The 115,343-nt window shown below is 45.8% G+C and carries 111 protein-coding genes and 5 tRNA genes (2 of these 116 only partly in view); 34 read left to right on the top strand and 82 right to left on the bottom strand.

Translation table 11 applies throughout. The features are described 5' to 3' along the window. The 5 genes in view from PHILAsVB114_RS04810 to PHILAsVB114_RS04830 are tightly spaced (at most 4 nt apart) and all read left to right on the top strand, a layout consistent with a single transcriptional unit that may run on beyond the window. Positions 1-1,537, top strand: the 3' portion of a protein-coding gene (locus tag PHILAsVB114_RS04810; RefSeq protein WP_095698243.1) for an ABC transporter substrate-binding protein. Its footprint begins 191 nt before the window's first position; 1,537 of the gene's 1,728 nt are visible here — the last part of the coding sequence; its start codon lies beyond the left edge, outside the window; the stop codon is at positions 1,535-1,537. A 4-nt stretch (positions 1,538-1,541) separates the two neighbouring features. Continuing rightward, entirely contained in the window at positions 1,542-2,558 is a 1,017-nt protein-coding gene (locus PHILAsVB114_RS04815; RefSeq protein ID WP_095698244.1) for an ABC transporter permease, read from the top strand. Beyond that, positions 2,555-3,523 (top strand): ABC transporter permease, encoded by a 969-nt coding sequence (locus PHILAsVB114_RS04820; protein WP_095698245.1) that lies wholly within the window; start codon positions 2,555-2,557, stop codon positions 3,521-3,523. The genes PHILAsVB114_RS04815 and PHILAsVB114_RS04820 overlap by 4 nt, the downstream gene beginning before the upstream one ends. Then, a complete protein-coding gene (locus PHILAsVB114_RS04825) occupies positions 3,516-4,496 on the top strand; it encodes an ABC transporter ATP-binding protein (protein WP_095698246.1) in 981 nt (326 codons plus the stop codon). The genes PHILAsVB114_RS04820 and PHILAsVB114_RS04825 overlap by 8 nt, the downstream gene beginning before the upstream one ends. Further along, positions 4,493-5,452, top strand: a complete 960-nt coding sequence (locus tag PHILAsVB114_RS04830) for an ABC transporter ATP-binding protein (RefSeq protein WP_095698247.1) — start codon at positions 4,493-4,495, stop codon at positions 5,450-5,452. Before PHILAsVB114_RS04825 ends, PHILAsVB114_RS04830 begins: the two co-directional genes overlap by 4 nt. On the opposite strand, the gene PHILAsVB114_RS04835 is transcribed toward PHILAsVB114_RS04830, so the two are convergent. Together PHILAsVB114_RS04835 and PHILAsVB114_RS04840 are read right to left on the bottom strand one after the other, a co-directional pair. Next, positions 5,441-6,319 carry a proline iminopeptidase-family hydrolase gene (locus tag PHILAsVB114_RS04835; RefSeq protein ID WP_095698248.1) on the bottom strand — a complete coding sequence of 293 codons (879 nt, stop codon included), beginning with the start codon at positions 6,317-6,319 and terminating at the stop codon, positions 5,441-5,443. The two genes, PHILAsVB114_RS04830 and PHILAsVB114_RS04835, sit on opposite strands and share 12 nt — an antisense overlap. Before the next feature lie 3 nt (positions 6,320-6,322). After that, positions 6,323-7,282 (bottom strand): acetamidase/formamidase family protein, encoded by a 960-nt coding sequence (locus PHILAsVB114_RS04840; RefSeq protein WP_095698249.1) that lies wholly within the window; start codon positions 7,280-7,282, stop codon positions 6,323-6,325. Between the two features lie 54 nt (positions 7,283-7,336). On the opposite strand from PHILAsVB114_RS04840, the gene PHILAsVB114_RS04845 reads away from it, so the two are divergent. Further along, complete coding sequence (locus PHILAsVB114_RS04845) at positions 7,337-8,269, top strand: acetamidase/formamidase family protein (RefSeq protein ID WP_095698250.1); 933 nt, start codon at positions 7,337-7,339, stop codon at positions 8,267-8,269. On the opposite strand, the gene fdhD is transcribed toward PHILAsVB114_RS04845, so the two are convergent. The 7 genes from fdhD to PHILAsVB114_RS04880 form a co-directional block, all read right to left on the bottom strand. Further along, positions 8,266-9,102 carry a formate dehydrogenase accessory sulfurtransferase FdhD gene (gene fdhD, locus PHILAsVB114_RS04850; protein WP_095698251.1) on the bottom strand — a complete coding sequence of 279 codons (837 nt, stop codon included), beginning with the start codon at positions 9,100-9,102 and terminating at the stop codon, positions 8,266-8,268. The genes PHILAsVB114_RS04845 and fdhD overlap by 4 nt on opposite strands. Continuing rightward, positions 9,089-10,738, bottom strand: a complete 1,650-nt coding sequence (gene betA / locus PHILAsVB114_RS04855; protein WP_095698252.1) for a choline dehydrogenase — start codon at positions 10,736-10,738, stop codon at positions 9,089-9,091. The genes fdhD and betA overlap by 14 nt, the downstream gene beginning before the upstream one ends. 82 nt (positions 10,739-10,820) lie before the next feature. Further along, on the bottom strand, positions 10,821-11,783 hold the full coding sequence (locus PHILAsVB114_RS04860; RefSeq protein ID WP_095698253.1) for a glycine betaine ABC transporter substrate-binding protein: 963 nt from the start codon (positions 11,781-11,783) through the stop codon (positions 10,821-10,823). An 89-nt stretch (positions 11,784-11,872) separates the two neighbouring features. Further along, positions 11,873-13,801 (bottom strand): ABC transporter permease, encoded by a 1,929-nt coding sequence (locus PHILAsVB114_RS04865; protein WP_095698254.1) that lies wholly within the window; start codon positions 13,799-13,801, stop codon positions 11,873-11,875. Continuing rightward, on the bottom strand, positions 13,801-14,829 hold the full coding sequence (locus tag PHILAsVB114_RS04870; protein ID WP_204246768.1) for a quaternary amine ABC transporter ATP-binding protein: 1,029 nt from the start codon (positions 14,827-14,829) through the stop codon (positions 13,801-13,803). The genes PHILAsVB114_RS04865 and PHILAsVB114_RS04870 overlap by 1 nt, the downstream gene beginning before the upstream one ends. Before the next feature lie 8 nt (positions 14,830-14,837). Further along, positions 14,838-16,319 (bottom strand): aldehyde dehydrogenase family protein, encoded by a 1,482-nt coding sequence (locus PHILAsVB114_RS04875; protein WP_095698256.1) that lies wholly within the window; start codon positions 16,317-16,319, stop codon positions 14,838-14,840. A 3-nt stretch (positions 16,320-16,322) separates the two neighbouring features. Beyond that, the gene (locus PHILAsVB114_RS04880; protein WP_204246769.1) at positions 16,323-17,762 is read right to left on the bottom strand and encodes a trimethylamine methyltransferase family protein; all 1,440 of its coding nucleotides are present in this window, start codon (positions 17,760-17,762) and stop codon (positions 16,323-16,325) included. Between the two features lie 143 nt (positions 17,763-17,905). On the opposite strand from PHILAsVB114_RS04880, the gene PHILAsVB114_RS04885 reads away from it, so the two are divergent. The 7 genes from PHILAsVB114_RS04885 to PHILAsVB114_RS04915 all read left to right on the top strand — a co-directional run bounded on the left by PHILAsVB114_RS04885 (position 17,906) and on the right by PHILAsVB114_RS04915 (position 24,025). After that, positions 17,906-18,703, top strand: coding sequence for an IclR family transcriptional regulator (locus tag PHILAsVB114_RS04885; protein WP_162287118.1), 798 nt, complete (start codon positions 17,906-17,908; stop codon positions 18,701-18,703). Beyond that, positions 18,700-19,365 (top strand): cobalamin B12-binding domain-containing protein, encoded by a 666-nt coding sequence (locus PHILAsVB114_RS04890; RefSeq protein ID WP_095698259.1) that lies wholly within the window; start codon positions 18,700-18,702, stop codon positions 19,363-19,365. The genes PHILAsVB114_RS04885 and PHILAsVB114_RS04890 overlap by 4 nt, the downstream gene beginning before the upstream one ends. Beyond that, a complete protein-coding gene (locus tag PHILAsVB114_RS04895) occupies positions 19,358-19,753 on the top strand; it encodes a methylenetetrahydrofolate reductase C-terminal domain-containing protein (protein WP_095698260.1) in 396 nt (131 codons plus the stop codon). The genes PHILAsVB114_RS04890 and PHILAsVB114_RS04895 overlap by 8 nt, the downstream gene beginning before the upstream one ends. Next, positions 19,753-20,655, top strand: coding sequence for a methylenetetrahydrofolate reductase (locus tag PHILAsVB114_RS04900; protein ID WP_095698261.1), 903 nt, complete (start codon positions 19,753-19,755; stop codon positions 20,653-20,655). Before PHILAsVB114_RS04895 ends, PHILAsVB114_RS04900 begins: the two co-directional genes overlap by 1 nt. A 13-nt stretch (positions 20,656-20,668) precedes the next feature. Continuing rightward, positions 20,669-21,532 carry a dihydropteroate synthase gene (locus PHILAsVB114_RS04905; RefSeq protein ID WP_095698262.1) on the top strand — a complete coding sequence of 288 codons (864 nt, stop codon included), beginning with the start codon at positions 20,669-20,671 and terminating at the stop codon, positions 21,530-21,532. A gap of 78 nt (positions 21,533-21,610) precedes the next feature. Further along, positions 21,611-23,440: an ASKHA domain-containing protein gene (locus PHILAsVB114_RS04910; RefSeq protein ID WP_095698263.1), complete on the top strand. Its 1,830-nt coding sequence runs from the start codon at positions 21,611-21,613 to the stop codon at positions 23,438-23,440. Between the two features lie 3 nt (positions 23,441-23,443). Further along, complete coding sequence (locus PHILAsVB114_RS04915; protein WP_095698264.1) at positions 23,444-24,025, top strand: DUF1638 domain-containing protein; 582 nt, start codon at positions 23,444-23,446, stop codon at positions 24,023-24,025. Here PHILAsVB114_RS04915 and fdhF read toward each other — a convergent pair. The 27 genes from fdhF to PHILAsVB114_RS05050 all read right to left on the bottom strand — a co-directional run bounded on the left by fdhF (position 24,014) and on the right by PHILAsVB114_RS05050 (position 54,333). After that, positions 24,014-27,001 (bottom strand): formate dehydrogenase subunit alpha, encoded by a 2,988-nt coding sequence (fdhF, locus tag PHILAsVB114_RS04920; RefSeq protein ID WP_095698265.1) that lies wholly within the window; start codon positions 26,999-27,001, stop codon positions 24,014-24,016. The genes PHILAsVB114_RS04915 and fdhF overlap by 12 nt on opposite strands. Continuing rightward, on the bottom strand, positions 26,998-28,542 hold the full coding sequence (locus PHILAsVB114_RS04925) for a formate dehydrogenase beta subunit (RefSeq protein ID WP_095698266.1): 1,545 nt from the start codon (positions 28,540-28,542) through the stop codon (positions 26,998-27,000). The genes fdhF and PHILAsVB114_RS04925 overlap by 4 nt, the downstream gene beginning before the upstream one ends. Further along, on the bottom strand, positions 28,539-28,982 hold the full coding sequence (locus tag PHILAsVB114_RS04930) for an NAD(P)H-dependent oxidoreductase subunit E (protein WP_095698267.1): 444 nt from the start codon (positions 28,980-28,982) through the stop codon (positions 28,539-28,541). The genes PHILAsVB114_RS04925 and PHILAsVB114_RS04930 overlap by 4 nt, the downstream gene beginning before the upstream one ends. Position 28,983: 1 nt before the next feature. Beyond that, positions 28,984-30,648 (bottom strand): formate--tetrahydrofolate ligase, encoded by a 1,665-nt coding sequence (locus PHILAsVB114_RS04935; RefSeq protein ID WP_095698268.1) that lies wholly within the window; start codon positions 30,646-30,648, stop codon positions 28,984-28,986. Between the two features lie 2 nt (positions 30,649-30,650). After that, positions 30,651-31,613 carry an electron transfer flavoprotein subunit alpha/FixB family protein gene (locus PHILAsVB114_RS04940; protein WP_095698269.1) on the bottom strand — a complete coding sequence of 321 codons (963 nt, stop codon included), beginning with the start codon at positions 31,611-31,613 and terminating at the stop codon, positions 30,651-30,653. Further along, the gene (locus PHILAsVB114_RS04945) at positions 31,610-32,368 is read right to left on the bottom strand and encodes an electron transfer flavoprotein subunit beta/FixA family protein (protein WP_095698270.1); all 759 of its coding nucleotides are present in this window, start codon (positions 32,366-32,368) and stop codon (positions 31,610-31,612) included. Before PHILAsVB114_RS04945 ends, PHILAsVB114_RS04940 begins: the two co-directional genes overlap by 4 nt. Beyond that, positions 32,368-34,887 carry a GcvT family protein gene (locus PHILAsVB114_RS04950; protein ID WP_095698271.1) on the bottom strand — a complete coding sequence of 840 codons (2,520 nt, stop codon included), beginning with the start codon at positions 34,885-34,887 and terminating at the stop codon, positions 32,368-32,370. Before PHILAsVB114_RS04950 ends, PHILAsVB114_RS04945 begins: the two co-directional genes overlap by 1 nt. Before the next feature lie 38 nt (positions 34,888-34,925). Next, entirely contained in the window at positions 34,926-35,600 is a 675-nt protein-coding gene (locus PHILAsVB114_RS04955) for a GntR family transcriptional regulator (protein ID WP_095698272.1), read from the bottom strand. Positions 35,601-35,641: 41 nt separating this feature from the next. Further along, positions 35,642-36,373 (bottom strand): sulfite exporter TauE/SafE family protein, encoded by a 732-nt coding sequence (locus PHILAsVB114_RS04960; protein ID WP_095698273.1) that lies wholly within the window; start codon positions 36,371-36,373, stop codon positions 35,642-35,644. Positions 36,374-36,376: 3 nt separating this feature from the next. After that, the gene (gene mobA / locus PHILAsVB114_RS04965; RefSeq protein ID WP_095698274.1) at positions 36,377-36,901 is read right to left on the bottom strand and encodes a molybdenum cofactor guanylyltransferase; all 525 of its coding nucleotides are present in this window, start codon (positions 36,899-36,901) and stop codon (positions 36,377-36,379) included. A gap of 90 nt (positions 36,902-36,991) precedes the next feature. After that, on the bottom strand, positions 36,992-37,999 hold the full coding sequence (locus PHILAsVB114_RS04970) for a sugar phosphate isomerase/epimerase family protein (protein ID WP_095698275.1): 1,008 nt from the start codon (positions 37,997-37,999) through the stop codon (positions 36,992-36,994). A 12-nt stretch (positions 38,000-38,011) separates the two neighbouring features. Next, a complete protein-coding gene (locus PHILAsVB114_RS04975; RefSeq protein WP_095698276.1) occupies positions 38,012-39,178 on the bottom strand; it encodes a Gfo/Idh/MocA family protein in 1,167 nt (388 codons plus the stop codon). 21 nt (positions 39,179-39,199) lie between these two features. Then, positions 39,200-39,895 (bottom strand): ABC transporter ATP-binding protein, encoded by a 696-nt coding sequence (locus tag PHILAsVB114_RS04980; RefSeq protein WP_095698277.1) that lies wholly within the window; start codon positions 39,893-39,895, stop codon positions 39,200-39,202. Further along, entirely contained in the window at positions 39,888-40,661 is a 774-nt protein-coding gene (locus tag PHILAsVB114_RS04985; protein WP_095698278.1) for an ABC transporter ATP-binding protein, read from the bottom strand. Before PHILAsVB114_RS04985 ends, PHILAsVB114_RS04980 begins: the two co-directional genes overlap by 8 nt. 6 nt (positions 40,662-40,667) lie before the next feature. Then, positions 40,668-41,900 carry an ABC transporter substrate-binding protein gene (locus PHILAsVB114_RS04990; protein WP_095698279.1) on the bottom strand — a complete coding sequence of 411 codons (1,233 nt, stop codon included), beginning with the start codon at positions 41,898-41,900 and terminating at the stop codon, positions 40,668-40,670. A 117-nt stretch (positions 41,901-42,017) separates the two neighbouring features. Beyond that, positions 42,018-42,977, bottom strand: a complete 960-nt coding sequence (locus PHILAsVB114_RS04995; protein WP_095698280.1) for a branched-chain amino acid ABC transporter permease — start codon at positions 42,975-42,977, stop codon at positions 42,018-42,020. Beyond that, entirely contained in the window at positions 42,974-43,837 is an 864-nt protein-coding gene (locus PHILAsVB114_RS05000; RefSeq protein WP_095698281.1) for a branched-chain amino acid ABC transporter permease, read from the bottom strand. Before PHILAsVB114_RS05000 ends, PHILAsVB114_RS04995 begins: the two co-directional genes overlap by 4 nt. A gap of 114 nt (positions 43,838-43,951) precedes the next feature. Continuing rightward, positions 43,952-44,656, bottom strand: a complete 705-nt coding sequence (locus PHILAsVB114_RS05005) for a GntR family transcriptional regulator (protein WP_095698282.1) — start codon at positions 44,654-44,656, stop codon at positions 43,952-43,954. A 31-nt stretch (positions 44,657-44,687) separates the two neighbouring features. Then, a complete protein-coding gene (locus PHILAsVB114_RS05010) occupies positions 44,688-45,608 on the bottom strand; it encodes a creatininase family protein (protein ID WP_095698283.1) in 921 nt (306 codons plus the stop codon). Positions 45,609-45,623: 15 nt separating this feature from the next. Continuing rightward, positions 45,624-46,856, bottom strand: a complete 1,233-nt coding sequence (locus tag PHILAsVB114_RS05015; protein WP_157906154.1) for a Tm-1-like ATP-binding domain-containing protein — start codon at positions 46,854-46,856, stop codon at positions 45,624-45,626. Positions 46,857-46,861: 5 nt separating this feature from the next. Continuing rightward, positions 46,862-47,761 carry a sugar phosphate isomerase/epimerase family protein gene (locus PHILAsVB114_RS05020; protein WP_095698285.1) on the bottom strand — a complete coding sequence of 300 codons (900 nt, stop codon included), beginning with the start codon at positions 47,759-47,761 and terminating at the stop codon, positions 46,862-46,864. Between the two features lie 31 nt (positions 47,762-47,792). Then, a complete protein-coding gene (locus PHILAsVB114_RS05025) occupies positions 47,793-49,280 on the bottom strand; it encodes an FAD-binding oxidoreductase (RefSeq protein ID WP_157906155.1) in 1,488 nt (495 codons plus the stop codon). A gap of 121 nt (positions 49,281-49,401) precedes the next feature. Continuing rightward, positions 49,402-50,787, bottom strand: coding sequence for an FAD-binding oxidoreductase (locus tag PHILAsVB114_RS05030; protein ID WP_095698287.1), 1,386 nt, complete (start codon positions 50,785-50,787; stop codon positions 49,402-49,404). Positions 50,788-50,791: 4 nt separating this feature from the next. Then, on the bottom strand, positions 50,792-51,541 hold the full coding sequence (locus PHILAsVB114_RS05035) for an SDR family NAD(P)-dependent oxidoreductase (RefSeq protein ID WP_095698288.1): 750 nt from the start codon (positions 51,539-51,541) through the stop codon (positions 50,792-50,794). After that, positions 51,542-52,399 carry a fumarylacetoacetate hydrolase family protein gene (locus tag PHILAsVB114_RS05040; protein ID WP_095698289.1) on the bottom strand — a complete coding sequence of 286 codons (858 nt, stop codon included), beginning with the start codon at positions 52,397-52,399 and terminating at the stop codon, positions 51,542-51,544. 33 nt (positions 52,400-52,432) lie between these two features. Continuing rightward, complete coding sequence (locus PHILAsVB114_RS05045) at positions 52,433-53,284, bottom strand: SMP-30/gluconolactonase/LRE family protein (protein WP_095698290.1); 852 nt, start codon at positions 53,282-53,284, stop codon at positions 52,433-52,435. A gap of 2 nt (positions 53,285-53,286) precedes the next feature. Next, complete coding sequence (locus PHILAsVB114_RS05050; protein WP_204246770.1) at positions 53,287-54,333, bottom strand: zinc-dependent alcohol dehydrogenase; 1,047 nt, start codon at positions 54,331-54,333, stop codon at positions 53,287-53,289. Positions 54,334-54,353: 20 nt separating this feature from the next. Between PHILAsVB114_RS05050 and PHILAsVB114_RS05055 the strand changes: the two genes are divergently transcribed. After that, positions 54,354-56,060, top strand: a complete 1,707-nt coding sequence (locus PHILAsVB114_RS05055; protein ID WP_095698291.1) for an IlvD/Edd family dehydratase — start codon at positions 54,354-54,356, stop codon at positions 56,058-56,060. Here the strand turns inward: PHILAsVB114_RS05055 and PHILAsVB114_RS05060 are convergent. The 34 genes from PHILAsVB114_RS05060 to PHILAsVB114_RS05220 form a co-directional block, all read right to left on the bottom strand. After that, a complete protein-coding gene (locus PHILAsVB114_RS05060) occupies positions 56,026-57,267 on the bottom strand; it encodes a benzoate/H(+) symporter BenE family transporter (protein ID WP_095698292.1) in 1,242 nt (413 codons plus the stop codon). The two genes, PHILAsVB114_RS05055 and PHILAsVB114_RS05060, sit on opposite strands and share 35 nt — an antisense overlap. After that, positions 57,267-58,523 carry an alpha-hydroxy acid oxidase gene (locus tag PHILAsVB114_RS05065; protein WP_095698293.1) on the bottom strand — a complete coding sequence of 419 codons (1,257 nt, stop codon included), beginning with the start codon at positions 58,521-58,523 and terminating at the stop codon, positions 57,267-57,269. The genes PHILAsVB114_RS05060 and PHILAsVB114_RS05065 overlap by 1 nt, the downstream gene beginning before the upstream one ends. Positions 58,524-58,567: 44 nt before the next feature. After that, positions 58,568-58,640: transfer RNA gene (locus PHILAsVB114_RS05070), tRNA-Glu, on the bottom strand. Between the two features lie 30 nt (positions 58,641-58,670). Next, positions 58,671-58,742, bottom strand: a tRNA-Gln gene (locus PHILAsVB114_RS05075). 30 nt (positions 58,743-58,772) lie between these two features. Continuing rightward, positions 58,773-60,236 carry a glutamate--tRNA ligase gene (gltX, locus tag PHILAsVB114_RS05080; RefSeq protein ID WP_095698294.1) on the bottom strand — a complete coding sequence of 488 codons (1,464 nt, stop codon included), beginning with the start codon at positions 60,234-60,236 and terminating at the stop codon, positions 58,773-58,775. Next, positions 60,223-61,014, bottom strand: a complete 792-nt coding sequence (locus tag PHILAsVB114_RS05085; protein WP_095698295.1) for a fumarylacetoacetate hydrolase family protein — start codon at positions 61,012-61,014, stop codon at positions 60,223-60,225. The genes gltX and PHILAsVB114_RS05085 overlap by 14 nt, the downstream gene beginning before the upstream one ends. 32 nt (positions 61,015-61,046) lie before the next feature. Then, positions 61,047-61,367 carry a cytidine deaminase-like protein gene (locus PHILAsVB114_RS05090; protein ID WP_095698296.1) on the bottom strand — a complete coding sequence of 107 codons (321 nt, stop codon included), beginning with the start codon at positions 61,365-61,367 and terminating at the stop codon, positions 61,047-61,049. Further along, positions 61,354-62,631 (bottom strand): hemolysin family protein, encoded by a 1,278-nt coding sequence (locus PHILAsVB114_RS05095; RefSeq protein ID WP_204246772.1) that lies wholly within the window; start codon positions 62,629-62,631, stop codon positions 61,354-61,356. Before PHILAsVB114_RS05095 ends, PHILAsVB114_RS05090 begins: the two co-directional genes overlap by 14 nt. Next, positions 62,628-63,065, bottom strand: coding sequence for an rRNA maturation RNase YbeY (gene ybeY / locus PHILAsVB114_RS05100; RefSeq protein ID WP_095698298.1), 438 nt, complete (start codon positions 63,063-63,065; stop codon positions 62,628-62,630). Before ybeY ends, PHILAsVB114_RS05095 begins: the two co-directional genes overlap by 4 nt. After that, positions 63,062-64,045 (bottom strand): PhoH family protein, encoded by a 984-nt coding sequence (locus PHILAsVB114_RS05105; protein ID WP_095698299.1) that lies wholly within the window; start codon positions 64,043-64,045, stop codon positions 63,062-63,064. Before PHILAsVB114_RS05105 ends, ybeY begins: the two co-directional genes overlap by 4 nt. 19 nt (positions 64,046-64,064) lie before the next feature. Further along, complete coding sequence (locus tag PHILAsVB114_RS05110; RefSeq protein ID WP_095698300.1) at positions 64,065-64,412, bottom strand: histidine triad nucleotide-binding protein; 348 nt, start codon at positions 64,410-64,412, stop codon at positions 64,065-64,067. Positions 64,413-64,416: 4 nt separating this feature from the next. Continuing rightward, on the bottom strand, positions 64,417-65,142 hold the full coding sequence (locus tag PHILAsVB114_RS05115) for a 16S rRNA (uracil(1498)-N(3))-methyltransferase (RefSeq protein WP_095698301.1): 726 nt from the start codon (positions 65,140-65,142) through the stop codon (positions 64,417-64,419). Between the two features lie 2 nt (positions 65,143-65,144). After that, positions 65,145-66,245, bottom strand: coding sequence for a molecular chaperone DnaJ (gene dnaJ, locus PHILAsVB114_RS05120; protein WP_095698302.1), 1,101 nt, complete (start codon positions 66,243-66,245; stop codon positions 65,145-65,147). Continuing rightward, complete coding sequence (gene hrcA / locus PHILAsVB114_RS05125) at positions 66,246-67,259, bottom strand: heat-inducible transcriptional repressor HrcA (RefSeq protein WP_095698303.1); 1,014 nt, start codon at positions 67,257-67,259, stop codon at positions 66,246-66,248. 10 nt (positions 67,260-67,269) lie between these two features. Continuing rightward, positions 67,270-67,596 (bottom strand): DoxX family protein, encoded by a 327-nt coding sequence (locus PHILAsVB114_RS05130; protein WP_095698304.1) that lies wholly within the window; start codon positions 67,594-67,596, stop codon positions 67,270-67,272. A gap of 12 nt (positions 67,597-67,608) precedes the next feature. Then, a complete protein-coding gene (gene hemW, locus PHILAsVB114_RS05135; RefSeq protein ID WP_095698305.1) occupies positions 67,609-68,733 on the bottom strand; it encodes a radical SAM family heme chaperone HemW in 1,125 nt (374 codons plus the stop codon). A gap of 9 nt (positions 68,734-68,742) precedes the next feature. After that, complete coding sequence (gene lepA / locus PHILAsVB114_RS05140) at positions 68,743-70,614, bottom strand: translation elongation factor 4 (protein WP_095698306.1); 1,872 nt, start codon at positions 70,612-70,614, stop codon at positions 68,743-68,745. 37 nt (positions 70,615-70,651) lie between these two features. Beyond that, positions 70,652-70,921, bottom strand: coding sequence for a 30S ribosomal protein S20 (gene rpsT / locus PHILAsVB114_RS05145; RefSeq protein ID WP_095698307.1), 270 nt, complete (start codon positions 70,919-70,921; stop codon positions 70,652-70,654). 83 nt (positions 70,922-71,004) lie between these two features. Beyond that, positions 71,005-71,967, bottom strand: a complete 963-nt coding sequence (gene holA / locus PHILAsVB114_RS05150; protein WP_095698308.1) for a DNA polymerase III subunit delta — start codon at positions 71,965-71,967, stop codon at positions 71,005-71,007. An 8-nt stretch (positions 71,968-71,975) separates the two neighbouring features. After that, positions 71,976-74,147, bottom strand: coding sequence for a ComEC/Rec2 family competence protein (locus tag PHILAsVB114_RS05155; RefSeq protein ID WP_204246773.1), 2,172 nt, complete (start codon positions 74,145-74,147; stop codon positions 71,976-71,978). 92 nt (positions 74,148-74,239) lie between these two features. Next, positions 74,240-74,854 carry a ComEA family DNA-binding protein gene (locus PHILAsVB114_RS05160; RefSeq protein WP_095698310.1) on the bottom strand — a complete coding sequence of 205 codons (615 nt, stop codon included), beginning with the start codon at positions 74,852-74,854 and terminating at the stop codon, positions 74,240-74,242. Between the two features lie 62 nt (positions 74,855-74,916). Further along, a complete protein-coding gene (locus PHILAsVB114_RS05165; protein ID WP_095698311.1) occupies positions 74,917-75,801 on the bottom strand; it encodes a PLP-dependent cysteine synthase family protein in 885 nt (294 codons plus the stop codon). A gap of 38 nt (positions 75,802-75,839) precedes the next feature. Continuing rightward, positions 75,840-78,320, bottom strand: coding sequence for a leucine--tRNA ligase (gene leuS / locus PHILAsVB114_RS05170; RefSeq protein WP_095698312.1), 2,481 nt, complete (start codon positions 78,318-78,320; stop codon positions 75,840-75,842). Between the two features lie 19 nt (positions 78,321-78,339). Beyond that, a complete protein-coding gene (locus PHILAsVB114_RS05175; RefSeq protein WP_095698313.1) occupies positions 78,340-79,272 on the bottom strand; it encodes an oxidoreductase in 933 nt (310 codons plus the stop codon). Between the two features lies 1 nt (position 79,273). Further along, positions 79,274-79,346, bottom strand: a tRNA-Ala gene (locus PHILAsVB114_RS05180). 12 nt (positions 79,347-79,358) lie between these two features. Beyond that, positions 79,359-80,021, bottom strand: a complete 663-nt coding sequence (locus tag PHILAsVB114_RS05185) for a histidine phosphatase family protein (protein WP_095698314.1) — start codon at positions 80,019-80,021, stop codon at positions 79,359-79,361. Then, positions 80,021-80,392 carry a ribosome silencing factor gene (gene rsfS, locus PHILAsVB114_RS05190; RefSeq protein WP_095698315.1) on the bottom strand — a complete coding sequence of 124 codons (372 nt, stop codon included), beginning with the start codon at positions 80,390-80,392 and terminating at the stop codon, positions 80,021-80,023. Before rsfS ends, PHILAsVB114_RS05185 begins: the two co-directional genes overlap by 1 nt. Continuing rightward, positions 80,379-80,933 carry a nicotinate (nicotinamide) nucleotide adenylyltransferase gene (gene nadD / locus PHILAsVB114_RS05195; protein ID WP_095698316.1) on the bottom strand — a complete coding sequence of 185 codons (555 nt, stop codon included), beginning with the start codon at positions 80,931-80,933 and terminating at the stop codon, positions 80,379-80,381. Before nadD ends, rsfS begins: the two co-directional genes overlap by 14 nt. A 1-nt stretch (position 80,934) precedes the next feature. Continuing rightward, entirely contained in the window at positions 80,935-81,057 is a 123-nt protein-coding gene (locus tag PHILAsVB114_RS07040) for a hypothetical protein (RefSeq protein WP_257789732.1), read from the bottom strand. Between the two features lie 2 nt (positions 81,058-81,059). Beyond that, positions 81,060-83,084 (bottom strand): NAD-dependent DNA ligase LigA, encoded by a 2,025-nt coding sequence (ligA, locus tag PHILAsVB114_RS05200; protein ID WP_095698317.1) that lies wholly within the window; start codon positions 83,082-83,084, stop codon positions 81,060-81,062. Continuing rightward, complete coding sequence (mnmA, locus tag PHILAsVB114_RS05205; protein WP_095698318.1) at positions 83,081-84,154, bottom strand: tRNA 2-thiouridine(34) synthase MnmA; 1,074 nt, start codon at positions 84,152-84,154, stop codon at positions 83,081-83,083. Before mnmA ends, ligA begins: the two co-directional genes overlap by 4 nt. Next, positions 84,151-85,296, bottom strand: coding sequence for a cysteine desulfurase family protein (locus PHILAsVB114_RS05210; protein ID WP_095698319.1), 1,146 nt, complete (start codon positions 85,294-85,296; stop codon positions 84,151-84,153). Before PHILAsVB114_RS05210 ends, mnmA begins: the two co-directional genes overlap by 4 nt. A gap of 10 nt (positions 85,297-85,306) precedes the next feature. Beyond that, positions 85,307-86,260: an electron transfer flavoprotein subunit alpha/FixB family protein gene (locus tag PHILAsVB114_RS05215; RefSeq protein WP_095698320.1), complete on the bottom strand. Its 954-nt coding sequence runs from the start codon at positions 86,258-86,260 to the stop codon at positions 85,307-85,309. Continuing rightward, entirely contained in the window at positions 86,257-87,045 is a 789-nt protein-coding gene (locus PHILAsVB114_RS05220; RefSeq protein ID WP_095698321.1) for an electron transfer flavoprotein subunit beta/FixA family protein, read from the bottom strand. Before PHILAsVB114_RS05220 ends, PHILAsVB114_RS05215 begins: the two co-directional genes overlap by 4 nt. A gap of 122 nt (positions 87,046-87,167) precedes the next feature. On the opposite strand from PHILAsVB114_RS05220, the gene PHILAsVB114_RS05225 reads away from it, so the two are divergent. From PHILAsVB114_RS05225 to PHILAsVB114_RS05260, 8 genes are all read left to right on the top strand, one after another. After that, positions 87,168-88,310, top strand: a complete 1,143-nt coding sequence (locus PHILAsVB114_RS05225; RefSeq protein ID WP_095698322.1) for a glycosyltransferase family 4 protein — start codon at positions 87,168-87,170, stop codon at positions 88,308-88,310. After that, positions 88,307-89,467, top strand: a complete 1,161-nt coding sequence (locus PHILAsVB114_RS05230; protein ID WP_095698323.1) for a glycosyltransferase — start codon at positions 88,307-88,309, stop codon at positions 89,465-89,467. The genes PHILAsVB114_RS05225 and PHILAsVB114_RS05230 overlap by 4 nt, the downstream gene beginning before the upstream one ends. Then, positions 89,467-90,297, top strand: a complete 831-nt coding sequence (locus tag PHILAsVB114_RS05235; RefSeq protein ID WP_095698324.1) for an SGNH/GDSL hydrolase family protein — start codon at positions 89,467-89,469, stop codon at positions 90,295-90,297. The genes PHILAsVB114_RS05230 and PHILAsVB114_RS05235 overlap by 1 nt, the downstream gene beginning before the upstream one ends. A gap of 38 nt (positions 90,298-90,335) precedes the next feature. Next, positions 90,336-91,247 (top strand): ACP S-malonyltransferase, encoded by a 912-nt coding sequence (locus PHILAsVB114_RS05240; RefSeq protein WP_095698325.1) that lies wholly within the window; start codon positions 90,336-90,338, stop codon positions 91,245-91,247. After that, complete coding sequence (locus tag PHILAsVB114_RS05245) at positions 91,248-92,273, top strand: beta-ketoacyl-ACP synthase III (protein ID WP_095698326.1); 1,026 nt, start codon at positions 91,248-91,250, stop codon at positions 92,271-92,273. It abuts the gene before it with no gap. Positions 92,274-92,366: 93 nt separating this feature from the next. Continuing rightward, positions 92,367-92,615: an acyl carrier protein gene (locus tag PHILAsVB114_RS05250; protein ID WP_095698327.1), complete on the top strand. Its 249-nt coding sequence runs from the start codon at positions 92,367-92,369 to the stop codon at positions 92,613-92,615. Between the two features lie 18 nt (positions 92,616-92,633). Beyond that, on the top strand, positions 92,634-93,863 hold the full coding sequence (gene fabF, locus PHILAsVB114_RS05255; protein ID WP_095698328.1) for a beta-ketoacyl-ACP synthase II: 1,230 nt from the start codon (positions 92,634-92,636) through the stop codon (positions 93,861-93,863). Further along, on the top strand, positions 93,863-95,239 hold the full coding sequence (locus PHILAsVB114_RS05260; RefSeq protein ID WP_095698329.1) for an acyl-CoA carboxylase subunit beta: 1,377 nt from the start codon (positions 93,863-93,865) through the stop codon (positions 95,237-95,239). The genes fabF and PHILAsVB114_RS05260 overlap by 1 nt, the downstream gene beginning before the upstream one ends. 1 nt (position 95,240) lies before the next feature. Here PHILAsVB114_RS05260 and PHILAsVB114_RS05265 read toward each other — a convergent pair whose 3' ends face one another. Continuing rightward, a complete protein-coding gene (locus tag PHILAsVB114_RS05265) occupies positions 95,241-95,996 on the bottom strand; it encodes an SIMPL domain-containing protein (RefSeq protein ID WP_095698330.1) in 756 nt (251 codons plus the stop codon). A gap of 41 nt (positions 95,997-96,037) precedes the next feature. Then, the gene (locus PHILAsVB114_RS05270) at positions 96,038-96,517 is read right to left on the bottom strand and encodes a DUF3145 family protein (RefSeq protein ID WP_095698331.1); all 480 of its coding nucleotides are present in this window, start codon (positions 96,515-96,517) and stop codon (positions 96,038-96,040) included. A 265-nt stretch (positions 96,518-96,782) separates the two neighbouring features. Here PHILAsVB114_RS05270 and PHILAsVB114_RS05275 point away from each other — a divergent pair, with 265 nt between their 5' ends. After that, positions 96,783-96,986, top strand: a complete 204-nt coding sequence (locus tag PHILAsVB114_RS05275) for a cold-shock protein (protein WP_017956305.1) — start codon at positions 96,783-96,785, stop codon at positions 96,984-96,986. Between the two features lie 61 nt (positions 96,987-97,047). On the opposite strand, the gene PHILAsVB114_RS05280 is transcribed toward PHILAsVB114_RS05275, so the two are convergent. After that, positions 97,048-97,644, bottom strand: coding sequence for a M23 family metallopeptidase (locus PHILAsVB114_RS05280; RefSeq protein ID WP_095698332.1), 597 nt, complete (start codon positions 97,642-97,644; stop codon positions 97,048-97,050). A 39-nt stretch (positions 97,645-97,683) separates the two neighbouring features. On the opposite strand from PHILAsVB114_RS05280, the gene PHILAsVB114_RS05285 reads away from it, so the two are divergent. From PHILAsVB114_RS05285 to PHILAsVB114_RS05305, 5 genes are all read left to right on the top strand, one after another. Beyond that, the gene (locus PHILAsVB114_RS05285) at positions 97,684-98,016 is read left to right on the top strand and encodes a lycopene cyclase domain-containing protein (RefSeq protein WP_204246774.1); all 333 of its coding nucleotides are present in this window, start codon (positions 97,684-97,686) and stop codon (positions 98,014-98,016) included. Next, positions 98,006-98,311 carry a lycopene cyclase domain-containing protein gene (locus PHILAsVB114_RS05290; RefSeq protein WP_095698334.1) on the top strand — a complete coding sequence of 102 codons (306 nt, stop codon included), beginning with the start codon at positions 98,006-98,008 and terminating at the stop codon, positions 98,309-98,311. Before PHILAsVB114_RS05285 ends, PHILAsVB114_RS05290 begins: the two co-directional genes overlap by 11 nt. A gap of 30 nt (positions 98,312-98,341) precedes the next feature. Further along, positions 98,342-98,415, top strand: a tRNA-Ile gene (locus PHILAsVB114_RS05295). A gap of 70 nt (positions 98,416-98,485) precedes the next feature. Beyond that, positions 98,486-99,517: a Gfo/Idh/MocA family protein gene (locus PHILAsVB114_RS05300; protein ID WP_157906156.1), complete on the top strand. Its 1,032-nt coding sequence runs from the start codon at positions 98,486-98,488 to the stop codon at positions 99,515-99,517. Then, the gene (locus PHILAsVB114_RS05305; protein ID WP_095698336.1) at positions 99,514-100,461 is read left to right on the top strand and encodes a Gfo/Idh/MocA family protein; all 948 of its coding nucleotides are present in this window, start codon (positions 99,514-99,516) and stop codon (positions 100,459-100,461) included. The genes PHILAsVB114_RS05300 and PHILAsVB114_RS05305 overlap by 4 nt, the downstream gene beginning before the upstream one ends. Here PHILAsVB114_RS05305 and katG read toward each other — a convergent pair. Continuing rightward, entirely contained in the window at positions 100,458-102,626 is a 2,169-nt protein-coding gene (gene katG / locus PHILAsVB114_RS05310; protein ID WP_095698337.1) for a catalase/peroxidase HPI, read from the bottom strand. The genes PHILAsVB114_RS05305 and katG overlap by 4 nt on opposite strands. Before the next feature lie 157 nt (positions 102,627-102,783). On the opposite strand from katG, the gene PHILAsVB114_RS05315 reads away from it, so the two are divergent. From PHILAsVB114_RS05315 to PHILAsVB114_RS05325, 3 genes are read left to right on the top strand one after another with little or no spacing between them, the layout of a single operon-like run. Then, positions 102,784-103,026: a helix-turn-helix domain-containing protein gene (locus PHILAsVB114_RS05315; RefSeq protein ID WP_095698338.1), complete on the top strand. Its 243-nt coding sequence runs from the start codon at positions 102,784-102,786 to the stop codon at positions 103,024-103,026. Between the two features lie 23 nt (positions 103,027-103,049). Further along, positions 103,050-103,316, top strand: coding sequence for a hypothetical protein (locus tag PHILAsVB114_RS05320; protein WP_095698339.1), 267 nt, complete (start codon positions 103,050-103,052; stop codon positions 103,314-103,316). Further along, on the top strand, positions 103,313-104,647 hold the full coding sequence (locus PHILAsVB114_RS05325; protein ID WP_095698340.1) for a GH25 family lysozyme: 1,335 nt from the start codon (positions 103,313-103,315) through the stop codon (positions 104,645-104,647). Before PHILAsVB114_RS05320 ends, PHILAsVB114_RS05325 begins: the two co-directional genes overlap by 4 nt. On the opposite strand, the gene glpD is transcribed toward PHILAsVB114_RS05325, so the two are convergent. Continuing rightward, positions 104,644-106,302, bottom strand: coding sequence for a glycerol-3-phosphate dehydrogenase (glpD, locus tag PHILAsVB114_RS05330; RefSeq protein ID WP_095698341.1), 1,659 nt, complete (start codon positions 106,300-106,302; stop codon positions 104,644-104,646). The genes PHILAsVB114_RS05325 and glpD overlap by 4 nt on opposite strands. Before the next feature lie 73 nt (positions 106,303-106,375). Between glpD and glpK the strand changes: the two genes are divergently transcribed. Genes glpK through galE form a run of 3 tightly spaced genes read left to right on the top strand, consistent with a single transcriptional unit; the run spans position 106,376 to position 109,913 of the window. Beyond that, complete coding sequence (glpK, locus tag PHILAsVB114_RS05335; protein ID WP_095698342.1) at positions 106,376-107,845, top strand: glycerol kinase GlpK; 1,470 nt, start codon at positions 106,376-106,378, stop codon at positions 107,843-107,845. 7 nt (positions 107,846-107,852) lie between these two features. After that, entirely contained in the window at positions 107,853-108,962 is a 1,110-nt protein-coding gene (galT, locus tag PHILAsVB114_RS07015) for a galactose-1-phosphate uridylyltransferase (RefSeq protein WP_095698343.1), read from the top strand. Continuing rightward, the gene (gene galE, locus PHILAsVB114_RS05345) at positions 108,963-109,913 is read left to right on the top strand and encodes a UDP-glucose 4-epimerase GalE (RefSeq protein ID WP_095698344.1); all 951 of its coding nucleotides are present in this window, start codon (positions 108,963-108,965) and stop codon (positions 109,911-109,913) included. On the opposite strand, the gene PHILAsVB114_RS05350 is transcribed toward galE, so the two are convergent. From PHILAsVB114_RS05350 to PHILAsVB114_RS05380, 7 genes are all read right to left on the bottom strand, one after another. Continuing rightward, positions 109,906-110,145, bottom strand: coding sequence for an ACT domain-containing protein (locus tag PHILAsVB114_RS05350; RefSeq protein WP_095698345.1), 240 nt, complete (start codon positions 110,143-110,145; stop codon positions 109,906-109,908). The genes galE and PHILAsVB114_RS05350 overlap by 8 nt on opposite strands. A 9-nt stretch (positions 110,146-110,154) precedes the next feature. Beyond that, positions 110,155-111,276, bottom strand: a complete 1,122-nt coding sequence (locus PHILAsVB114_RS05355) for a S1C family serine protease (protein WP_095698346.1) — start codon at positions 111,274-111,276, stop codon at positions 110,155-110,157. Continuing rightward, positions 111,276-111,662 (bottom strand): QcrA and Rieske domain-containing protein, encoded by a 387-nt coding sequence (locus tag PHILAsVB114_RS05360; protein ID WP_095698347.1) that lies wholly within the window; start codon positions 111,660-111,662, stop codon positions 111,276-111,278. Before PHILAsVB114_RS05360 ends, PHILAsVB114_RS05355 begins: the two co-directional genes overlap by 1 nt. A 76-nt stretch (positions 111,663-111,738) precedes the next feature. After that, positions 111,739-111,810, bottom strand: a tRNA-Asn gene (locus tag PHILAsVB114_RS05365). A gap of 75 nt (positions 111,811-111,885) precedes the next feature. Next, positions 111,886-113,733, bottom strand: a complete 1,848-nt coding sequence (gene dnaG, locus PHILAsVB114_RS05370) for a DNA primase (RefSeq protein ID WP_095698348.1) — start codon at positions 113,731-113,733, stop codon at positions 111,886-111,888. Positions 113,734-113,742: 9 nt separating this feature from the next. Continuing rightward, complete coding sequence (locus tag PHILAsVB114_RS05375) at positions 113,743-114,963, bottom strand: deoxyguanosinetriphosphate triphosphohydrolase (RefSeq protein WP_095698349.1); 1,221 nt, start codon at positions 114,961-114,963, stop codon at positions 113,743-113,745. Next, a protein-coding gene (locus tag PHILAsVB114_RS05380) for a YdcF family protein (RefSeq protein WP_204246775.1) crosses the window boundary here: on the bottom strand, positions 114,960-115,343 show its 3' portion. It continues 243 nt past the right edge of the window; the window shows 384 of its 627 coding nt (coding positions 244-627); its start codon lies beyond the right edge, outside the window — the gene reads right to left on this strand; it ends in the stop codon at positions 114,960-114,962. Before PHILAsVB114_RS05380 ends, PHILAsVB114_RS05375 begins: the two co-directional genes overlap by 4 nt.

The raw sequence follows: 115,343 nt of genomic DNA on the forward strand, positions 1-115,343 counted from the left end.
TCCACACATTAACTACACACTTCAATTCTGGCAGCTATACCAGGCAACTTACGATGGTCTACTTGCATTTAGAAAAGTAGATGGTCCTAAGTCATTTGAAACTGTTCCTGACTTAGCAGAAGCTCTACCAGAACTTAGTGATGGTGGAAAGACACTTACATTTACATTGCGTAAGGGAATTAAGTTCTCAGATGGTCGCGATGTAACAGTTAATGATGTTAAAGCATCATTTGAACGAATCTTCAAAGTTTCTTCACCAACAGCCGGTGGTTTCTATAACGGTATCGTGGGCGCAGATGCATGTTTGGCTAAGCCAGCAACTTGTAAACTCGATCAAGGTGTAGTCGTTGATGAAGCAACAAATAAGATTGTGATTAATTTGACTGCACCAGATGCAACAATTAATTACAAGCTTTCGTTGCCACACGCAGTGATCCTTCCTGCTGATGCTCCATCAAAGGATGCGGGTACAACTCCAATTCCTACAACAGGTCCTTACATGTTTGCATCCTATGATCCAAACAAGGAACTTAAGATGGTCCGTAATCCAAACTTCACAGAGTGGAACCGCGAATCACAGCCAGCTGGTTATCCTGATGAAATCGTTTACCAATTCGGCCTAACAGCTGAAGCTCAGGTAAATGCGATCAAGAATGGCCAAGCTGACTGGATGCTCGATCCAATTCCTGCTGACCGTTTGTCTGAAATCGGTACAGAGCTTCCAAATCAAATCAATGTTCACACATTGACAGCGATGTGGTACTTGCCAATGAATAACAACTTGGCACCATTTGATAACGTCAAAGCACGTCAGGCTGTTAACTACGCACTTGACCGCAATGCAATGGTAAAGATCTTCGGTGGAGAACAACTTGCATCCCCTGCATGTACATTCTTGCCACCTGGATTCCCAGGGCACAAGGACTTCTGCCAGTACACAGCAGGTGCTTCAGTTGAATCTCCAGCAGCAAGTTGGTCTGCGCCAGATCTTGAAAAGGCAAAGCAACTCGTTAAGGAGTCAGGCACAGCTGGCCAAAAGGTTGGCGTTGTTGTCTCTGATGATGAAGTGAATAAGCAGATGGGTGAGTACGTACAAAGCGTTCTTAACCAGATTGGTTACAAGGCAACCTTGAAGCCAATTTCAAGCAACATTCAATTCACATACATTCAGAACACAAAGAACAAGGTTCAAATCTCGGTATCCCAGTGGTATCAAGATTTCCCAGCAGCGATGGACTTCTCGTACATCTTGCTCGGTTGTGAATCATTTACACCTGGTTCAGATTCATCTATCAACATGGCTGGTTATTGCAACAAAGCACTTAACAAGCGCATGATCGATGCAATGGATCTAGGCGTAACAGATCAAGCAGCTGCTGATAAAGAGTGGGGCGAAATTGATCAAGCGATCATGAATGAAGCTCCAGTTGCTGTGGCCTTTACTCCAAAGCAGATTGACTTCTTGTCTGCTCGTGTAAAGAACTACAACTTCTCTAAGCAGTTCTACATGTTGGTTAGCCAACTGCAGGTCAAGTAAGTAGATGACTACGCACGAACCAGCGTTCGATCTCTCTTCGGAGAGTCCGGGCAAAATTGCCCTCCGAACGCTGGTTCGTGATCGTAGATCATGGGTTGCGTCAACGATGTTGGTCATCGTTGTCGCACTTACCCTGGCTGCTCCGCTGTACGCCTCCCTCGTTTCAAAGACTGATCCATTTGTTTCAACCATTAACGGAACCGTTGTCTTAGATGGTGTTGAAGTTCAGGTTTTACAACAATCAACTGAAGGACTCAGACTTGGTGTTAATCCGATTGGTCCTACATGGAAAATTGGTCCTTACTTTTTAGGCGCCGATAATCAAGGTCGCGACGTCGCAGCACGCTTGTTATATGGCGGCACAAATACTCTATTAATCGGATTTTCAGCCGCGGCTCTGACTTTGATTGTTGCAACAATCGTTGGTGTTATCGCTGGCTATTCAGGAAAAATTATTGACTCTGTTATCTCTCGAATTTTAGATGTGATTTGGGCATTTCCAGTTTATTTACTCTCAATTTCACTCTCAGTTGTGCTTCTTACAAGCGGATTTAAATGGGGCCCGCTTTCGCTAGAAGCAGGCTCACTCTATTTACCAATATTTATTATCGGTCTTGTCTATGTGCCATACGTAGCACGCCCAATTCGCGGGCAAGTATTAGCTCTACGTGAACGTGAGTTTGTAAAGGCTGCAATCGGTGGCGGTGCGAAGAATTCAACAATTATCTTTCGTGAAATCTTGCCTAACGTAATTCCCAGCGTTTTAGTCTTTATCCCTTTGATGGTTTCTCTTGCCATGCTTACTGAATCAGCACTCTCCTTCTTATCTATTGGTGTTCAGCCACCAGATGCTTCATGGGGCACGATTATTAAAGATGGTCTTGGACTTCTATACACGCGACCAATAGTTGCTCTGACTCCGGGTCTTTTCATCGTTATTACTGCTGTCTCACTTAACTTACTAGGTGACGCCGTACGCGATGCACTCGATCCAAAAGCTCGTCTGCGTGGTGCATTTTGACGCGATTTATCATTAAGCGCCTTGCTGCTGCCGTATTCGTTCTGGTCTCCATCAGTATCTTGGTCTTTCTCATCTTCTTTGCAACTCCTGGTGTAGATCCAGCAGCCCGTATTGCAGGACGAAATGCTGATCAACTTACCTTGCAGCAAGTGCGCGCAACATTTGATTTAGATAAACCAATTCATATTCGTTATGTGTCGATGATGAAGCACTTATTTATTGATCGCGACTTAACTTCCTATGTAAACCGCGGCGCAGAAGTGTTGCCACAACTTACTCAAGCGATTCCAGCGACTCTTTCACTTGTTTTTGGTGCAGCCATTATTTGGTTATTCCTCGGATTAGTACTTGGAATAACGGCCGCCGGAATGCGAAAATCTTGGGTCGATCCTGCCATTGGCATTATTGGAATCATTGGCGTTTCCCTGCCCGTTTATTGGCTCGGCGAGGTGGTCAACTTAATAACGCAAGGGCGTTTGCACGCCACTTTGTTTAGGTGGGTTCCACCACTTGGTTATGTTCCATTTACCGAAAGCCCCGGTGGTTGGTTCTTAGCGCTGCTCTTTCCTTGGCTGACGCTCTCACTTTTATATGCTGGTATTTATATTCGTGTAATCCGCAGCGAAATTGTTGGATTGATGCAAGAAGATTACATAAAGACAGAGCGCGCTAAGGGCGCTGGTGAAAAACGTATTTTGATTAAGCATGCAAGTCGCATGAGTCTTATTACTGTTGTTTCACTCTTCGGATTAGATTTTGGCGCCCTCGTTGGCGGATCAGCTCTTCTGACAGAAGTTGTCTTTGGTATTCAAGGCGTGGGTCGACTGACCTTTACAGCGCTACAAAACTTTGATCTACCTCTGATTATGGCCACAGTTATGTATGCAGCTTTCTTTATTGTTATCGCAAACGCCGTAGTTGACTTGGTTTACGCGTGGATAGATCCGCGGGTGCGTCGTGGCTGAGAAATTACTAGAAGTTAAAAACCTCTGCGTCTCCTTTAAGACTCGCAAAGGCACCGTTCGCGCTGTAAACAATCTTTCATTTTCGATCAACCATGGTGAGGTTCTAGGCATCGTGGGCGAATCAGGATCGGGCAAGAGCGTTTCCATGAGCGCGGTCATGGGTTTAATCAAAGATGACAATGCAGAAATAACTGGTGAAGTTTTATTTAACGGAGAAGATTTACTCAAGAAAAGCGATGATGAATTACGCGCAATCCGAGGTAAAGATATTGCGATGGTTTTTCAAGACCCTATGACTGCGTTGACACCTGTCTACACAATCGGTTGGCATATTCGCGAACAACTTCAATTACACGGCAATATTTCAAACCAAGCAGCCAAACTACGCGCCATTGAATTATTAGAAGAAGTGGGGATTCCAGATCCTGCCAAGCGCGTGGATCAATATCCTCATGAATTCTCGGGCGGCATGAGACAGCGTGCAATTATTGCGATGGCACTATCGCTTAATCCAAAGCTGCTCATTGCAGATGAACCAACGACTGCGCTAGATGTAACAATCCAGGCGCAGATTTTGGATCTCTTGGAAAGATTACGTAAGACCCATAACTCATCCATCATCATCATTACTCACGATATGGGAGTTGTATCCGAACTCTCCTCTGAAGTATTAGTCATGTATGCAGGCCGCATGGTTGAGCGATCAACTAAGAGTGCTCTCTTTGCTAACCCACAACACCCCTACACAAAGGGATTGATGAACTCTGTGCCACGCGTTGATCGTGCTCGCACATCACGACTTGAAACTATTTCGGGTCAGCCAGCATCCCTTCTTAATCTGCCTAGTGGTTGTGCATTTAGAACGCGTTGTTCATCTGCCCATGCGGCTTGCACCGAGCAACCTGTCTTTACCGCCGATAGCAATGGATATGGCGCAGCATGCTTTCTTCTCACAGAAGGAGCGCGCTCATGAGCAATGAAATTTTAAGTGTGAAGAACATCAGCAAGATTTATGAATCAAGTGGTGGCAGTTTTGGCCGCAAAAATAAGGTTTCAGCACTCGATGGCGTCTCATTTAATCTTGCGCAAGGTGAAACTCTTGGCATTGTTGGCGAATCCGGATGCGGTAAATCAACTCTTGGACGAATCATCTCTCGCCTGGACTCCCCTACGTCAGGTGAAATCATCTATAAAGGAAATGACATTGCAAAGAAATCACTGGCTGCAATGCGTCCGCTACGTAAAGAGATTCAATTTATCTTCCAAGATCCTTATGCATCCCTTAATCCACGTCGCCAAATTGGTGCAATCATCGAAGAGCCAATGCGCATTCATGGGGTTAGCAAAGATGAGCGTCGTGCCCGCGCACATGAGCTACTTGAAAAAGTTGGTTTAGATAAGAATTCCTATGAAAAATACCCGCACGAATTCTCTGGTGGGCAACGCCAACGCGTTGTGATTGCTCGCGCTTTAACACTCAAGCCAGAGTTGATCATTGCAGATGAGCCCGTCAGCGCACTCGATGTTTCTATTCAGGCACAGGTTCTTAACCTCTTTAAAGAGCTGCAAGATGAGATGAAGTTGACCTACGTCTTCGTAGCGCACGATCTCGGTGTCGTGCGACATATCTCAGATCGCATTGCCGTTATGTATCTAGGAAAAATAGTTGAACTGGGCACTGTTGAAGAGATCTATAACAACCCGCAACATCCATATACGAAGGCTTTGTTATCGGCTAACCCACGCATTGATCAAAGCGCACAGAACACCCGCCAGATTCTGACCGGAGATATTCCATCACCACTTAATCGACCAAGTGGATGCTCATTTCACACACGCTGTCCTATTGCGGTCGCAGAGTGCAGCACACGCGAACCAGAGCTACGCCGTATTGGCGCAGTCGATGTTGCTTGTAATTTAGTCGTGTGAATCTAAAAACTCAGATACAACTCTTTTAAATTTAGCTGGTTCTTCCACATGTGGCATGTGAGATGACTCAGCAAATAGTTCCCACTTAGATCCGGGAATTAAGCCTTGAATCTCTTTAACCATTGCAGGAGTTGCTTCGTCATATTGGCCAGAAACCAAAAGAGTTGGCGTGCTTATCTCTTTTAGTTGTGGGCGAATATCCCAGTGCTTAAGTGATCCAATTACGTGGAACTCACTAGGTCCATTCATCGTGTGATACACAGTTGGGTCTGCGGCCAATTGCTCAAAGCTTGCAAGCACATATGGTGGCTGCGGAATTCGGCACAGGTGGCGTGAATAAAAGACATCAACAGCTGCAACATATTCTGGGTCTTCGGTTGTCTCTGCAGCTTCGTGCTTAAGAAGAGTTGCTTCAACTTCAGGCGGTAACTCTTTGCGCAACTTGTTTGCTTCAGATACCCAGACTTCCATGCTCGCAGGTGAGTCTGCAATTACCATCGCGTTTAATCCCTTTGGCTTTGTAATTGCAAATTGCATTCCAAGCATTCCGCCCCAGGATTGACCAACAATGTCGTACTTATTTGAAATACCTAAGTGCTCGGTCAAGAGCACGAGCTCTTCCATAAACAACTCTGGAGTCCAGAACTCTTTTGGCTTATCCGGTAAATGCGTTGAGTTACCGCAACCAATTTGGTCATACAAAACGCCTGCGCGCCCTGTTTGCGCTAGTACTTCAGCGATTGGTTCACAGTAGTTATGGCCCGCACCTGGTCCACCATGCAAAATCATGACAGGAGTCTTTGAACTCTTTAGATCGCCAACTACTCGATACCACGTGCTTCCATGCTGCCATTTCATTTCACTCATAATTTACATTCCCTTAAATGGTCGTGGACATGCAGCGATCTTAGGAACGCGCATACGTGCAATTTTTGTACCTGGAGATGGATGACATGATTGTGCAATTCCGACATCGCCGGCTACAGATAAGAAGATGAATGCATCTTCATAGGTAAATCCCCATTGTTCAACTAGTAATTGCGCTGCTTCTTCGCACGCTAATTTAATTGCTTCATTGAGATCGCTATCTGTTGTTCCGTGGGTGAACCAAGAGTCTGCTGTTTCAGTAACTGGCCAACGAGCAGCCTTGCCTTTTAGAACGTTAACTTCAATTAAAACATCTCCACCGATTTCAACACCGGTTCCTGAAATTTCGCCATCTCCCATAGATGCGTGCATGTCACCAATTGCTAGTAGCGCACCTGATTGGAAAACAGGCATGTGCACAGTGGATCCAACGCGATTGAAGTGATCATCCATGTTTCCGCCGTGGCGTCCTGCTGCAAATGTTGCAATTTCACCTTCGGCAGGTGCAACACCGATCACACCGAGCATTGGCACTGCAGGAAATGAAACGCGATCATTCATATGAACAGTTCCATCTTTTACTTTAAAGATTCGAGTCGCTGGTGCTTTAACTTTATGAATAAGTTGTCCCCACTCAGGGATAACCATTCCGGCGCCCTGTGCACCTGGATCAATGCGGTGAAGTGTTACTGAGAGAGAATCTCCTGGTTCGGCGCCTTCAACATAAATTGGACCTGTTGCGCTATTAACTCGTGCTAAATCTAATTTTTCTACGGTGTCAGCTTCGGATTGAACTTGGCCTGTAAAACAATCCCATGTTTCTAGGTGAATTGTTGCGCCTGATTTAACACGCAATACAGGTTTCATATCCGTTGAATATGCCCAGACGTGTTGGTCTTTACCGATGTGATGATCTGCTTCGTATTTCACGCATCCTCCAAAGAGTCCAATTAGTGTGCTCATTGTGCCCCAGTTGTATGTGGCGTGTGAAGTGAAATTGAAGATAGATTTACCGCCATGACAACTATGTATCCCACCGCAAAGCACTATCTAACTCGCGACCATCACACCCAGAGTTTTGGCAGCGAATTTAGCCCAGCACTTCGTGTGGCAGCCGGTGAGCAGATACATGTACAAACCTGGGATTGCTATAAGGGACAAGTATTAGTCGATGCGGATTTAACAAAAGTAATCGATGATGCACAAGTCAATCCCGCAACTGGACCAATCTATGTTGAAGGCGCCGAACCTGGCGACACGTTAGCTGTAACAATTATTGATATTAAAACCGAAGCACGGGGTGCGGCGCGATTTGCAGCCGGTGAAGGTCAATTACATCAAAAGGCTAAGGGTCCTTATGGAACTTTCTTTGATGTTGCTAACGGCGTAATTAAGATGAATGAGAAAGTTTCATTTCCGATTAGTCCGATGCTTGGTGTCATCGGTGTTGCACCAGCATCTGGTTCGATTTTAACGATGCCTGCTGGCAAACATGGTGGCAACTTAGATAACAACATGAACAAAATTGGTTCCACTATTTATCTTCCCGTTAAGCACTCAGGTGCTCTACTTGGTATCGGAGATATGCACGCATCAATGGGCGATGGCGAAATCTGCGGTACAGGTGTTGAAATTGGTGGAGATGTATTAATTGAAGTAAACGTCATCAAATCCATAACTACTGACTTTCCTGTTACTGAAACAGCAGATTCATGGATCACTCACGGTGTGGCCGTAGATGATATTCAAGAAGCGATGACGCTTGCCTGCGAAGAGGCTGCTGGATTGCTGGTTAATCATTGGGGATTTACATATGAAGATGCATTTATCTTCTTATCTGTGGCGTGCGATCTTGGTATCGCACAAAACGTTCATCCTTGCGAAGGAACTGTTATTGCAAAGGTGCGCGTACCAAAGATCAGTGCGTGTCCTAAACCTTTTAAAATCTAACTAGGCAAGAACTGTTTAGCTTTGCCATCTCTGGCAAAGGCCATCAGCGTTAATCCAAATTCGTGGGCAAGATCTATTGCTAAAGAAGTTGGCGCACTCACACCAACGAGTGCTGAAACACCTGCGGCAACTGATTTTTGAATGATTTCATAACCAACGCGGCCTGAAACAACAACCGTCCAATTAGATAGCGGTAAATCCCCTGCCATCAGGGCTGCTCCAATGATTTTATCCACTGCATTATGGCGACCAACATCTTCTCGAACATAAACGGCCTTGCCTTCTGGATTCACAAGTGCTGCGGCGTGTAATCCACCTGTCTTCGAAAAGATTGCTTGGCGGCCATCTAAAAGCGCTGTCATGCCAGCTAATTCAGATAATGAATGCTTTGTTGGCGCGACCTTTTTAATTCCACGAGCATGCAGGTCTGAAATATTTGTAGAGCCACAGACACCACACGCAGATGTCATAGTGAATCTGCGCTCTATAGAACGCGGAGGTTTTGGAGCATCTTGAGTGATTTCTGCGATAACAACATTGGCACGTTGTCGTGGTGTGAGGGATCGATCAGCGCACACCTTCACTTGTATTAGCTCACTTGGATTACTTAAAAATCCTTCACCCCATAGAAAACCTGCAGCAAGTTCGAGGTCAGCACCAGGTGTGCGCATTGTGATGCCGAGTTGTTCTTCGCTATCGCCTTGCTTTAAACGAATTTCAAGTGGTTCTTCGACTACGACAGAGTCGGAAGAGATGTCTTTCGAATCTGATTTTTGAACCTTTACTTTTGCAATCGATGAAGGAGGGCTATCTATCTCTTCATCTTTTGACATGGCGGTAAAACTCAATATTTTCAGCTGGCAATGGAGTATTGCCAAGAATTAAATCTGCAGCCTTTTCTGCAACCATCATCACGGGTGCGTAAATATTTCCGTTTGTGACATATGGGAAAACAGATGCATCAGCAATACGTAGACCATTTACTCCATGAACCTTCATAGTCTCTGGATCAACAACAGACATTTCATCCGTGCCCATCTTTGCTGTGCAGGATGGATGCAGAGCTGTTTCTGCGTCTTTGCGTACCCATTCCAGCACTTCTTCATCTGTTGAAACAGATGCACCAGGAGATGTTTCTCCTTCGTTGAAATCATCCATCGCAGGTTGAGTCAAGATATTGCGAGCAACGCGCACGGCTTCAACCCATTCGCGACGATCTTGATCTGTTGAAAGATAATTAAATTGAATTGCAGGCTTATCAAATGGATTGGTGCTCTTAATCTTTAGCCATCCACGTGCATCTGAATACATTGGACCCACGTGTACTTGGTATCCGTGACCACTTGTTGGGCCGCTGCCGTCATAGCGAATTGCAAGAGGTAGGAAGTGAAACATCAAGTTTGGATAAGCAACATCTTCATTGCTTCGTGTAAAGCCACCTGCTTCAAATTGATTAGTAGCACCTGGGCCTTTTCTAAAAAATAACCATGCTGCGCCAATAAATGGACGGCGCCACATTTGTGTGATGGGTTGTTGTGTTACAGGCTGCTTGCACTTGTACTGAACATACACCTCAAGGTGATCTTGTAAATTAGCACCCACACCAGGCAAATGCTTAATAACTTTAATCCCAAGCTTTGAGAGATCTTCTTGGTTGCCGATACCCGATAATTGCAAAACTTGTGGGGTATTAATTGCTCCACCACATAAAATAACTTCCTTAGATGTAAAGGTGTGTTTCTTGCCCTTGATCATTACTTCAACACCAGTAGCAGTTGCGCCCTCAAATAAAACCTTAGTCACATGCGCTCTAGTTTTAAGCGTGAGGTTCTTGCGTTTAAGGACTGGATACAAATATGCACGAGCCGCGCTTAAACGACGACCGCGATAGACATTGCGATCAAATGCTGCAAATCCCTCTTGGCGATATCCGTTGACATCATCTGTGCGTGGATATCCCGCCTGCTCTGTAGCCTTAAAGAAGGCAGCAAAGAGGGGACCTTTAACTGGTCCGCGTTCTAATTTAAGTGGGCCACTATCTCCACGAAATGGATTCTTTGGATCTGCTAAACAATTCTCTAACTTTTTAAAATATGGCAAGCAGTGCGCGTAATCCCAATTGTGCATACCTTGATCTTTAGACCAGCGCTCGTAATCGAGCGCGTTTCCACGTTGCCAGATCTGACCGTTAATAGAAGATGAACCACCTAAAACTTTTCCACGTGCGTGATAAATCTTGCGACCATTCATAAATGGTTCTGGCTCGGATTCATACATCCAGTCATAGAACTTGCTGCCAATGGGAAAGGCCAGCGCTGCCGGCATATGGATAAATACATCCCACTTGTAATCACGGCGCCCAGCTTCTAGAACTAAAACTTTATGTGCAGGATTTTCACTGAGGCGATTTGCCAGCGCACAACCTGCTGAACCACCACCAACGATGATGTAGTCATACTGCGCACTCATGGCTAAAAGTCTACTAATAAAACAAGGCCCTTACCCAGTGAGTTCCACCGAGTAAGGGCCTTGCTTCTTAGGATGTTTTTACTTACTTACCAAGCCATGAAGCAACAGTGTCAGGATTAGCAGCAATCCACTTCTTCGCTGCTTCTTCTGCTGTCATTCCGCCTTCAAGATCGGCTGCTACACCATTTTGATCAGCATTAGTCCACGAGAAGTTCTTTACAAGTGAAGTAAATGAATCATTAGCATCGTTGAGCTTCTTAGAGATCAACTTCTGAAGTGGTGTTGATGGGTAGTCAGTTAAACCACTTGCCGCTGCTGGATCGCTCCAGTCATTAGCAGGGAACTTAACGCGAGCTGCCTCAAGTGTTGGAAGCTTTGAGTGAAGTGTCCAAGGCTGCCATGCATAACCAATAAATGGTGTCTTGTTAGCTTCAGCCTTAAGGAAACCGTCAACTAGAGCAGCTTCTGAACCAGAGAAGATAACTTTGAAGTTTAACTTGTTAGCAGAAACCATCTTTTCACCGACGGTTGTGTAACCAGTTGGGCCTTCAAACCATGCACCCTTGCCACCTGAATCTGCAGTCTTAAACATGGCTGCATACTTGTTCAAGTTCTTTGAATCAGTGATGTCTGGATACTTTTCAACCATCCATGGAGCGACATACATACCGATAATTCCAATGTTTCCGTTTTCGCCAGCTTCAACTACAGCTCCGCGATCAGCCCACTCCTGCCAGCGTCCGCCGCCCCAATCTTCGATAAGGACATCGATAGTTCCGGCTTCCATTGCGTCATAAGTGACTGGACCTTCTTCTAGAGTTGTCTGAGTAATTGTGCAACCCAATTCTTGCTTTGCAACTTCTGCAAGAACCTGTGCTGAAGCTGTGTAACCGCCCCATGCGTGCATTGCGATTGCGTAAGAACCGCATTCTCCTGATCCTTCGCTTGCAGAATCATTAACGCTGCTGCTACAACCTGAAAGGACTAGCGCTGTTGCAATTGCTGCGGTAGCAAGTGCCGAACGGCGACCGAGTAGTGATTTCATTAACCCTCCTAAAGAGTTTTATGTATTGCGTAAAGCCTAGGGCTGCGATGGTGCTAGCACTAGTACTTTTGGGGGCTATTTCGCAGATGTTATGAGGAGCGACGGGCGCCGGCTTGCATAATCCGGTCGAAAATAACGCCTAGAAGCAAGATGGCAACACCTGCAATCAGGCCCTTGCCCTGAAGCTCTGGCTTGGAGTTACCAGCGATTACCAAGTAACCCAGACCACCCGCACCAACGAAGCCACCAATGACAACTACAGCCAAGACATAGATCAGACCTTGATTGGTTGCAAGCAAAATAGTTTTCCTTGCAGCAGGCAATTGCACCTTGGTAATAATCTGGCGCGCTGTAGAGCCTGCAGCGGTTGCCGCTTCAATGAGTGCATGTGGAACTGCGCGGATACCTTCGCTCACAATCTTTACAACAACTGGAATGGAATAGACGATGCCAGTTGCAATGGCAGTAAAGCGAGTAGGACCAAATAAACCTAACATCGGCACTAAATACACAAATGCGGGAAGGGTTTGTCCGGCATCAAGGAATGGACGCAATACCTTCTCTGCTCGATCGCTGCGACCTGTCCAAATACCAAGTGCCAGACCGATAATCATTGTGAGCATGCACCCAACAATTGTCTGAGTAAGCGTCAACATTGCTTCATACCAAAGACCGGATACAACAATCGCCATTGCTAGAAAGAAAGCCAAGATTGCAGTTCTTGTTCCGCCAATAATGATGGCGAGTGCCACAATCATTCCCACTGTTACATACCAAGGGGATGCAGCAAGTTGTGTTTCTAATGGATTGAGAATGGAATAGGAGATTAAATCTTTAAAGCCAACGGTAAAGATTGTGAGGTTTTCTAAAATCCAAGCCGTTGCACTATTAGTAACCTTTGCCACTTGCGGTGCAATGGTGAATTCTTTTGGCCAAACCGCTGCCCACAACATTGTGCGAGACATAAAGACAGATACAACTGCAAGAATTGCCGCAACTATTAATGTGATGCGCTTTGTCTTAATCTGCTTTTCAGTCGCTGGAACAAATGAATCTTGGCGCTTAGCTGCAGCGCTAGTGCTGCGATCAAGCAAAATCGCTAAGAAAACTACGGCAAAGCCGGCCACAAAGCCCTGCCCAACGTTTCGGATAATCAAGGCCTCAATAACTGGTTTACCAAGTCCAGGTGCACCAATGAGAGCGGCGATCACTACGAATGAAACCGCAGCCATCACTGTTTGATTAATACCAAGCACAATCATCTGCTTTGCCATGGGAACTTGAACTTTGGATAATTTCTGCATCTGCGTCGATCCCATTGACTCAGCAGCTTCAACGGGAGATTGGTTCAAATTTCTAATCGCATGGCTTGTAATACGAATTGCGATTGGAATGGAATAGATCATCGTTGCAATCGTTGCTGAAGCCGCACCAATCATAAAGACCAGTGCGATTGGTGCCATATAAACTAGGGTCGGCAAAATCTGAGCTAAATCGAGAAAGGGCGTAAATATTTTTAAGACCCGATCTGATAAACCTGCCCAGATTCCAAGCGGGATTCCTATTGCTAATGAAAGAAGTACTGCAGCCAAAGTCATTGCAATGGAGTCCATAGTGAATTGCCACATTCCCAGTGCGCCGCAGGCAACTAGAAGTGAAACTGATAAGAGCGCGGTTCGCCATTGGCTCGTTGCATAAACTGCAAAGGCAACAATGGCAACTACACCTAACCAGCCAATGATTGGAATAACTGAGTTTGGTGCAGGAACTGCAATGAGATTTCTGATCATCTGGACAAAGCCATCAATTGCCCCACGAATCGGATTGAAAAAATAAATGAAAGCAGGGCTCTCTGTTCTATTTCCCCGAAGATCCAAGGCTTTTTCGCCAACAAATTTGGTGAATGCAGTGTTCTCATAGGTGGCAATCTGCAATGTGTGTGTGCCATTGAGTAATCGGCCCAGCAAAATCCACACTGTTACTGAGGCAAGAAGTAGATAGGACTTACGAATCTTCATTAAGCGCCACCAGAAATTAACCGCAATACATCCTCACTAGAGACAATCCCAAGGGCAGTGCCATTGTCATTGACCCGTACTGGTTTGTGGGATTGCAAAATTACTTGCGCGGCATCGCGAATGATCGTGTTGGCTGCAAGTTCAGGTCCATCGGTTGCATCACCTGGCCCAGCTTTTCTAGCTAAGTGCTTCAAAGTCAGAACATGAGACTTAGCGATATCGCGCACGAAGTTAGCAACGTATTCATCGGCTGGGTTTGCGACTAGATCCTCTGGGGTTCCGATTTGAACGATTGCACCATCTCGCATGATTGCAATGCGATCTCCTACCTTTACAGCCTCAGATAAATCGTGAGTAATAAAGACCATTGTTTTGCCGAGTTCGTGGTGCAATCGAATAATTTCTTGTTGCATATCACGACGAATAAGTGGATCTAGAGCGCTAAATGGTTCGTCCAAAAACAACACTTGTGGATCCACGGCAAGGGCGCGAGCTAAACCAACGCGCTGTTGCATACCGCCAGATAGCTGTTCTGGGTAAGCATTGGCATAACCTTGCAAGCCAACTAGTTCAATTACTTCGTTCGCGCGCGCATGGCGTGCATCTTTTTTAGCACCATTGATTTCAAGTGAGTAAGCAATGTTGTCGATGACTTTTCGATGTGGAAGCAAACCAAAATGCTGGAAAACCATGGAGAAACGAGTCTTACGTAATTCGCGAAGGCGCTTATCATCGACTTTTAAAATGTCTTCGCCTTCAAATTTCATTTGTCCCTGTGTTGGCTCGATCAGGCGTGTCATGCATCGAACAAGGGTTGACTTACCTGAACCTGAAAGGCCCATCACAACGAATACTTCGCCGGGTGCTACATCAAATGAAACATCGCGCACTGCAATTGTGTTGCCGGTTTTTGCACGCAAATCTGTGCGAGAGAGTGAGGCATCAGGTGAACCAATAACTTTTTCAGGATTATTTCCGAAAACTTTCCATACGTTTTGTACAGAAATCATTGGTGCTGCTGAGCTCATGTACTCTCCTAAGAAGGATCGGCGAACCATCCAGAACGCGCAGGCTTATTGTTGGTCCAAATGTGTTTAATTTCAAGGTATTCATCCAAACCGGCCTCACCTAATTCGCGGCCGACGCCTGATGCTTTAAATCCGCCCCACTCTGCCTGCGGACGATATGGGCCGAAATCATTGACCCAGATAGTTCCGTGACGAAGCGCTGCGGCCACACGATCAGCGATTTTTTTATCATCACACCACAGTGCACCTGATAATCCATAAATTGTGTCATTGCCAAGTGCGATTGCTTCATCAACGCTTTCAAAAGTTTCAATTGTCATAATCGGACCAAATGATTCATCCTGAACGCACTTCATCTTCGATAAGCAGTTATCAATTACTGTTGGTGGGAAATACCAGCCTTTATTGAGATCTTCACGATCGATGCGAGAGCCACCGACCAAAATAGTTGCACCATCTTTTTCAGCATCGTGCATATATGCCTCAACTTTGCCCAGGTGCTCTTTGCTAATTAGTGGCCCAGTTTCTGTACGTGGATCTTCTGGTCCGCCAACATAAATAGCTTTTGCACGGCGCACGATTTCTGCAACAACTCTGTCATGAATAGATTTTTCAACCAGCACGCGGGTACCGGCAGAACAGACCTGGCCTGAGTGCAAAAAGGCTCCTGTGACTGCATTATCAATTGCTGCATCAATATTGCTATTTTCAAAAATAATATGTGGGTTCTTACCGCCAAGTTCGAGCGCAACTTTCTTAACTGTTTGCGCCGCAGTTGCCATGATGCGACGGCCTGTAACTAAGCCACCGGTGAATGAGACAAGATCAACACGTGGATCTTCCGTCAGCGGTGCACCCGCTGTAGCGCCTGCTCCACAAATTAAGTTTGCAACACCTTGTGGTAATCCTGCTTCTTCTAATAACTTCATTAAATGAATCGCAGTAGATGGTGATAACTCACTTGGTTTAACAATGAATGAGCATCCTGCAACAAGTGCGGGTGCGACTTTCCATGAAATTTGCAGTAGCGGATAGTTCCAAGGGCCAATCAGTGCGCATACTCCGACTGCTTCGTGGGTGATGACACTTGAGATGTTATCGGCGCCCACATCTACTTTGCGATCTTTTAGCTTTAAACCAAGGGCAGCAAAGTGGCGAAATGTGGCTTCAATATCTGCCATGTCATAACGTGTTTCAACCATGCGCTTGCCTGTATCGCGTGTTTCAAGGGATGCAAGGATTTCTGCATCGCGCTTGATTAAGTCTGCAACTTTTTCAACGAGTGCACATCGATCTTTCATCGACCACGATGCATAGACGCCTGAATCAAAAGAATCGCGCGCAGCTTTGATTGCATCTCGTGTATCAGCCGCGGTTGCTTCTGAAACTGTGGCAACTACAGAGTTATCGTGCGGACTCCTGATCTCACGTACTGCTCCATCAGATGATGCAACCCATGCACCATTTATATAGAGCGTACTTTCAGGCATGTACTAAGCGTCTAGTTCTGATTTGCGCTTTGCAACAAATTCAGTGAGTTCGGCTAGAACTTGAGCATCCATCTCTGGCTTTTCATACTCTTCTAGCTTCTTCTTCCAAATCTCTTCAGCGCGTGCGCGAGTATCTTTTGCACCAAGGCGCATCCAACGCTCGTAGTTATCGCTATTTGTTAAGAATGGACGATAGAAGCAATCGCGGAAGCGATCCATTGTGTGAGCCGCTCCTAGGAAGTGGCCGCCATGGCCAACTTCAACGTGAGCATCAAATGCAAGGGATGCCTCATTGAATTCAAGTGGAGTGAATTCAGCCATCAATGATTGCAAGATTTCGATATCAACTACGAACTTGTCGTATGAAGAAACTAATCCGCCTTCAAGCCATCCGGCTGTGTGCATTACCCAGTTAGTGCCAGATAAAAATGTTGGCATCATCGTCATCATTGTTTGATACGCAGATTGCGCGTCAACTGTTTGTGATGAGTTCAGGCCGCCACCGCCACGAAATGGCAGGTTAAGCGAACGTGCGATTTGGCCAGTGCAGAGAAGTCCGATTCCGGACTCTGGTGTTCCAAATTGTGGTGAACCAGATTGCATATCAATATTTGAAAGAAATGAACCAAATACAACAGGTGCACCTGGGCGAACAAGTTGAACCAAAGCAATAGCAACAAGTGCTTCTGCCATTTGCTGGGCAAGTGTTGCAGGAATTGTTACAGGGCTCATTGCACCCATCAGTAAGAATGGTGTTGTTACAACAGGCTGACCGGCCAATGCGTATTCGCGCATTGAGTCCAACATACGATCATCCCAGCGAAGTGGAGAGTTGCAGTTAACCAATGAAATAAGCGCTGGAGTCTCCTCGATTGCTGCGCGACCACCATGAATAATTTCGGCCATACGAATAACATCTTTCGCATTTTCGTGAGTTACAACGTTACCCATAAAGAATTTGTCAGTAAGAGTTGCAGCTGCAAATGCCATATCTAAGTGGCGTGAATCAAGTGATAAATCATTTGGTTCTGTTACAACGCCGCCGACAGAATCAAGTGCGTCAAATGATTGTGACAATCGGCAGAAGTTTTCATAATCAGCAAAAGAACCATCACGGCGAACATCGCCTTCACGCACAAATGGTGGGCCATAGACAGCACCGAAAACCATGGAGTCGCCACCAATATGAACATTGTTCTTTGGATTGCGAGCGCGCAGATCAAATTCGCGCGGAGCTTTTGCAACTTGCTTCATTACCCAATCAGGATCGAACTTAACGGTTTCACCAGAGACTTCTTGTCCAGCCTCGCGCAACATGTCCACTGCCCATGGCGATGCGAATTCAATGCCAATTTCAGAGACGATACGACGCCAACCTGCGTGCAGCGTTGCCATGGATTCTTGACTCAATATGTCATAACGCGGCATTTTGTTCTGGAACACGGTGGTGACCTTTCAGATCAGTAAATCTTTCATGGGTAATTCAACTCTATTGTGCGTGGCTCTTGACCGAGTACACGCCACGAGAATACGCTAGGAACATGGAACAAGGGTTCCATATGGTGAAACAGTTTCGGGAGGGCGCAATGGGCAAATCCGAATTAACAACTGGCACGCAAGCAATTGATCGCGCCACTGCGCTGCTCTCTGATGTCTTGCAATCACAGACTCCACCACTTCTTGGTTCACTTGCACGTGCACATGACATTCCTAAATCAACAACATCTCGCATTCTTGGCGCCCTCGAACGCGCCGGACTTGTACAACGCGATCGAAACGGTGCTTTCTTAGCCGGACAAGTTCTTACATCTTTTGCACGCGAACAAAACCAAGATTCTGTTCTAGTCACTCGTATGCGCGCAGTTCTTGAATCACTCTCTGAACAAACTGGTGAGACAGCAAATTTGGCAGTTCCGGGTAATGGTTTCATTAATCTTCTTGACCAGGTTGATGGGCAATATCTATTAGGTGCCACGAACTGGATTGGCAAGCAAGTTCCTTATCACGCATCCGCACTCGGCAAAGTTTTGCTCGCTTACTCTGCCGTGACTATCTCTGCGGGTCGACTAGAGCGCCTAACAGATAAGACAATTACTTCTCGCACACGTTTGCTAGAAGAGTTAGAAGAAGTACGTCGTCGTGGATTTGCAATTATTAGTGATGAATTAGAAGTTGGACTAGTTGCAGTTGCCGCCCCTATCCGCGAACAAGATGGTCGGGTTGTTGGAGCAATATCTGTTTCAGGTCCATCTACTCGCCTGAACAATAAAGAACTTATTCGAATTGGAGATCTCATCGTCTCTGAAATCGATGCAGTACAAGCACGTAGTAAGAAAAAACCCCAGATGCCTAATCAAAAAATAGGAAAGGTCGGCGCAGCATGACACATGACGAGATCATCAAGGCTCTCTTTGATGAAACGATGATTGGCAATGCTCCAGCAGTACTCGAACTCACAAATAAGGCTCTTGCAGAAGGAATGGGACCAGACACCATTTTGTTCGAAGCTCTTATTCCATCTCTAGAAGAAGTTGGCGCACGCTTTGAGCGCGGCGATTACTTCGTTCCAGAAATGCTTATTGCAGGTAAAGCAATGTCAGGTGCATTAAATGTTTTGCGTCCTTTATTGGCAGAAACTGGCGCTGAAACAGTGGGCACATTCCTTATGGGAACAGTTAAAGGCGATGTTCACGATATCGGCAAGAACCTAGTAAATATCATGCTCGAAGGAGCCGGATTTAAGGTTATTGATATCGGCGTGCAGGTTGCTCCTGAGAAATTCATTGCAGCAATTAATGAGCACCAACCAGATATTTTGGGTATGTCAGCATTTCTCACAACAACTATGCCTATGTTTAAAGTCAACATTCACGAGATTACCAAGGCCGGTCTACGCGACAAGGTAATCATCATGGTTGGTGGCGCACCTGTCACACAGGAATATGCCGATGCAGTTGGCGCTGATGGATTTGCATCCGATGCCTCAACAGCGGTTCGCGTTGCTAAGGATTTAATCCAGAAGAAGCGCGCACTTGTAAATGCCTAAACTTTTAAACCTGTTGTTAACTGTTGAACACGGCATGAAAAAGCCCGTGTGGGATTGCACCATGTGCGGACAATGCGTTCTGCACTCAACAGGTATGACGTGTCCTATGACATGTCCGAAAACGCTACGTAATGGTCCATGCGGTGGGGTCCGCGAAGATGGTCATTGCGAAGTTAAGCCAGAGATGAGATGCGTCTGGGTAAAAGCATACGATCGTAAAGTTTCTCTTCCACTACCGACCGTGTGGAAAGAGCATTACAACGATCTGCGCCCGCCAGTTGATATGCAACTCAAAGGCACATCTTCATGGGTTAATTTGATTACAAAGCGCGATCAACAAACGCCCGCGGGTTGGGCTAAGCGCCAAGAAGAAACGCATTCGCACTAATGTCAAAGCTGCGCGATTTATTAACACAAACTAAGGACGTTGTTTATACCGCTGAGTTTCCTGTCATTGATGGCGGCGGTATGGATCAAGTTAAGAAAAATGTAGAACGCCTGGCTCCGTGGTTTGTGGCTGTTAACGCAACCGATAACACCGCAGCACATGCCCACGCCTCAAATGTCTCTGTGGCAATTGCGATGAAGCAACATGGCCTTGAACCAATCATGCAAATTGTCTGCCGCGATAAGAATCGTCTTGCAATTCAAGCCGACATGGCTGGTGCAAATCTGCACGGCATTGAAAACATTGCACTATTAACTGGCGATGACGTTACCGCCGGTGATGAACCAGAGACTCGTCGTGTCTTTGATCTCGATGGACCACAAGCAATTAATGTGGCTTCAATTCTTAATGCTGGTACCTATCTTTCAGGTCGCAAACTCAACCCTGCGCCTAATTTCTTTATCTGTTCCGTTGAAAACCCCTTTGCTCCCCCACACGATTACCGCATCGAGCGCGCACTGAAAAAACACCGTGCGGGTGCTCAGATGATTCAGTTGCAAATCGGATATCACCCAGATCGTCTCGAAAAATTCTGCGCAGGTGTGGCAGCAACTGTTCCGGACTTAGCAATTATTCCTAGCGTTGTTCTGATTAAGAGTGCAAAGCCGCTTAGCTTTATGAACGATAAAGTTCCGGGCATCAGTGTTCCGCAAGATGTTATCGATCGCGTTGCGCAATCATCTGATCAAGCAGAGGCTGCATACCAACTTGCACTAGAACAAGCTCAGCACGCACTTACGTTGCCCGGTGTGCGTGGATTACACATTACAGATTTCCGCCACGACGACACTCTTGAGCGGTTAATGCGCGACCTCGGCCGAACACCAAACCAATACACATAACAGGAGCAATCACATGCATACAGTCGTTCAATCTGCGTCGAAGACCGTCACAATCGGCCACGACCAACCTTTCGTCATTATTGGTGAGCGCATCAACCCAACTGGTCGAAAGAAGTTTCAAGAGTTACTTCGCGCAGGAGATCTCTCAACAATTGCCATAGATGTTGAAGCGCAAATCAAGGGTGGCGCTGACATGCTCGATGTGAACATGGGTGTTCCACTAACAGATGAACCTGCACTTTTGTCTGCAGCAATCAAAATGATTCAAGGAATCACGGACATTCCAATTTGTATTGACTCATCCGTTATCGAAGCGCTTCAAGCAGGACTTGAGGCCTATGAAGGTAAAGCACTTGTTAACTCAATGACTGGCGAAGATGATCGCATGGAGTTAATCCTTCCGCTGATTAAAAAGCACAACGCAGCAATTATTGCTCTGCCAAATGATGAAATTGGTATTCCAGCAACTGCTGCAGAGCGCATTGTTATTACAGAAAAGATTATCCGCGCGGTTGAAAAGCACGGAATTTCATTAGATAACTTAGTAATTGATCCACTTGCAATGACAGTGGGCGCAGATCCAGAAGCTGTAAAGATCACACTTGAAACAATTCACCTCATTCGTGAAAAGTTTGGTTTGAATATGACACTGGGTGCATCAAATATCTCATTTGGTCTTCCAAATCGTCATGCGTTAAACGCCGCATTTCTACCAGCTGCTATGTCACATGGACTAACCTGTGCAGTCATGGATGCCCGCACACCAGCAATTAATGAAGCAGTTCGCGCTGCTGATCTATTGCTTGGTATGGATCAATGGGGCGGAAATTGGATTTCACGCTTTCGTGCACAAGAAGCCGCAAAGGCTGAGGGGTAAATCATTAGCAAAAAAGCTCTCGACCCATCACTTATTCCGGCACATGATGGAACAGGTCGCATCAAGCTGACTTTTCGCGTGCTCGAAAAAGATGGATCAGTTGCTAATGAAAAAGGTTTTACTGTTCCAACAGGTGTGAGCGCATTTGATGCTGCGTCCTGGAACGGAATTGCAATTGATTCAACCTGCGGTGGATATGGCACATGTAAAAAGTGTCGCATTCAAGTTACGACAGGCGATGTAGAACCTTCAAAACTCGATTACAGAGCATTTAGCGAAAGTGAAATCAAAGCTGGATGGCGTCTTGCATGTCTTGTACGCGCAGCAAAAGATGTCACGCTCGATGTTCCACCGCTGACCACTCGCCCAAAGGCTGCAACCGTAGGTGTTGGTCGCCAAGTAATTTTGCGCCCTGCAGTTCAAAAGCGTTACGTCGAATTAGAAGAACCAACACTTCATGATCAGCGCACCGATATCGTCCGTCTTTTCGATGCCATCGATGACATAGAAGCCACAGTCTCTCTGGCCGCTATTCGCAACCTGCCAAAGGTTTTGCGCTCATCGTATTTTAAAGTCACTGCAGTCTTTGTCGATCAGGAACTTATCGATATTGAAGCTGGCGACACAACCGATCTGCGTTATGGCATTGCATATGACTTAGGCACAACAACAGTTGTGGCCACACTTCTTGATCTAAATACCGGTACACCTGTTGCTGTTAAATCAATGCTTAATAAGCAACAACCATTTGGCGCAGATGTGATTACTCGAATTTCAGCCACAATGATGGATGCAACAGCACTTGATCGCTTGCGTGGATTTGCACAACAAACTTTGGCAGAACTCAGCGCTGAAGTATGCGAAGAAGCAGGCGTTGATCCACTAAATGTTTATGAAGTAGCACTAGCTGGGAATGCAACAATGACCCAATTAGCACTGGGTATTGATCCTGAACCACTGGGCGTTGCTCCATTTATTATGGTCAGCGCCTCTTTCCCAGATGTTCAAGCATCAGAACTTGGTATCAATGTTCACCCACGCGCAAAGGCCGTAATCATGCCTTCACTCGGTGCATACGTTGGCGGCGACATTGTTGCTGGTGCGCTTGCATCCGGAATGGATCGCGACAAGCGACTTCGTTTATTCATTGATGTGGGCACAAATTGCGAAATTATTTTAGGAGATGGCGACAAGATTCTTGCAACCGCAGCTCCTGCTGGCCCTGCATTTGAAGCAGCATCCATTAAATGTGGTGTGCGCGCAGCATCTGGCGCCATTGAAACTATCAAAGTAGTCGATGGCGACCTTGAAATAGGAACAATTGAAAATACAAAAGCAATTGGTCTCTGTGGTTCAGGTCTTGTCGATGCGTGTGCATGTTTAGTGCAATTGGGATTACTTGATCACTCTGGTCGATTTGTCACAGCAGAAGCCGCAGCAATTGCCGCGCCAAAGGTTGCACACCGACTTGTTGAACGCGAAGGCGAGCGAGTATTTGTTTTGACATGGGGCGGCGCCGAAGGCGATCTCAATGATTGCGTCTTCTTAACTCAGCGCGATGTGCGCGAACTTCAATTTGCTAAGGCTGCAATTGCAACAGGGTGGGCGCTATTACTTGAAGAGTTCGGCGTAGCCGAAAGTGAAGTACAACAAGTTCTCTTGGCTGGTTCTTTCGGTTCTTATCTCTCTCCCGCATCGGCTGTAAAAATTGGCTTAGTACCGATGCTTCCTGTGATGCGCATTGTTTCTGCAGGTAACGTTGCTGGCGAAGGCGCCAAGATGGTTTTACTTTCAGCACAAGAGCGCAATGGCGCAATGGCGCTACTTGATTCTATTGATTACATCGAATTATCAGATCGCTCGGACTTTAACGATAAATTCGTTGAACGCTTAAGTTTTCCCGCATAAGCCATGTCCGTTGCAGTAATTGCCTGTGGTGCAATTGCTACGCATATTTCGCACATCACTACTTCACATGGTTTAGATGTCACCATCTATCCCCTGCCACCACTGCTGCATAACCAACCAGCAAAAATAGCTGGCGAAGTCGAAAAAACTTATTTAGAAATTAAGGATAAACACTCTAAGTGCGCTGTTGCATACGCGGATTGTGGAACATACGGGGCTCTGGATGCCGTCATTGAAAAACTTGGACTCAAACGCCTTGGTGGAAACCACTGCTATGACATCTTTGCTGGCAAGGAAAAGATTGCAGCGCTTATGGAATCCGATGCTGGCACATATTTTTTAACAGATTTTCTCGTTAAATCATTTCACCGAAGCGTTATCGTCGAACTTGGTTTAGATAAGCGTCCGGATCTGCGTGATGATTACTTCAAGCATTACAACAAAATGATCTGGCTGGCTCAAAACCCGACTTCAGAGTTAACTGTCATGGCTCAGGCTGCAGCAGATTTAATTGGTTTAGAACTTGAAATAGATGTTGTGGGCGAAGGCAGCTTGAAAGAGCAGATTCTAGAATTACTTAACTGATTCCAGTTCCATTGCTTTAAGAACAATTGGATCCAATTTGCTGCGATCTACATCGCTATGTAAACGCTCGCGCATCTCAGGTGTCCAGAACTGCACAATATGGTGTGCCACTTCGATTTCAGGGGCACTAGCTTTTGGAACATTTGCAGCAATCTGATTGGCCATACGAATAATCGAATCTAATTGTGAATCCCCTGCAATATCGTGTGGATGAATAACGGCAGGTCCTTTTTCACTTGGTGAAATTTCAACTGCAGTTACTTTGTACTCAGGGCAGTTTGTGGCCCAATCTGAAATATCAGTTGTAATCACGTTTGCGCCAGATTCTGGGAAGTGAAAGGTTGTATAGACAACGCCTGCAGGTACGGAATCAGTTATACGTGCATGCATAATTGTTTCGCCTACGCGAGAAGAAAGCTTGACCCAAGAACCATCTTTAATGCCACGCATTTCGGCATCTGATTCGTGAATATCTAAAATATCTTCGCTGTGCCAGATGTTATTTGCTGTACGACGAGTTTGTGCACCCACGTTGTACTGGCTCAAGATGCGACCTGTTGTAAGCAGTAATGGGAATTTGCGTGTGGATTTTTCTTCGGTTGCAACATATGGCGTTGGCATGAATTTACCTTCACCGCGAACGAATTCATTGATATGCATTGTTGGTGTGCCTTCAGGGGCTTTTTCATTAACTGGCCACTGCAATGAACCAACACGATCTAAATGTTCAAATGAAACTCCGGCAAATGTCGGTGTGGTTGCGGCAATTTCATCCATGATTTCTGATGCTTGCGCATATGACATGTCATAACCCATGGCGCGAGAAAGATCGCACGTTACTTCAAATTCACTCTTGCCAGTCTTTGAGGCCATAACCGGGCGAACACGATTGATGCGACGCTCGGCATTTGTAAATGTTCCATCTTTTTCTAGAAAAGATGTACCTGGCAAGAAAACGTGGGCAAATTTAGAAGTTTCATTCAGGAACAAATCCTGCACAATGACCATATCCATAGAGCGAAGTGCAGCATGCACGTGTGTTGTGTTTGGATCTGATTGAGCAATATCTTCACCTTGTACGTAAAGACCGCGGAACTTATTACCGAGCGCCGAATCAAACATATTTGGAATACGTAATCCAGGTTCTGGGCGAAGTGTTACGCCCCATTTTTTGTTGAAAATTTCGCGAACATCATCGCGAGAAATATGACGATACCCCGGTAATTCATGTGGAAATGATCCCATGTCACAAGAACCCTGCACATTGTTCTGTCCGCGAAGTGGATTAACTCCAACACCTTTGCGGCCAATGTTTCCGGTCGCCATAGCAAGGTTTGCAATTCCCATCACCATTGTTGAACCTTGGCTGTGCTCTGTTACGCCAAGACCATAATAAATTGAGCCATTAGGAACTGATGCAAATAAACGAGCTGCTTCGCGAATCTTTGCAGCCGGTACGCCAGATGCTGCTTCTAAAAACTCTGGGCTATTTTCTTCAAGGCAAATAAACTTTTCCCACGCAGCAAATGCTTCAAGATCACAACGAGCGTTAACGAATTCGCGATTAATCAATCCTTCTGTGGCAACTACGTGGGCCAATGCGTTAATTACTGCCACGTTTGTGCCCGGCAATAATTGCAGGTGGTAATCCGCTTCGGTGTGAGCAGATTTAACAGTTTCTGTCACACGTGGATCAACGACGATTAGTTTGGCACCGCGGCGAAGCGCTTGTTTCATACGAGAGTTAAATACTGGGTGGGCAGCCGCTGGGTTTGCGCCAATAACCATGATGACATCTGAGAACTCAACGGATTCAAAGTCTTGTGTGCCAGCCGATGTGCCAAAGGTTTGATTGAGTCCATAGCCTGTTGGTGAGTGACATACACGCGCGCAAGTGTCTACGTTGTTATTGCCAAATGCTGCGCGCACCATCTTTTGAACCACAAAAACTTCTTCATTTGTGCAACGAGATGAGGTGATGCCACCGATGGAGTCCACACCGCTTTCAGCCTGAATCTTCTTTAGACCAGCTGCGGCAAATGCGATTGCTTCTTCATAAGAAACTTCTCGCCATTCGTCCGTTATCTTTTCGCGAATCAAAGGTTTTGTAATGCGATCATCGTGAGTGGCATAGCCCCAAGCAAAACGACCCTTCACGCATGAGTGACCAGCATTAGCGCCACCATCTTTGAGCGGAACCATGCGCACAACTTCATCGCCACGCATCTCGGCTTTAAATGTGCATCCAACACCGCAATACGCGCATGTTGTAATGACAGATCGTGTTGGTGCACCGATAGTAAGTAAAGTTTTTTCAGTCAGAGCACCGGTTGGACAAGCCTGAACACATGCACCGCATGAGACACACTCGCTATCAATGAAAGATGTGCCTGATGAAGACACGCGTGCTTCAAAGCCACGGTTCTCAATGGTTAGTGCGAACGTACCCTGCACTTCATCGCACGCACGAACGCATCGATTACAAACAATGCATTCGGTGGAATCAAAAGTGAAGTATGGATTTGTCTCATCTTTTACAAGTCCTAAGTGAGTTTTTCCTTCATAGCGAACCTCTGTTAGTCCAACTTCTTTCGCCATTGCATGCATCTTGCACTCATCGCCAGTTTCGCAATTGGCTGGGTGATCTGACATGTATAGCTCCATGACACCGCGGCGTATTTTCTCCACGCGATCTGTCTTGGTTGAAACCTTCATTCCATCTGCAACTGGAGTAGTACACGATGATGGAGTTCCGTTACGTCCGTCGATTTCAACAACACACAGACGACATGAACCAAATGCTTTTAGGCGATCTGTTGCGCAAAGTTTTGGAATGTTATTGCCGAGCATCGCTGCGGCTCGCATAATTGAAGTCTCTGCAGGAACCGTGACAGATTTTCCATCAATTTCAACTGTTACGTTTTCACTCTTTTTACTTGCAGGAGTACCAAAGTCGGGCTCGATGAGCATTGTCATTTCTTGGCACCTCCCGTGAAATCTTCTGGGAAATTATTCATGGCACTCTTTACAGGAAGCGGAGTAAGTCCGCCCATGGCGCAGAGAGATCCATCTGTCATTACTTCACATAAGTCTAAGAGCAATAACTTGTTAGCGGGAACATCTACGCCTGAAATAATTTTTTCAATGGTTTCAGCGCCTCGTGTTGAGCCTAAACGACACGGTGTGCACTTGCCACAAGATTCAAGAGCGCAGAACTCCATTGCAAACTTTGCTTGCTGCGCAAGATCTACTGAATCATCAAAGAGAACTACTCCGCCGTGACCGAGCATTCCGCCAGCTGCGGCCAACGATTCGTAATCCATTGAGACACCCAGCTGTGATGGATTGAAATAAGCACCGAGTGGGCCACCAATTTGAATTGCACGCAGTGGCTTTCCGCTGAGTGTGCCAGAACCAAATGTGTTTACTAGCGTTTCTAATGTAATTCCGAATGCGGTTTCAATAATTCCACCACGAGCAATGTTTCCGGCTAATTGGAAAACCTGCGTACCAAGGGATCGACCTATGCCACGTGCTGCATAAGCCGCAGCCCCTGATGCCATAATCTCTGGAACACTGGCAAGAGTTAAGACGTTATTAATGATTGTTGGTTTGCCGAATAAGCCTTCGATTGCAGGTAGTGGCGGCTTAGAGCGAACTACTCCACGCTTTCCTTCAAGGCTTTCAAGCATCGCTGTTTCTTCACCGCAGACATAAGAACCTGCGCCGACTCGAACTTCTAAATTAAATGCATGCGCACTTTTCAGAACTGATTTGCCTAGAACACCTGCTGCTTGTGCGATATCAATAGCATCACGTAAGCGCTTAATTGCTGTTGGGTATTCAGAGCGTAGATAAACAAATCCCTCTGTGGCACCCACGGCAACTGCTGCGATCGTCATTCCTTCAATTAATGTAAAAGGATCTGCCTCAATTAAAATGCGATCTGCAAATGTTCCGCTATCTCCTTCATCTGCATTACAACAGATGTATTTTTGATCCGCTTTCGTATCAAGAACTGTCTTCCACTTAATACCAGCTGGAAATCCTGCTCCCCCGCGTCCGCGCAATCCTGATGCAGTAACTTCGGCAACAGTTTCACTTGCGCTCTGAGTTATTGCTCTACGTAAGCCAACTAGGCCGCCATGAGATTCATAATCACTCAGCGATAGCGGATCAATTATTCCAACTCGCTTGTACGTAACGCGATCCTGCTTTGAAAACCATTGAATTTCATCAGTTACACCGAGTGCCAGCGGGTGCGCGCCACCATGTAAGAAATCAGAATCAAAAAGTGATGCAACATCGTCGGGCTGCACGGGACCGTATGCAATGCGCCCTTGGGCAGTTACAACTTCTACAAGAGTTTCAAGCCAGAGGGCGCCACGCGTTCCATTTCGAATAATGGTTACGGCGAGTGAACGTTTGACTGCTTCTTTTGCAATCAGGGCTGCAACTTGATCGGCCCCAATTGATACAGCTGCGCTGTCATTTGGAACATAGACAATCGTGCTCATGCGGTGACCTTCTCAACGCTTGCTCGACCAACTAATTCGCCATCGACCATTGCCGCTGGTCCAAGAGCGCAATTGCCAAAACAGTACGCCGATTTAATTTCCACATCGGTATACGTTTCATCGATTTTCTTGCCGAGTTTTTTCTCAACAGCTGCAACAAGTACGCGCGAACCAACTGCTTGGCACGCCTCCGCTACGCATATTTGAATACAACGAGCAGGCGATGGAGTTGAGCGTAGGTCGTGATAATACGTAAGCACTCCGTGTACATCAGCCCGAGAAACGTTAAATGTTTCAGCAATTAGTGCAACTGCATCCTCATGGACGTATCCAAAACGCTCTTGAATAGATTGCAGCGCAATAAGCACTGGACCTTGAACGTTTTTCAAAGGTGACAACACAACTGTTGCTTCTTTGATACTCCACGTTGGATATGACATATTAGAAAAGACCTACAACCTTGCCATCGACATAATCAATACGTTCAGCCGATGGAACCTTTGGTAATCCAGGCATCGTCATTACTTCACCACAGACCAAGACAATGAATTCGGCTCCAGCGGATAAACGAACTTCGCGGATGTTAAGTGAGTGCCCACTTGGTGCTCCGCGAAGGGCCGCATCGGTTGAAAATGAGTACTGAGTCTTTGCGACACAGATTGGGAAGTGGCCATAGCCGCTCTCCTGTAGTTCTTTGATCTTGTTGCGAACCTTGGCATCTGCTGTGACATCTGCGGCTCCATAGATCTTTGTTGCAACTGCTGTGACTTTGTCCCACAGGGTTGCGCTGTCTTCATAGACAAATGTCATCTTTGATGGCTTCTCGCAGAGTTCGACGACTGCGTGTGCAAGATCTGCAGCGCCTTTACCGCCATCTGCCCAGTGAGTTGCAAGAACAATCTTTACACCCAGTGCTTCAACTTTTTTGCGAAGTAATTCCACTTCTGCCTTCGTATCACTTGTGAAGTGATTAATTGAAACAACTAGTGGCAAGTTATAGACAGTTGTGATGTTCTTGATATGGCGCTCAAGATTAATGATTCCCTTTTCGAGCGCATCAAGATTCTCATCTGTAATGGTTTTTAGGTCTGCACCACCGTGATACTTAAGCGCACGAATAGTCGCTACGAGGACACACGCAGATGGCGCAATACCAGCCTTGCGACACTTAATATCAATAAACTTTTCAGCTCCAAGGTCAGCGCCGAATCCTGCTTCGGTGACAACGTAATCTGCCAACTTAAGAGCAGATGTTGTTGCAACTACTGAGTTGCAGCCGTGTGCAATATTTGCAAATGGGCCACCATGAACAAATGCTGGAGTATTTTCTAGCGTTTGTACCAAGTTTGGTTGGAAAGCATCTTTTAAAATTACAGTCATTGCGCCGTGTGCATTGAGATCACTAGCAAGAACAGGCTTCTTATCGCGTGTGTATGCCACAACGATTTTGCCCATACGCTCTTTTAGATCTTCAATAGATGTTGCAAGACAGAAAATTGCCATGATTTCGGAAGCAACAACGATGTCGAATCCGTCTTGGCGTGGCATACCGTTTCCAACTCCACCCAGGGATGCAACGATTTCACGGAGCGCACGATCATTCATGTCTACTACACGCTTCCATGTAATGCGACGAACATCTACATCTAAAGTATTTCCATGGTGAATATGGTTATCTAAAAGTGCTGCAAGTAAGTTATTTGCAAGTGCTATTGCACTGAAATCTCCAGTGAAGTGAAGATTGATATCTTCCATCGGAACAACTTGCGCGTACCCACCGCCAGCTGCTCCGCCCTTCATTCCAAAGACAGGACCCAGTGATGGTTCGCGAAGAGCAATCAGTGCGTTCTTGCCAATGTGGCGAAGAGCATCTCCGAGACCAACTGTGGTCGTTGTTTTACCTTCTCCTGCTGGTGTTGGACTGATTGCAGTTACTAATACAAGTTTGCTATCACTCTTCTTTGGCAAAGCATCCAAGTACTTCAAAGAGATTTTTGCCTTGTAATGTCCATACGGCTCGAGATGCTCCGCGCCAATTCCTAGGGATGCACCGATTTCTAGAATCGGTTTCATTGTGGCTTTTTGAGCGATTTCGATGTCGGACATGTTTATCCCTTTGCTGCTCGTACTGCGCTGGTTAATGCAGGAAGTACCTGATGCAGATCACCGATGATTGCGTAATCTGCATAGTTAAGAATTGGAGCTTCAGGATCGGTATTGATTACAACAATTGTTTTACTGTTCTTCATTCCAGCAATATGTTGCATTGCACCTGAAATTCCGCATGCAATATAAAGATCTGGAGCGACCTTAGAGCCAGTCTGTCCAACTTGTTCTGCGTGTGGACGCCAACCAGATGCAGTCACAACACGTGAACAACCAACTGTTCCTTCCATTAAGGCTGCGAGCTCTTCTAACTTACTAAAGCCTTCTGGGCCACCAACACCGCGACCACCAGAAATAATTACCTTCGCATCGGTAAGCGTTACGCCGCCGCTCTTGGATTCACCAGAATCGCGGCTGAGTATTCGAACAACCGTGTCACTTGCTTCAAGTGATGGTTGGAATTCAGCAACTGTTGCTGCGCCACCATTTGATGCTTCTGGTTCAACAGAGAATGGAAAGATTGTTGCAATCAGAACAGGGGCGTGAACATTTGCTTCTTCAATAAGGTTGCCCGCCCAACGTGCACGTTGCACAACGTGAGGTGTACCCAGTGTGATGGATGAACAATCAGATGCCATTGGAGCATCTAAAAATGCTGCAAGGTGAGCTAGCTGTTCGTTACCACGTGGGCTACCAGCTGCTAATACAGCGGCAGGATTTAGTTTGCCTACAAGATCTTTAAGTGCACGACCAGATGCTTGTGGGGTGTAATCAGATATGTCAGCGTGATCTGCAACGTGCAAAACTGTTGCGCCAAATTCGCCAACGACGCCAGCTAGGGCAGCGCCATCTTTACCAATGACAACTGCTTCAACGCCTTGTCCAAGGTTGCGTGCCGCAGTGAGTGCGCGCAATGACAATGGATCGAGCTCTCCGCGGTCGTGATCTACTAGTACCAAAATCATGAGAGTGCTCCGATCTTCTTTAGAACTTCTAATAAGGCAGGAACAGCGTCTGCTCCGTTGCCGAGAATTTCTGCTCCAGTTGATTTAGATGGAGCAATTGTTAGATTGAGTTTTTCTAACTTTGGAACACTGGGTGATGCTTTCTTCATATCTACTGGCTTTTTGCGGGCCTGCATACGACCTGGCACAGATGGATAACGAGGAATGTTTAAGCCATCTCGCACAGTAACAATTGCTGGCAAAGGTGCTTCATAGTGTTCGCGTCCTGTTGCAACCACACGTTCACACGATGCGATTCCGTTTTCAATCTTCATCGCCTTTACATTTGTCACGATTGGACGATTGAGTGCATGTGCCACACGTACGTGAATTTGATATCCGGCGCTATCAACTGATTCGGCGCCAAAAATAATGAGATCAAACTTTGTCTCTTCAGCATTGATTGCATCAACTAACGCTGCAGCAGTTGCCTGCGGATCCCACTCTTGTCCATCAGTTTCTAGAAGAACTGCGCGTGTTGCACCAATTGCTAATTGTGCACGCAACTGCTCTTCAGCATCTGATGGTCCAAGTGTGAGCAGAGTGAGCGAACCGCCCATTTGTTCTACGAGTTGAACACCAGCTTCCACGGCGTTTTCTTCGTGAGGACTGATTCCAAAGCCAAGGTGCTTTGTCTCAATATCTTTAGCATCCGGTGTAAGAATTAACTTTCCACCTGCAAGAGGAACTCGCTTTAAACAAACTAAAACATCCATTACGCCAAAATCCTCTCATTTGATGAGTCAAATACAGATGTAGCGCCAACTTCAGCGATTGAACATGGATAGTGCTCACCGAGGTATTCCACGATGAATTTATTACCTGCAACTGCAAGTTCTGTAGGCAAGTAAGACATCAAGATGTGTTTTCCAAGTGATGGCGCAGAACCAGCACTTGTTACATATGAACGACGTCCATGTGAATCAGTAATTGGCTTCTTATCTAAAGTAAGAATTGGTTCGCTGCCCATCATGTATCGCTTTTCACCAGTTGATGATGTGTGATCATCAACAAATAAAGTGCAGAGCATGACAGCTGGTTTTTCGCTGCGATGCTTTATGTGAGCTTGCTTGCCAATAAAGTCTGCTTCTTTTAGTTTTGGAGTCTGCATTCCTGCTTCGACCACTGTGTACTCAGTTTCAAGTTCTGGACCGTATGCGCGGTAGCACTTTTCTAAGCGACCAGTTGTTCCGTAGACACCAATGCCAACAGGAATCATTCCGTGATTCTTACCGGCTTCCCATAGTGCATCCCAGAGAGCAGGACCATCAGCCATTGGTACATAGAATTCCCAACCGAGATCTCCTACGTATGAAATACGAGAGGCAAGAACTTTTACGCCCTTGATATCGATTTCCTTACATGTGCTGAATTTAAATGCTTCATTGCTCATGTCAGCAGATGTAATTTCCTGCACAATCTTTCGAGCATTTGGTCCCCACACGCCAAGAGTTGTGTAATCAGAAGTAATGTCTTTAATCGATGCAGATCCATCGGCTGGCAATAAGTCTGCAAACCACTTCTTATCAGCCATACCGTGAGCACCACCTGTAACCACACGGAAGTGTGATTCGCCAAGGCGCATGATTGTTAAATCTGATTTGAATCCACCATTTGGACCAAGTACAGGCGTATAAACAACTCGACCAATGGCAACATCCATCTGTCGAAGTGCAGCCTTTTGCACAACAGCAAGTGCTGATGGTCCAGTGATATCAAAGTATGCAAAAGCAGTTAGATCAACGATGCCTGCTGTTTCGCGCATTTGTAAGTGCTCTGCATTGATAATTGGTGACCACCAACGTGATTCCCATTCAGCTGTGCGCGGCATAACTTTGTCGCCAAACTTTGCAACAAGATCCTTGTTGCACTCATACCAAAATGGTCGTTCCCATCCTGCTGTCTCATAGAAGACTGCGCCAAGCTTTGCTTCGCGATCGTAATATGGAGAGAGGCGAACCTTACGATTTGATTCGTATTGCTCAAGTGGATGCACAATTCCGTATGTCTTGTTAAATGACTCAGCAACGCGAGCTTTCACGTGCTTGTCATCTTTGTGATGCTCATGGAAGCGAGCGATGTTTGATGCGTGCAGATCAATCTGTGAATCACCTAAAACCATCCACTCTGCAACAGATTTTGCTGTTCCTGGACCTTCTTTAATCCACACAGCCGCAACTGACCACAATCCCTTAACTTCAGGAGTTTCACCCAGGACAGGCATTCCATCTGGTGTGTAAGAAAGGATTCCGTTGCAAGCATACTTTTCACGAACATTTTCATCGCCAACAATTGATGGCATCAATTCATATGAGTGCTCATCTTGGATATCAAAGTCAGCCTGTGTAAATGCAAACTCAGTTGGAGAAAGTGTTGCAGTTGCATTTGATGGCAAATCTTCTGCGTTATAAAGAATTGGTCGGTGTGCATACGAACCGATTTCAAGACCTGTGCCGTGTTGACGCTCATACATGAATGTGTCCATGTCGCGAACGATTGGCCATTCGATATCTCCCTTTGCATCAGCAAAGAATGGAACTGGTCCAATATCTTTCATCTGGTGCACAGCAGGAGTTAATGGAATATGCGCCCCAGCCATGGCTGCAAGCTTTGGTGACCAACAGCCGCATGCGATAACAACGTATTCAGCTTCGATTGTTCCTTGATCTGTCACAACAGCTTTCACGCGACCATTTTCAACCTTGATGTCTTGAACTTCAACGTTTGCAAATGATTGCGCAGCGCCCATTTCAGCAGCCTTTTCGCGCATCAAAGTGCCTGTGCGAAGTGAGTCAACTACGCCCACTGTAGGTTGGTAATAACCACCAAGGATTACCGTTTCATCAATGTATGGAACTAGTTTTTTCACTTCTTCTGGGGAAATAATTCGACCACCATCGACGCCCCATGATTTTGCAGAAGTAATACGACGAGCAAGCTCTTGCATGCGCTCTGGAGTACGTGCTACTTCAATACCACCAGATTCAGTAAATGTCCCAAACTCTTTGTATTGACGCATGCTCTCTGCAGTAATTGCAGTCATTTCCTTTGAGTGATCAACAGGGAAAATAAAGTTAGATGCGTGACCAGTTGAACCACCAGGGTTTGGCAGCGGTCCTTTATCAATCTGAACAATGTCTTTCCATCCAAGCTTTGCAAGGTGATAGACCATGCCGTTGCCGACGATTCCTGCGCCAATAACAAGGCACTTTGCTTTACTAGGTAACTTGCTCATTCTTTTATCCTCGTTCTTTTCTTGATGGTGGTTGGTGGTTAGAGATTCTTTCGAATTGTTGTTTCGAAACCTTCGACGTGATCGCGCATGGCTTTGGCTGCCGCCTTGCCATCATTGGCCGCAATCGCTTCAAGCAGAGCGCGGTGCTCGATAATTGCATCCGATAGCTCTTCTACTTGATCCAGTGCTAAAAACCAGATGCGAAGCGCGTGGGCGTAATAGTTATCAAGGGAAGTTGCCAAAAATTCGTTGTGCGTGCATTCATAAATATGGTGGTGAATTCTCTGATCGAGTTGAATGAGCGTTCGCATCTCAGGTTTGCCCTTGATTGCATCAATTTCTTTTATTAATTCAAGAGTGATGGCGCGATCTGATTTTGTTGAACGAAGGGCTGCTAACTCGGCAGCCTTGATTTCAAGAACAGCGCGAACTTCAGAGACTGCAGCCAAGTTTTCAACATCAACGTTGGAGACAAACATTCCACGGCGAGGAAATACTTCAACGAGTTTCTCATTAGCCAAAATACGAAGTGCTTCACGAATAGGTGTGCGCCCGAACTTTAATTTAGCCATCAATGTGGCTTCAGAAATAAGTGAACCTGGTTCCAATTCCAGAGTAATAATTTTTGAGCGGATAACTGCGTAAGCTTCTTCGGCTAATGACGTGCTTTCAGGACCTCGGGTAAGGATCTCTTGGGAGGCGACGCTGCTCATGGAAGGGATCGTATATCAGTTGTATACGAATGAATAGCCTCCTAGAGCAGGTATTTGGCGAAGAGCCAGGCGCTGGCGCCTAGGCCGGTGACCAAAACCAGCCCCTTATAGAAATTTGGATTCATGCGGGTGGCCCCTCTTCCGCCCAGGGTTCCACCCACAGTTGATCCAGCCAATAGCGCGAGCACAAATGGCCAATGTACTAAGCCACTGAAGATGTAAATAACGTTGGAGACAATGCTGGTGCATCCAACGATCAAATTCTTGGCCGGATTTAAATCCAAAGTTGTGCGGCGAGCATCTCGCGCAAGGACTGCAATGACCATGACGCCTTGGCCGGGACCAAAATAGCCACAATAGAAACCACTGGCCGCAATTCCGATGTTCTCTTTTACTTGTAGGCGTGGGTCAATTTTTGGCTTGACCTTGATTAATAAGCTCAATGTTGCAAAGAGAAGTAAGAACGGAACTATTTTTTCGAAGAGCTCTGGTGGCACATTTATCAAGGCCACCGCTCCAAGAATTGTTGCAGTGATTGAGATCCAAATTAATTTGGCATACTCGCGGGCAAGCTCTTTTATTCGATGTCGAATAGATATGAGTGCAAAGAAATTAGCTGGCGTAATACCTATTGAATTTGTCATCGCCGCACTCACTGGTGAGATTCCTGTGGCAAGCAATACCGGAAATGAAATAACTGATGCTCCCCCAGCCATTCCGTTGATTACACCTACTAGCAAGCCAACGGCTGCAATAAGCAGGAACTCGAGCATGCTTTAGTTTAACTCGTGAGCAGTGATTAAATCCTCTGGTGTATCAATATCTACTAGCGCGGCGGCATCAACGCTGACTTGATCAATAATGAGTAAATCGCAGAGAGCACGCATAGATTGACCGTGAACATCACCTAGTTTTGTCAGTGCAACGAGCAGTGCGTCTCGTCGATATATTCCACAGAGCGGTTGCTTAAATCCTTGTGAATCAACTGGCATTGCCACATCGTTTTTAATTGCTTCAAGAAGTTGTGGAAACAAGGATGAGCTATACGGCATATCAACTGCAGCAATTGCTACGTACTCGGTATTTACCTCCTGTAAGCCACGTGCAATACCTGCAACCGGCCCGCCCAATGAAGGTTGCTCAAATACATCTTTGCCAACAATGACAGTCTTAATATCTGCAGGAATGAAACTAAGTACATGATCTAGAAGTGTTATCCCGTTTAGTAGCGCTTGTGATTTATCAGAGCCAAAACGTTTGTTCGTGCCACCAGATAAAACGATGACGCTCCACGTTTTCATGTGTAAATAATAGGTCTATAAAAATCATTGCCCGCCGCACTCCTTAGAACAGGTAAAAGGAGTGAAGCGGGCGTTGATTTGTTAACTAAATTAGTTTCCTGAGGAGAAGGCAGCATCAAATGATGCAGCTGATGGTTCGATCGCACACATCTTGCGAATGAACTCAAGTGATTCAGGTCCACCAATTAAACGATCCATTCCAGCGTCTTCCCACTCAACTGAAATTGGACCGTTATAACCGATTGCATTAAGCATGCGGAAACATGCTTCCCATGGAACATCTCCATGACCAACAGATACGAAGTCCCATCCGCGTCGTTGATCACCCCATGGAAGATGAGAACCTAAACGACCATTGCGACCGTTTAGTTGTTTAACAGACTCTTTGCAGTCCACGTGATAAATGCGATCTCTGAAATCGGATAAGAATCCAACTGGATCAAGGTCTTGCCAAACAAAGTGACTTGGATCGAAGTTCAATCCAAATGCTGGACGATGCTTAATTGCTTCAAGTGTGCGAACTGTTGTCCAATAGTCGTAAGCAATTTCTGATGGATGAACTTCGTGTGCAAACTTCACGCCCACTTCATCAAAGACATCCAGAATTGGATTCCAGCGATCAGCAAAGTCCTTGTATCCAGCATCAATCATTGCTGGTGGTACTGGTGGGAACATTGCAAGTGTGTGCCAAATTGATGAACCAGTGAAACCGATAACAACTTTAACGCCGAGCTTTGCAGCCGCGCGAGCAGTATCTTTCATTTCAGTTGCGCAACGTTGACGTACGCCTTCTGGATCTCCATCGCCCCATAGACGTGCAGGCAAAATTCCTTTGTGTCGCTCATCAATAGGATGATCACATACTGACTGTCCTACAAGGTGATTAGAGATTGCATATACCTTGAGATTGTGCTTTTTTAATATTGCATGACGACCCTCGATATATCCAGGTTCGTTGAGTGCGCGATCAACTTCAAAGTGATCACCCCAACATGCAATTTCTAATCCGTCATATCCCCACGATGATGCAAGGCGGCACATTTCTTCAAATGGCAGATCAGCCCATTGACCGGTGAATAGCGTTACTGGACGTGGCATTTTATTCTCCTTCTATTTCACGTTAGTGAGTTGTGATTTATTTTCTGCACTTGCTTCAACCGCATCAAGAACCTGCTGAACGTATAAACCGTCAGCAAACGAAGGAGATGGGTTTGAATTCTTATCAATTGCAACAACGAAGTCATATACCTCGTGGGTAAATGTGTGCTCATAACCAATGATGTGTCCCGGTGGCCACCACGCTGCAACATATGGCTGCGCACCATCTGTTGTCAGAATCTTTCTAAATCCTGCTTCAGATGAAGCTGTGGTGTGGTCGTGGAATAACAATTCGTTCATGTCTTCAAAGTTGAAGTACAAACTTCCCTTTGAGCCGTTAACTTCAATGGACATTGCATTCTTACGACCGGCTGCAAAGCGCGTTGCTTCAAATGTTCCAATAGCGCCATTTTCAAAGTTGGCAGTAAATACTGCGGTGTCATCAACTGTTACCTGCCCACGACCTGCAGATGTTCCAGCAGTTAAACCTGTGTAAGCCGCTGGTAACGGACGTTCCTTGATAAATGTTTTTAGTTGTCCGCTTACTGATGTGATCTTCGAACTTGTTAAGAAATAAGAAGCATCGATGATGTGAGCTGCGATATCACCGAGGGCTCCAGAACCTGCAGTCTTCTTATCTAAGCGCCACACCAATGGGAATTCTGGATCAATAATCCAATCCTGTAAGTAGTTGGCACGAACATGGAAAATTGTCCCAAGTTTTCCACTATCAATAAATTGTTTAGCAACTGCTAAAGCAGGCACACGCCGATAATTAAAGGCAACCATAGATTTGGTTCCATTCTTTGCAGCATCTGCTGCGGCATCTGCCATCGCCTTTGCTTCTTTACCATTGTTTGCAAGTGGCTTTTCGCAAATCACATGCTTTCCAGCTTTAAGAGCGGCAATTGCAATTTCTTCGTGTGTATCTCCAGCTGTGCAAATATCAATAACATCAATATCGCTTCTGGCGATTACTTTCTTCCAATCAGTTTCTGCTTCGTTCCACCCAAATGTCACACGAGCGGCTTCAAGAGCATCTTTGCTTCGCCCGCAGATAACACTCATCTCAACTTGTGGAGCATCAGGGAAGAAGTGATTAACGCTCCTCCATGCATGTGAATGCACTTTTCCCATGAAGCCATAGCCAATCATTGCAACACGCAAAGTCTTTGACATTTTCCTGACTCCTTTTTCTTTTTAAGCGACCCCGAGATATTTGTTTTGTAAATCTGCGCTAGAGCGCAATTCCTTTGATGAAACCGTTGCTTGTATTTCACCATTAGAAAGAATGACGATTTCATCGCACAGATTTGATGCAAACCTAAGGTTTTGCTCGATCAATAAAACTCGTTGACCTTGAGCAACCAAATCTCGTAGCGAGTTACCGAGGTGCTCAACGATTGCTGGTGCCAAACCTTCTGAAGGTTCATCCATCAATAGAAGTGTTGGGTTAGTCATCAATGCACGACCGATTGCAAGCATTTGTTGTTCTCCACCAGAGAGCATTGCTCCCCCATTTTTCTTGCGTTCTGCAAGACGTGGGAATAATTCGTAAACTTTTTTCGCACTCCATTGGCCATTGCGTTTTTCAAGAATGCGCAAATGCTCATCAACTGTCAGTGATGGAAATACTCGACGGCCCTGTGGAACATAACCAATTCCTGCATTGGCAATCTTTGTTGGAGATAAACCAGTTAGTGTGACATCTCCGTAAGTAATAGTGCCTGCAGTTGTTGCGTTTAATCCCATGATTGCTTGAGCAAGAGTGGATTTGCCCATTCCATTTCTGCCCATGAGCGCAACGGGTTTATCTGAAACTTTTAGATTCACGCCATGAAGCACGCGCACATGACCATATCCAGCCTCAACGCCAGAAATAATGAGATCACTCATGATTGCTCCCTAGGTAAAGATCACGCACTGCAGAACTATTTCTAACTTCATCCGGTGAACCTTGCATAAACATTGTTCCATCGTGCATAACGATGACTTCATCGGCAACGGCCAGGGCCACAGCCATATCGTGTTCGATCAAAACTAGAGTCATTTCTTTATCTAAAGATTTAAGTAGATCTACAAGACGACCGCGCTCGGTTGGACTTATGCCAGCTGCTGGTTCATCGAGCATCAAAATCTTTGGGCGCATAGCTAGTGCCATTGCAACTTCAAGTTGGCGAGATTCACCGTGTGAAATATCTGAAACTAAAACATCTGATTTCTTGAGCAGATCAACTCTTTCGAGAATAGAAGTACTTTCGGTGCGTAATCGATCAGATTCTGAGGGATTTGCTAACCAGCTAATTTTCTTTTCTCCCAAAGCCTGTCGCAAAGAGGTGTACAGATTTTCACGCACTGTTAGACCCTGGAATAACTTTGAAGTTTGAAAAGTACGCGCAATACCTAACTTAGCCCGGCTATAAGCAGGCTGTTTTGAAACATCTTGTCCGAAAACTGAAATAGATCCACTGCTCAAAGGGTAAACACCAGTAATTAAGTTAAAGAGTGTTGATTTACCAGCACCATTTGTTCCAATAATTGTTAATCGCTTTCCGTGGCTGACATCAAAGCTGATGTCAGCCACGGCGCGAATACCACCAAAGTTACGTGAAACAGCGCTCAGTGATAGAGCGTGTGTACCGGCTTTAGTGGTTGTTGACATGTTTGTTTACTTCACGTCCGCACAAGAGTTAACGCGACCGAAGACCTTAGTTCCTTGAGCGACCTTATCTTGACGCTTAAGTGACTTAGTCTTGAATCCACCCTTGCCATCAGAAATAACCTGATAGATGAAGTTAGAAACAATTGCGTTGCGGTTCTTATCCATTGAAAGTGGACCTGTTGGTGTATTCCACTTTAATGTTGAAAGAACCTTGCGGTATGCAGCCTGGTTGTTTGAAAGGTCACCCTTTACTGCAACAAGACCTGCAAGCATTGACTTAGCTGATACATATCCAAGAACACTGAAGATGTTTGGTCCAGTGCCAGCTGCAGTGAGCTGTGCCTTGAACTTGTCGTATTCAGGTGTTGAATATGAATCATCAGGAACTGGTCCGCCACCAATGGTGTTAAGTACTGCATCACCAATGTCAGCCTTGGATCCAAGAACTGTTCCATCAACGAGGATTGCTCCACCGATCAATGGCTTAGTAATACCGAACTGAACAGCTTGCTTCAAGAACTGAACAGCGTCAGCTCCACCAAGTCCTGCGTAAATTGCATCAATATCTTTTGGAAGTGCTGCAATTTGTGATGAGTAATCTTTTGTACCAAGTGCTGGCCATTGTGCTGCAACAATTACTCCGCCTGACTTACAGAAACCAGTAGCAAAGCCACCAGCGTTTGCGTAAGGGAATGAGTAGTCATCAGCAATGATTGCCACGCGCTTGTAACCAAGTGTCTTGTAAGCGATTTCACCTACACCACCTGACCACTGAGCAGCATCTCCGTGGAAACGGAAGAAGTTCTTTGATGGTTGCTCATTTGTAGCTTCTGATGCTGAGCCAGTTGTGTTGATGAAAGTTACCTTTGGATACTTCTTTGACAGACGCGCAATTGCAACGCCTTCGTCACCTGAAAGTGGTCCAAAGAGAATGTCTACTTTGTCCTTCTCGATAAGCTTCTTAGCTTTTTCAAGAGCTAGTTGTGGAGTTGCATCCGTTGCTTCTTCAAGAATAACGATCTTCTTTCCGGCAACTGTGCTTTTGATTTCCTTCAGTGCAATGTTCAGACCAATTGTGATCTGAGGTGCTCCACCAGCGAATGGCCCAATGGTTGCATTGAGGTATCCGATTTTGATGGTACCAGCGGCTTGGCTTGAGGGTGCTGTTACTAAGCCAGCTGCAAGTACACCTGCTACAACGCCAACAATGGCGGTGCGGCTTATACGTTGTGCCTTCATGTATCTCCCCTGTTCGGTTTGTAGTTGAAGATTTTCTTCAACCGTTGTGTCGGAACTGCCTGACGCTAGTTCTGAACAAATCTGTCTTCACTAGAAGACAGAAACTTAGATGTGCATTCATGCTGATGCACCAGCTTTTTTCCCACGTCGTGCACGTACCTGTGCAGAAATTCCCATTAGTCCCTGAGGTGCAAGCATGAGGACCACAATGAAAAGAATTCCTGTTGCGCCCACGTAGTACTGAGTAAAGTCTTGAATAATTGCTTCAAATACGGCGATCAGAGCTGCACCAACAAATGCACCCCCGAGATACGTTGCGCCACCCACTACAACAATTACGAGCAAGTCGATGGAACGAATTAATCCGACGCTATCTGGTGAAATATTGGTGACGTAGAAAACGCCCATGACCCCAGCAATGGATGCAATAAAGGATGAGAATACAAATGCAATCATCTTTAGTGGCATAGTGCGATAACCCATTGAAATCATTCGATCTTCATTGTCGCGAACACCTTTGAGTGCAATTCCAAATGAAGTTTTCTCCAGGAATTTACAGAGGGCAAAGAGAACTACGGCAATTCCAAGGAATAAGTAATAGAGCGGCTTTACATAAGCAAAATCCATGCCAAAAATAATTGGGGCTGGAATGCTGTTGATACCTGTGTGGCCACGTGTTATTTCTTGCGCTTGATTAGCAAATGAATAGAGTCCAAGTGTCACGGCAAGAGTGAGCATTAAGAAATACACGCCTTTTGTTTTGAGCGCAATCCATCCAATTAACACGCCTGAAAGTGTTCCGGCCAAAATTGCTAAAGGAACGGATGTTCCGAATTTAACATTGTGTGTAACTGAACTAATCGCAACGATGTATCCGGCAACACCTGAGAAGAAGAGTTGGCCGAGTGACATCAGTCCAAGATTGCGATTAAGAAATGACATACTCAAAGCCGTTACGCCGAGCCACAGTGCGCGAGCTCCACCACTTGATACCCAGAAATCTGGATCTGGTGTGATGAACGGAAATGCCAAGGCCAGTATTAAAACAACGGCGTACATGATGCGTTTTCTGTTCATTGTTTCTTCCCCAAGATTCCCTGTGGTCGAAACGCCAAAATCAGAATAAGCATTGCGAATGTGATAATTCCGGCAAATGTTGGGAAATAGCCAGTCGCAAATTGACCAATAACTCCAACTAAAAATGAACCAATTGCTACACCACCGATGGAACCAAGTCCGCCAATGATGACTACTTGAAGTGAGAAGAGTAAATAGTCACCATCTGTGCCCATACCAAATGAGTTTGTGGTTCCACCTACGGATCCAGCAAAGCCAACCAGTAAGGATCCTAGGAAGAAGATCCAGATAAACACTGCCTTCACGTTGATGCCAAGGGCTGAGACCATCGTTGTGTCATCTACGCCTGCGCGAATTATTGCGCCGTAGCGAGTCTTTGAAATGAAGACCCATAAGCCGATTGCAACAAGGATTGCAAGCATCAGTACGAAAATTCTAAAGAATGGATATGAAAGACCAAGACCTGGAACCGGCACCGAGAATGAAACACTCTCGGGAATATTTGTTTGGTAATAATCGCCGCCAAATATTGCAAGCATTGCTTGAGCAAGTACAAGTGAGACGCCCAGCGTGATCAGAGCAACGCGGAGCTCTTCATATTGAAACTTGCGAAGCAATAAAACATAAACAAGCGTGCCGAAAACACCTAAAGTGAGGGCGCCTGCAACAGCTCCATAGAACCAATTATCGGTTTTATCTGCGACGGTCCATGAGACATAACCTGCTAATAAATAGAAAGCGCCGTGCGCCAAGTTAATAACGCGCATCAAACCAAAGATCAGTGTTAATCCACTTGCAACAAGAAAATACAACCCAGCAAGGGTGAGTCCATTGAGAAAAGTAAAAATGAATTGCGTCATCGATACTCCTCTCTCGGGGTACTCCACCTTGTATCTACACCTGTATACAAGTGGAGAGGCTGGGGGCAAGTCAATGGAATTTGCCACAAATTTCGGGCGTTATTCATTCGTTATTCAGCCTTGATTCCCAAAAAACGGCGCCATCGAAGCAACAATCTCGTGCATGTTTCCCCGCAGGTGGCCGAGGTGGCCTTCCACTGATTTGTTGATGGCGTTCATGTCTTTCCCGATAATTCCTTGTGCGATTTCTTTGTGCTCATCTGAACATGTCACAAGATCGCGCGCACCAGAAACAGAGCGCGCCCAGAAACGTTGAATACGTTGGCGAGTTACTCGTGAAACTTCAGCAATCATTTCATTGTTAGCTGCTCGCATAATTGTTTCATGGAAAATTTTATCGTGAGCAATCCAGCCATCACGATCTCCTTTTGCTGCAGATTGAGACATGCTTGCGGCAGCCTCTTTAAGAATCTGGGCTCCTGCATTATCAATATTCTTGGCTGCACGTTGGAACATGTATGTATCACACAAGATCAAAAGATCTATCGCTTCATCAACATCTTTTGCTGTCAACATTGCGACAGTGAAGCGACCTGCTTCACCGCGCTTAACAATTCCTTCGGTTTCTAAACGCTTGAGTGCTTCGCGAACTGGTGTTCGACTGACACCCAATTCTGCTGCTAATTTGTTCTCTGAAATTTGAGAGTTAGTTGGAATCCGAAACGATGTAATGGCAGCAATAAGCCACTCGTAAGCGTCAGCACCAAGGGACTCCGAAGTTTTCGGATCCAACTTAGCTATGACTTTCTTTACTGCCATTACTTTTCTCCTCTGTTATTAAACTTATTAATCAGACGCGATTAATAAATTCTCTGTTTTTGACATTAACTGGAACCTTCATTAGTTCAAGTACACCCTTTGAAACGTGAGAGCTAAAGCGATGAAATGCTTCTTCTCCCTTTGCTTTTGTCGCGCGCATTGGGTTACCGATGATTCCGTTATCAACAAACTCGTGGTGATCCATAGGGAATTGGAAGTACTGATAACCCTCAAACTCCACATCTGGCATACCGTCATCTTTTGAAAATGATTTAGGCAAGAACGCTGGCGTATGTGCGCGTGTATCTACTGCGCGTTCCATACGAACTAACCCATCATTCCAGGCCATATCTTGTGAAGTTTCGAGCTCACTGGAGTGCCAACCTGGTGTCTCTTCAGGCGGGTTTTCCATGAGACCAGCAAGTACGCCTGTATAACGCTCCATGTAAGGCTTTACGAAACCTATGAGTGCATTGGTTTCATAACGCAATTTACGAAGTACAGGATCAACAACTTTGATGTTCGAGCCATGACCATTAACAAAGATGATTCGGTTGAATCCATGGTGAATCAATGAACGTGCAACGTCATACATCAAGTTATTGAGGGTCTCGGCACGAACTGTGATTGTTCCGCGACCTTGACCTGGTCCATACATGTGTTGTGGTGAATAACCAGTCCAAATTGGTGGTGTGTGCAAAATACCAATTTGTTCAGATACGCGAGCAGAAACTTCTACTGCTGTGATTGTGTCTGTGTACAACGGCAAGTGCGGTCCATGTTGTTCTGTACTAGCCATTGGAACAAGCACGACATCTTTTTCTGCTAAATACTCATTGATGTCTACATAAGAGAGATCGGCAATATTCCATGAACGGAACTTATTGCGGAAGACGTCATCCCCCGTTGTGATGTGTGGAACTTTTCTTGGGGGCGTTATGTAACTGGTCATCTGGGCTCCTTTGGCTTATTTTTCTCGTACGCTGATTAGTGCTAGAAAACGTTGTGCAACTGCAATACCAAACTCATCAGAGTTAGCATGCAAAGGTAACTTCTCAACTGATATGTCTGAGTTGAGGTTCTTCATAAGCTCTGTTTCAAATGTTGCATCTGCATCTCTATCCCAGAAAACACCGCCAGGAATATTTGGAATTGAATAACCTTCGCCAGGAATAACAATTTCAATTGGACCTTTAGCCGTATTGGCACATTCAGCAAAATATGCACCTATCTTGCCCATCTCTTCTCTGGTACAACGAGCAAGCGCGAACTCTGGATTGTGATCATAAATTGGGCGGTTCTTAAACTCATTTGTTATCGATGTTGTGTGATGCACAGAAAAATCAACACATGCAGGAACAAGTATTTGTGGGATACCAAGTGGGCCTACGCGCTTCATGCGACGTGGCCCGCCATAGTGAATTCCACCAACGAGAGTTCCAACGATTTCAGATGGCGTGAAATCAATAACGCCTACAAATTGGCCAGCTTCTGCAAGTTCTTCCATCGCAGGTCCGCCCACGCCATTTGCATGAAATGTGACAACTTCAAATCCTGATTTTTCTAACTCTTTTTGTAGCGCCATCACAGCTGTTGTTGTGTTACCCAACATGGTGACTGCGACGTACTTACTGCCTTCTGGTGGCACTGTTAATTCGTGACCGTGATTTACAAGTCCTGCCATCGCTGCAACCGCGTTGTCATAAATTGTCTTTGAAATATGGTTCAAACCTAAAATGTCGATCACTGTATGCATCACCAACATGTCACTTGTTCCAACGAGTGGACCAAATTCGTGACGACCAGATGCAATTGGAGATAGAACTAATTTTGGAACACCAATGGGCAAACTCATTAGTGCACCGGCTCCCATAACGGAGCCCTCAGCGCCACCGATACCGATGGCGCCGAGGACCTGTCCCTTGGAATGAAGTTCCGTTACTTTTTTGATTACAAAAGTTCTCATTCGTTCCACTGCGCGCCCGCGAGTTCCAGAATTCTGTAACTCGTGCAGAGTGATTCCACCAAAGATTGCTAAGTCCTCGTGAGAAATATCAGGAGTAATTCCGAGTGGTTCACCCAGAATTCCCGTATCAATCACAGTCGTCTTAATTCCGAGACGGTTTAAGCCATCTCGAATATAAGCCGCTTCAGGACCTTTAGTATCTAAAGTGGCGATGATGAGAACTGATTTGCTCACGATGATTAAATCAAAGGAAGCAAATGCTTAGCGTTCTCTTCAACCAGCCAGTCATAGAACGATTCTGTAAGAATGTTTGAACCGTGGTCGATGATGAACTTAAGTTGTTCTGGACTGATATCCACGTTATCGAAGTTTGTTTCCAAAGCATTCTTATAGTGGTTAGCAGGAGTGCGATCGATTGGAGCAACGAACTCTGCTGTGAGTGCGCCGTCATAACCGATGCTCTTGAGTGTTGAAATTACTTTCTTCCAGTCATAATCACCGTGACCTGCAGGCATACGATTGTTATCAGCAACGTGGAAGTCGGTCAGGCGACCCTTTGTGCTGCGAATTGCTTCGTATAGATCTGCTTCTTCGATGTTGATGTGGAATGCATCAAGACACACACCACAATTTGGACCAGTCGCCTCAGCCAGAGCCATTGCTTGTTCAGCTCGGTTAATGAAGTACGTTTCAAAGCGATTAAGTGGCTCAATTGCTAAACGAACTCCAGCTTTTTCTGAGTGCTCATAAATTTCTTTCATGGACTCAACGGCCCACTTCCACTCTTCGTCGGCAGTCGCATCGGCAACAATCTTTCCAACTGTTGCAGGCACGATTGTCATTTCATATCCATCGAGTTCTTTAACCATAGTGATGCAGTCTTTTGTGTACTGCACTGACTTGGCGCGCTGTCCGGAATCTGCTGCAACGAGATTTCGCTCGCCGAGCATGAGAGTTACAGAACCCCAGCACTTAAGACCATGGTCATCAAGTAATTTCTTGGTGTCCTTACTTCCATTCTGTCCGAATTGCTCTGGTTCACCGCTGATCTCGATGCTCTTATAGCCATACTTGGCTAGACGCGCGATTGTCACCTTAATAGGTTCTGCGCGCATCCAGTTATGCATTGATAGATGCATGATTCTCCTTTCAAAAAGAATCAGAGGGTTTCTAGTAACGCCCGTTCTTCGGAGGTCCGAATCCAAGTTTTCCTGGATTCAGGATTCCGTCCGGATCCCACGCGTCTTTTACTCCAAGGAGTAAATCAAATGCGGCGCCATGCTGTACTCGCATGAAGCGCCCGAGCTTTAACCCAACACCGTGGTGTTCATTAAGTGAACCCCCGTTATCGAGGCTGGCCTTAATCGCAGCATCCCAAACTCGGTCGTGAAGAGCAATAGCTTCTTGAGGATCTTCTGGTCCATTATCAATATAAAAACGATCGTAAATCATTCCGCCCCATGGGAACCAGTGTGAAAAATGTGCGGTGTAGCGCGCTTTGTATTCAGAGAAGCCTTCTTCAATAACTTTTTTCTTCGCCCAATAAATCTTTTCTAGATCTTCAAAGCGAGCACATGTATCTGTCGTGCCAAAGACCTGCGGTGGCGCAGGAATATTGCCGTGCTTAAATGGTTCGTACTTACCGTCCCACCACATCTTGCCGATTTCAGGACCATATGACTTTCCACCAACTGCTTCGCAGAGTTTTGCAATCTCAGAACTTTCAAGTGCTGTGAGTGCTTTTTTACCATCGCACATGATGATGAGTAATACACCTTCTACGCCCAAGTTAAGCCATGATGAAAGTTTCGCGCTATCTGCTTCATCGTATAAGCGAATAACTGCTGGACGCCAACGATCTGTCATGATGCGACGGGCAGCTTCGATTCCTTCAGAAATATTTTTAAATCCGTAGGATAAGAACTCCATTGACTCTGGGATTCTTTCAATCCGCATAGATGCCTTGGTAATAATTCCAAGTGTTCCTTCAGAGCCAACAATTGCTTGCATAATGCCAGGACCAGATGCATGGTTTGGAACTTTCATCGTTTCCACAAGTTTTCCTGGTGGGACGGCTGCTTCTAATTGCAAAACTAGATCTTCTGCTTTTCCATATTTTGTTGAAACAACGCCAGATCCGCGAGCTGCTAAATAACCACCGAGTGTTGCACCGAAGTGAAAAGAGCCTGGGTAGTGCGGCATTGTTAAACCTTTAGCGTTAAGAATTTTCTCAAGCTCTGGTCCTTCAATTCCTGCTTCAGCAGTAACAATCATTGAAACTTCATCAATGTGCAAAACTTTATTGAGTCGGCGAAGATCCATTGCGATACCCCCGTAGATCGCAAATGTTCCACCTTGTGTACCTGAACCACCTCCGCGGGGCACAACTGGAATTTTGTATTCGCATGCAATACGCAAAACTTCTGCGACTTCTTCTGCAGTTCCTGGACGAACATAAATATCTGCAGTTGGTACAGGCAAAGACTTGTACTTGAGGTATTGCGAAATCCAAGACCAATCAGCAGATTGTTCGTGTAACAATGTTTCATCTGTATTTACATTCTCTGGTCCCACAACTGATGCAATCTCACGTTGAACCTGCGCAATTAAATACTGATCACGAATAGTGCTCTGGTCTAAGTCTCGCTTTTGGTACACCCGACGCCCCCTTGTTCCCTCATCTACCCTGTCTTCGTATTCCAACTTGTATACAAGTAAGGATGTTATGTGCCTCTTCCACCCCCGTCAAGGGTGTGGGCCAGAGTATTTTCAGGCGTTCTTAGGCGAAAATTTTGCCCGGATTTAAGATGCCTTTGGGATCTAAGGCCTTTTTGATCGAAAGCATGACTGCCATTGAGCCTGGGCCAGCCTCTTTTTCAAGGGATGAAATCTTGCCCGCGCCAATTCCATGCTCGCCCGTGCACGTTCCACCCATATCAATAATCGCATCAGTCATGTGGTGGGTGAGATCTCTAACTGCAGGTAACTCTTCGGGTTTATTCGGATCAGTAATTATGAAGGCGTGAAAATTCCCATCTGCCACGTGACCAAGAATCGAAAATGGAAATGCAGATTGGCTCAGAATTTTCTCAGTGAGCGCAACGGCTTCAGCTAATTTAGATAGCGGCACTGCAGCATCTGTACTTATCGCGCGCTTACCTGGATGCGCCGAAATTCCTGCCCAATATGCATTGTGACGTGCTTGCCATAATTTGCGACGAGCGCCTTCTTCAGATGTCCATTCAAAGTTTGTTCCGCCAAACTCTGCAGCAATTTCTTGAACGACGTGTGCATCCTCCTCAACGCTACGTGGGCTTCCATGAAATTCAAAGAGCAGCGTTGGAGCTTCTTCTAAATTAAGGCCATCATGGGCATTAACATTTTTTATGCATTGTGCGTCTAGAAATTCGCAGCGAGCAATTGCAACTCCTGAGCGCACAACTGCAATTGCTGCTTGGACGCCATCTGCCAAAGTTGGAAAGCGTGAGACTGCTGCAGCCATTTTTTCAGGAATGCCAAATACACGAAGAGTTATCTCCGTAACTATTGCCAAGGTTCCTTCTGATCCAACAATTAAACGTGTGAGGTCATACCCAGCAGATAACTTACGTGTTTCGCGCCCTGTTTCAATAATTGTTCCATCGGCTAACACCGCGGTTAATTTGAGAACATTTTCTCGCATTGAACCGTAGCGCACAGTTGTAGTGCCTGCTGCACCTGTTGAAGTCATTCCACCAATAGTTGCATCAGCGCCAGGATCAACAGAGAAAAACAAACCATCTGATGAAATCTTTTTATTCAGCGCCATGCGCTTTACACCTGCTTGCACACGAACAGTTAAATCATCTGGACTTATCTCAAGGATTTTGTCCATAGCGCTGAGATCTAATGAAATGCCACCAAAGAGTGGAAGAACATGGCCTTCCAGAGATGTTCCTGCGCCAAATGCCACAACTGGAATATCGTGGGAGTTGCAGTACTTTAAAACATCAGAGACTTCTTGCGTTGTGTGAACAGTAATAACTGCAGATGGCTTCACTGGTGGAAATGCTGATTCATCTCTGCCATGTAAATCTAGAACCGAATCATTTGTTGATATGCGACCATCAACGAGGGCGCCAAGTGCTGCTATTTGGTCAGTGGTTAGCTCTATACGTGTGCGCATTTTTTTACTTAGGCAGGTTCAAACTATGTAGTCCGCCATCAACAGCGAGGACGGTGCCAGTAGTTGATTTCTGTCCCGGATGCGCTAAATAAATAATTGCATTGGCTACTTCATCTGCGCTAACGAGTCTGCCCATTGGTTGACGCGCTTCAAGTGCTGCACGTTCTTTTGCAGGATCAGCTGCTTGCGATAACAAGCGACCTATCCATGGAGTTTCAGCTGTTCCAGGATTAACACAATTCACTCTGATTTTTTCTGGAAGCAAGTCTGCGGCCATTGCAAGGGTGAGTGACAAGATGGCACCTTTGCTTGCGCTATAGATTGCGCGCTTAGGCAGGCCCACAGTTGCAACAACTGAACATGTATTAACTATTGCTGCATCCGTGCTCTTGCGAAGTAAAGGAAGTGCAGCCGCGCTTACTCGAGATGTGCCAATCACATTTATGTTCAAAACTTTGTTCCACTCTTCAGTGGTTGCAGCTTCTACCCCGCCTTGTGCGCCAATACCTGCGTTATTAATGAGCACGTCAATCTTTGAAACTTTGCCTGCAATACTTGCAAAGGCTTTAGTCACTGATTCATCGCTTCCGATGTCGCACTCAATCCACGTGCCAACACCATCTAACTCCCCGGCGTTTAGATCTAATCCAAAAACTTGCGCGCCTAGTGCTTTTAGCTTCTTAGCAACGGCCAAACCAATTCCCGAGCCTGCACCTGTAATAACAACGTTAAATCCTTGAAAATCTGTACTCATTTACTTTCCGCCTTTCGAGTAAGCAACGAGCCTAGATTCAATTTCGCCAATTCCTTCGATGCCGGTGCGTAGAACATTTCCCGCACACAGATATTTTGGCGGCTTATAGCCAAGTCCTACGCCAAAGGGTGTTCCAGTATTAATAATATCTCCTGGGCATAGCTCCATGAATTGGCTGATGTACCAAATAATATGGTTGATTCCAAAGAGTAGATCATTTGTATTTGAATCTTGACGCATTTGACCATCTACGCTGCACCACAAACGAAGATTAGATCCATTAATTTCATCAGCAGTAACAACACATGGGCCAATCGGATTAAAAGTTGGGAATGATTTTCCTTTAACCCATTGTCCGGAACGCTCTAATTGCCAATGACGTTCGCTGACATCTTGGCTAATGGAATAACCCAAGATATGTTCTGGGGCTTGATCTGGTGACTCCAAATACAGAGCCTTCTTGCCAATCACAATAGCGAGTTCAACTTCATAATCTGTTGCTTCGCTATTTGGTGGAATAACAATGTCATCATTTGGACCAACCACACTGTCCGGTGCCTTCATAAAAATAATTGGCTCTTTAGGAGTCTCTGCGTTGGCTTCTTTAATATGTCCCAAATAATTAAGTCCAACGCAAATAACCTTCGTTGGATTTTGAATTGGCGCACCGATTCGACTCTTACCGAGTGGCTCAGAGGCAAGAGCAGATAAATCGGCAGCCGCTACCTTGCTGAGGGCACCATTTTCTAATTCACTACGTGACCAATCAGAGATGATTGAATCCACAAAAATTACAGTTTCACCAGAAATCACGGCAGCACGTTCTTTTCCAACTGCTCCGATGCGCGCGATTTTCAACGATTCAACTCTCTCTTGAAATAACTGATGAACTTAACCATATCGATGTGCGGGTAGTCCACTTAATCCCGTGCCAGTAACGGCAAGGATTTTTCCTGCTAACCCTTCTTTACTGCGATCAATACCCTGGCTAGCGCTTGTAACAATGAGAACATTTCCATCTGTTCCACCAAATGTGCATGATGTTGGCCTGCTTACTCCCAATTCAATCTCTGTTGCTTTTGTGCCATCAGGTTCATAAATTTCGACACGTCCACCATCCCACAACGCAACAACAATTTTTCCATCGGAGCTAACTGACATTCCATCTGGAATTCCTTTTGAAGTATCAAAGGTAATTAACTCGATTGGATTACTAATACGGCCCTGTACCGAATCAAAATCAAATCTCTTTAGTACTCCTGGAATGCTATCGATGTAATAAAAATAATGAGCATCTGGGCTCCAGCCCATTCCATTTGAAAGTGTGCATTTATCTAAAACACTTCTGTAAGAACCATCTTTTTCTAATACGTATAAAGATCCGCGTTCGGCTTCAAATGAAAGTGCGAGACTGCCTGCCCAGAAACGTCCAACAGGATCAACTTTTCCATCATTCATGCGCATGTCATCTGCAAGAAAAGAGTGCAACTGTGAGAATTTTCCATCGATACCAACAAAGGCAAAACCCTCTTGATTTGCTGCTACGTAATCTCCACCACGGGTGTGAGCAATAGCCCCAACCATTGATGGTGCGCTAAAACTCTGTGTTGCTCCAGTTTCTATATCTGCGGTGTGAAAAATATTTTGCGTGATATCTGTCCACGTTACGCAATTAGTTTGAGGACTCCAGATTGGGCCTTCACCCAAATCAGAAACCACTTCTGAAATCGCTCGAATATTCATGGCTACATAATTCGTGGATCTATATGAACTTTCGGGCCAACTCCAGCACCTTCAATTTTCTTGCCTGATAGAACATCAGAACTCTTTGATAAACCAACTGTTGCAGCAACGATTGGACGTGGATCAATTTCACCACGTGAATAGAAATCAATGGTTCCTTTTAAACCAGGCGATGCTGAGAGAATTCCAACTGCCGTGACATCTTTAAGTACAAGAGATCGACTATCTAGTGTGCTTGGTTCACCTGAAACTCCAATATAAACAACACGTCCGCCCGGTTCTACGCGGGCAAGTGCTTCCGCTGGAATCGCCGCGCTATTTGTGGCATCAATAATGGCATCAAAGCCACCATCTACTTCTTCAAACTCTTGTGTAGAAAAATGCACACCTAAATCTTTAGCTAAAGACAGGGTCGCGGGATTGCGACCAACCATATGCACTTCGGCTCCCATTGCTAGAGCAAATTGCGCGGTAAGCAATCCAATAGTTCCGCTTCCCCACACTAAAACTTTTTTGCCAGGTGCTGCGTGAGCTGCTTGGGCTGATCGCAAAGAGTTCCCGCCAGGTTCGATGAGTGCGCCAATGGTGTCATCAATGGAATCAGGTAGTTCGTGAAGTGCAAACTCAGGAACTAATAATTGTTCAGCAAGTGCTCCTGGCCATCCATTTCTAATTCCGATTTCAAATCTATCGGCACATACATGTTGTAATCCAGATTTGCATCTCTTGCACTTTTGGCATCCCAGCATCGTGTCACCTGTAACACGTTTGCCAATCCATTTTTTATCCACACCATCGCCAACAGTTGAAACTGTGCCACACCATTCGTGACCAAGTCGCATCGGATATTTAGCTTCACCTGTTTGAAAATAAGCCATGTCGCCATTGAAAAATTCAACATCGGTTCCGCATACGCCCGCACGTGCAATATCAATGACAACATGACCTGGCTGTGCAACAGGTGCATCAACTTCTTCAATACTTGATTGACCTGGTGAATGAACTACGAATGCCTTCATAAGAACGCCAATGCTAGACGAAGTATTCACAGCACGGCTATGCTCTTTGAGTGAGAAGTTCGCATTGGTACGCCGGCGACGGTAGAGATGCCTACATTCATCGCGCATGGATGCGCCGCGGTAATCCAGATTCGGCATTCGATGGACGTCCGCAGATCGCAATTGTTAATACCGCATCAGACCTTGCACCCTGCAATACGCACTTAGATGAAATTGCGCAGAGTGTGAAAAATGGAATTTGGGAAGCAGGCGGAGTTCCACTGAACTTGCCAATGATTTCTCTGGGCGAAACACAAGTACGACCAACTGCAATGTTGTGGCGCAACATGGCTGCCATGGCTACAGAAGAAATGATGCGTGCAAATCCAATTGACGGTGCAGTTTTATTAGGTGGTTGCGACAAAACAATTCCTGCATTGTTGATGGGCGCATCATCAGTTGATCTTCCTTCAATTGTTGTTCCAGGCGGTCCAATGTTGACCGGAACTTTTAGAGGTTCTCCACTTGGTTGTGGAACTGATGTGTGGCGCATGAGTGAAGAAGTTCGCGCAGGACTATTAAGTAAAGCTAAATTCTTAGACTCTGAATCAGCAATGATTCGCTCCCGCGGACACTGCAACACAATGGGAACCGCATCCACCATGGGAATTATGGCTGAAGCACTCGGAATGACTCTCCCGGGAGTTGCAGGAACACCGGCTGCAGATAGTCGATTACTACAAGCGGCCCATAACACTGGTCGTCGAATTGTTGAGATGGTTACAAGTGATCTCAAACCAAGTGATGTTATGACTAAGGCTTCTTTTGAAAATGCAATCCTGGCCCTTGCTGCAATTGGTGGGTCAACAAATGCTGTTGTGCATCTGCTAGCAATCGCAGGTCGACTCGGCATAAAACTCAGCCTCGATGATTTTGATCGCATTGGCTCACGAATTCCGCTACTCGTAAACCTTCAGCCTTCTGGAAAGTTCTTGATGGAAGATTTTTATCGTGCTGGCGGCTTAAGCGCAGTATTTAAACAACTTGAAAAACTTCTCAACCCACAAGCCATAACGGTTACTGGAAAATCCATCACATCAACAATTGGCGATGGCGAGATTTTTGACTCTGAAGTTATTAAAAGCATTGATGCTCCCCTACAAAAAGAAGCTGGCATCGCAGTTCTTCGCGGAAATATTGCACCACTTGGTGCGGTCATTAAACCTGCAGCGGCTAGCCCAGCACTACTGAAGCACTCAGGACCTGCACTTGTTTTTGAAAGTATCGAAGATTTTCATGCACGTATTGACTCTGACGATTTAGATGTCACCGCAGATTCTGTTTTGGTTCTGCGCGGTTGCGGACCCAAGGGTTATCCAGGAATGCCAGAAGTTGCCAACATGAAAATTCCAGGAAAATTAGTGGCTCACGGAGTTACTGACATGGTTCGAATTTGCGATGGACGCATGAGTGGCACCGCGTATGGAACAGTTATTTTGCACGTTGCACCCGAATCTGCAGCAGGTGGTCCACTTTCAAAGATTCTATCTGGTGACATCATCGAATTAGATGTTGCAGCTCGCACATTAAATGTGAAGGTTTCAGAATCTGAGCTTGCCGCTCGTAAAGCGTCTGTAGCCACTGAAAATGCATATGCGAATCCAGATCGCGGATGGCAGAGAATGTATATCGATCACGTCATGCAAGCAGATACAGGTGCAGACCTAGATTTCTTAATTGGTTCTAGCGGCTCTGACGTGACGCGCGAATCGCACTAAATTTGTGCACTGCAATACCAGCAATTAATCCCCAGAATGGTGAGCCAATGCCCCACCCTGAAACACCAGAAATTGTTACTAAGAAAGTTACAACTGCAGAATCTCTAAAGTCTTTTTCCTCAAGTGCATCAGTAAGTGCGGCTGTAATAACTGGCAAGAGTGCAAGGCCAGCAAGAATTGCTGTGAGTTCAACTGGAAATGCACCGAATAGAGCTGAAAAGATTCCAGCAAAGAGCGCAGCGACACAATAGGCAACACCAGATACAACACCTGCGAAGTAGCGAGTCTTTGGATTTGGATCACTGTCCGGTGAAATAGCAATTGTTGCTGTCATCGCAGATAAATTAACTCCAGCACCACCGAAGCCAGCGCCTAATAACGACAATGTGCCACCGAAGTGAACGATTTGATTAACAGGAGCTTTGTAGTGAACCGCCTTGAGCAGGGCAATACCTGGCGCGTTTTGAGTTGTCATCACCACTAAGAAAATTGGAATTGTTAGTGTGAATAAAGATCCTAATGAAAATGTTGGGTTTGTCCAGACAGGTGTAACGACTTCAAAATCAAGGGGTGGTACATCAATTTTTGATTGTGCAATCACAGTTATTAAACCAACGGCAAATGAAGCCAATACCGGTGCTCGCCACTTAAGAGTCCGTCCAAGGAAGAAAACAGCGAGCATTAACAATCCCATTAATGGATTAATACGAGTGGATGTAAAGATGCGCGTTCCAAAGGTCAGTAACACACCTGCAAGCATCGCCATAATGATTGCGTGGGGAATAGATTGCATTAATTTATTGAAAATTCCTGTATACCCGACGATCATCAACAGAATTGAAGCCCCAAAATACGCACCGATAACTTCTGAAAACGGGTGATCTACTAAACCTGTAACTAGCAGAGCCGTGGTCGTTGATGCCCAAGAGCCGATAATTGGAATTCCAAAACGAAGAGTGAGCAATAAACCGAAGAGACCAGAACCTAAGAAAACAGCAAAGAGCCACGAGTTCGTTAACTCAATGGGCAATTTTCCAGCAGCTGCTGCTTGATACAAAATAGCAATAGGCCCAGTGGTAGATACAAAGACAACTAGAAATCCAGATAGTAAAGCTGTCCATGATGCTGCTTTAGGTAGATTGCGAAGATTATGTGCGAGTGCTTTAAATAGTGGGAGATCTGTCGTTCCAGATTCGACCTCAGACATTACTTCGCGAATCTATTGATCGTACGAACGTGAGAAGGATTAAGTTCGGATACTGATTTAACACCGAGTAATTTCATAGTGCGGTAAACCTGAGAACTCAAAATTTCAATTGAGCGATCAACGCCATCTCGTCCACCAGCCATCAAGCCGTACAAATACGCACGACCAATCCATGTGAAGTTTGCACCATTTGCAAGGGCGGCAACGATGTCGGCACCATGCATGATTCCTGTGTCCATATGAAGTTCGGCTTTCTTACCAATCTTTTTGCGAACCTCTGGAAGTAATAAAAATGGAACAGGTGCGCGATCTAATTGGCGACCGCCATGGTTAGACAAGATTATTGCGTCGGCTCCGGCGCTAACAGATTTGACTGCATCATCGACGTTTTGAATTCCCTTAACAACGAGCTTGCCCTTCCAGTTTTTGCGAATCCACTTCAAATCTTCAAAGGTCACTGTTGGATCAAACATTGAATCGAGAAGTTCTGCCACGGTGCCATTCCATGCGTCCATAGATGCAAACTTCAATGGATCTGTAGTGAGAAAATTAAGCCACCAGGCCGGTCGTGGGATTGCATTTAAAATTGTCTTAGATGTCAGTGAGGGTGGGATTGTCATTCCGTTTCGCACATCGCGAAGTCGAGCACCAGCAACTGGTACATCTACAGTTAAAACAAGAGTGTCAAAGCCTGCAGCTTTTGCACGATCGACTAGTGCCATTGAACGATCGCGGTCTTTCCACATATATAACTGGAACCAATTACGCCCATGGGGTGCTGCAGCAGCAACATCTTCAATTGAACGCGTACCCATAGTTGAAAGCGTGTAAGGAATCCCGGCATCGGCAGCAGCTGTACACCCTGCGATTTCGCCTTCGGTCTGCATCATGCGAGTAAATCCTGTTGGAGCGATTCCAAATGGTAATGAGTGCTTGCGACCGAGCATCGTTACGGATGCATCAACCTTTGAAACATCGCGCAATACATTTGGAATAAATTCGATCTCTTCAAAAGTTTTACGTGCACGAGTCAAACTAATCTCTTGATCTGCAGATCCATCGGTGTAATCAAATGGGGCTTGTGGAGTGCGGCGTTTAGCAATCGCTCGAAGATCATAAATTGTGAGCGCGCGAGTGAGTCTGCGCTTTTTTGCACTAAAGATTGGCTTTCTAAACTTTAGGAGTGCTGCAAGATCGCCGATATGAGGAATGCGGCGCTTAACTTTTACTCTAGTTCTAGAACCAGATTGAGCCATCGCTTACCTCTCCTTTTTCTTTACGAAAAAAACAACAACGTTCGTAGCCCCGAAGGGATTCGAACCCTCGTAGCTGGCTTGAGAAGCCAGAGTCCTAGGCCGCTAGACGACGGGGCCCTAGTTTTTTCTTCTTTAAAACTTAGTTCGCTGGGGTACCAGGACTCGAACCTAGACTTACTGAACCAGAATCAGCAGGGCTGCCAATTACCCCATACCCCAAAATAGGCAGTGCAAAGAATACCGCACCAATTAGAGCGTTAACGACGCTGCAATACGCGCCAGCGATACCTCTTTACCAAGTAACTCCATTGATTCAAATAGCGGTGGAGAAATTGTGCTGCCAGTAGTTGCAATACGAATTGCGGTAAATGCAATGCGTGGCTTGAGTCCCATCTCTTCGATCAAGCTTGCACGAAGTGCTGCTTCGATGCTGTCATGGTTCCACGTTGCTAGTGGCTCTAATTCTTTCAGTGAGCGCTTAAGAACATCTTTTGAAACTTGATCGGCGATTTTTGAAACGCTCTCTGCTTCCACCTCAAATTTTTTCACAAATAGAAATTTCAGCATCTGCGGAACTTCATCGAGTTTAACGATGCGCTCTTGAATAATTGGAAGGGCAGCCTTTACTAATGCGACTTCGCTATCGGTGCCTGTAATGATGCCTGCTTTTGTTAAAAATGGAAGTGACCACTTCAAAAACTCATCCAGTGTCAAGGCACGGATCTTGTCTCCATTGATTGCTTCGAGTTTTTTCATATCAAAGCGAGCAGGTGAAGAGTGAACCTTTTCAACTGTGAATAGTTCGCACAGCTCTTTCATCGTGATGTTTTCACGATCATCTCCCGGTGACCAACCCAACAGTGCTAAATAATTACAGATTGCCTCAGGCAAATAACCTTGCTCGCGATACCACGCGATTGAAACTTCGCCGTTTCGCTTAGATAGCTTTGCGTTGTCTTGTCCCATGACAAATGGCAAGTGAGCAAAGACTGGATAATCATCGGTCTTAACACCCATCGCTTGATACACGCGAATCTGACGTGGTGTCGATGAGAGTAAGTCTTCCCCACGTAATACGTGTGTGACCTTCATCAAAACATCATCGACTGCAACTGCAAGTGTGTAGAGCGGTGAACCATCTGCGCGAACTAAAACAAAGTCAGGGACAAACTTGTGATCAAAGGCTACTTCACCGCGAATTTCATCAACAAAAGTTGTTGATCCATCTGGCATGCGCATACGCACGACAGCTTCGCGACCTTCAGCCTTGTAAGCAGCTACTTGTTCTGCAGTTAAATCGCGGCACTTTCCGTCATAACCAGGTGCAACATTGGCAGCGCGTTGTGCTTCACGAGTCGCTTCTAACTCAGCGGGTGTGCAATAGCAGTGATAGGCATCTTTTTGATCTAGAAATGTTTGTGCCCACTTCGCATAAATATCTAAACGTTGTGATTGCAGGTATGGGCCGTTGTCTCCACCAACTTCTGGACCCTCATCCCAATTGAGTCCAAGCCACTTGAGCGTATCTATCGCTGCTTGAATATATTCATCTGTTACGCGAGTGGTATCTGTATCTTCAATGCGAAAAAGAAATGTTCCGCCTGTATGACGTGCATATGCCCAATCAAATAAAGCAGTGCGAATATTTCCAACGTGTAGATCACCAGTTGGCGACGGTGCGAAACGTACCTTTACTTTTTTAGCCACGCGCACTCACTCGATTCGTTAACTCGCCTAAACCTTCGATGGCAACAGTAACGCTTCCTTGAGGTTGTATTGGTCCAATGCCCGCTGGCGTTCCGGTAAGAATTACATCGCCAGGTAACAGAGTCATTACTTGAGAAACAAATTGCACAATTTCGGCAACTCCAAAGATCATCTGATTCAAATGCGCGTCCTGCTTTAATTCATTATTCACCGTTGCCGTAATTCGTTGTGTGCCCGGGATGAAATCTGTGTCAATCCAAGGGCCAAGTGGACAGAATGTGTCAAAGCCTTTTGCACGGCTCCACTGACCATCTTTTTTCTGCAAATCACGAGCAGTTACATCATTAGCAACTGTGTAACCAAAAATAACATCGTTAACTCGCTCGCGTGGAACATCTTTACAAATTCGACCAATAACAATTGCTAATTCAGCTTCATGATCTACTCGTTCTGACATGGCTGGCCAGACGATTGTGTCGTTAGGTCCGATGACAGATGTATTTGGTTTTAGGAAAATTATCGGTTCACTTGGAACTTCTGAACCCATCTCGGCTGCATGGTCTGCATAATTCTTTCCAATGCAGACAACTTTGCTCCGTGGGATAACTGGGGCGAGCAAGCGAACATCAGATAACTGTGTGACTGCTCCAGTTTTGCTCACGCCAGCATAAATAGGATCTCCAGCGATTACTGAGATATTTGTTCCGTCTTCTTCGAGCAGACCAAAGAGAGGATCAGTACCTAATCCAGAGTTTGGTCCAGGAGAAAAACGAACAATTCGCATTGCTAAATTGTATCGGGGGTATTAGCCAATGGCTAAAGCGTAGAAATTTCCCCGTTATCTGCGCAATAAAAGAGAGTCGCGCTTGCAGAAAAATCACGAAGCACACCAGCACCGGATGGCTTTTGACCAACAACTACAACGCTTTCAATTCCAGCGATTCCAGATGCCGTTGCTACTGTAAATACTGAATCGCATGCATCAAGGGTTAATGATGGTGTTGCAATGTTTACAGCAACATATGTGCGTCCTGTGTTATCTCGAAGCGCGGCTGCTTGCGCAGCACCGGTGCGCTTAAGAGTTGCTGAGGCAAGAGTTAACAACTTCTGGTCTTCGGGATTACTAAAGCTTGTCATTTCCAGCACTTTCTATCTTCTCAATTAATACGCTACTAATTCTACGACGTCTTCCTACTGGTCGCTCGGAGGTAATTAAGTAATCCCCCACAGTAATTGTGCTTCCAGCAATTGGAACACGTCCAAGTTTTTGCGCCATCAGTCCACCAATGGTGTCCACATCTTCAAAATCAACTTCAGCTATTTCAATACCTAATTCATCAGCCAAATCTTCAATATGTAGTGTCGCCTTTGCACGTGCCTTGCCTTCAGAAACCCATGTAAATGCTTCAACACCATCGTCGAATTCATCAGCAATTTCGCCAACAATTTCTTCGAGAATATCTTCAATAGTGATAATTCCTGCGGTGCCACCATATTCATCAACCACAATGGCTAAGTGAATCTGATCGCGCTGCATCTCTTTCAGTAAATCTGCTGCAATTTTGCTCTCAGGAACAAAGGTTGCGGGGCGCATGTGTTGTTCAACGCGTTCGTTTGTTTCTGCTTCATGATGATCAAGGGTGCGTCGTGCTAAGTCTTTTACATATGCAATACCAATGATTTTATCGATGCTGTCACCGACAACTGGAACGCGTGAGAAGCCCGAACGAAGTGCAAGAGATAAGGCTTGACGCAGAGATTTATCTTTTTCAATCCAGACCATGTCTGTGCGAGGAACCATCAATTCACGAACTAACGTGTCACCTAATTCAAATACTGAGTGAATCATTTCGTGTTCATCTGATTCAACGAGCCCACGTTCATGTGCTTGATCCACTAAATCGCGAAGTTCTGCTTCATTTGTAAAGGGACCAGTTCTAAATCCAACACCTGGTGTAATCGCGTTACCAATTGCAATAAGTAACTTCGTCACTGGTCCCAAAATAAATGCTAGAAAGAAAGCAACGCCAATTCCTGCTCGCGCCCACGTATGAGGGTGTTGCTTACCTAATGTACGAGGCCCAACGCCAACTACAACGTAGGAAATAATGACCATAATCAAAACTGTGAGCGCCATTGCTTGTGCAGATGGATAATTTCGAAGCAAAATGGAGGCAAGCAAGACAGTTGCTGTTAATTCGCATGTTTTACGAACAAGCAAAATTACGTTGAGGTATTTAGCTGGTTGCTTGCTAAATTTTTTAAGTAACTCTCCCCCACGCTTACTCTCAAGGGCCTCAATGAGCACACGTGATATCGATGTCAGTGCTGATTCAGTTGCGGCTAAGAAACCTGCAAAACTCAATAGAAGAATGATTGCAACAATTGCATAGGGACTCATTGCATCTCCTCCCATTCACTCACAATCGTTTCTTGCAGAGCAAACATCACGCCTTCATCTTCAATATCTTCGTGGTCATAACCAAGTATGTGCAGCAAGCCATGTGTAGCCAAGATAAAAATCTCGTGGTTAATGCTGTGACCAGCTTTTGTTGCCTGATCTTCGGCAAATCGTGGTGAGATAACAATGTCACCAAGAGTTACAGGATCATCTCCGCTTTCTGGCATATCCATAGGAAATGAAAGAACATCGGTACTTCCAGGTAAATCCATCCATTTAATGTGAAGCTCTTGCATCTCTTTGTCATCAATGAAAGTTAAGTTCAGATCGCAATCAGGGTGCAGTTCTAATTTTCCATACGCATAAGTGAGCAGGGAGAGACATTTATCGCTAGGGACTAATTGTCCAGAGCGATTAGTAATTTCTATTGTCATGTGTTTCGAATAGGCCTTGGGACTTGCTTATTTTCATCAAAAGTATCGTATGCCTTCACAATGTCACCGATAAGTCGGTGGCGAACAACATCTTCTGCAGTTAGCTCCAAGAATGCGATGTCATCAATGTTATTAAGGATATTGCGAACCACGCGCAATCCAGAGTGCTGAAGATTTGGAAGATCTACCTGGGTCACATCGCCTGTGATAACCATCTTGGAACCGAATCCCAGACGAGTTAAAAACATCTTCATCTGTTCTGGAGTTGTGTTCTGCGCTTCATCCAAAATAACAAAAGCATCATTGAGGGTGCGACCGCGCATATAGGCAAGAGGTGCTACTTCAATTACTCCTGATTGCATCAAACGTGGAATTGAATCCGGATCGATCATGTCGTGTAGCGCATCAAAGAGGGGGCGAAGGTATGGATCAATTTTATCGCTTAGTGTGCCTGGTAAGAATCCTAAGTGTTCGCCGGCTTCAACTGCTGGACGCGTAAGAACAATTCTGTTTACCTTTTTATTTTGAAGCGCAGATACTGCCTTGGCCATTGCAAGATAAGTCTTTCCTGTTCCGGCTGGACCAATTCCAAAAGTAATTGTGTTCTCTTCAATAGCTTCTACGTAACGCTTTTGATTGGCAGTCTTTGGACGAATAGTACGTCCGCGGTTGCTAACAATGTTAAGAGATAAAACTTCGGCTGGATGCTCTTGTGGCTCTTGTGCAAGCATTGCGATGGAGCGCGTGATGGCATCGGTTGTAACAATTTGTCCTGAGCGGATCACAACTAGAAGTTCTGAGAAGAGCTTTTCTACAGCGGCGCATTCTGCATGCGGACCGCGCAATGTAATTTCATTTCCACGCACTGTTATTGCAACGGAAGGAAAGGCTGCTTCAACAATTCGTAGGTTGTCATCGTGGGTGCCAATGAGTGAAACCATTGAAATGGCTGGCGGAACCGTGACTAGAGTGCGCTGCATATTGAGCGAAATACTACTTTTAACCTGGCGGCCAGGCGAGTCCACGCCCGCCTATGAGATGCATGTGAGCGTGAAAAACACTCTGACCGGCTGCTTCGCCAGTGTTAAAAACGGTGCGATAACCAGTGAGTCCGCGTTGTTCGGCAATCTCTGCAGCGGCAGTAAACAAAGCAGCCGTGATGGTGCCAGAAATCTTTGCGAGACCAGCGATATTTTCTGTGTGAACCGTAGGAATTAATAACACATGAGTTGGCGCTTGCGGATTAATGTCATTAAATGCGACGACGTTTTCATTTCGAAAAACTATGTCGGCAGGAATCTCTCCTTCGATGATCTTGCAAAACAAGCAATTTGGATCTAGCGCCATATCGTCACCATACTTTAAGGAGGGCGTTTACAGCGCTCATTGCTGCAAGACCCGCATGCGCACTTCGCAAAATTGGGCGCCCCATCAATGCAACCTTGGCTCCAGCAGAGGTGAAGAGTTCGTGCTCCTCATTTGTGATTCCACCTTCTGGGCCAATAATTATCATGACTTTTGCAGACTCTGAGTATTTTTTAGTGATAATTTCTGAAACTTTACTCGTCGCGCTCTCATGGAAAACCAAAACGAGATCGTGTTCGGCAATTAGTTCAACCACCTTGGAAGTATTTGCCACATCAGTAACTTCTGGAATAAACAGACGGCGAGATTGCTTACTTGCTTCACGAGCAGTTACTTGTAGTTTTTCAATCCCTTTTTCCGCTTTACCAATAGAGCGCTGCGCTGACCACGGAATAATTGTGTCAACGCCACCTTCGGTGAGCAGCTCAATACACTCTTTTAAACGATCACCTTTGGGAAGAGCCTGAACCACAGTAAATGAAATTTCCAGAGGGTCTTGCATACCAGTTTCGATTACTTCTACTTCAAGTGACTTCTTTTTAACTGCATATATTTTTACCTTCGACCAAGCACCTAGTCCATCTGAGAGCATAAATGTCTCGCCAGCACTCATTCGTAATACGCGAATTGCGTGTTGGGCGTCATCTGAATCAAATTCATAGCTAGAGCCCACCTTGCGTGGAAGATCGTCAACAAAAAATAGAGTCAACATAATTAGCGGTGAAACGCTCCCCTGAGTTTTCCAAATAATCCACCCTCGCGATTACTCAAATGCACATCGCCTTGCTTTTCACCACGTGCATCGGCAAATTTTTGCAACAGCTCTTCTTGCTCACGATTAAGTTTTAGAGGTGTTTGAACTTCAACATGGACAATCAGATCACCACGTGAGGAAGTACGCAGGTGTGTCACACCTTTCCCCTTAAGTACGATAGGTGAACCACTTTGAATACCCGGCTTAATTTCAACATCAATGGTTCCGTCCAGGCCTTCTACTTGAACATGAGTACCAAGTGCTGCATGTGCCATTGAAATTCCGATTTGAAGATGTAAATCATCGCCATCTCGAACTAAAAATTCGTGAGGGCGTTCAACTATTTCTACGTATAAATCACCGGCTGGTCCACCACCAGGTCCAACTTCACCGCGACCAGACATTTGAATTCGATTACCCGTTTCAACTCCTGCTGGAATCTTGATGTTAATTGTTTGACGAGCACGCACACGACCATCACCAGCACACTCGCGACAAGGACGGGAAATAACAGAACCGAAACCATTACACGTATTACATGGACGAGATGTCATCACCTGTCCGAGAATTGAACGCGTTACTTGTTGAGTTTCACCACGTCCTTTACAGACCACACACATTTCAGGGTGAGTGTTATCTGCGCATCCAGTTGCTTGGCACTCTTCACATGCAACAGCGCTTTCTAAAGTGATATCTCTTTCTGTTCCAAAGGCTGCTTCATATAAATCAACTTCGACTCGGATCAGTGCATCTTGTCCTGCGCGTACTCGCGGACGTGGTCCGCGACTTCCGCCGCCACCAAAGAATGCATCCATGATGTCGCCAAAGCCACTGCCACCACCAAAGCCACCAAATCCGCTACCACCTGAGTCATACATCTGACGTTTTTGTGGATCACTTAAAGTTTCATATGCAGCAGTTACTTCTTTGAATTTTTCTTGTGTGTGCGGATCAGGATTTACATCAGGATGTAATTCGCGAGCTAACTTTCGATATGCACGTTTAATCTCATCTGCTGATGAATCGCGCGATACTCCTAAAACGTCGTAATGATCTGCCACTTACGCACCCTCATTGAGATAGCGACCGACGTAACGAGCAACGGCTGAAACTGCTGCAATAGAACCCGCGTAATCCATACGTGTAGGCCCCAAAACCCCAAGTGCACCTAGAGGTGAATCCGTTGCGCCATATCCGACTGTGACAAGGGAAGTTGTTCTCAAATTTCGCTCACTCTGTTCTGTGCCAATTCGAACCTGAACATTTTCTCCAGCATCTCCAAGTAAACGTAACAAAACAACTTGTTCTTCGAGTGCTTCTAATACTGGATGAATATTTGTTGAGAAATCTTCACTAAAGCGCGCAAGGTTTGCAGTTCCGGCCAATACAACTTTTTCTTCTGGGCGCTCCATTGCCATTTCAATCAGAGCTGAAATCACAACTGCAACGTTTTTTCTATCGGCTGCGCTGTAGCTCTCTAAAATGCCTGAGATTCGATCTGCGACATCTGGTAAACGCTGTCCCATCACTGCATTATTTAATTGATTGCGCAGAGTAGACAAGAACAGATCCGAAACATCGCCTGCGAGCTCAAGCACACGTTGTTCGACGCGACCTGAATCAGTAATCAAAATCATCATCAATCGAGAAGGTGTCAGCGCAACGAGTTCCACGTGGCGCACACGTGATTTCACCATTGATGGGTATTGAACAACTGCAACCTGCTTTGTGACATCTGCAAGCAGACGAACCGTGCGCAGTACAACATCGTCTAGATCAAGTGCGCCTTCTAAAAATGTTTCGATAGCGCGGCGTTCGGCGCTAGATAAAGGTTTGACTGTCGCTAACTTATCTACGAATACGCGGTAACCAAGATCTGTTGGAATACGTCCAGCACTTGTATGCGGATGAGTAATCAAGCCTTCATCTTCTAGTACAGCCATTTCATTTCGAATAGTTGCCGGTGAAATTCCTAGGCCACTGCGCGCAGCAATAGATTTTGAACCTACGGGTTCTTGTGTCAAGACGTATTCATCGACAATTGCGCGCAGAATTTCTAAACGGCGTACTGACACGAGCGTCTTCCTAGATTGTTACGAGTGCAATAGAGATAAGCGTCAGTAAGAAAAATGCAGGAAAAGATGTCTTTGCTTTATCAGCGCGAAAATGAAAATAAATTGCGCCAGCCATGAGCGCCCACAACGTCATCAGCGGAACCCATAACAACCATGAATACTTCAACCCAATAAGCAATCCGAGTGCTGCGGCTGTTTCAACGACACCAACGAGTCGAGCCAAAAGATCTGGGACATTGACATCGCGTGTACCTGAAAGGCCCTTTGCGTTTCCGCTTGCCTTAGACAGACCGGAAACAACAAATACAACTGCTAGAGCGATTACTAAAATGTCCATGGGTTAAAGGTACTACATAACTAATTCGCGCACGATTCGATCAGCGATAAGACGCCCAACAGGGGTCAACGTAACGCGATCTTCGTGCAGTGATACATAGCCATTGTCTTTATAAATAGCTAAGCGCTCAAGATGTTGTGGTGCAAGTTCTTCAAAAGAAATTCCTTCACGCATGCGAATAGATAACATAATTTTTTCATCCTGAATTTGCTCTGCCGTAAGTTTTTCACGTTCGAGAATTGGGCTATCTCCTGCAAATACTCGAGTCTTATATGCAGATGGATGTTTTACATTCCAAAAACGCTCGCCTTTGATATGTGAATGCGCGCCGGGTCCAAGTCCCCACCACTCGGCATTATGCCAATACGCAACGTTGTGTTTGCACTCGTGTCCTGGTTTTGACCAATTACTTAATTCATACCAACTCATACCGTGTGCTTCACACATCGAATCAACAAGTAAATACATATCTGCCATCACGTCATCATCTGGCATTGATATGTCTCCACGTTTAATTTGTGCTGCAAGTTTTGTTCCTGTTTCAACAATTAGTGCATATGCACTTATGTGATCAATATCTAGAGCTAGTGCGCTTTCAACCGTGATGCGCCAGTCATCAAGTGACTCACCTGGGGTTCCGTAAATTAAGTCAACGCTAATGCTTCCAAAGCCAGCTGCTCGCGCGGCATCAACTGCCTTCTTAACATTTTCTGGGTTATGTGTGCGATCAAGTGTGGCAAGTACGTGTGGAACAAAAGATTGTGCGCCGAAGGAAATACGATTAAATCCAACGCTGATGTATTCGGCCAATTTTTCTGGCGTTACAGAATCTGGGTTTGCTTCCAATGTAATTTCAGCGCCATCTCGCAAACCATTGTGCTCTCGAATTGCAGTAATCACTCGACCGAGATCCTTTGCAGGCAATAGCGATGGTGTTCCGCCACCAAAGAAAATTGTTGAAACTGGTGTGCTTGGCGCACTCTGTAACTCCTGAACAACAGCGTCTATGTAATCTGCTGAAACGATTTCAAGAGTTGCACCATCTTGAAGCTCTGACGGTGTGTAGGTATTAAAGTCACAGTAACCGCAGCGTTTTATGCAATAAGGAATATGAACATAAATTGAAAGGTCACCCATTGTTTGTTCCTACTTACGCGCGGCTTTCACCTTTTCAATATCAGCATCCGTTGCAAGGGCTGCCACGAATGCTTCTTGTGGAACTTCTACACGTCCCACCATCTTCATGCGCTTCTTGCCCTCCTTCTGCTTTTCAAGGAGTTTGCGTTTACGTGAAATATCTCCGCCGTAACACTTTGCAAGAACGTCCTTACGAATCGCGCGAATGTTTTCTCGAGCAATAATGCGTGCGCCAATGGCAGCCTGAATCGGAACTTCGAATTGTTGGCGCGGGATAAGTTCGCGCAATTTACTTGTCATCATCACGCCATAGGCATATGCCTTATCGCGGTGAACAACTGCGCTAAAGGCATCAACTGCCTCACCCTGTAACAAAATATCTACCTTTACCAGGTTGCCTTCTTCATCGCCTTTTTCTTCATAATCTAAGGATGCATAACCACGTGTACGAGATTTCAACTGATCAAAGAAGTCAAAGACAATTTCGGCAAGAGGCAATGTGTAGCGAATTTCAACACGATCTTCAGATAAGTAATCCATGCCGAGCAATAAACCGCGACGCTCTTGGCAGAGTTCCATAATTGTTCCGATGAACTCAGAAGGCGCAAGAATCGTGGCTCTTACGATCGGTTCGCGAACCATTGCAATCTTTCCATCTGGAAACTCTGATGGGTTAGTAACTCGTACTTCTTTTCCATCATCAAGAGTTACTTGATACACAACATTTGGCGCAGTAGAAATCAGATTAAGTTTGGATTCACGTTCTAATCTTTCGCGCACGATTTCCATGTGAAGCAAACCTAAGAAGCCACAGCGAAAGCCAAAGCCAAGGGCCGCAGAAGATTCTGGTTCATAAACCAGTGCAGCATCGTTTAGTTGTAACTTATCGAGTGCTTCACGAAGTGCAGGATAATCAGCGCCATCTAATGGATAAAGACCTGAGAAAACCATTGGCTTGGGATCTTTATATCCTGCCAACGCCTGTTTAGTTGGATTGTTATAGGTGGTAACTGTGTCACCCACACGTGATTGGCGAACATCTTTTACACCTGTAATTAAGTAACCTACTTCGCCAACACCAAGACCTTTACTTGGCATTGGTTCTGGCGAAATTACACCGACTTCTAGCATTTCATGGCGCACACCAGTTGAAAACATTTGGATTTGATCACGTGGTGATAAGTGCCCGTCAATGACACGAACGTAGGTAACTACACCGCGATATGAGTCATAGACAGAGTCAAAAATTAGTGCACGTGCAGGAGCGCTGGCATCTCCTACTGGCGCCGGAATTTGAGAAATAATTTGATCTAATAACTCTGCAACGCCTTCACCAGTTTTTCCAGATACTCGCAAACAATCTTCAGGTTCGCAGCCAATAAGTTTTGCTAACTCTGCTGCGAATTTTTCTGGTTGTGCATTTGGCAAATCGATTTTATTGAGTACAGGAATAATCGTGAGGTTGTTTTCCATCGCCAAATAAAGGTTGGCTAGCGTTTGGGCTTCAATTCCTTGTGCGCAATCAACTAGTAGCACGGCGCCTTCACACGCAGCCAGTGAGCGCGATACTTCATACGTAAAGTCCACGTGCCCTGGTGTGTCGATCATGTTCAGGATGTATTCCTGGCCATCGATGCCGCTTCGCCATGGAAGACGCACAGCTTGAGATTTAATTGTGATTCCGCGTTCGCGCTCAATATCCATGCGGTCTAGATATTGCGCACGCATATTTCGCGCTTCCACAACTTCGGTGATTCCGAGCATGCGATCGGCAAGTGTTGATTTACCGTGATCGATGTGAGCGATGATGCAAAAGTTACGAATCTGCTCAGGTTTTGTAGCAGCAGGTTGCGGTGCTTTTGCTAGGGATATCGCAGGCATCTAAATTAGCCTCGCAGTTAAGTTGTGTAAGTAAGAATTAACGAACGCCGGCTTTATTAGCCGCACTCGCCATTGAAGACTTCTTGTTTGCAGCTGTGTTCTTATGTAGAACGCCCTTGGCAACTGCAATATCTAGCGCCTTAGAAGCTGTGCGAAGTTCAGATGTGATTACAGCCTTGTCACCAGCAGTTACTGCATCGCGGAATTTACGAACAGCGGTCTTGAGTGATGAGCTAACAGCCTTATTGCGAAGGCGTGCCTTCTCATTGGTCTTGATGCGCTTAATCTGCGACTTGATATTTGCCACGTGAAAAACTCACTTCTCTGTGTACTTCGAATTAATAAGGGTTATTAATAGATGCGTAGGCTACCAGCGCGTGCCCCTTACGCTCAAACTGAGATCGGGCGCCCATTTCGAGCGGTAGCTATCTCTGAAATCGCCTTTTCGAGTGCGTAAATCGGGTCACTCGCTGCCCCCTTCACATCAGCATCGGCCTGTGCAACGGCTGAGACTGCGGCAATTAGTCCCTTCGGAGTCCAGCCGGCAAGTTGTCTGCGAGCTTTATCAATCTGCCATGGCGCCATTGCAAGTGAACCTGCTAATTCAAAAGATTTAACATTTCTATTTGCACCAGAGACCTTTGCTAATCCACGTATGGCAGATGCAAGTGCACTAGTAATCATGACGGGATCTGTGCCCGTTGCAATTGCACTGCGCAAAGTAATCAGTGCTTGTGCAAGATTTCCATCGAGTGCGATATCTGCAACATCAAATCCCGTTGTTTCAATTCGACCCTGATGAAATTTTTCAACGTGTGCTTCATCAATTGTTCCAGCTGGAGCATCTGAAACTATTTGCGAGCACGCAGCACTGAGTTCTCGTAGGTCGCCACCAACAGCATTGACTAATGCACTTACTGCCGCAGGAGATGCTTTGCGGCCAAGATCTAAAAAGAGATTGCGGACGAACTCTTGTTTTTCACTCTCTTTTTTCAGTGGCTCACAGGCAATAATTGTGGCTTTTGCTTTCTTAATTGCATCGAGCAACGCTTTACCTTTAACGCCACCTTTATGAATGAAAATAACCGTGGTTGTGGGATCCGTGTTATCTAAGTAGCGAGTAATTTCATCTCGTGATTCTTCGGGCAAATCTTGTAACTCTTTAATGACAAGTGCTCGGCGCTCAGAAAACAAGGATGGGGCGAGGGCGTCAGCTATATCTCCAACGATTACTTCAGATGCCGATAACGTCGTTAGCTCAGCGTTTTCATCTTTGAGTTGAGTGGTTAATTTCAGTAATGCGCTATCTGCCAATGCACCTTCGGAGCCAAGGATGAGATACAAGCTATCCATCAGTGCTCCTATCCCAATCGGAAGATATGTATTCCTGATCGCGCTAACTTTATTGATAGAAGATGGTTTTTTGCTTTAATTGCAATCGCGCCATCTGTATCTGTTCGCACAACCCGTGCGCCGAGTCTAGTCAGAGCCCTCACGGTTTGTGGAGCAGGATGCCCGTAGGTATTGCCTTCTCCCACGCTAATCATCGCAATTGCAGGTGACAAAAGAGCCATGAATTCTGGGTCCTGATACTTCGAACCATGATGACAGACTTTATAAATATCAACGTGGCCCACATCGGCGCGCAGTAGTTCTTGCACAGGCGGCTCGAGATCTCCTGCTGCAAAGAGTGAAAAATCAGGTGAAGTAATCATCGCTGCAATGCTTGAATTATTAATAGATGAACCATCACCGGGATTAGATGCAAATTGCTGCGTTGTTGCCTGTGGCCATAGAACATTAATTGCAATATTTGAAATCGTGCTCTGCATTCCACGGGTTGCAGTAATAATTTGAACTCCTTTGAGCCAACTCTGCACGCGAATACTTTCAAATATTGGATCTGTGTTACTACTAACCCAGACCTGGCCAACCTTTCGCCTCTTTAATAATCCCGGTAGACCTTCAACGTGATCTGCGTGAAAGTGGGTCAATATCAATAGTGGAATCTCGCGTATGCCTAGCGCCTTTAAACACGCATCTTCAAGGGCGGCATCTGGTCCAACATCGATAACGATTGCCCGATGATTTCCTAAATTAATAACAGATGAATCTCCTTGACCAATATCGCAATTAGCAACGTTCCAATCTCCACCTGGCCACCGACTGATCCATGTAAAGAGGAGAAGAAAGCACAGAGCGATAGCAACGTATTTCTTCCAGTGTTCTCGCAGGAGTGTGCGTGTAAACCAGAGTGCAACAAGCAATAGAAGTAATACCGCGCTGCTCATTTGTAGGACAGGAAACTGCGCCGCCCAATGCGCGCTCCATGTAATAAATGCTGCAGGAAAGTGAATAACCCAAATCAATATCCGAGTGACAAATGGAGCAATCGGTGAGATCAGCGCTGCAATAAAACCAATAATTGTTATAGGAGCAACTGCAGGGGCTGCAAATAAGTTAGCAATCACACTCATGGGAGCTAAATACCCTGAAAGTGCAATTAACACTGGAGAGCAAAAAACAGTTGCAGCAATTGGTAGTGCCAAAGCTTGACTCATCAGTGCCGGCAAATACTTAGATAACCAATCAACAATTCGCGGTGCAAAGAGTAATAGCCCAGCGGTTGCAAGCACGGATAAAGCAAAGCCAGCATCTCGTGCTTGAAATGGATCACCAATAACAACAGCTGCAATTGCAAAACCGAGTGCAGGCAGTGAATCACTTGGTCGGCGTGAACCCTTTGCAACTAATAACACTGCTGCCATTGCAGCTGCTCTCAGCACAGATGGAGATGGACGAACCAAGGCGATAAAGGATGCTAAAAATATTGCAGTAGCCCCTAGCCTCCATCTAAGAGAGCGAATAAAAAATTGCATTGCCCACAAAACAAAGGCTGAAACAATGGCAAAATTTGCACCACTGACTGCAACTAAATGAGTTAACCCGGAGCGCTTCATATCTGCTTTAAATTCCACGCTCTGTTTGGATGTATCGCCAAGCACCATTCCTGGAATTAATGCACCCGCATCACCAGTTCCACTATTTACGCACAAGCCATTTCTGATGGCGGCAAGGGATCGCGCCCAACGTGATGCCTGCGTGCGAATCTCAATGTCACCTTTTACAAAAACCAGAGCTGCAACTCGTGCTTCTTTACTTAAGACAGCAGTACCCCGAAAATGTATCTGTTGTCCTGGTAGCAAATCTGCAACGATTTTATTGGGTGTAACAATTCGAATTGGCACCCGTAATTCAAAGTTCTTGCCGCCAGCACTGACAAATATGGCACGGGCTAAGAATGTGTAATTTCGAATCGCAAAATAGGAGCCACTTACTTTAGGAGCACTCAATGTTGGATCAGTTGAAACTTGAGCCGTAATATCAATCGGCTGATCCATGAAGGATCTAATAGCGTTATTAGCCAATGATTGTTGACGAAGTGACATCACAGTTGAACCAAGAAGCAGTGCTGCAATAAATATAAGCACACGAACTTTTTTGCCAGCCAAGGAAATAAAGAAAATAGCCACTGCGACGAGGCAAACTCGCCAAGGCGCCAATGCGCTCTGTGTCAGTGCGCCAATCCAGATTGCAGATCCCAGAGCAATCGCTCTGAAATCAACTAAACGCGAATCTTCTCTTTGAACTGCGCTAATTTGGCATCGCCTATTCCAGAGACTTTAAGTAAATCTTCTATTGCAAGAAATGCCCCATTAGTTGTTCTGTAAGCAATGATTCGCTTTGCAATTACTGGACCAATGCCATCGAGTGAATCTAACTCTGAAGCGCTAGCGCGATTTATATTGATAGGTCCCCGTGGCACCGCAGCTTTTGATCCTGCTCGAATGGATGCACCTGCTTTATAAATCGGATCAACATAAATTTGTTCACCATCTTTTATAATTCGTGCCAGATTTAAATCAGATAGTGCGGCCTTTGGTCGCGCTCCCCCTGCAGCTTTTATTGCATCAATCACACGCGAGCCAGCAGGTAATTCATAGACTCCTGGTGAAACCACTTCGCCCGTAACATCGATTATTAGCGCCGGTGCAATCATCTGTGTGGGCACAATCGCCTCCACAACAACTTCTTCTGATTTTCCGCTTGCGACTACGAAGAGTGAGAGCGCAATAAGTACTGCCGCAATTACCCCTAGCGTGCGCCTTTGTATGGTGGTGAAATGTAAATCAACCCACCATTGCGTGAGGCGATCCCATTGTTGCTGTAATTGATCCATGAGCGAAGTATTTTCACTTCGCGCCCTGCCTACTTACAAATAGAGGCAGGGCTGTTGATAACTTACTTTTTGATCCAATAATCGTTGATGTATTTTTCACCCTCATCGCAGAAGAAAGTCACAACGTTTTCGACTTTGTACTGCTCTTTTAAGCGCTTAGCTGCAAGTAAATGCGCACCAGATGATGGCCCAACAAAGATTCCGTGAACGCGTGCAATGCGGCGCATCTCCTCGATTGCAACATCTGAGTGCACATCGATGATTCCATCTAATTCGTGGTGGTGGCGAGTAACGATTCCCGGCACAAATCCATCTGCAATACCTTCAATAAGGTGCTTAGAAACTTCGCCACACAAGATTGTGCAGGATTCAGATGGCTCTAGAGCAATAACTTTGCAATCTGGGTTAACGGCTTTAAATGCTTTGCCAACACCAATAATTGTTCCGCCTGTGCCGACTCCGCCAATGACGAGATCTGGTTTTCCGGGAAGTTGATCAAGAATTTCCTGGCCTAGCCAATCGCGGTTTTCATCTACGTTTTGCTCATTATCAAATTGTTGTGGAGAGAAATATCCTGGTAATTCGCCTAAGCGCTTTGCTTCGGCCAGCGCATCATTAACGTGAAAGTCGCCCATCTTATGAACTTCGGCGCCGAATGCCTCTGAAATTGCTGTGCGCTCTAAACTCATTCCATCAGGCATGATCACAAGCATTTTGTAACCTTTTACGGCTGCAACCATGCTCATTGCATTTCCTGTGTTACCAGAACTTGCTTCAACAATTGTGTCACCCGGTTTTAATAACCCGTCTTGTTCAGCTTTTTCAATTATGTATTTAGCAATGCGCGCTTTAATGGAACCAGATGGATTTAAATACTCCATCTTCACCCAGATACCTTCGATATTAATAAGTGGTGTGTTTCCGATTGCATCCAAAATAGTCTTCATCTCAACACCTCTCACAATATGGAACGCGCGTAACTTGGTTAAGCGACGATATTAACTAATTTTGGCGCGCGCGCAATAACCTTCTTAGGCGTGCTTCCTGCGAGTTCGGCAACAATAGTTGGGTGGGCAAGGGCTAATGCTTCGATTTCTGCATCAGTAATAGTTGGTGAAACTTCAATGCGTTCTTTGATCTTTCCATTAATTTGAATAACTGCCTCGACAACATCTGCCACCAAAAGTGATGGATCAACTTCTGGCCACCCAGCAAGTGCAACTGCTGGCGTGTGACCCAAACGTTCCCACATTTCCTCGGCAGTAAATGGTGCGACTAATGAGAGCATGATCGCAATTGCCTCTGTTGCTTCACGCACTGCAGGATCACCGGCGCCACAACCACTATCAATTGCTTTACGAGTTGCATTTACCAGTTCCATCACACGAGCAACTGCCACGTTAAATCTAAATGATTCCACTGCAAAGCTGGCATCATGTAGCGCTTTGTGAGTTGCTTTACGTAGTGAAATCTCACCTGATTTAAAGTCAACACCAGGTGCGCTTGTGACATCTCCCGATAAACGCCAAGCACGAGATAAAAACTTTACAGAGCCAGAGGGTGAAACATCTGACCAATCCACATCATCTTCTGGTGGGCCTGAGAAAACCATAGATAAACGAATCGCATCGACGCCGTGATGTGAAAGCTCATCAGATAAGCGCACAAGATTTCCGCGGCTCTTGCTCATCGCAGATCCATCCATCAAAACCATTCCTTGATTTAAAAGGCGCGTAAATGGTTCGTTGAAATCGAGCATGCCCATGTCATTAAGGACCTTGGTGAAAAAGCGTGAATACAACAAGTGCAGGATTGCGTGTGTTACGCCGCCGACATATTGATCTACTGGCAACCACGTATCAATATCTTTACGTGAAAATGGTTCGAAGTGATTTGTAGAACTTGGATAGCGAAGGAAATACCACGATGAATCAACGAATGTATCCATGGTGTCGGTATCGCGCTTTGCAGCTCCCGCACACTTTGGACAAGCAACGTTTACCCAATCAGTTGCAGCGCCAAGTGGTGATGTTCCCTTTGGCTTTAAATCTAATCCTTCTGCAGCGGGTAATTGCAGTGGTAGATCTTTTTCTTCCACACCAACTTCGCCGCACTTATCGCAGTGCACGATAGGAATAGGAGTGCCCCAATAGCGTTGGCGCGAAACAAGCCAATCGCGAAGTCGGTAATTACGTGATGCTTTTCCAAGCCCATCTTTTTCAAGTTGGGCAATAATTTTTATGATTGCTTCTTCTTTTTTCAAGCCATTAAGGGATTCAGAGTTAACTAGAACTCCATCGCCACCTGTTGCAATACCTGTGGAATGTGGATCTTCTTCGCCAGTTTCAACAACGACTCGTACCGGCAATTTCATTGCGCGTGCGAAATCTAAGTCTCTTTGGTCATGGGCAGGCACAGCCATGATTGCGCCAGTTCCGTAATCAGCTAATACATAATCACTTGCCCAGATAGGTAACTTCTCACCGTTAACTGGATTAATTGCATAGCGTTCTAAGAAGACGCCACTCTTAGGACGATCTGTTGCAAGGCGATCAATATCCGATGCTGCCTTAATCTTTTCTAAGTAATCCTTAAACTCTTTTTCAACTTTTGTTCCTGCGGCTAACTTTGCTGCAAGTTCGCTATCTGCTGCAACAACGAAAAATGTTGCACCGTATAAAGTATCTGGACGCGTTGTGTAAATCGTTACCGGCTCTGGCATACCTTCGATTACAAACTTCACATTGGCACCCATTGAGCGACCAATCCAGTTGCGCTGCATCATCAAGACTTTTTCTGGCCATTTACCCTCTAGTTGGGCCATGTCATCGAGCAAGCGATCTGCGTAATCTGTGATTTTAAAATACCATTGGTTAAGTTTTTTCTTTGTCACAGCAGTATCGCAACGCTCGCATAAACCTGCGACTACTTGTTCATTGGCCAGAACTGTTTGACACCCGGGACACCAGTTAACTGCTGAATCTTTTCGGTATGCAAGACCGCGCTTGTGTAATTGCAAGAACAACCATTGGTTCCAGCGGTAATACTCAGGGTCACATGTGTTAAAAACACGATCCCAATCAAATGAACATGCGAAGCGACGCATGGATGCTTTTTGTGTAGCAATATTTTCATATGTCCAAATACGTGGATCTTCATTGCGTTTAATCGCAGCGTTTTCTGCTGGTAATCCAAATGCGTCCCAACCAATTGGGTGCATGACATTAAAACCTTTTTGTACCCAGTAACGAGCAATTACATCGCCGAGTGCATACGCCTCTGCGTGACCCATATGTAAATCACCAGATGGGTAAGGAAACATATCCAATACATATTTCTTTGGACGAGTGTCATCAGGGCGACCAGATTTAAATGGTTCTAATTGATCCCAAACAGGTAACCATTTTTCTTGCACATGGGCGAAGTCATATGCCGCGTGTTCGCGATCATTAGCCTCTGTGCTCATCAGGCAAGTTTATCGGGCTTTATGCCCAAGAGATGCCAGTTAATTCCTCGCTGATACTCCATAAATTACTTGCTAACTCTTGGTCATACGAAAGAGAAGAACCACGGGTCAATTTTGGATATCCGCGCATCTCCATAAATCCATCTGGCCCAATATAAGAACCACCCAAAAGTGGTGAATATGTAGCAGCTGCCAATACTGGCAAGCAACCGCGATATGCACTCTGTGCAAATACATCATTCATCGCACTAGTAATACGAGCCTCTGCATTTGCTTCTCGCATCTGCGGACTGACGTTTTGTAGATTTGTATTTGACCAGCCAGGGTGGGCAGCCATCGCATCGATGCCCCAATTGTTTTTAACACTTAATCGTTGCAATTCGTGAGTAAACAAAAGATTTGCAAGTTTTGTGGCGCCATATGCACTCCACGGTTTGTATTCGCCTTGACCTAAACACTTGGCGCGCACTTCTTCTTTGCTTCCATTGCCAAAATTGCCGAGTCGGTGTGCCTGGCTTGCAACACTAACGATTCGAGTTGTTACTTGCTTGCGTAGCAATCCGGCAAGTGCGAAGTGTCCAAGGTGGTTAGTACCCATCTGTAATTCAAACTTATCTTTAGTTAGTAAAAACGGAGTTGCCATCACACCAGCATTAAGAATCAAAACATCAATTTCACCTGTTACTCCTGCAGCACAGGCTTTCACTGATGCTAGGTCAGTCAGATCTAAGATTGAGTAATCAATATTTTTTCCACCAAGTTCGGCCACCATGGCCGCACCTTTGTCTGCACTGCGCGCAGTAATTGTTACGTGTGCACCACGACGAATTAGGGCCGCAGCACTTTCTTTACCAAGACCACTTGTGCCGCCGGTAATAAAAAATTTCTTTCCTTCAACGCCAGAAATATCAACATCGCTCCAACGTCGTGGAATTAATGGAACATCACTCATGTGGAGCTAAGGGGATTTGAACCCCTGACCCCCTGCATGCCATGCAGGTGCGCTACCAGCTGCGCTATAGCCCCGTATGCCGAACCTTACTTCACCCAGTCGGGCACTGCAGGCGCCCCAGATTCTTCGCCAAATACAGGTTCAGGAATTGATCCTGCGTTGTGTTCTACTAAATGCCAACCTCGTGGATTTGTTTGAACAATTGACCACGACGCATTTGATAGTCCGCCGATAACACCCCAATGTGAAATAGGTAATTGCAATAATTTTCCAAGGACGCAGCGCGCTGTTCCACCATGTGTGGTCACAACTAATAGCTGGTCATCTTTGCCTGCAAGTGCTTCGTTAATTGCTTTTATTGCACGATCAGCCACTTCGCTTCGGCGCTCACCTGTTGTGCCAGCAGGATGATCCTCACCATCGATCCAGCGCACAAAGTTTTCAAAATCATCGGCGCGATTTTGCGCACCTGTTTTGCCTTCCCATTGCCCGCCATTTGTTTCGCGCAACAACTGCGTCGAACTGACTTCAAGGTTTACTAAATCTGCAAGTGCTTTGGCTGTAAAGCGAGCACGTTCTAGATCACTAGAGATGATCAGTGTTGGTTTCATTCCTGCTAATACTTGAGCTGCGTGCTGGGCTTGTGCTTTTCCTACCTCATTAAGTGGGATATCTGAGTGCCCCTGAAAACGGTTTGCAACGTTCCAATCTGTCTGGCCGTGACGCCACAGCAGTACGCGATTACTCATTACTTAGCAATCTCTTCGCGGACTATGTCTAATTCAATTCGTGGGCAGTCATTCCATAGGCGATCTAGCATGTAGTAATTACGTAATGTGGTGCTTTGAATGTGCACGACTAAATCTGAGTAATCAAGTAATACCCACTCTTCGGTTCCTTCTCGGCGAGCAGGTTTTTCACCAATCTCGCGGAGTTTTTCTTCTACAAAATCTGCGATTGAATCTACTTGGCGAACGTTTCCACCTGTTGCAATTAAAAAGACTTCACTGAGAACCATTTGATCAGAGAGATCTAGTGCAATCATGTCTGTGCCAAGTTTTTCGGCAACAGCTCGCGCAGCTACTTGGGTTAGCGCTGTGACGCTCTTACTTGCTGGCATATAGGCCGCTCTCTTTTATATAGGTTGCAACTGCATCTGGTACTAATTCTGTCTGGCCACTTCGCACAGCAGTTGCTGAAACGTTTAAGGCACCGATATCAAGAGTTGATGCTCCCGGAAATTCGGGACGATCAATCACCATTATCTCCACTAACTTAGCCAATTCTTCAGCGCGATGCCATTTATCAAATTGTGCATATGCATCGGTGCCAACAATGAGCACAAGTGCATCATCTGGATGTGCTTTCTTAATTTCTAGAACAGTATCGATTGTGTATGTAGGCCCTGATCGCTTGATTTCAGAATCACTTACTTCAACGTGTGCACCGATTGAATCTGGTAATTCAGACAGTGCTAATTCACACATTGCCAAACGATTTAGACCTGGTGCAAGAGGTGCACTTTCGCGAAGCCATGGCGAACCTGCTGGAATAAGAATTAATTGATCAACGAGAGAGCGTGTAATTAATTGGGAGATGACGTGCAGATGACCGTTATGGATCGGATCAAAAGTTCCGCCGTAAATGCCAATCCGTCTCAAATTAGTCTCTGTCGAGGCGTAGTACTAAATAGAGCAACAAGCCAAATACTGTGAATGCAAAAAGTCCAAAGAAAATTGGAGGAGCAGGTAGTTCGCGGAGTACTTCAGATGCACGTGAAATCATGGCTAAATATTACCGCTAAGGATCTGCTTAAAGCGACTCTCATCAATTACGGGCACGCCTAGTTCCTGTGCTTTTGCTAACTTCGAACCAGGATCACTGCCAACTAATACGTAATCTGTTTTCTTTGAAACAGCCGATGCTGCTTTACCGCCGTGGGCAACAATCGTTTCGGCAATCGAATCGCGTGTAAATGATTCCAGCCCTCCAGTAACCACAAATGTCAGGCCCGCCAAAGTTTGTGGCAACTGAGCAACAGCTTGTGCCACCATTACAACGCCTGCTTTTTCCCACTTGCTCACAATTGATGTGTGCCAATCAACGTCAAACCAATCTGTAATCGATTGCGCAATGGTTTCACCGAGTCCGTCAATGTTTGCTAACTCTTCGGCACTGGCCTTTGCAATCACTTTCATAGAACCAAAGTTGGATGCAAGTGCTTGAGCCGCGGTTGGACCAACGTGGCGAATAGATAGTGCGACAAGTATTCGCCACAGTGGTCGAGTTTTTGCATCATCTAGAGCGGCCAAAAGTTTGTCAACATTTGCACCCGCTTCGCCATCTTTTTTCATAAAGAAATCTGATGTCATTAACTTCTCTTTTGTTAAGTCAAAGAGATCAGATTCATCGGTAATAATTTTTGATTCAAGCAGCGCTACCGCTGCTTCATATCCCAGTACATCAATATCGAGTGCTGCGCGAGAGCCAATGTAATAAATTCGTTCGCGCAACTGCGCAGGACAACTCTGTGTATTTGGACAACGGATATCCACATCGCCTTCTGTGATGGCACGAAGCGCTGATCCACACTCTGGGCACTTTATCGGCATAACAAATGCACGCTCTTTACCTGTGCGCTCGGCGATGACTGGACCGAGTACTTCAGGGATTACATCTCCGGCTTTTCTAATCACGACAACGTCGCCAATTAAAACACCTTTGCGCGTGATCTCTTCTGCGTTATGAAGCGTTGCATTAGTAACGGTAGAACCCGCAACTTTTACTGGCTCCATAAATGCAAAGGGTGTGACGCGACCTGTGCGACCAACGCTGACTTTAATATCTAGTAATTTTGTTGTTACTTCTTCAGGTGGATACTTAAATGCAATTGCCCACTTGGGAGCGCGGGATGTAAAGCCCAGCGCACTCTGCTCAGCAATGGAGTCAACCTTGATAACAACGCCATCGATATCGTGCTCAACATCGTGTCGATGCTCTTGGTAATAATCTATGTACTTCTGCACCTCTGCGCGTGTGCCACAAACTTTAAAGCGATCACTGGTGGGCAAACCAAGTTCTGCCAGTAATTCATAGGCTGCGCTCTGAGAATCAAAATCAATTCCTGTGCGTGCTCCGACTCCGTGCACAACAATGCTTAAGGGTCGAGAGGCTGTAACACGTGGATCTTTTTGGCGAAGCGAACCAGCGGCTGCGTTGCGTGGATTAGCAAAGAGTGATTTACCTGCTTCTTCTAGCCCATCGTTTAATTCAGCAAATGCTGCAAGTGGAAAGAAAACTTCTCCGCGAACTTCGATCAGCCCAGGAACTTTCTTGCCCTTTAATGTGTGGGGCAAACCTTTAATTGTTTTCACATTCAGTGTTACATCTTCACCTGTGGCGCCATTGCCGCGAGTAAGTGCGCTGACAAGTTCGCCATTTTCATACTTTAAGTTAATAGCAAGGCCATCTACTTTAAGCTCGCACAAATACGTTGGTGCTTTCGCTTCTTTTTCAACACGATCAAACCAACCGGTTAATTCATCTGCGTCAAAAACATTGTCCAAACTCATCATCTTTTCGATGTGATCGCGTTGCTCAAATCCTGTTGAAAATCCCCCACCGATACCTAGCGTTGGTGAATCAGCTTGGCGGAGCTCTGGATTGGCTTCTTCTAGCTTTTTGAGTTCAATGAGTAAAACATCAAATTCGGCATCTGTAATCGTTGGATTATCTAGGACGTAATATCTAAATTGATGATCACGAATCTCTTTAATTAATTCATCAATTCTGTGACGTGCAATTGAAGTCATGCTGTCTCACAAATAGTTGCAGAACCAACGACTCGATCACCATCATAAATAACCATTGCTTGCCCAGTGGCAAGTCCTAAAAGTGGTTCATCTAGTTCGGCGACAAGCAATGCGCCATCAAAATAATATGTACACGGTAGCGCTGCGCCATGTGCGCGCACCTGAACAAACCCGCGTAAGTGTTCGCCATCAACACCAGGACCGCACCACACAGGGCGTTCACCCTTCATCGTTGAAATCGCTAACTCTTCACGCGCACCCACAACTACTGTGTTTGTTACTGGTTCGATCTTTAGAACAAATCGTGGTGATCCATCTGCTGTGGGAACTGTTATTCCTAAACCTTTTCGTTGGCCGATTGTGTATGTGTAGGCACCTTTGTGTTCGCCAATCTTTGTGCCATCTTGATCAACAATTGGACCAACTTCACTTCCTAGTCGATCACGTAACCATCCTGCGTTATCCCCGGATGGCACGAAACAAATGTCATGGCTATCTGGCTTTTGCGCAACGGCTAATCCGCGCGCTTCTGCCTCCTTTCGGATATCAACCTTTGTTGTATCGCCCAGTGGAAAAATCGCGCCATTGATCTGTTCGATTGTTAATACAGATAGAACGTATGACTGATCTTTGCTGTGATCAACTGCGCGATGAAGAGTTTTGCCATCTGGTCCGATTTCAGTGCGCGCATAGTGTCCAGTGACTACGCCATCAAAACCCATTGCTCGCGCACGATCTAAGACGGCTGCAAACTTAATCTTTTCATTACAACGCAAACATGGATTAGGTGTGCGACCAGCTGCATATTCACTCATGAAATCTTCGACAACACCTGCGTGAAATTCCTCCGCCATATCCCAGATATAAAAAGGAATACCGATTACATCTGCGGCTCTACGCGCATCATGTGAATCTTCGATCGTGCAACAACCGCGTGCACCAGAACGATACTTTTGTGGATTAGCAGACAGCGCTAAGTGCACGCCAATAACATCGTGACCAGCTTCGACTGCGCGCGCTGCGGCCACTGCAGAATCAACGCCACCACTCATTGCAGCAATTAGTTTCATAGCCCACTGGCCGCTCTGCCGCGGGCAATCACAGATGGCAATACAGCTAGTGCTCCATCGCAATCTGCTTGTGTGGATGTTCGTCCAAATGAAAAACGAAGTGATGACATTGCACTTATTTCATCATGGCCCATTGCAAGTAAAACATGGCTCGGTCTGTGTACTCCGGCGCTACACGCTGATCCAGTTGAACACGAAACGCTTTCGCCATCCATGAGCAATAGCAATGTATCGCTTTGTGTGCCAGGAAAAGTTACGTTAACAATGCCAGGCAGTCGATCTGCATTTAATGCATTCACAAAAGAACCAGGAACAACTTCTGTCACACGAGCGGCAAAGTTATCTCGAATCTTTGCAATTGCTGCTGCGTCATATGTCTTATCTTGGGCCGCGGTTGCAAGTGCCACAATTGCAGGTGCATTAAGAGTTCCGCTTCTGATCTCGCGCTCTTGTCCCCCGCCATGTAATAACGCAGGAATCTCAACACCGCGGCGCAATACAAGGACACCGATTCCCAGTGGTCCACCGATCTTGTGAGCACTAATGGATAGCGCAATCACACCGAGTGATTTAAATGAAAGCGGCACTTTCTTAAAACTCTGCGCAGCATCTGTATGTACTGCGATATCGCCAGCAATCTTTACGATTTCTGCGATCGGTTGAATTGCACCTGTTTCATTATTTGCGTGCATCACAGAGATCAGCGCAATCTCAGATCCGCGCTTAGAAACTAGTGCACGCAGAAAATCTAGATCTACAACGCCATCGTTGGTCACAGGTGCATAAATGATTTCAGCGCCTTCGTGTTCGGCTAGCCAGGCCGCAGGATCTAACGTGGCATGGTGCTCGATTGCAGAGATAACAACGACGTTTTTGCCTAAAGCCTTTTGTTGCCAGTAAATACCTTTAATTGCCGTGTTATTTGCTTCGGTGCCAGATGCGGTAAAGATAATTTCAGATGCTAAACAATCTAACTCTTTTGCTAGCGCTTCACGTGCATCTTCTACATCTTTGCGAGTATGACGACCTTGTGTATGCAAACTAGATGGATTACCGAGTGTGCGCAGTTGTGCATCCATTGCAGCGATTGCGTTTTCGAGCATCGGCGTAGTTGCCGCATGGTCGAGATAGATGCCAGACATGGGTGTAAGTCTAGGACTTACGAGAGTGCACGCCTTGCGTAGCCTGTGGCAGCACAGCGAAGAGATCGCCTATGACGCCAAAATCTGCGATTTCAAAGAGTGGGGCTTCTGGATCTTTATTGACCACAACGATTGTCTTACTGGTTTGCATGCCTGCGCGATGTTGAATCGCTCCGGAAATTCCACATGCAACGTATAGCTGCGGGCTTACAGATTTTCCAGTCTGTCCCACTTGATGTGAATGTGGATACCAACCAGCATCCGTTGCAGCCCGTGATGCACCAACGGCTGCGCCGAGTTCATCTGCAAATGCTTCAACTGGTGCAAAGTTTCCATCGGTTCCACGTCCACCTGAAACAACTATGTCGGCCTCGGTTAACTCTGGTCGCCCGCCCTTAACAGGAGGTTGTGAAGATGTAATCGTCGCACCCTTTGCAAAATCTGCAATTGTTATTGCCGCGCTTTCAATTGCAGGAGTTGCAGCAGCGGTGCTTGCTTCAACAGAGTTTGGTCGCACAGTAATAACGGCAGTTGCTGTGTTAACTGCTGAATGAACAGTTGTGGAACCACCGAAAACTAATTGCGTGCAGGTGCGATCGGCTGCAACATCTTGGGCATCAGTAATGATTCCGCTATTAGTTGCAACTGCCAGGCGGCCTGCGATTTCTTTGCCCATCGCATGAGAGGCAATCAGAACAGCCGTTGGTGAATGCGTTGTGGTTAATTGAGCAAGTGCATCAGCCATTGCTGCAACACCATGTGTTGCAAAGTCTGCAGATTCAACAACAATCACAGATGCGATGGGGCCAACATTTACTGTGGCAGCCATTGCTGCGCCTTTGCCGGCAGGTGCCAGAACAACTGCTGTGACATCACCAATTCGTGCGGCTGCAGTTGCTAGCTCTGCAGTTGTTTTTGTCGCTGCTTCGCCAAAGAAATCAGCCACAATAAATGTGCGGCTCATATCAACTTCTTTTCGGCCAGGAAGTTAACGAGGGCATTGCCTGCATCGCCTTCATCAGTAACTTTTATGCCAGCAGCCCGTGGTGGACGAAGCGCTGAATCAACAACTAATGACCATGGGCTCTGCACCGATGCACCCACAGTTGCAAGATCGCGAGTTTCAATAGTTTTTTTCTTCGCAGCCATAATTCCTTTAAAGGATGGATAGCGCGGCTCGTTTATCTTTTCTACAACGCTGATAACTGCAGGCATTGAAGCGCTCATCGCATCAACACCGGCTTCAGTCACTCGAGTAATCAAGACTTTGTTGCCGGCAACATCAACATCTACTTTTCCTGCAAAAGTAAGTTGTGGCCACTGCAAGCGCGCTGCAATCATGGCTGGCACAACGCTCATGCGAGCATCAGTTGACTCTGTTCCACAAATTACTAAATCAAATCCACCCTTTTTAATTACTTCGGCCAGCACTGAAGATGTTGCAAGCGCATCTGAGCCGGCGAGTGCCACATCGCTGACCAAAATCGCATCATTTGCACCCATGGATAAAGCTTTGCGAATTGCCTCCGTCGCGCGATCTGGTCCCATTGAAATAAGAGTGACAGTGTGTGGGCCACCTTCTTCATTGCCACCATGTGCTTCGACAATGCGCAGTGCTTCTTCGACTGCATATTCATCTAAATCGTTAAGTACTGCGTCCACGTTTTGGCGATCGAGAAAACCATCTGCGCCCATTTTTTTCTCAGCCCAAGAATCTGGGACCTGTTTGATGCAGACGGCGATCTTCATAGGTAAAAGGTTACCCGTGGGTAGGCGACTTCACGACTTAAATTCAAGCGTTAACTCAGCCTTCGCCAACACGTAACCTCAAGTTCGACTTGAGAGTTCCTCTGAGCCTGACTATTGCACCCATGAACGATTCACTACGCGTAGCTGTAGTAACCGAATCCTTCCTCCCCCAAGTAAATGGCGTAACCAATTCAGTTCTTCGAGTCCTAGAAACTCTTTCAGCTAAAGGCCATGAAGCGATGGTGATCGCACCTGATAGCGAGAACGCACCATCGACATATGCAGGATTTCGAGTCAAGCGCGTACCAAGTTTGGCTGTCAAAGGTTTACTGCCAGTTGGTTTCCCACAACGTTCCATGGAGCCGCTGATTGAAGGATTTAACCCAGATGTCATTCACCTTGCATCGCCTTTCTTTCTTGGAAAATATGCCACCCGCATTGCTCAACGTTTAAGCATTCCAACTCTTTCGATTTATCAAACCGACGTCGCAGGATTCGCTCGTCACTACGGTCTATCAATCGCGCACTCACAACTGACTAACTGGGTGGCAAACATTCACAAACAAACTGACCGCACTCTCGCTCCTTCATCGTGGTCATGTGAGCAACTGCAATCATCCGGTGTTGACAATGTCGCCTTATGGCAACGTGGTGTTGACAGTGTCAAATTTAATCCAGATAAGCGCTCTGCTGATTTAAGAAATTCATTCATAGCCAATGACACAGGCAAAATAATTGTGGGATACGTTGGTCGCCTAGCCAATGAAAAACGCATTGAAGATTTAGCCCCGCTTCACGATCGCAGCGATGTTCAACTTGTAATTGTTGGCGATGGACCAGCACGCCAGAAGTTAGAACGAGCGCTGCCTCGTGCGCTATTCGTTGGTTACAAGTCCAATGAAGATCTGGCTGCACATTACGCATCCTTTGATATCTTCGTGCACACAGGCAAACACGAAACTTTCTGCCAATCTATTCAAGAGTCTCTGGCATCCGGTGTTGCCGTCATTGCTCCGAACTCTGGCGGTCCGCTAGATCTTGTGCAGCATGGTCGAACTGGATTCTTACTAGATACCAGCAACGCATCAGATTTAGTTGCAGCATTTGAACTCTTAAGTGATTCACATACCCGCGAACTCATGGGAATTACCGCACGCCAATCCGTCATCAACCGCACATGGGAAAAAGTAAATAACCAGCTCATCGATCACTACCGAGAACTTTCTACCGCTCACAGCACATCACATACGGAGGCTGTCGCATGAGAATTCTTCATATCGCTAATTTCTATGGCGACAAGTCCGGCGGCATTAGAACAACTATTCATAACCTTGGCCATAGCTACATTCAACGCGGTCACGAATTTACCTTCATTGTTCCTGGAAGCGGCTTTTACTGCGAAGAGACTCCAACAGGTCGCATGATTCACCTGCCATCAATTCTGATTCCTTTTAGTGGCGGATACCGAATTATTAGGCGCAACAAAGATGTGAAAAATTTAATTACAACGCTAAAGCCAGATGCCATTGAAATCTCAGATCGCTTCACGCTTTCACAAATTGGCACATGGGCCAGAAAGCGCGGCATACCTGCTGTCGTCTTAAGCCACGAAACACTTTCGGGGCTAGTTAAAACTCATCTGAGGTTTTCTTTGACTCGCTTTGTTAATTGGCACAACAGAAGGCTTGCATCTCGCTTTAAGTATGTAATCGCAACAACACAATTTGCAGCCAAAGAATTTAAAGAAATTGGCACCCCAAACCTTGTGACAATTCCACTCGGTGTTGATTTAGTGAACTTTCATCCACGCAACAGAGATGAATCACTTCGCACAGAATTGCTCAAGGGTGCAGATATTTTGTTGGTTCACTGTGGTCGGCTCTCTCCTGAAAAGAAACCCGAACGCTCAATGCAAGCACTTGAACTCTTACTCCAACAAGGAATAAACGCACACCTTGTATATGTTGGAATCGGTCCGCTACAGAAAAAACTTATGCAAGCATCTAAGGATTTGCCAGTGACCTTCCTGGGTTACGTTGCAGGTCGTCAAAAGTTAGCCGCAATTCTTTCTAGCGCCGATATCTCACTGGCACCTGGTCCGATTGAAACTTTTTGTTTAGCTGCAATGGAATCACTTGCCTCTGGTACCCCTGTGGTTGCATCAAAGACCAGTGCTGTTGGCGAATTTCTATTGCTGGGATCTGAGCATCCAGTTGGCGCGGTATTTGATAACACAGCCCTTGGTTATGCAGAAGCGATTAAAGATGTCATGCGCCTTCGATCACGCAACTCTGATTTAGCGCGTCAATGCAACCAGCAAGCAGAGAACTTTCCGTGGAGTGCAACTGTTTCGCAGATGTTGCGTTTACATGATGATTCACAAAAGGTTAAAAAAGCCCAACACAGGTTGCGAGCGGCCTAATGTCAGCGCCACTTCGCTTTGTGATCATGGGCGATAGTGCGGCAGCTGGTATCGGCGACTCTGACAAATTTGGCAATAACTTTGGTTGGGGATATTACTTAGCCCGTTGCATTCAATCACCGCTTGTCTATGCAAATGTTTCACGACCAGGTGCACAATCTCAAGAAGTCAGAGATGTTCAGTTAAAACATGCCCTTGAGCTCAAGCCCGATTTGGCAGCAGTTATTGTTGGTGGAAATGATGTATTGCGAAACGGATTTTCACCACAGCGCTTTCATCAAAACCTTCGTGAGATTGTTTCGCAATTAACCGCTCAGAACAGCACCGTGTTACTGCTAGAACTTCACGATCCAAACAAAGTATTGAAATTGCCCAAGACGTTGGCAGCGATTTTGGATCGCAGAATCACTATGGTCAACGCCCTGACCCAAGCGGTTGCAGAAGAGTTCTCAACAAAGCTTTTGAAAACTCGCGATATCGCAGATATCTACACAAAAGATATGTGGCATGTCGATCGCATGCATCCTTCCAAAAAAGGACATCAGCACTTAGCTAAGAACTTTCGAAAGATTCTTATGGATGAAATCGCAATTGCTCCTATAAGAATTTCACCAGTTCACATTAAAACTCGTAAGGAATCAATGTCGTGGATGCTTCTTAAAGGAACACCGTGGTTTTTTAAGCGCAGCTTTGATTTACTTCCAGCAGTTCTACTATTGATAACAAAAGAGAAGGTGTTAAACGCATTTAGTGGCTTACGCCCTAAGGAAGATAACGTGCACTTTGCTAATTTTGCGCAAACTCAATCAACAGAGGCCATTTCTGCTTAATACTCGTAAGTACCAAGTACCTACCTTAAACTAACCACATGCTCGCAATCATCGCTGCCGGTCAAGGTGCACAAACCCCCGGGATGCTCAGTGCGTGGCTTAAGGATTCTTCCCTTCGAGATACATGCGCTGGCTGGTCTGATGAAATAGGTATTGATCTTCTCACTCTTGGCACAACAGCAGATGCCGATCAGATTAAAGATACGGCGAATGCCCAGCCGTTAATTGTTGCGGCCGGCTTATTAAGTTTTAAAGCACTGGGCATCACGCCATCTGTTTTTGCAGGTCACTCTGTTGGAGAAATAACGGCTGCAAGCCTTGCAAACATCATCTCTGAAACGGACGCCATGAAAATAGTTCATGCTCGCGGATTTGAAATGGCAAAAGCTGCTGCGATTACACCTGCGGGAATGTCAGCGGTCTTAGGTGGCGAAAGGGATGCAGTCGTTGCCGCAATTACTGCAGCGGGATTAGTTGCGGCAAATGAAAATGGCGGCGGACAAATTGTTGCAGCCGGCTCCCTCGAAGGTTTAGAAAAACTTGCAGCCAACCCGCCTGAAGGTGCTCGCGTTCGTGCGCTCGCTGTTGCTGGTGCATTTCACACCTCTTATATGCAACCTGCCATCGAGCCACTACGTGCACTCGTTTCCAGCACACACTCGCATGATCCGATTGCCACAATTATTTCTAATAAAGAAGGTGGCAAAGTTGCCACTGGGCGCGAATTCATGGATCGCATCGTGGCGCAGATCGCAAATCCGGTGCGCTGGGACTTGTGTATGAGTACCCTGAAATCTATGGGTGTTACAGGAGTAATTGAGTTAGCACCTGCTGGCACGCTAGTTGGATTACTCAAGCGAGCAGAACCAGATATCGAAACCTTTGCATTGAAATCACCTGATGATCTAGAGGCTGCGCAAAGTTTTGCAGCCAAGCATGGGAGCAACTAAGTGGCCACAATAAAAAGTAGCAAAGGCTCTGAAGCACAAATTCTCTCTGTTGGCACGTATCGCCCTGCGCGTTTAGTACCGAATTCTGAAATTGTGGATCGAATTGATTCAAGTGATGAGTGGATTCAACAACGCACCGGCATTGAATCGCGACGCTTTGCAGGCCCTGATGAATCAGTCATTGATATGGCCCAAGCTGCTAGTGAAATGGCGCTTAAGCGAGCCAAACTAAGCATTGCAGATATCGACACTGTCATCGTTGCAACAATTACTTTTCCTTATCAAGCACCGAGTGCGGCAACGGCACTAATCGAACGCTTAGGAAATCCAAAGGCTGCAGCTTTCGATGTTGGCGCTGCCTGTGCTGGTTTTTGTTATGGAGTTGGAATGGCAAATGATTTAATCCGCGGTGGAACATCTAAAAACGTACTTGTCGTCGGTGTTGAAAAGATCTCAGATTTTACTGACCCAGATGATCGCGCTACGGCCTTTATTTTTGCAGATGGCGCTGGCGCAGTTGTTGTTAGCGCTGCAGATCATGTTGGTATTGGCCCAACTATTTGGGGATCAGATGCTGCCAACCGCGATGCAATTTTGATGGAGCCAGCCTGGACTGATTACAAGAAAACTCCACAATCAACTATCGAGCAATTAAAGTGGCCAAACATCGAACAACAAGGACAGACTGTTTTTCGTTGGGCAGTATTTGAAATGAGCAAAGCTGCAATTCGCACATTAGAAGCAGCTGGTGTCAGCGTTGATCAACTCGGTGCATTTATTCCTCACCAAGCAAACTTTAGAATCATCGAAGCAATGGCACGCCAAATGGATATTCCTGATTCTGTGGTGATTGCAGATGACATCAAGACAAATGGAAATACATCTGCAGCATCAATTCCACTTGCAATGGATGCTCTCCTTGAAAAACATCCTGAGTTGCATGGATCACTTGCATTGCTGATCGGATATGGCGCAGGCCTTGTTTATGCAGGACAAGTAGTCCAATTGCCACCTGCACCAAAATAATTTCTCGCTTATTGGGGGCAATTACTCGTAAGTAAGGCAAGAATCAGAGAGAATTACCGCCTAGCAACATCTACGGAAAGAGGATTTACTCAGATGGCACTTTCACAAGCTGATGTATTAGCAGGACTTAAAGAGATCGTTGAAGAAGTTGCCGGTATTCCTGCAGCATCAATTGAACTCGACAAGAACTTCACTGATGACCTAGAAGTAGATTCCCTCAGCATGGTTGAAGTTGTTGTCGCTGCTGAAGAGCGCTTTGGAATTAAAATTCCTGATGAGAAAGTAACTGAGCTCGCAACTGTTGGCGATGCTGTTAACTTCATCGTTAACGCTGCAAAGTAATTATTTAGTTAGATCCCCATGCGTCGCGTTGTAGTCACAGGACTCGGTGCCACCACCCCTATAGGTGGAGATGTCGCATCTTCATGGTCGGCTTTACTTGCCGGCACATCTGGTGTGCGCACATTGACTGAAGAGTGGGCCTCGGGTTTATCTGTTCACTTCGCAGCCCGCGTTGCACAAGAACCAAGTGAAGTAATGGAGCGCGTAGAAATGCGCCGATTGGATCGTTCAGAACAATTTGCATTAATTGCTTCCCGCGAAGCTTGGAAAGATGCGGGATCCCCTGTTGTCGATAACGAACGACTCGGTGTTGTTATCGCATCCGGCATCGGTGGAGTCATAACTCTTCTTGATCAATTCGATGTTTTGAAAGAAAAGGGTTCGCGCCTTGTCAGTCCACACACAGTGCCGATGCTTATGCCAAATGGTCCCGCGGCCCACGTTGGTATCGAACTCAAAGCACAAGCAGGTGTTCACACACCGGTCAGTGCATGTGCATCAGGTGCTGAAGCAATTGGTTACGCACTCGAAATGATTCGCTCTAATCGCGCAGACATCATTGTTTCAGGCGGTGTTGAAGCTGCAATTCACCAATTACCAATGGCTGGCTTTGCTGCGATGAAAGCATTGAGCACACGAAACGATGACCCTGCCCATGCGTCTAGGCCATATGACATTGATCGTGATGGCTTTGTTCTCGGCGAAGGCGGCGGAGTTTTAATTCTTGAAGAGCTAGGGCATGCACAAGCACGCGGTGCCAAGATTTACTGCGAATTAGTTGGACAAGGTCTTTCATCAGATGGCTATCACATCGCAGCCCCAGACCCAGATGGCTCTGGTGTGCAGCGCGCAATTAAGTTCGCACTTCGTGATTCTGGGCTAACAACAAAAGATATTATTCATTTAAATGCACACGCAACATCTACCCCTGCCGGCGATGTTGCAGAAGCCAATGCACTCAGACTTGCACTTGGCGCAGACGCTGACCACGTTGCTGTCTCTGCAACTAAATCATCGACTGGTCACTTACTTGGTGGAGCTGGAGCTATCGAATCTGTCTTTATTGTGAAAGCGTTGCAAGAACGTTTAGCACCACCGACTATGAATATTGAAAATCTAGATCCTGCAGTAACAATCGATGTTGTTCGCGATAAACCACGCGCTCTGCCACAAGGTGATATTGCAGCGCTTAATGATTCATTTGGTTTCGGCGGCCATAACGTCGTACTCGCCTTTAAGTCCTTCTAATGGATCAACGCGATCCGATTGCGCGTATAGAGCGTTTAGTTGATAACGGCGCACATGAATTACTTATTCCCCGCACAGATTGCGGAATGGTTGCTGCAACCGGTGTTATAAAAGGAAACAAAGTAATCATCTTTGCATCCGATGCCACAAAACAAGGTGGTGCACTAGGAGCCGATGGTGCACACGTAATTGTCGCCGCATATAAAGCAGCGATGAAAGAAAATTTGCCGATCATTGGTATTTGGCACTCAGGTGGTGCGCGTTTAAGTGATGGAGTTTCATCCCTAAGTGCATTCGGTGAAGTCTTCTCTGCAATGGTTGCAGCAAGTGGTCGCATTCCACAGTTATCTCTCATCCTTGGACCAGCAGCAGGTGGCGGTGCATACGGACCAGCACTCACTGACATCGTTGTACTTGCACCTGAAGGTCGCATCTTTGTTACAGGTCCTGGAGTTGTTAAATCTGTGACTGGTGAAAAAATAGATATTGCAACACTCGGTGGCCCAGATGCACACCGTAAAAATAGCGGCGTTGCACACGTTATTGCACACACTGAAGAAGAAGCATTTAACACAATTAGAAATGCAACATCACTCTTTGCTAATCAGGGCACAATGAACACAAACATCACCGACTCTGATCTTTCTGTTCACGTTCCTGATGCACATAAGCGCAGCTACGACGTACATCCGCTCATCGATGCCATTCTTGATGCAGATAGCGAAAAGTTAGAACTGCTTCCTATGTGGGCAGAAAATATGACCACGGTTCTTGGTCGCCTCGGTGGCGCAACTGTTGGCGTTATTGCAAATAACCCGGCGCACATCGGCGGTGCACTTGATTCATCCGCTGGAGAAAAAGCTGCGCGCTTTGTTCGCACATGCGACGCCTTTGGAATTCCCTTAATTGTTATTGCAGATGTTCCAGGATTTTTGCCTGGCGCAGGTCAAGAGTGGGAAGGCGCTGTTCGTCGCGGTGCAAAATTGCTTCATGCATTCGCAGAATCTGTAGTCCCCCGCGTAACGCTCACTACTCGCCGCGCTTACGGCGGCGCCTACGTTGCTATGAACTCCAAATCACTCGGTGCATCAAAAGTATTTGCATGGCCAACTGCTGAAGTATCAGTCATGGGCGCAGTCGCAGCAGTTCGAGTCTTGAATCGTCGCTTACTTGCAGATTTACCGGAAGATCAACGTGAAGCAACAGAGTTAACGCTTGCTGCAGAACACGACAAAGTCTCTGGCGGAATTACCCGCGCAGTAGAGATTGGCGCTGTCGATGAAATTATCGAACCAAACAAAACTCGCTCTGCCCTAGCAAAAGCAATCAGCGAAGCACCACATCGCCGTGGTTCACACGGCAATATCCCTCTTTAAATTACTTAGTTTTAAAAGTTACTGAAACAGTTGCTGTCACAGTCTTTTGAATTGTGCTTGTGTCATATGCACCGACATCAGCTGTCATTGTTGAATCCGGAGTAGTTACTTGGATGACACCACTTTTCACGGCTAGAACTTGACCAACTCCACCACCGACTGCATCAGTCATTGCCTTTGCACGAACTTGTGCATCCTTCATCGCTTCTGCCAATAATTGAGGGCGAAGATCTGGAAGTGTGCTGACGTAATACTGTGGTCCGTAGTTATTAACGTTGACGCCTGTTTGTAAGAGCGCACCGATTCCCTGGCTCAAGCGTGAGATCAGTTCTACATCTTTTGAGCGAACAGTAAGGTCACGATTAGCAACGTAGTTAAGTATGCGTCCTGTGCTATTTCCGTTGACGTATTCCTGGTTGGCATAGGTTGAAACAGATCCCAAGGTCAGCGCATCGGCTGCAACGCCACCCTTTGTTAAATAGTTTGTGAGAGCTTCAACATCTGAGCCAACTTTGCGAACAGCATCTGCAACATTGGCACTTGTTTGAGAGGCATTGAGTGTCCACACAACATTGTCAGCAACTGCTTCTGTCTTTGCAGAGCCTGTGACTGTGATGCCGCTATTGGAGCGAGATGCAAAACCTGCGCCTACTTGTACTAATCCACCGCCAACTGCGACTGCCATGATGACAGCAACAACGATAAGTGTGATTGCCTTTGTGCGCTCGATTGCGGATTGTGGATTGTTTATGCTCATGTGCCTATTCTAACTCTCTTTTTCTGTGAATTTTCTGTTAATCAGATTGCCTGCAAGTGCGAGCGCTCTTGCATATCTACTGCCCGCAGCGGCTCGAGTTCGAGTTCCCACTTCATACCCATTGCATCGTGCAATGCGGTGCGAAGTGCTTCCTCATCAAAACTCTTATCAAGTGCTGCGGTAATTTGGTTTTCATTAATCACAATAGATCCGGCTCCATCAATGCTTGCGCGATGGATACCAAGCTCTGGTGTGAAGCGGAAGAAATCTCCGCCGTTTTCAGACTCATCGCGTACTTCAAATCGCACGTAATGCCATGAACGAAGAGCTGTTGCTATTTCTGATGCCTTACTTGTTTTCTCGCGCCAGGAGATTTCGCATCTAAATGTTCCAGCCATCAGCGGTTGTGTGCGCCATGACAGAGAAATCCCATTACCCAGGATGGATTGAAGCGACCATTCGACATGGTGTTTTAACGCAGCAGGGCAGGAATGGATATAGAGGGATCCACGAGTAAGCATTTAAATCTCCTAGCAAGGTGCGCTCTTGATGCGACCTTCCCCAGTCCACCAGCGCTTGCAGGAGTAATTACCTAAATTGTGCTCCTCTTACGCGTAACTGTCTAGTCCCGCTTTAGGTGAACCGAGCAGTAGCAGGTACGCTTTTACCTAGTCGGACGCTTAATCAGTACCCGTTTCATGTTCACATGCTCGGTATCGCTGGCGCAAGAGGAAGACCGTGTTTAAGGATTTCTTAAACACCCACATATCGAAGGAAAAGTAAAACATGGCAACAGGCACAGTTAAGTGGTTCAACTCTGAAAAGGGTTTCGGTTTCATTGCAGTTGACGGTGGCGGACAAGATGTATTCGTTCACTACTCAGCAATTCAAGGAAACGGTTACAAGTCCCTTGAAGAGGGTCAGGCAGTTTCATTTGAGGTCGTACAGGGTCCAAAGGGTCCTCAGGCCGATGCAGTAAATCCTGCCTAATAACACTTACAAGCTTTACTAAAAATCCCCGGTGCCAAAAGCGCCGGGGATTTTTTTAATCTTATTTTTTAGGCTCTGGCGGAATCTCGCCAACTTTTGCTAATTGTTTTGCAACAGCTTTCACAGGTGATAAATCTTTTCCAGCATTCCACGCATCTAAATACTTCCACGGCAACACCGCACCGCGTCGCACCCACCACACATTTGCTTGTGTGGGAGTTGGCCAAGAAATTCCAAAGTGAAGATGTGGCGATGTGCCACGTGCACTGCCGGTGCTGCCAATTGTTCCGATTATTTGTCCGGCCTTAACGGCAACACCTGGCTCAATACTTTTAACAATTGTGCGCAGGTGCGATCCGTAATAGCGCACACCATCTGTGCCAATAACAGATACGTATAGTCCCCCGCGATCAATACCTAAGTTGGTTTTACCGCTCCACAAATCTGTGCGATTTACTTCATCAACAACGCCATCTATAGGTGAAACAAATTTGCACCCTTTTTTTGCCAATATATCTGTGGCTGGATAATCATGATGGGCGCGTGCATAGTTGACCTTGCAATCAGCCACCGGAAATACATAGATAGGGGCTGCAACAGCGGGAGTTATGCCCAATAAAAGAATTCCAGTAATAATCACAGATATGCGTCGCAACATGAACCGAGGCTATCTCACAATCCTGTGAGAAGATTGGACGTGCTTAAGTTTTCATACATGGCCATGTTGGCCTTTACCGTTGTGGGATCTTTCTGGCTTGAAGTGATTTTAAAAGTCGGTGTCTTGCGTCGCATTAAAAGAGCAGCCATCAGCATCATTCCTGTGGCTGCGATGTTTTTGATGTGGGATGCCTATGCAATCAAGCAAGGACACTGGTTCTTTGATCGCGACAAAATCCTTGGAATCTACGGTCCTTTTAATATTCCACTAGAAGAGTTTCTGTTTTTCCTCATTATTCCCCTTGCTGCCCTCATGACAATTGAAGCTGTCACAACGGTTAATAAGCATTGGAAGCAGCGCTATGACGTATAGCCAGATCGCTATTACTGCAGCCCTCATCGCTATTGCCGTTGATCTCTTTGCTTATAGCCAACCACTTTTAAAGCGACGCGCATTCTGGACGTCATATGCAATCATCTTGCCTTTTCAATTACTGACTAATTGGTGGCTGACATCTCGCAATATTGTTATGTATAGCCCTGATGCAATATTTGGACTTCGTATCGCGTCAGCTCCTGCAGAAGATTTACTCTTTGGTTTTGCCTTAATTCTTGGCGTAATGGGTATTTGGGAATACCTAGGTAGGCGCGGAGTTTCTAGAGATTAAGAATAGAAAGTAAGATTGCCAAGAACGTTAGGGGCGGTAGCTCAGTTGGTTAGAGCCCGGAACTCATAATTCCGTCGTCGTCGGTTCGAGCCCGACCCGCCCCACACTACGTAAATTGCACCTATTGACTAGAATTACGAACAACATTAATTTGAAAATATAAAGGGGTTTGAGTTGTCTGAGAGTACAAAAGAAATTCGTGTTGGCCTGCTCGCATACGGTGCAATCGGAGATGAACACAACAGAGCAGTCGGTGCCACACAGACAATGCGCCTGACCGCAGTTGCAGACACAAACCCAGAAAGATTAGCTGCAGCAAAAGAGTTAGTGCCAGATGTGACGACCTTTAACGATTCAACCCAGATGTTAGATTCTGGATTACTAGATCTTGTTGTTATCTCAACTCCCCCAAACAGCCATTACCAGTGGGCAAAAGAGTCTCTCAACCGCGGCATCCACGTCATCCTAGAAAAACCAATGGCGCTTTCAGTTGAGCATTGTGATGAATTAATGGCACTGGCTGCATCAAAAAATCTCTTACTTGTTGTCTATCAAAACAGGCGCTTTGATGCTGATTTTGTAACGATGAAAAAGTTAATCGATGATGGTGTAATCGGTGAAGTATTTTCATATGAGAGCTTTGTCGGTGGCTATTCAAAACCCTGCGATTATTGGCACTCAGATGTTGAAGTTTCAGGTGGTGCAATCTTTGATTGGGGTAGCCACTTCATAGATCAAATCCTTGCAATCATTCCAGGCAAGGTCGATGCGGTCACAGGAATTAATCAAAAAAGGCTATGGAAGCATGTAACAAATGCAGACCATGCAGATGTTGCACTCACCTTTTCAAATGGTGCACGTGCAACATTTACTAATTCAGATCTTGCAGCTGCTCGTAAACCAAAATTCTATGTACTTGGCACAACTGGAGCGATCATCGGTAATTGGGATCCTGCGGCCGGCAGCGCACCTGCTGATTTACCGGCAATTCTTAGCGTGCACCGCTCTGATGGAAAGCATGAAGTAATTGCAAACTCCCCTGTTATCCCTTACTCCTTTCACAAAAGTGTCGCCGATTTCATCAACAATAAAATCCCGATGTCTGTGACTACAAAACAATCCCGTGATGTTGTTGCGATTATGCAGGCCGCAGAGGAATCTGCCAGAGCTAATGGCCGCTCAGTAGAACCGGCGCTTCTTTCGTGAAGAGCACGCGTTGGGGTCTAATCGGTGCGGGTTGGATTGCAACTAGAACAATTGCACCAGCCATGCATGCGGCCACCGACACCATTGTTCAAGGCGTTGCCAGTCGAGATACAGAACGTGCACAAGCACTTAATCCCATAACCGTTCACCAGAGTTATGAAGATCTAATTAATGATCCATCAGTAGATGCTGTTTATATAAGCCTTCCTAATCACTTGCACTGCCAGTGGACGGTGGCTGCCCTTAATGCCGGCAAACATGTCTTGTGTGAAAAACCATTTGCAATGAATGCGGCCGAAATCAAATTAATGGTTGAAGCGGCGCGAAGCAATGATCGCCTATTGGTTGAAGCGGTGTGGTCACGTTGGCATCCGCGGATGATTCGAATGGTTGATTATGTAAAAGCTGGAAACATCGGTGACATTGTTTCTATCGAATCATCATTTACTTTTCCAGGGTCCATTGATGGAAATTATCGTGCGCAGCCAACAATGGGTGGCGGTGCACTCTTTGATGTCGGTGTTTACCCACTGCACGCTATTGCAGCACTCGTCGGAGATGACGCACACGTAGAAATTGAAAAGTGTGATGTCAGTGTTGGACCAACTGGAGTCGACCTAACTACTAAGTGGCAGATGCGCATTAATGGCTCAATTACTGCCAATGGCTTGGCATCATTTGAAATGCCAGAGAATCAGAGCTTGATCGTGCGCGGTGAAAAAGGAACTGTGGAGTTAGTTGGCACGCAAGCATTTACGTCATGGCACAAATCAAGCACTCTGCGATTAGGTGATCACACTGAAGAGTTCCAAGCGGTCGACCCATACAGACTCATGATTGAAAACTTTGGAAAAAGAATTCAGGGTCAAGATAGCTGGGTGCTTACGCTAGAAACTTCTTTATCTGTTGCCAAGGTACTCGAACAGATTCAAAGCTCTAACTAGAAGCGGTCTAGCTCCATCACCTTGTGCCATGCGGCAACAAAGTCATTAACGAATTTCTTGTCTGCATCGCGGCTGGCATAGACCTCTGAAAGTGCACGCAGTACTGAATTAGATCCAAAGATTAAGTCAACGCGAGTGGCACTCCATTGAACTTTTCCACTCTTGTTATCTAGACCTTTAAATGTAATTGAACCTGCATCAGGTGTCCAAGAAATATTGGAATCAAGCAAATTAACGAAGAAATCATTTGTCAGTGCTGACTTTTTCTTAGTTAATACACCGTGCGCAGAGCCATCAGTGTTTGCACCTAGCACGCGCAGTCCACCAACTAGCACAGTCATTTCTGGTGCTGTAAGAGTGAGAAGTGCTGCGCGATCTACGAGTAAGTACTCAAGAGGTTGCGTATTGCCTGCACCTTCAAAGTTACGGAAACCATCTGATAGTGGTTCAAGAACAGCAAAAGATTTCGCATCTGTCTGCTTCTCTGTGGCATCTGTGCGTCCTGGTTTAAATGGCACAGATACTTTGTGACCGCCCTTCTTTGCCGCCTCTTCAATGGCGACACAGCCACCAAGGACAATGAGGTCAGCAATAGATACTGGTGATTTTTTGTTCTTGTCATTGAAAGATTTTTGAATCTTTCCAAACTTTTTTAATACGCCATCTAGTTCTTTAGGAGAATTAACAGCCCAATCACGTTGTGGCTGCAAGCGAATGCGAGCGCCATTGGCGCCACCGCGCTTATCAGTGCCTCTAAATGTTGAAGCCGATGCCCAAGCAGTCGATACCAATTGAGAAGTACTCAACCCTGAAGCAAGAATTAGTTTCTTTAGTTGAGCAATCTGCTTTGCACTAATTTTGCCTGTTGGCTTTGGAAGTGGATCTTGCCAAATCAACTGCTCTTTTGGAACGAGTGCTCCTTGGTAGCGAGCTATCGGACCCATATCGCGGTGCGTTAACTTAAACCACGCACGTGCAAATGCATCAGCAAACTCATCTGGATTTGCTAAGAAGCGACGAGAAATCTTTTCATATGCAGGATCTGTGCGAAGTGCAAGATCTGTTGTGAACATAACTGGTGCATGAGTCTTGCCAGCAATGTGTGCATCTGGCACAGCCTTCTGTGCTGACTCATCAGAGGGGATCCACTGAGTTGCACCCGCTGGGCTCTTTGTTTGTACCCATTCGTATTTAAATAGTGTTTTAAAATAAGTGTTATCCCACTTAGTAGGTGTTGGAGTCCACGCACCTTCTAGACCGCTGGAAATAGTCTCTGCGCCATTTCCTTTACCAAATGTGTTCTTCCAACCAAGACCCATTTGTTCAATGGGAGCACCTTCTGGCTCTGGGCCAACATATTTATTTGGATCTGCAGCGCCGTGTGCTTTTCCAAATGTGTGACCGCCGGCAATGAGTGCAACTGTTTCTTCATCATTCATTGCCATGCGAGCAAAAGTTTCACGAATATCGCGAGCTGATCCCAATACATCTGGATTGCCATTTGGGCCTTCGGGATTAACATAAATTAATCCCATCTGCACAGCAGCAAGAGGTTGTTCTAATTCACGATCACCTGAGTAACGCTCATCTGCAAGCCACTCAGACTCCGTGCCCCAATACGTTTCATCAGGTTCCCAGAAATCTTGGCGTCCGCCACCAAAACCAAATGTTTTTAAACCCATGGAATCAATTGCGCAATTACCAGCAAAGATCATCAGATCTGCCCACGAAAGTTTCTTGCCGTACTTTTGTTTGATTGGCCATAACAAGCGACGTGCTTTATCTAAGTTAACGTTATCTGGCCAGCTATTAAGAGGTGCGAAACGTTGCATTCCGGATCCACCGCCGCCACGTCCATCTGAAGTTCTATATGTTCCTGCGCTGTGCCACGCCATGCGAATAAAGAATGGACCGTAGTGTCCGTAATCTGCTGGCCACCACTCTTGTGATGTGGTCATGAGTTTTTCAACATCGCGCTTAAGTTCTTTAAGATTTACAGATTTAAACTCTTTTGCATAATTAAATTTCTTGTCCATGGGATCTGCAAGTGATGAATTCTGATGCAGCACTTTGAGGTTAAGTTGCTCTGGCCACCAATCACGGGTGTATGTACCTTCATCGGCTAACTTGGCACCTGTGTATGGGCACTTTGCTGTCTCTTCCATGGCGGACTCCTTAATTGTGTAACTGGGGCAAGAATACTCAAATCTAAAGAGAGCACCACTTGAGGTAATTTCAGGCAGCAACCGGAGCCACCTCTCACTCATCTGCGTAACCCTTATTTTTGGTCATTGCCAGGTTGAACAAGCCTTACAGTCAAGTATGAACATTTACTCCGCTGATTTTCCGGCGTTAACCCTGAAGCAACGCGAAACTCTTTCGATGCTTGCACAAGGAATGAGTAACTCAGAAATAGCGCGCATTCACTTTGTCACCGAGAAATCAGTTGAGCAGATGGTGGGCAGAATAGCTCGCACCTTAGCAATTACACCCGATGAGACGAGCAACATGCGAGTTCTCTTAACTCTTGCCTTTCTCACAGGATTAGATGAGGTCTCTGTTTAAAGTATTCAGGTATTGTCCGCGAGATGGACACGGATCTTGCTTCACTTCGCTCAAGATGGAATGACGTATTAGACCTGCTCGAATCTGGCGATCGCATTGCGTGGTTGGTTTTCTTTGATGCTCGTTTAGCTTCTTTTGAAAATAACACTCTGACTTTAGATTTCTCTGATGCACGCAAATTCGCATCAAGTCATGAATACCAAGCCGTGCGCCCTAAGCACAAAGAGTCTTTAGCCGCTGCAATCAAGGAAGTCTTCTCAATTGACATTGCGATAGAAGAATTAGTATGAAGAGTAAATTTCTTGTAATAACAATCTCACTCTTTGCCTTGTTAGCAAGTGGGCTCATGCCAGCACACGCTGATCAAACTCCGGTCATAAATGATGGTGGACCGCTGGCTCCTATTGAATTTAAGGGTCCAGGGCAACGAATTCACGGAGCAGACATCAGCAGATGGCAACATCCAAATGGAAAATTAATTAACTTTGAAAAGATGCGCGCAGCTGGAATCAACTTTGTCATGATTAAAGGATCAGATACTAAAGATGATTCAGATGCACTGGCTCGCAAGTGGTACAAGATTGATAGAGAAGGCGCTCATGCAGCTGGTATCTACACTGGTTACTATCACTATGCGATCTTGCCTAACGTTGCAACAAAGACACTTGTCATCAAAGATGCGCAGGCCCAAGCGCAAAAAGTATTGTGGCGAATAGCTTCCATTGGCGGGCTCACTGAAAAAGACTTACCAATCGCTTTAGATATTGAAAATAAGTGCGTAAAACTTCGTTCTAATAGATCTTGTGAGAAGTATGCATCACGAAATACAGTCACTATTTGGTCAGAAACCTTTTTGCGCATCATCAAGGAAAAAACTGGTCGCATGCCTATTCTTTATTCATATTCTAATTTTCTTGAAAGTTCTATGAAGCGCAGCACTGAATTAGCGCAATACCCACTCTGGCTTGCCCAATATGGGGTGGATCCTGCAGTGCCAACTAATCACCCTGGAATGAAAAATGGTGGTTGTTACGTGCACTCATGGACTGCAGCAAATTGCAAAGCACAGTGGACGATGTGGCAGTACTCATCGTGTGGAATTGCGCCAAAATATGGCGTGCCTGGTTCGCGTTTAGATCTCAATGTTTTCAGAGGAACACCGGATGCTTTCGCAGCACTTAGAAAAGGTTCGTGGACACCAGAGCCAGCAGATTTAATGCCGGTGGGTGAAACAAGTGTGATGACAGTCAAATCTGTGACATTTAGTAATACGAATCGACCTTTGGTTGTCGATGTTGATGTCATGAGGCCAACTCTTGAACCAGTTGTTACTGGTTCAGTTAAATTCGTGCAAGATCCTGCAAATCCAATGAAGGCTTCCCTCAAGCAAAGCGCTATTCGTGCAACGAGTGGTTCTTGGACGCTATCTGTTGCTGGAATTCCTGCCGGCGTGTGGAATGGCCAAATTGTTTACTACGACAATTCAGATACTCATGCGACTTCATCGCAACCCATCACAATCACTGTTGAGCAAGCGCTGAGCACACCGACTCCAAAGCCAACAAAGAAGCCAGTGGTAAAACCTAAGTCAGATGGATGTAAGAACCAGATTAAGAATTAAGCGCTAGCCAATGCTTCTTCGAGCGATTCGATTTCACGCTCTGCAATATCAAAATATGCGTTGATTGAATCTTTCTTCTGCTTTGCCGTCCATCCCAAAACTGGGGCAATAATTGCTGCAACATCATCTACTAAATCCATTGCACTATTTGGCGCCTCAAATGCCAAACGTGTGCGACGTGAGAGAACATCATCGATGCTGCGTGCACCTTCGTGACTTGCTGCGTAATAAATCTCTGCTTTGAGATATGGAAGATCTTTAGTTACTGGTTTTGCCAGCTTTGAATCGTGCTTAATGAGTTCAAGAACTTCACTAATGAGCGAGCCATAGCGATTAAGTAAGTGGCGCACAGATTCTGGGCTCAGACCGCTCTCTTCTGCGATGCGATCTACTTGTTGCACCAGAGCAAAATAACCATCTGCCCCAACAATCGGCACTTTATTTGTCACGCTATCGGCAACTATTCTGCGAAGTTCAACGCCAGCTAGATCAATAACATCTTTGCCCATCACGCGATAGGTTGTGTATTTTCCGCCAGCAATACTGACAAAACCCGGAGCGCTGCGATCGACGGTGTGCTCGCGAGATAATTTAGTTGTCTCAGAATCTTTATTATTAGAAACCAGTGGGCGCAGACCTGCATAGACACCAATGACTTCATTAATTTTTAACTTTGGCTTGAGAACCTTATTAGCCTCATTGATGATGTATTCAACATCGCTTCGATCAGCTAGTGGTCTAGAACGATCTTCAGTATATGGAGTATCTGTTGTTCCAACTAGCCATTGATTAGCCCACGGAATTAAGAAGAGAACAGATTTTTCAGTTTTTAGAATGATTCCTTCAGTGGACTTAATCGCACTCTTTGGCAAAACAATGTGCACGCCTTTACTCATGGTCACGTGATAGCCAGGCTTAATGCCAAATGATTCGTGGAGCTGATCACTCCAGATGCCCGCGCACATCACTGTGGCAGTTGCCTTTATGGTTATTAATTTTCCTGTTTCAACATCTCGAGCCTTAACGCCAGTTACTCGCTTGCCATCTTTAACCAGTGATTCGACTTTGACACCCGTTGCAATAACTGCGCCGTGGCGTGCTGCGGTGCGAGCAATCATCATTGTGTGGCGGGCATCATCTACTTGTGCATCAAAATACTTAATTGCTCCAGTGACAATATCTGGGCGCAGTGATGGCGCAATCTCAGCGATCTTTTTCTGGCTGATGTGCTTGTGTCCTGGCAACGCTCGTTTGAATCCACGCAGTGCGTCATAGAGTGCAAGACCTGCACCAACGTATGTGCGTTCGCGGAATTTTTCATGCAATGGATAGAAGAAAGCGAGTGGTTTAACTAAGTGCGGTGCAAGGGATGAAACCATGAGTTCGCGCTCGTGCAGTGCTTCACGGACTAATTTAAAATCATACTGTTCTAAATAACGCAATCCACCATGAATTAACTTGCTGGAGCGACTAGAAGTTCCGGATGCAATATCTGATGCTTCAACGAGAGCGACTTTTAATCCACGAGATGCTGCATCAAGGGCGGCGCCAACTCCGGTGACTCCACCGCCAATGACCAAAACATCGAATTGATCTTTAGCCAGGCAGGCAAGGGCTTCATCTCTTTGCTCGGTATCGAGTGAAGATGAAAACATTGTTCAATCCTTGTCCCTGAAAGTGATGATTAGATAGGCTAAGCGTAACGCGAGATTGAACTTTGAGGGAAGTATGACTTTTATAGGCTCACTTGATCAGGGAACAACCAGCACTCGTTTCATGATCTTTGACCACGATGCCCAACTCATTGCATCGGATCAACTAGAACATAGACAGATTCTTCCTCAAGCAGGTTGGGTAGAACACGACGGTGCACAAATTTGGGCGAACGCTCAAAAGGTGATGGCTGGCGCGCTAGAAAAAGCTGGATTAAAAAGAAGCGACCTTGCAGCCATTGGTATTACCAATCAGCGCGAAACAACGCTTGCGTGGGATGTAACAACGGGTGCTCCCCTGCACAATGCCATCGTCTGGCAAGACACCAGAACCGCTGAATTTATGAATGATCTCAGCGAGTCAGATAAAAAGAGTGTTATTCATAAAACCGGTCTTGCAATTGCGCCTTATTTTTCTGCAAGCAAGATGAATTGGCTTATCAACAATGTCCACTCAGTAAAAGTGGCGGTTCAAGCCGGTAATGCACGCATTGGAACTATTGATAGCTGGATTTTGTGGAATTTATCGGGTGGAACTTTTGCAACAGATGTAACTAATGCCAGCCGCACAGCGCTGATGAATCTAGAGACTCTTGATTGGGATCCAGATCTGCTTGCACTCTTTGGCGTTCCACGCTCTGTGCTTGCAGATATTCGTTCTACTTCTGAAGTCTATGCAAAGACATCAGATGGTGTTCCGATTGCATCCTTAGTCGGTGACCAACAAGGTGCGATGATCGGACAAGCGTGTTTTGGTATCGGTGATTCGAAAACAACGTATGGGACTGGAAACTTTGCTCTGGTGAATACAGGAACAACAATTGTTCGTTCAACTCATGGATTGCTCACAACGCTGTGCTACAAACTCGGGGACGCGCCAGCTGTCTACGCACTTGAAGGCTCTGTGGCCGTAACGGGCTCTGCTATTCAGTGGTTGCGCGATCAAATCGGAATTATTTCTTCCTCTAGTGAAGTAGAAGGACTTGCAGCCAGTGTTGCAGATAGCGGTGGAGTTTATTTCGTTCCCGCATTTTCTGGATTATTTGCACCATATTGGCGAAGTGATGCACGCGGAGTTCTAGTCGGACTCACACGCGCCACAACAAAGGCGCATATTGCGCGGGCAGCACTTGAAGCAATTGCCTATCAAACTCGCGATGTCATGGATGCCATGGCTGCAGATAGCAAAGTAACTCTTACGCAAATGCGCGTAGATGGTGGAGCGACCGCAAATAATTTACTGATGCAAATTCAATCCGATGTCATGGGAATTGAAGTTGTCCGTCCAAAGGTTATTGAAACAACTGCCCTCGGTGCGGCATACGCTGCTGGCCTTGCAATTGGAATATGGAAATCACCACAAGATTTACGAAATAATTGGCATGAAGATCAAAGATGGAGTGCAACACAGAGTCCTGTTTTACGCGAGGAAAAATACCTACTATGGAAGAAAGCAGTAGAACGCACGCTTAATTGGATAGAGTAGACACACTATGAGCTCGAAACTCGGCGCAGGTGTTACGCGCACCGATCGCCTGCTCTCTGATGCTCGCACTATTCGTTATTACGATACGGCCGGACAAGTGCGTGCAACGGCTGACAAGCGCGAAAAGGGCGAGCAACCAGGTATTGGTGAACTTCGTTTAGATCCACTGGTTAATGAGTGGGTTGCGATGGCCGCGCATCGTCAAGGTCGAGTCTTCTTGCCACCAAAAGAGTTGTGTCCGCTGTGTCCATCAACTGGTGAGAATCTGACAGAAGTTCCTGAAGATAACTTTGAAGTTGTTGTCTTTGATAACAAATCACCATCGCTTCGTCCACCACAAGGTGATTGGGCGCTTCCCGATATGGCCGGCCCAGATACAGATACCGGAACTGCCGCTGGCAAGTGTGAAGTTATTTGTTTTACAGCAGATCACGGCCATGCCTTTAAGGATTTAAGCACTGAGCGCATTCGAGTATTACTAGAAGCGTGGATGGATCGCACACGTGAATTATCCAAAGAAAAATTCATTCACCACATCACACCTTTTGAAAATCGTGGCGAAGAAGTGGGCGTGACCTTGGCCCATCCACACGGTCAAATTTACGCGTACTCATATATTCCTCCAAAGGTTTCTCGCATGCTCGAAGTTGCGCGAAAGCACAAAGAGCGCACCGGCAAAGTACTCTTCGATGAAATTGTTGCTCGCGAAATCAAAGATGAAGAGCGCATCGTTGCGCAAAACAAACACTGGGTTGCCTACGTTCCATATGCCGCACGCTACTCATTTGAAATCCACCTTGCGCCAAAGGTTTCTGTGGCAGATTTAAGCGAACTCACGACAGAGGTTGCTGATGCATATCCAGCAATTGCTAAAGAAGTTCTGCAACGCCTAGATGGTGTCTTTGATATTCCAATGGCATATATAGCCGCGTGGCATCAAGCACCTGTGCGCGAGGGCCGCGATCTTCTTCGTTTGCACTGGCAGATTACAAGTGTGCGCCGAGCTCCGGGAAAGCTAAAGTATCTAGCAGGATCTGAATCTTCGATGGGCGCATTCATAATGGATCTACGTCCAGAACAATCTGCTGCTCAGTTGCGAGAAGTAAAGCTGACGTAAATGAAGATCTTGGTCACAGGAGGCGCCGGCTATATCGGCTCTCATGCTGTTGAAATCCTTATGAACAGCGGCCACGAAGTAACAGTGCTAGATGATTGCAGTACAGGTCACGCAGATTCATTGCCACCAACTGCGCGCTTTGTTCAAGGATCTCTCCTTGATTCCGATTTAGTTATGCGCGCCCTCAAAGGCTGCGAAGCGGTGATGCACTTTGCTGGTAAATCACTGGTTGGTGAATCAGTTGAAAAGCCAGATCTTTATCGCAAAGTAAATGTTGCCGGCACAAAAGTATTACTTGGCGAGATGAATACCGCAGGAATTAAGAAAATAGTTTTTTCTTCCTCTGCGGCTACCTACGGTCAACCTGACTCTTCTCCCGTGAGTGAAAGTGCGCACTGCGCGCCGACTAATCCTTATGGCGAAACAAAGTTGGCAATTGAACGCGAATTATCCACCGCTGCTTTAACTCAGGGTGTGGCTGCTGTTTCGCTGCGTTATTTCAATGTGGCAGGGGCGCTTGAGACCAATCGTGGCTGGTTATCAGAGCGTCATGATCCCGAAACTCACTTAATTCCTAACGCGCTACGTGCGACTTCAGAATCTCCGCTGCGTATTTTTGGACGCGATTGGAACACACCGGATGGAACATGCATCCGCGATTACGTTCACATCATTGATTTAATCGACGCCCATGTCAGAGCTCTTAAATTCTTAGAGGCTTCAACTCATCATGTCTTTAATATCGGATCTGGCACTGGCTATTCTGTGGCACAAGTAGTTGCTGCAGTCTCGCGTGTGAAAAGTAGCCCGCTTGCAACTATTGATGCGCCAAGGCGCGCGGGCGATCCTGCTGTGTTAGTTGCCAATATTGATAAAGCAGAAATGATTCTTAACTGGCGGCCTGAACGCACTTTAGATCAGATGGTTGAAGATACTTTCAAAGCTATTTAACAGGATTTATTGCAATAACTTCAACGCCACCAATTGAACCAAGAATGTTTAATAGATCAGTTGGATCACTGCCAGGAATAGCCACAGTTAAATCGTCATAACCTTTTCCATCTTCAGATTTTGTAACTGTGAGCTCTTGAATATTTCCACCTGCAAAGCCAATGGCCGATGCCAAAGCGCCAAGGGAGCCTGGCTGATCAGGTAGTGAAATAGATAAACGAAAGAGTGCCATGGCTACAGATTAACCATTGGAAGGCGCTTTGCCCAATTTAACGGTGAATGTCTTTGTTCCGCCGCCATTTGGTAAATCAACAGTGACAGAAATTGTGGCACCTGGTGCATATGAACGGATGCGAACAACTGCACTTACTTGATCCGTTACGCGCTGGCCACCAATTGATTTAATTACTGCGCCAACAGGAATTCCGGCGACTTCTGCGCCTTCACCTGGTGTGAGTCTAAGAATTCTTGCACCAATACCTTCATACGTACTATCGAAATAAACACCGAGTAATGGACGAGTCGAAGTATTAGTTGGAGAAGTAATAATTTCATCAATCACACGTTTTGCCTCAGTAATGGGAATTGCAAAACCAAGTCCGATGCTTCCGCTTGTGCCGCCGGATGAGAGTGTGGCAATTGCAGAATTCACACCGATGATCTGTCCTTGAGCATTAATAAGTGCTCCCCCAGAGTTACCTGGGTTAATTGCTGCATCAGTTTGAATCGCATTAACAAATGATTCTTGACCGACTGTGCCGGCCGATACTGGACGGTTGAGGGCAGAAATAATTCCTGTTGTGACGGTTGAAGCCAAACCAAGTGGTGAACCAATAGCCATAACAGGTTCTCCAACAACTAACTTGGTTGAATCTCCTACGTTAAGGGCTGCAAGGTTGCCTTTGTTTATCTGCAAAACAGCAATGTCATAAGCCTTATCTCGTCCAATAATTTTGGCATCTGCTTGATCGCCATTTGAAAATTCGACTGTGATCGTGCCAGATGTTGAGGCAACAGCATCAATAACGTGATTATTTGTGATGATGTATGAAGATGAAGCCGATGAATTATAAACCCAACCTGAACCTGTGCCACCACCAGTTGATGTTTCAGCAGCAATTGATACAACAGATGGAGTAATTGTTGCAGCTAGGTTCTTCACATCAAAAGCGTTTGTGGTCAGTTCTAGCGGTGAACGACCTTTAGCACACTTGCCATCGGCGGATAAAAAGAGCACTTTCGTCTTGTTATCCACACACGCTTTAACGCCACCTATGTTATTAATTTCTGCAACTGCGATTCCACCAGCAACGCTGGCTCCGAGTACAAAGGCTAGAGCAAGATTAATCGTGCTTTTTCTCATTATGGCTGCACGATCCAATCACTTTTAATTGATACCGAAATTTTATCCAATGGACGTTCAGGTTCTCCAGAAACAACTCTGCCCGATTTAAATGGATCAAAGGAACCAAGGTGACATGGACAAACAAGTTTCTTACCTGCTTTTAAGTATTCAACTGTGCACCCTTGGTGCGTGCAAATTGCAGAGTATGCAAATACCCCAGCCTTTGTGCGAAAGAGATATGCCGGAGCGCCATTGGCTGCAACGAATTTCTGGGCAGAGCCGACAGGAAATTTAGAGAGCTTTACTATTTTCTTTGGCGCTGCTGCAATGGCAGATTGCGTGCGCCCAAAAACAAAGGCACCGGCTGAGATTGCTGCGGTGCGTAGAAAGCCTCTGCGATTCATTCGTGTATTTTCCTAATCTCTTCCTTGATGCGATCAGTGTAAATAATTAACCTGAGAGAAGCCTGAGAAAATCCTGCTCCCTGACTTGGATTCGAACCAAGAACCTGCCGGTTAACAGCCGGCTGCTCTGCCATTGAGCTATCAGGGACTATTCGCTTCTCGCGAAGAGTTACGAGCGCACACTCTAGCGCACAGCCAAGGGGTGGTCTAAATCGAAGCGGAGTTAAAGCCCGCCAAGGGCGAGATCGTGCAGGGTGCGGCGAGTGCTTTCAAGTGCCACAAGTTGGGCAAAAGCTGTGTTGTATTCGCCTTCATTTTCAACTGGATTAAGTCTTTGCAAACTTGATTTGAGTTCTGCAATTGCGCGAGAGACAGCTACTTCTCGCAAACGCGCAATGATGCTGGCAACGTAATGTTCTGTGATCTCGCCATCGGCGCGAATTGGTTCGACGTTTAACTCTGTAAAGAGTGATTTCATATTCTCATTAGTAATTTTCTCTATTGTCAGCGCGGCATTATCAGGTGCCATGAGATTAATGACTGCCCGAAGTTCTTGATAGGCAGGATGGGTAAATGCGTTTTCTTCTAACTCATTAAATGATTGACAGAGTGCAGGTGCCTGAACGCGAGCCTTGAGTACTTCTCGTTCCAGAATTAGACGTGGCTCTTGTGGATCTGGACGCCACTGCTGCGCCACAACTTCTGGCGCAGTTGGATCCACACTTACCTGTGGAGTCTTCTTCATCGCAGTTGCAACGGCTGAAGATACTTGTTCGACTTCAACGCCGAGCCAACCAGCTAATGAACGTGAATATTCTGGACGCAAGGACTTATCTCTAATTTGTGCAACAAGGGGCGCTGCGGCATTGAGCGCACCGATGCGACCTTCAGGTGTTGTGAGATTGTATTTAACTAATTCGGCGCGAATGGCGAACTCAAAAAGTGGCACACGACGAGCAATAAGGTCACGCAGCGCTGCATCTCCTTTTATTTGGCGTAGATCGCATGGATCTAATCCATCTGGTTCAACGGCGACAAAAGTCTGCGTAACAAATTTTTGATCATCACTAAATGCGCGAAGGGCAGCCTTTTGTCCCGCTGCATCGCCATCGAATGTGAAGATGACTTCACCGCGAAAAGCATCATCATCCATTAACAATCTGCGCAAGATTCGGATGTGATCTGCTCCAAATGCTGTGCCACAGGTTGCAACTGCAGTTGTAATTCCAGCAAGGTGGGCCGCCATTACATCTGTATAGCCTTCAACGATGACTGCTTGGCGCTTCTTTGCAATCTCTTTCTTTGCAACATCTAGACCGTATAGAACCTGACTCTTCTTATAGATCGGAGTCTCAGGTGTATTTAAATACTTTGGACCTTGATCTTCTTCATCACTTGCTAACTTTCGTGCACCAAAACCAACAACATCTCCTGTGATGTCTTTGATCGGCCAGGTCAGACGATTGCGGAATCGATCTATTGGTCCGCGCTGACCCATCCTGGAAAGGCCTGCTGTTTCTAACTCATCGATTGTAAAACCTTGTGCGCGTAAGTGTTTAGTCAGGCTATCCCAATCATCGGGTGCAAAACCAACTCCAAATAATTGGCACGCCTCTTTTTCAAATCCACGCTTTGTCAGCAACTCTCGGCCATGAGCTGCAGCAGCAGATGTGTTGAGTTGTTCTTGATAATAAATAGCAGCGGCAGCATTTGCTGCAATTAAACGAGAGCGCATACCGGATGGCACAGATGGGCCAGATGAGTTCTCGTCATAGCGAAGTGTGTAACCAATGCGATCTGCAAGTCTTTCCAGAGTTTCAGTAAATGTCAGGTGATCCATCTTCATGAGAAATGAAATGACATCGCCACTGGCTTGGCAGCCAAAGCAGTGATAAAAACCTTTACTTGGTGTTACGTGAAACGATGGTGATTTCTCATCGTGAAAAGGACACAGACCTTTTTTCTGTCCGCCACCTGCAGATTTTAGTTGAACGTAATCTGCAACTACTTCATCAATCGGAACACGTTCGCGAAGATAGGTAACATCTTCTTCTTTTATGCGACCGCTCATAGGCGCACTTTAGCGATTTTGAGTCAGGCGAGCATGTAAGGCGTATGCACCAGGGTCAGTCAGCGCTGCAATCTGGTCAATTACTACGCGAAGGCGCTGGCCATCATCGGCTGCGCGGTTCCAGTCATCGATAAAAATTGCATCCAATGCTTTAGGCGCACTCTTATACAAAAGATCCACAAGTTCGATGATGACAATTTTTTGCTTTGCATAACGCTCTTGTGATTCAGCCGCACGAATTAAATAGTGCCCGGCAACAGCTTTTAAGAAATCGACTTCTACTAAATGCTCACGAGGAATTTCAAGATTGGCGCCATATCTTGCCAGCGGCTCATCTCCATAGATTGCGCGAGTTTTATTCTCAGCAGCTAACACAAAGCGACCAATTAATTGACTCGTTGAATCTTTTAAACGAGCAAGAGAGCGATGGCTGCCGTCATAGTTAACTGGCCAACATGAAAGATCTTGTAATCTCACCAGCGCTTCGGTTGCTTCAGACTTTGATGCATTGCTTGCATAATCTTTTGTCATACTGTCATAAATTGCATCAAAATCATCTTCAAAGGTGCGCACATGGACTTGGTTTGCAACAATCGCATCTTCTAAATCGTGGACTGAATAAGAAACATCATCTGACCAATCCATGATTTGTGCCTCAATGCAGCGCTTTCCTTCAGGTGCATCGGCGCGCATCCACTTATAGATTTCTACGTCATCGTCATAAACACCAAATTTGCGTGGATTCGTTGCTCGTTGCCATGGATATTTGGTGGCCGCATCTAGTGACGCACGAGTCAGGTTTAATCCAATTGATCGACCATCGGCATCGACTGTCTTTGCTTCAAGGCGTGTGAGTAATCTAAAACTCTGCGCGTTTCCTTCAAAGCCGCCACAACTCTTTGCAATGTCTGCCAACGCTTCTTCTCCGTTGTGACCAAATGGTGGGTGACCTAAATCGTGTGCCAAACATGCGGTATCTAATAAATCAGGGTCGGCGCCGAGTGATTCACCGAGTTCGCGACCAATTTGTGCGCACTCAAGTGAGTGAGACAGACGTGTGCGTTGGAAATCATTTTCCCAAGGAACAGCTACTTGAGTCTTTGCAGCCAAGCGACGAAGGGAAGCGGAGTGAATTACTCGTGCACGATCTCGCATAAATTCTGTGCGGCCCGCGCGCTTTGCCGGTTCATCAAGAAAGCGTTCGTTGTCACGATCACTATAAACGCTCATGAAACAACCTTATCTAGAATTTTGTTGGTATCTAGATGGTCGCTGATGTTTATTCCAAAGTGACCTAACGTGATGTATGCCAAATAGGCGCCTGATTCACGAATTAAATAGCGCTTTGTGGAGTTCTTTAAAGAATTCGGACCAAATTGCACAGGAGAACAGGTGGCAACTAAACCACGATCATTTGCCATCGTCATAGAACGCCTGCAGTGATATGGATCAGTTGCGATGATGACATTTTTAATTTCACGTTTTTTCATCTCTTGTACATATGCTTTTGTACTCACCAATGTGTCGCGACCTGTTGCCAGCGCAACAATTTTACGTGCCGGAACTCCTGCAGAGATAAGCCATGCTCGACCCGATGCAGCTTCAGTTGT

The organism is Candidatus Planktophila limnetica (assembly GCF_002288365.1).
GTDB lineage: Bacteria > Actinomycetota > Actinomycetes > Nanopelagicales > Nanopelagicaceae > Planktophila > Planktophila limnetica.

Coding starts and splice junctions, on each gene's coding strand:
- PHILAsVB114_RS05290 (WP_095698334.1), top strand. CDS start 98,006: ATGACGTATAGCCAGATCGCTATTACTGCAGCCCTCATCGCTATTGCC.
- PHILAsVB114_RS05035 (WP_095698288.1), bottom strand. CDS start 51,541: ATGAGTACAGATTTTCAAGGATTTAACGTTGTTATTACAGGTGCAGGC.
- PHILAsVB114_RS05160 (WP_095698310.1), bottom strand. CDS start 74,854: ATGGATCAATTACAGCAACAATGGGATCGCCTCACGCAATGGTGGGTT.
- PHILAsVB114_RS04905 (WP_095698262.1), top strand. CDS start 20,669: ATGCATACAGTCGTTCAATCTGCGTCGAAGACCGTCACAATCGGCCAC.
- PHILAsVB114_RS05315 (WP_095698338.1), top strand. CDS start 102,784: ATGAACATTTACTCCGCTGATTTTCCGGCGTTAACCCTGAAGCAACGC.
- PHILAsVB114_RS04925 (WP_095698266.1), bottom strand. CDS start 28,542: ATGAGCACGATTGTCTATGTTCCAAATGACAGCGCAGCTGTATCAATT.
- PHILAsVB114_RS04955 (WP_095698272.1), bottom strand. CDS start 35,600: ATGAGCAGCGTCGCCTCCCAAGAGATCCTTACCCGAGGTCCTGAAAGC.
- PHILAsVB114_RS04870 (WP_204246768.1), bottom strand. CDS start 14,829: ATGAGCTCAGCAGCACCAATGATTTCTGTACAAAACGTATGGAAAGTT.
- PHILAsVB114_RS05095 (WP_204246772.1), bottom strand. CDS start 62,631: ATGAGTCCCTATGCAATTGTTGCAATCATTCTTCTATTGAGTTTTGCA.
- PHILAsVB114_RS05110 (WP_095698300.1), bottom strand. CDS start 64,412: ATGGCGCTAGATCCAAATTGCTTGTTTTGCAAGATCATCGAAGGAGAG.
- leuS (WP_095698312.1), bottom strand. CDS start 78,320: ATGAGCACAGAGGCTAATGATCGCGAACACGCGGCATATGACTTCGCC.
- hemW (WP_095698305.1), bottom strand. CDS start 68,733: ATGGGTGACCTTTCAATTTATGTTCATATTCCTTATTGCATAAAACGC.
- PHILAsVB114_RS05065 (WP_095698293.1), bottom strand. CDS start 58,523: ATGGCTCAATCTGGTTCTAGAACTAGAGTAAAAGTTAAGCGCCGCATT.
- PHILAsVB114_RS05235 (WP_095698324.1), top strand. CDS start 89,467: ATGTCAGCGCCACTTCGCTTTGTGATCATGGGCGATAGTGCGGCAGCT.
- dnaG (WP_095698348.1), bottom strand. CDS start 113,733: ATGAGCGGTCGCATAAAAGAAGAAGATGTTACCTATCTTCGCGAACGT.
- ybeY (WP_095698298.1), bottom strand. CDS start 63,065: ATGACAATAGAAATTACTAATCGCTCTGGACAATTAGTCCCTAGCGAT.
- PHILAsVB114_RS07040 (WP_257789732.1), bottom strand. CDS start 81,057: ATGATTTCACGTGCATCTGAAGTACTCCGCGAACTACCTGCTCCTCCA.
- PHILAsVB114_RS04990 (WP_095698279.1), bottom strand. CDS start 41,900: ATGAAGGCACAACGTATAAGCCGCACCGCCATTGTTGGCGTTGTAGCA.
- PHILAsVB114_RS04895 (WP_095698260.1), top strand. CDS start 19,358: ATGCCTAAACTTTTAAACCTGTTGTTAACTGTTGAACACGGCATGAAA.
- PHILAsVB114_RS05250 (WP_095698327.1), top strand. CDS start 92,367: ATGGCACTTTCACAAGCTGATGTATTAGCAGGACTTAAAGAGATCGTT.
- PHILAsVB114_RS05185 (WP_095698314.1), bottom strand. CDS start 80,021: ATGAGTAATCGCGTACTGCTGTGGCGTCACGGCCAGACAGATTGGAAC.
- PHILAsVB114_RS05000 (WP_095698281.1), bottom strand. CDS start 43,837: ATGACGCAATTCATTTTTACTTTTCTCAATGGACTCACCCTTGCTGGG.
- galE (WP_095698344.1), top strand. CDS start 108,963: ATGAAGATCTTGGTCACAGGAGGCGCCGGCTATATCGGCTCTCATGCT.
- PHILAsVB114_RS05275 (WP_017956305.1), top strand. CDS start 96,783: ATGGCAACAGGCACAGTTAAGTGGTTCAACTCTGAAAAGGGTTTCGGT.
- glpK (WP_095698342.1), top strand. CDS start 106,376: ATGACTTTTATAGGCTCACTTGATCAGGGAACAACCAGCACTCGTTTC.
- betA (WP_095698252.1), bottom strand. CDS start 10,738: ATGAGTGCGCAGTATGACTACATCATCGTTGGTGGTGGTTCAGCAGGT.
- katG (WP_095698337.1), bottom strand. CDS start 102,626: ATGGAAGAGACAGCAAAGTGCCCATACACAGGTGCCAAGTTAGCCGAT.
- PHILAsVB114_RS05130 (WP_095698304.1), bottom strand. CDS start 67,596: ATGGACATTTTAGTAATCGCTCTAGCAGTTGTATTTGTTGTTTCCGGT.
- PHILAsVB114_RS05240 (WP_095698325.1), top strand. CDS start 90,336: ATGCTCGCAATCATCGCTGCCGGTCAAGGTGCACAAACCCCCGGGATG.
- glpD (WP_095698341.1), bottom strand. CDS start 106,302: ATGTTTTCATCTTCACTCGATACCGAGCAAAGAGATGAAGCCCTTGCC.
- PHILAsVB114_RS05090 (WP_095698296.1), bottom strand. CDS start 61,367: ATGACAAGCTTTAGTAATCCCGAAGACCAGAAGTTGTTAACTCTTGCC.
- PHILAsVB114_RS05280 (WP_095698332.1), bottom strand. CDS start 97,644: ATGTTGCGACGCATATCTGTGATTATTACTGGAATTCTTTTATTGGGC.
- PHILAsVB114_RS05325 (WP_095698340.1), top strand. CDS start 103,313: ATGAAGAGTAAATTTCTTGTAATAACAATCTCACTCTTTGCCTTGTTA.
- PHILAsVB114_RS04900 (WP_095698261.1), top strand. CDS start 19,753: ATGTCAAAGCTGCGCGATTTATTAACACAAACTAAGGACGTTGTTTAT.
- mobA (WP_095698274.1), bottom strand. CDS start 36,901: ATGAAAACGTGGAGCGTCATCGTTTTATCTGGTGGCACGAACAAACGT.
- PHILAsVB114_RS05260 (WP_095698329.1), top strand. CDS start 93,863: ATGGATCAACGCGATCCGATTGCGCGTATAGAGCGTTTAGTTGATAAC.
- PHILAsVB114_RS05060 (WP_095698292.1), bottom strand. CDS start 57,267: ATGTCTGAGGTCGAATCTGGAACGACAGATCTCCCACTATTTAAAGCA.
- PHILAsVB114_RS05375 (WP_095698349.1), bottom strand. CDS start 114,963: ATGAGCGTTTATAGTGATCGTGACAACGAACGCTTTCTTGATGAACCG.
- PHILAsVB114_RS05105 (WP_095698299.1), bottom strand. CDS start 64,045: ATGCAGCGCACTCTAGTCACGGTTCCGCCAGCCATTTCAATGGTTTCA.
- PHILAsVB114_RS04835 (WP_095698248.1), bottom strand. CDS start 6,319: ATGAGTGAAATGAAATGGCAGCATGGAAGCACGTGGTATCGAGTAGTT.
- PHILAsVB114_RS04845 (WP_095698250.1), top strand. CDS start 7,337: ATGACAACTATGTATCCCACCGCAAAGCACTATCTAACTCGCGACCAT.
- PHILAsVB114_RS05270 (WP_095698331.1), bottom strand. CDS start 96,517: ATGCTTACTCGTGGATCCCTCTATATCCATTCCTGCCCTGCTGCGTTA.
- PHILAsVB114_RS04935 (WP_095698268.1), bottom strand. CDS start 30,648: ATGTCCGACATCGAAATCGCTCAAAAAGCCACAATGAAACCGATTCTA.
- PHILAsVB114_RS05085 (WP_095698295.1), bottom strand. CDS start 61,014: ATGCGAATTGTTCGTTTTTCTCCTGGACCAAACTCTGGATTAGGTACT.
- PHILAsVB114_RS05220 (WP_095698321.1), bottom strand. CDS start 87,045: ATGAAGATCGCCGTCTGCATCAAACAGGTCCCAGATTCTTGGGCTGAG.
- PHILAsVB114_RS05350 (WP_095698345.1), bottom strand. CDS start 110,145: ATGGCACTCTTTCGTTTATCTATTTCACTACCTGATCAGCCAGGCTCC.
- PHILAsVB114_RS04830 (WP_095698247.1), top strand. CDS start 4,493: ATGAGCAATGAAATTTTAAGTGTGAAGAACATCAGCAAGATTTATGAA.
- PHILAsVB114_RS05360 (WP_095698347.1), bottom strand. CDS start 111,662: ATGAATCGCAGAGGCTTTCTACGCACCGCAGCAATCTCAGCCGGTGCC.
- PHILAsVB114_RS04940 (WP_095698269.1), bottom strand. CDS start 31,613: ATGATTTTGGTACTAGTAGATCACGACCGCGGAGAGCTCGATCCATTG.
- PHILAsVB114_RS05165 (WP_095698311.1), bottom strand. CDS start 75,801: ATGAAGACTATTTTGGATGCAATCGGAAACACACCACTTATTAATATC.
- PHILAsVB114_RS05010 (WP_095698283.1), bottom strand. CDS start 45,608: ATGACCAGTTACATAACGCCCCCAAGAAAAGTTCCACACATCACAACG.
- PHILAsVB114_RS05210 (WP_095698319.1), bottom strand. CDS start 85,296: ATGTCTGGCATCTATCTCGACCATGCGGCAACTACGCCGATGCTCGAA.
- PHILAsVB114_RS04815 (WP_095698244.1), top strand. CDS start 1,542: ATGACTACGCACGAACCAGCGTTCGATCTCTCTTCGGAGAGTCCGGGC.
- PHILAsVB114_RS05215 (WP_095698320.1), bottom strand. CDS start 86,260: ATGAGCCGCACATTTATTGTGGCTGATTTCTTTGGCGAAGCAGCGACA.
- PHILAsVB114_RS04930 (WP_095698267.1), bottom strand. CDS start 28,982: ATGTCATATCCAACGTGGAGTATCAAAGAAGCAACAGTTGTGTTGTCA.
- rsfS (WP_095698315.1), bottom strand. CDS start 80,392: ATGCCAGCAAGTAAGAGCGTCACAGCGCTAACCCAAGTAGCTGCGCGA.
- PHILAsVB114_RS05175 (WP_095698313.1), bottom strand. CDS start 79,272: ATGAGTGATGTTCCATTAATTCCACGACGTTGGAGCGATGTTGATATT.
- PHILAsVB114_RS05005 (WP_095698282.1), bottom strand. CDS start 44,656: ATGGCAGTAAAGAAAGTCATAGCTAAGTTGGATCCGAAAACTTCGGAG.
- PHILAsVB114_RS04860 (WP_095698253.1), bottom strand. CDS start 11,783: ATGAAATCACTACTCGGTCGCCGTTCGGCACTTGCTACCGCAGCAATT.
- PHILAsVB114_RS04995 (WP_095698280.1), bottom strand. CDS start 42,977: ATGAACAGAAAACGCATCATGTACGCCGTTGTTTTAATACTGGCCTTG.
- PHILAsVB114_RS05225 (WP_095698322.1), top strand. CDS start 87,168: ATGAACGATTCACTACGCGTAGCTGTAGTAACCGAATCCTTCCTCCCC.
- PHILAsVB114_RS04890 (WP_095698259.1), top strand. CDS start 18,700: ATGACACATGACGAGATCATCAAGGCTCTCTTTGATGAAACGATGATT.
- PHILAsVB114_RS04945 (WP_095698270.1), bottom strand. CDS start 32,368: ATGGATGTTTTAGTTTGTTTAAAGCGAGTTCCTCTTGCAGGTGGAAAG.
- PHILAsVB114_RS04960 (WP_095698273.1), bottom strand. CDS start 36,373: ATGCTCGAGTTCCTGCTTATTGCAGCCGTTGGCTTGCTAGTAGGTGTA.
- PHILAsVB114_RS05320 (WP_095698339.1), top strand. CDS start 103,050: ATGGACACGGATCTTGCTTCACTTCGCTCAAGATGGAATGACGTATTA.
- PHILAsVB114_RS05020 (WP_095698285.1), bottom strand. CDS start 47,761: ATGCATCTATCAATGCATAACTGGATGCGCGCAGAACCTATTAAGGTG.
- PHILAsVB114_RS04950 (WP_095698271.1), bottom strand. CDS start 34,887: ATGAGCAAGTTACCTAGTAAAGCAAAGTGCCTTGTTATTGGCGCAGGA.
- mnmA (WP_095698318.1), bottom strand. CDS start 84,154: ATGAAACTAATTGCTGCAATGAGTGGTGGCGTTGATTCTGCAGTGGCC.
- PHILAsVB114_RS04970 (WP_095698275.1), bottom strand. CDS start 37,999: ATGCCACGTCCAGTAACGCTATTCACCGGTCAATGGGCTGATCTGCCA.
- fdhF (WP_095698265.1), bottom strand. CDS start 27,001: ATGACAATGCTCATCGAGCCCGACTTTGGTACTCCTGCAAGTAAAAAG.
- PHILAsVB114_RS04975 (WP_095698276.1), bottom strand. CDS start 39,178: ATGTCAAAGACTTTGCGTGTTGCAATGATTGGCTATGGCTTCATGGGA.
- PHILAsVB114_RS04840 (WP_095698249.1), bottom strand. CDS start 7,282: ATGAGCACACTAATTGGACTCTTTGGAGGATGCGTGAAATACGAAGCA.
- PHILAsVB114_RS04985 (WP_095698278.1), bottom strand. CDS start 40,661: ATGTCAACAACCACTAAAGCCGGTACACACGCTCTATCACTGAGCGCT.
- galT (WP_095698343.1), top strand. CDS start 107,853: ATGAGCTCGAAACTCGGCGCAGGTGTTACGCGCACCGATCGCCTGCTC.
- fabF (WP_095698328.1), top strand. CDS start 92,634: ATGCGTCGCGTTGTAGTCACAGGACTCGGTGCCACCACCCCTATAGGT.
- PHILAsVB114_RS05030 (WP_095698287.1), bottom strand. CDS start 50,787: ATGCGCACACGTATAGAGCTAACCACTGACCAAATAGCAGCACTTGGC.
- PHILAsVB114_RS05355 (WP_095698346.1), bottom strand. CDS start 111,276: ATGAGAAAAAGCACGATTAATCTTGCTCTAGCCTTTGTACTCGGAGCC.
- lepA (WP_095698306.1), bottom strand. CDS start 70,614: ATGCCTGCGATATCCCTAGCAAAAGCACCGCAACCTGCTGCTACAAAA.
- ligA (WP_095698317.1), bottom strand. CDS start 83,084: ATGACTTCAATTGCACGTCACAGAATTGATGAATTAATTAAAGAGATT.
- holA (WP_095698308.1), bottom strand. CDS start 71,967: ATGGATAGCTTGTATCTCATCCTTGGCTCCGAAGGTGCATTGGCAGAT.
- PHILAsVB114_RS04865 (WP_095698254.1), bottom strand. CDS start 13,801: ATGAAGATTCGTAAGTCCTATCTACTTCTTGCCTCAGTAACAGTGTGG.
- PHILAsVB114_RS04875 (WP_095698256.1), bottom strand. CDS start 16,319: ATGCCTGAAAGTACGCTCTATATAAATGGTGCATGGGTTGCATCATCT.
- PHILAsVB114_RS04980 (WP_095698277.1), bottom strand. CDS start 39,895: ATGAGTGATCTCATTATTTCTGGCGTTGAGGCTGGATATGGTCATGTG.
- PHILAsVB114_RS04885 (WP_162287118.1), top strand. CDS start 17,906: ATGGGCAAATCCGAATTAACAACTGGCACGCAAGCAATTGATCGCGCC.
- PHILAsVB114_RS04915 (WP_095698264.1), top strand. CDS start 23,444: ATGTCCGTTGCAGTAATTGCCTGTGGTGCAATTGCTACGCATATTTCG.
- PHILAsVB114_RS05045 (WP_095698290.1), bottom strand. CDS start 53,284: ATGAATATTCGAGCGATTTCAGAAGTGGTTTCTGATTTGGGTGAAGGC.
- PHILAsVB114_RS05115 (WP_095698301.1), bottom strand. CDS start 65,142: ATGTTGACTCTATTTTTTGTTGACGATCTTCCACGCAAGGTGGGCTCT.
- PHILAsVB114_RS05265 (WP_095698330.1), bottom strand. CDS start 95,996: ATGAGCATAAACAATCCACAATCCGCAATCGAGCGCACAAAGGCAATC.
- fdhD (WP_095698251.1), bottom strand. CDS start 9,102: ATGTCAAAAGATGAAGAGATAGATAGCCCTCCTTCATCGATTGCAAAA.
- PHILAsVB114_RS05230 (WP_095698323.1), top strand. CDS start 88,307: ATGAGAATTCTTCATATCGCTAATTTCTATGGCGACAAGTCCGGCGGC.